88 protein-coding genes, 1 tRNA gene and 1 pseudogene are annotated in these 94,094 nt (G+C 72.6%); 38 read left to right on the plus strand and 52 right to left on the minus strand.

Going from position 1 to position 94,094, the window contains the following annotated elements; genetic code table 11:
• From IH61_RS49545 to IH61_RS0112665, 4 genes are all read right to left on the minus strand, one after another.
• On the minus strand, positions 1-1,912 hold a 1,912-nt coding region (locus tag IH61_RS49545; RefSeq protein ID WP_031068890.1), incomplete at its 3' end, for an ABC transporter permease.
• A complete protein-coding gene (locus IH61_RS0112655; RefSeq protein WP_031068892.1) occupies positions 1,909-2,694 on the minus strand; it encodes an ABC transporter ATP-binding protein in 786 nt (261 codons plus the stop codon). The genes IH61_RS0112655 and IH61_RS49545, both read right to left, overlap by 4 nt.
• Before the next feature lie 47 nt (positions 2,695-2,741).
• Positions 2,742-3,218, minus strand: coding sequence for a GNAT family N-acetyltransferase (locus tag IH61_RS0112660; protein ID WP_031068893.1), 477 nt, complete (start codon positions 3,216-3,218; stop codon positions 2,742-2,744).
• A 44-nt stretch (positions 3,219-3,262) separates the two neighbouring features.
• Positions 3,263-4,537, minus strand: a complete 1,275-nt coding sequence (locus IH61_RS0112665) for an SAV2148 family HEPN domain-containing protein (RefSeq protein ID WP_031068894.1) — start codon at positions 4,535-4,537, stop codon at positions 3,263-3,265.
• A gap of 388 nt (positions 4,538-4,925) precedes the next feature.
• Between IH61_RS0112665 and glgX the strand changes: the two genes are divergently transcribed.
• From glgX to treZ, 3 genes are all read left to right on the plus strand, one after another.
• Positions 4,926-7,136: a glycogen debranching protein GlgX gene (gene glgX, locus IH61_RS0112675; protein WP_031068896.1), complete on the plus strand. Its 2,211-nt coding sequence runs from the start codon at positions 4,926-4,928 to the stop codon at positions 7,134-7,136.
• Positions 7,137-7,239: 103 nt separating this feature from the next.
• The gene (gene treY, locus IH61_RS0112680) at positions 7,240-9,783 is read left to right on the plus strand and encodes a malto-oligosyltrehalose synthase (RefSeq protein ID WP_107057121.1); all 2,544 of its coding nucleotides are present in this window, start codon (positions 7,240-7,242) and stop codon (positions 9,781-9,783) included.
• Positions 9,784-9,785: 2 nt separating this feature from the next.
• Positions 9,786-11,540, plus strand: coding sequence for a malto-oligosyltrehalose trehalohydrolase (treZ, locus tag IH61_RS0112685; protein ID WP_037972506.1), 1,755 nt, complete (start codon positions 9,786-9,788; stop codon positions 11,538-11,540).
• Here the strand turns inward: treZ and IH61_RS0112690 are convergent.
• Both IH61_RS0112690 and IH61_RS0112695 read right to left on the minus strand, forming a co-directional pair.
• The gene (locus IH61_RS0112690) at positions 11,528-12,424 is read right to left on the minus strand and encodes a transketolase family protein (protein ID WP_031068906.1); all 897 of its coding nucleotides are present in this window, start codon (positions 12,422-12,424) and stop codon (positions 11,528-11,530) included. The genes treZ and IH61_RS0112690 overlap by 13 nt on opposite strands.
• Positions 12,425-12,552: 128 nt before the next feature.
• Positions 12,553-13,266 (minus strand): transketolase, encoded by a 714-nt coding sequence (locus IH61_RS0112695; protein WP_031068908.1) that lies wholly within the window; start codon positions 13,264-13,266, stop codon positions 12,553-12,555.
• A gap of 57 nt (positions 13,267-13,323) precedes the next feature.
• On the opposite strand from IH61_RS0112695, the gene soxR reads away from it, so the two are divergent.
• Positions 13,324-13,842, plus strand: coding sequence for a redox-sensitive transcriptional activator SoxR (soxR, locus tag IH61_RS0112700; protein WP_037972508.1), 519 nt, complete (start codon positions 13,324-13,326; stop codon positions 13,840-13,842).
• Here the strand turns inward: soxR and IH61_RS0112705 are convergent.
• Positions 13,820-15,628, minus strand: coding sequence for a DUF885 domain-containing protein (locus IH61_RS0112705; RefSeq protein ID WP_078911056.1), 1,809 nt, complete (start codon positions 15,626-15,628; stop codon positions 13,820-13,822). The two genes, soxR and IH61_RS0112705, sit on opposite strands and share 23 nt — an antisense overlap.
• Positions 15,629-15,710: 82 nt before the next feature.
• On the opposite strand from IH61_RS0112705, the gene IH61_RS0112710 reads away from it, so the two are divergent.
• Positions 15,711-16,634 (plus strand): phosphotransferase family protein, encoded by a 924-nt coding sequence (locus tag IH61_RS0112710; protein WP_031068914.1) that lies wholly within the window; start codon positions 15,711-15,713, stop codon positions 16,632-16,634.
• A gap of 266 nt (positions 16,635-16,900) precedes the next feature.
• Here the strand turns inward: IH61_RS0112710 and IH61_RS0112715 are convergent, their stop codons facing one another.
• The 3 genes from IH61_RS0112715 to IH61_RS0112725 form a co-directional block, all read right to left on the minus strand.
• A complete protein-coding gene (locus IH61_RS0112715; RefSeq protein WP_031068917.1) occupies positions 16,901-17,458 on the minus strand; it encodes a GNAT family N-acetyltransferase in 558 nt (185 codons plus the stop codon).
• A 65-nt stretch (positions 17,459-17,523) separates the two neighbouring features.
• Positions 17,524-18,342, minus strand: coding sequence for a hypothetical protein (locus tag IH61_RS44440; protein WP_158844938.1), 819 nt, complete (start codon positions 18,340-18,342; stop codon positions 17,524-17,526).
• 84 nt (positions 18,343-18,426) lie between these two features.
• Positions 18,427-19,062, minus strand: a complete 636-nt coding sequence (locus tag IH61_RS0112725) for a formylglycine-generating enzyme family protein (protein ID WP_031068921.1) — start codon at positions 19,060-19,062, stop codon at positions 18,427-18,429.
• A gap of 203 nt (positions 19,063-19,265) precedes the next feature.
• On the opposite strand from IH61_RS0112725, the gene IH61_RS0112730 reads away from it, so the two are divergent.
• Both IH61_RS0112730 and IH61_RS0112735 read left to right on the plus strand, forming a co-directional pair.
• A complete protein-coding gene (locus tag IH61_RS0112730; protein ID WP_031068923.1) occupies positions 19,266-20,495 on the plus strand; it encodes a glycosyltransferase in 1,230 nt (409 codons plus the stop codon).
• 73 nt (positions 20,496-20,568) lie between these two features.
• A complete protein-coding gene (locus tag IH61_RS0112735) occupies positions 20,569-20,886 on the plus strand; it encodes a DUF6191 domain-containing protein (protein WP_031068924.1) in 318 nt (105 codons plus the stop codon).
• A 45-nt stretch (positions 20,887-20,931) separates the two neighbouring features.
• Here IH61_RS0112735 and IH61_RS0112740 read toward each other — a convergent pair whose 3' ends face one another.
• Genes IH61_RS0112740 through IH61_RS0112750 form a run of 3 tightly spaced genes read right to left on the minus strand, consistent with a single transcriptional unit; the run spans position 20,932 to position 22,750 of the window.
• Positions 20,932-21,369: a VOC family protein gene (locus tag IH61_RS0112740; protein ID WP_031068926.1), complete on the minus strand. Its 438-nt coding sequence runs from the start codon at positions 21,367-21,369 to the stop codon at positions 20,932-20,934.
• Positions 21,370-21,429: 60 nt separating this feature from the next.
• Entirely contained in the window at positions 21,430-22,002 is a 573-nt protein-coding gene (locus tag IH61_RS0112745) for an SMI1/KNR4 family protein (RefSeq protein WP_031068928.1), read from the minus strand.
• Positions 22,003-22,048: 46 nt separating this feature from the next.
• The gene (locus IH61_RS0112750) at positions 22,049-22,750 is read right to left on the minus strand and encodes a flavin reductase family protein (RefSeq protein WP_078911058.1); all 702 of its coding nucleotides are present in this window, start codon (positions 22,748-22,750) and stop codon (positions 22,049-22,051) included.
• 68 nt (positions 22,751-22,818) lie between these two features.
• Between IH61_RS0112750 and IH61_RS0112755 the strand changes: the two genes are divergently transcribed.
• On the plus strand, positions 22,819-23,535 hold the full coding sequence (locus tag IH61_RS0112755) for an ArsR/SmtB family transcription factor (protein ID WP_031068932.1): 717 nt from the start codon (positions 22,819-22,821) through the stop codon (positions 23,533-23,535).
• A 28-nt stretch (positions 23,536-23,563) separates the two neighbouring features.
• A complete protein-coding gene (locus tag IH61_RS0112760; RefSeq protein WP_031068935.1) occupies positions 23,564-23,749 on the plus strand; it encodes a hypothetical protein in 186 nt (61 codons plus the stop codon).
• Here IH61_RS0112760 and IH61_RS50260 read toward each other — a convergent pair.
• Positions 23,701-23,814: a hypothetical protein gene (locus IH61_RS50260; RefSeq protein ID WP_420713910.1), complete on the minus strand. Its 114-nt coding sequence runs from the start codon at positions 23,812-23,814 to the stop codon at positions 23,701-23,703. The two genes, IH61_RS0112760 and IH61_RS50260, sit on opposite strands and share 49 nt — an antisense overlap.
• Here IH61_RS50260 and IH61_RS0112765 point away from each other — a divergent pair.
• On the plus strand, positions 23,770-24,333 hold the full coding sequence (locus IH61_RS0112765) for a DUF6000 family protein (RefSeq protein ID WP_051836940.1): 564 nt from the start codon (positions 23,770-23,772) through the stop codon (positions 24,331-24,333). The genes IH61_RS50260 and IH61_RS0112765 overlap by 45 nt on opposite strands.
• A 151-nt stretch (positions 24,334-24,484) precedes the next feature.
• Here IH61_RS0112765 and IH61_RS0112770 read toward each other — a convergent pair whose 3' ends face one another.
• Complete coding sequence (locus IH61_RS0112770; protein ID WP_158844941.1) at positions 24,485-24,985, minus strand: hypothetical protein; 501 nt, start codon at positions 24,983-24,985, stop codon at positions 24,485-24,487.
• A 167-nt stretch (positions 24,986-25,152) separates the two neighbouring features.
• Positions 25,153-25,602, minus strand: a complete 450-nt coding sequence (locus tag IH61_RS0112775) for a hypothetical protein (RefSeq protein ID WP_031068942.1) — start codon at positions 25,600-25,602, stop codon at positions 25,153-25,155.
• A 192-nt stretch (positions 25,603-25,794) separates the two neighbouring features.
• Between IH61_RS0112775 and IH61_RS0112780 the strand changes: the two genes are divergently transcribed.
• The gene (locus IH61_RS0112780; RefSeq protein WP_031068944.1) at positions 25,795-25,998 is read left to right on the plus strand and encodes a DUF397 domain-containing protein; all 204 of its coding nucleotides are present in this window, start codon (positions 25,795-25,797) and stop codon (positions 25,996-25,998) included.
• Between the two features lie 177 nt (positions 25,999-26,175).
• Positions 26,176-27,438 (plus strand): alpha/beta hydrolase, encoded by a 1,263-nt coding sequence (locus IH61_RS0112785; RefSeq protein ID WP_037972510.1) that lies wholly within the window; start codon positions 26,176-26,178, stop codon positions 27,436-27,438.
• Between the two features lie 514 nt (positions 27,439-27,952).
• On the opposite strand, the gene IH61_RS0112790 is transcribed toward IH61_RS0112785, so the two are convergent.
• A complete protein-coding gene (locus IH61_RS0112790; protein ID WP_063763190.1) occupies positions 27,953-28,513 on the minus strand; it encodes a hypothetical protein in 561 nt (186 codons plus the stop codon).
• Between the two features lie 176 nt (positions 28,514-28,689).
• On the minus strand, positions 28,690-29,586 hold the full coding sequence (locus IH61_RS0112795) for a LysR family transcriptional regulator (protein ID WP_037972528.1): 897 nt from the start codon (positions 29,584-29,586) through the stop codon (positions 28,690-28,692).
• Between the two features lie 79 nt (positions 29,587-29,665).
• Between IH61_RS0112795 and IH61_RS0112800 the strand changes: the two genes are divergently transcribed.
• Entirely contained in the window at positions 29,666-30,391 is a 726-nt protein-coding gene (locus tag IH61_RS0112800) for a glutamine amidotransferase-related protein (protein WP_031068958.1), read from the plus strand.
• A 52-nt stretch (positions 30,392-30,443) separates the two neighbouring features.
• On the opposite strand, the gene IH61_RS0112805 is transcribed toward IH61_RS0112800, so the two are convergent.
• Positions 30,444-31,022 carry a GNAT family N-acetyltransferase gene (locus tag IH61_RS0112805; RefSeq protein ID WP_051836942.1) on the minus strand — a complete coding sequence of 193 codons (579 nt, stop codon included), beginning with the start codon at positions 31,020-31,022 and terminating at the stop codon, positions 30,444-30,446.
• Between the two features lie 89 nt (positions 31,023-31,111).
• On the opposite strand from IH61_RS0112805, the gene IH61_RS42845 reads away from it, so the two are divergent.
• Complete coding sequence (locus tag IH61_RS42845; RefSeq protein ID WP_158844944.1) at positions 31,112-32,314, plus strand: sensor histidine kinase; 1,203 nt, start codon at positions 31,112-31,114, stop codon at positions 32,312-32,314.
• 44 nt (positions 32,315-32,358) lie between these two features.
• Here IH61_RS42845 and coaE read toward each other — a convergent pair whose 3' ends face one another.
• Positions 32,359-32,967 carry a dephospho-CoA kinase gene (coaE, locus tag IH61_RS0112815; protein WP_031068963.1) on the minus strand — a complete coding sequence of 203 codons (609 nt, stop codon included), beginning with the start codon at positions 32,965-32,967 and terminating at the stop codon, positions 32,359-32,361.
• A 76-nt stretch (positions 32,968-33,043) separates the two neighbouring features.
• On the minus strand, positions 33,044-33,685 hold the full coding sequence (locus IH61_RS0112820; protein ID WP_037972513.1) for an MBL fold metallo-hydrolase: 642 nt from the start codon (positions 33,683-33,685) through the stop codon (positions 33,044-33,046).
• A 62-nt stretch (positions 33,686-33,747) separates the two neighbouring features.
• On the opposite strand from IH61_RS0112820, the gene IH61_RS0112825 reads away from it, so the two are divergent.
• Both IH61_RS0112825 and zapE read left to right on the plus strand, forming a co-directional pair.
• Positions 33,748-34,182 carry a MarR family winged helix-turn-helix transcriptional regulator gene (locus tag IH61_RS0112825; protein WP_031068970.1) on the plus strand — a complete coding sequence of 145 codons (435 nt, stop codon included), beginning with the start codon at positions 33,748-33,750 and terminating at the stop codon, positions 34,180-34,182.
• A gap of 86 nt (positions 34,183-34,268) precedes the next feature.
• Positions 34,269-35,360 (plus strand): cell division protein ZapE, encoded by a 1,092-nt coding sequence (zapE, locus tag IH61_RS0112830; protein ID WP_234327158.1) that lies wholly within the window; start codon positions 34,269-34,271, stop codon positions 35,358-35,360.
• A 274-nt stretch (positions 35,361-35,634) separates the two neighbouring features.
• On the opposite strand, the gene IH61_RS0112835 is transcribed toward zapE, so the two are convergent.
• Positions 35,635-37,857: an MMPL family transporter gene (locus IH61_RS0112835; protein WP_051836945.1), complete on the minus strand. Its 2,223-nt coding sequence runs from the start codon at positions 37,855-37,857 to the stop codon at positions 35,635-35,637.
• Between the two features lie 263 nt (positions 37,858-38,120).
• On the minus strand, positions 38,121-39,611 hold the full coding sequence (gene rpsA / locus IH61_RS0112840) for a 30S ribosomal protein S1 (RefSeq protein WP_031068978.1): 1,491 nt from the start codon (positions 39,609-39,611) through the stop codon (positions 38,121-38,123).
• 414 nt (positions 39,612-40,025) lie between these two features.
• On the opposite strand from rpsA, the gene IH61_RS0112845 reads away from it, so the two are divergent.
• Both IH61_RS0112845 and hrpB read left to right on the plus strand, forming a co-directional pair.
• Entirely contained in the window at positions 40,026-40,904 is an 879-nt protein-coding gene (locus IH61_RS0112845) for a class I SAM-dependent methyltransferase (protein ID WP_031068980.1), read from the plus strand.
• Positions 40,901-43,408 carry an ATP-dependent helicase HrpB gene (hrpB, locus tag IH61_RS0112850; protein WP_031068982.1) on the plus strand — a complete coding sequence of 836 codons (2,508 nt, stop codon included), beginning with the start codon at positions 40,901-40,903 and terminating at the stop codon, positions 43,406-43,408. The genes IH61_RS0112845 and hrpB overlap by 4 nt, the downstream gene beginning before the upstream one ends.
• Before the next feature lie 19 nt (positions 43,409-43,427).
• Here the strand turns inward: hrpB and IH61_RS0112855 are convergent, their stop codons facing one another.
• The gene (locus IH61_RS0112855; protein ID WP_031068983.1) at positions 43,428-43,889 is read right to left on the minus strand and encodes an NUDIX domain-containing protein; all 462 of its coding nucleotides are present in this window, start codon (positions 43,887-43,889) and stop codon (positions 43,428-43,430) included.
• A 549-nt stretch (positions 43,890-44,438) separates the two neighbouring features.
• On the opposite strand from IH61_RS0112855, the pseudogene IH61_RS49935 reads away from it, so the two are divergent.
• Both IH61_RS49935 and IH61_RS49940 read left to right on the plus strand, forming a co-directional pair.
• Positions 44,439-44,639: pseudogene (locus IH61_RS49935) on the plus strand (methyltransferase domain-containing protein); the annotation flags it as partial.
• Between the two features lie 326 nt (positions 44,640-44,965).
• Complete coding sequence (locus IH61_RS49940) at positions 44,966-45,124, plus strand: hypothetical protein (protein WP_324607598.1); 159 nt, start codon at positions 44,966-44,968, stop codon at positions 45,122-45,124.
• A 47-nt stretch (positions 45,125-45,171) separates the two neighbouring features.
• On the opposite strand, the gene IH61_RS0112865 is transcribed toward IH61_RS49940, so the two are convergent.
• The 3 genes from IH61_RS0112865 to IH61_RS0112875 form a co-directional block, all read right to left on the minus strand.
• The gene (locus tag IH61_RS0112865; RefSeq protein ID WP_037972516.1) at positions 45,172-45,942 is read right to left on the minus strand and encodes a GNAT family N-acetyltransferase; all 771 of its coding nucleotides are present in this window, start codon (positions 45,940-45,942) and stop codon (positions 45,172-45,174) included.
• 76 nt (positions 45,943-46,018) lie between these two features.
• Positions 46,019-46,177 carry a hypothetical protein gene (locus IH61_RS46930; RefSeq protein WP_158844947.1) on the minus strand — a complete coding sequence of 53 codons (159 nt, stop codon included), beginning with the start codon at positions 46,175-46,177 and terminating at the stop codon, positions 46,019-46,021.
• 32 nt (positions 46,178-46,209) lie between these two features.
• A complete protein-coding gene (locus IH61_RS0112875) occupies positions 46,210-46,455 on the minus strand; it encodes a hypothetical protein (RefSeq protein WP_031068987.1) in 246 nt (81 codons plus the stop codon).
• 41 nt (positions 46,456-46,496) lie between these two features.
• Here IH61_RS0112875 and IH61_RS0112880 point away from each other — a divergent pair, with 41 nt between their 5' ends.
• Positions 46,497-47,441: a GNAT family N-acetyltransferase gene (locus IH61_RS0112880; RefSeq protein ID WP_031068989.1), complete on the plus strand. Its 945-nt coding sequence runs from the start codon at positions 46,497-46,499 to the stop codon at positions 47,439-47,441.
• A gap of 69 nt (positions 47,442-47,510) precedes the next feature.
• Here the strand turns inward: IH61_RS0112880 and cutA are convergent, their stop codons facing one another.
• Positions 47,511-47,834, minus strand: a complete 324-nt coding sequence (cutA, locus tag IH61_RS0112885; protein WP_031068990.1) for a divalent-cation tolerance protein CutA — start codon at positions 47,832-47,834, stop codon at positions 47,511-47,513.
• A 92-nt stretch (positions 47,835-47,926) separates the two neighbouring features.
• Here cutA and IH61_RS0112890 point away from each other — a divergent pair, with 92 nt between their 5' ends.
• Positions 47,927-49,159: a hypothetical protein gene (locus IH61_RS0112890; protein WP_158844950.1), complete on the plus strand. Its 1,233-nt coding sequence runs from the start codon at positions 47,927-47,929 to the stop codon at positions 49,157-49,159.
• 30 nt (positions 49,160-49,189) lie between these two features.
• On the opposite strand, the gene IH61_RS0112895 is transcribed toward IH61_RS0112890, so the two are convergent.
• The gene (locus IH61_RS0112895) at positions 49,190-50,041 is read right to left on the minus strand and encodes an alpha/beta fold hydrolase (RefSeq protein ID WP_031068995.1); all 852 of its coding nucleotides are present in this window, start codon (positions 50,039-50,041) and stop codon (positions 49,190-49,192) included.
• Between the two features lie 126 nt (positions 50,042-50,167).
• Between IH61_RS0112895 and IH61_RS0112900 the strand changes: the two genes are divergently transcribed.
• The gene (locus IH61_RS0112900; RefSeq protein ID WP_234327159.1) at positions 50,168-50,653 is read left to right on the plus strand and encodes a MarR family transcriptional regulator; all 486 of its coding nucleotides are present in this window, start codon (positions 50,168-50,170) and stop codon (positions 50,651-50,653) included.
• On the opposite strand, the gene IH61_RS0112905 is transcribed toward IH61_RS0112900, so the two are convergent.
• Together IH61_RS0112905 and IH61_RS0112910 are read right to left on the minus strand one after the other, a co-directional pair.
• Positions 50,643-51,167, minus strand: a complete 525-nt coding sequence (locus IH61_RS0112905) for an AAA family ATPase (RefSeq protein ID WP_031068998.1) — start codon at positions 51,165-51,167, stop codon at positions 50,643-50,645. The two genes, IH61_RS0112900 and IH61_RS0112905, sit on opposite strands and share 11 nt — an antisense overlap.
• A 62-nt stretch (positions 51,168-51,229) precedes the next feature.
• Positions 51,230-51,790 (minus strand): CGNR zinc finger domain-containing protein, encoded by a 561-nt coding sequence (locus tag IH61_RS0112910; RefSeq protein WP_031069001.1) that lies wholly within the window; start codon positions 51,788-51,790, stop codon positions 51,230-51,232.
• A gap of 95 nt (positions 51,791-51,885) precedes the next feature.
• On the opposite strand from IH61_RS0112910, the gene IH61_RS0112915 reads away from it, so the two are divergent.
• On the plus strand, positions 51,886-53,103 hold the full coding sequence (locus IH61_RS0112915) for an MFS transporter (RefSeq protein WP_234327160.1): 1,218 nt from the start codon (positions 51,886-51,888) through the stop codon (positions 53,101-53,103).
• Positions 53,104-53,229: 126 nt separating this feature from the next.
• On the opposite strand, the gene polA is transcribed toward IH61_RS0112915, so the two are convergent.
• The gene (gene polA, locus IH61_RS0112920) at positions 53,230-55,914 is read right to left on the minus strand and encodes a DNA polymerase I (protein WP_078911062.1); all 2,685 of its coding nucleotides are present in this window, start codon (positions 55,912-55,914) and stop codon (positions 53,230-53,232) included.
• Between the two features lie 277 nt (positions 55,915-56,191).
• Between polA and IH61_RS0112925 the strand changes: the two genes are divergently transcribed.
• The 6 genes from IH61_RS0112925 (at position 56,192) to IH61_RS0112950 (ending at position 63,186) form a co-directional block, all read left to right on the plus strand.
• Positions 56,192-56,668 carry a PaaI family thioesterase gene (locus tag IH61_RS0112925; RefSeq protein WP_051836950.1) on the plus strand — a complete coding sequence of 159 codons (477 nt, stop codon included), beginning with the start codon at positions 56,192-56,194 and terminating at the stop codon, positions 56,666-56,668.
• Positions 56,669-57,351: 683 nt separating this feature from the next.
• The gene (locus IH61_RS0112930) at positions 57,352-58,587 is read left to right on the plus strand and encodes a branched-chain amino acid ABC transporter substrate-binding protein (protein WP_031069010.1); all 1,236 of its coding nucleotides are present in this window, start codon (positions 57,352-57,354) and stop codon (positions 58,585-58,587) included.
• 189 nt (positions 58,588-58,776) lie between these two features.
• Positions 58,777-59,706 carry a branched-chain amino acid ABC transporter permease gene (locus IH61_RS0112935; RefSeq protein WP_031069012.1) on the plus strand — a complete coding sequence of 310 codons (930 nt, stop codon included), beginning with the start codon at positions 58,777-58,779 and terminating at the stop codon, positions 59,704-59,706.
• Positions 59,703-61,640 carry a branched-chain amino acid ABC transporter permease gene (locus IH61_RS0112940; RefSeq protein ID WP_031069014.1) on the plus strand — a complete coding sequence of 646 codons (1,938 nt, stop codon included), beginning with the start codon at positions 59,703-59,705 and terminating at the stop codon, positions 61,638-61,640. The genes IH61_RS0112935 and IH61_RS0112940 overlap by 4 nt, the downstream gene beginning before the upstream one ends.
• 8 nt (positions 61,641-61,648) lie before the next feature.
• The gene (locus IH61_RS0112945) at positions 61,649-62,473 is read left to right on the plus strand and encodes an ABC transporter ATP-binding protein (protein WP_051836951.1); all 825 of its coding nucleotides are present in this window, start codon (positions 61,649-61,651) and stop codon (positions 62,471-62,473) included.
• The gene (locus tag IH61_RS0112950; protein ID WP_031069018.1) at positions 62,470-63,186 is read left to right on the plus strand and encodes an ABC transporter ATP-binding protein; all 717 of its coding nucleotides are present in this window, start codon (positions 62,470-62,472) and stop codon (positions 63,184-63,186) included. Before IH61_RS0112945 ends, IH61_RS0112950 begins: the two co-directional genes overlap by 4 nt.
• A 65-nt stretch (positions 63,187-63,251) precedes the next feature.
• Here IH61_RS0112950 and IH61_RS0112955 read toward each other — a convergent pair whose 3' ends face one another.
• Positions 63,252-63,941, minus strand: a complete 690-nt coding sequence (locus IH61_RS0112955) for an ANTAR domain-containing response regulator (protein WP_234327161.1) — start codon at positions 63,939-63,941, stop codon at positions 63,252-63,254.
• Between the two features lie 70 nt (positions 63,942-64,011).
• Between IH61_RS0112955 and IH61_RS0112960 the strand changes: the two genes are divergently transcribed.
• Together IH61_RS0112960 and IH61_RS0112965 are read left to right on the plus strand one after the other, a co-directional pair.
• Positions 64,012-64,085: transfer RNA gene (locus IH61_RS0112960), tRNA-Leu, on the plus strand.
• A 118-nt stretch (positions 64,086-64,203) separates the two neighbouring features.
• Positions 64,204-64,977, plus strand: a complete 774-nt coding sequence (locus IH61_RS0112965) for a hypothetical protein (RefSeq protein ID WP_031069021.1) — start codon at positions 64,204-64,206, stop codon at positions 64,975-64,977.
• Positions 64,978-65,024: 47 nt separating this feature from the next.
• Here IH61_RS0112965 and pyk read toward each other — a convergent pair whose 3' ends face one another.
• Positions 65,025-66,455, minus strand: a complete 1,431-nt coding sequence (gene pyk, locus IH61_RS0112970; RefSeq protein ID WP_031069023.1) for a pyruvate kinase — start codon at positions 66,453-66,455, stop codon at positions 65,025-65,027.
• Between the two features lie 316 nt (positions 66,456-66,771).
• Between pyk and IH61_RS0112975 the strand changes: the two genes are divergently transcribed.
• From IH61_RS0112975 to IH61_RS0113005, 6 genes are all read left to right on the plus strand, one after another.
• Complete coding sequence (locus IH61_RS0112975; protein ID WP_031069025.1) at positions 66,772-67,890, plus strand: substrate-binding domain-containing protein; 1,119 nt, start codon at positions 66,772-66,774, stop codon at positions 67,888-67,890.
• 2 nt (positions 67,891-67,892) lie between these two features.
• Positions 67,893-69,557, plus strand: coding sequence for a VWA domain-containing protein (locus IH61_RS0112980; RefSeq protein ID WP_031069026.1), 1,665 nt, complete (start codon positions 67,893-67,895; stop codon positions 69,555-69,557).
• The gene (locus tag IH61_RS0112985) at positions 69,544-70,107 is read left to right on the plus strand and encodes a hypothetical protein (protein ID WP_051836953.1); all 564 of its coding nucleotides are present in this window, start codon (positions 69,544-69,546) and stop codon (positions 70,105-70,107) included. The genes IH61_RS0112980 and IH61_RS0112985 overlap by 14 nt, the downstream gene beginning before the upstream one ends.
• Positions 70,108-70,392: 285 nt before the next feature.
• Complete coding sequence (locus tag IH61_RS0112990; RefSeq protein WP_031069031.1) at positions 70,393-72,237, plus strand: bifunctional metallophosphatase/5'-nucleotidase; 1,845 nt, start codon at positions 70,393-70,395, stop codon at positions 72,235-72,237.
• Positions 72,238-72,558: 321 nt separating this feature from the next.
• Complete coding sequence (locus tag IH61_RS0113000) at positions 72,559-73,485, plus strand: NADP-dependent oxidoreductase (protein WP_031069033.1); 927 nt, start codon at positions 72,559-72,561, stop codon at positions 73,483-73,485.
• Between the two features lie 42 nt (positions 73,486-73,527).
• Entirely contained in the window at positions 73,528-74,463 is a 936-nt protein-coding gene (locus IH61_RS0113005; protein ID WP_031069042.1) for an AraC family transcriptional regulator, read from the plus strand.
• Positions 74,464-74,507: 44 nt separating this feature from the next.
• Here the strand turns inward: IH61_RS0113005 and IH61_RS0113010 are convergent, their stop codons facing one another.
• From IH61_RS0113010 to hisI, 18 genes are all read right to left on the minus strand, one after another.
• Positions 74,508-75,374, minus strand: a complete 867-nt coding sequence (locus IH61_RS0113010) for a helix-turn-helix domain-containing protein (protein ID WP_031069043.1) — start codon at positions 75,372-75,374, stop codon at positions 74,508-74,510.
• Between the two features lie 353 nt (positions 75,375-75,727).
• The gene (locus IH61_RS0113015) at positions 75,728-77,188 is read right to left on the minus strand and encodes a glutamate synthase subunit beta (protein ID WP_031069046.1); all 1,461 of its coding nucleotides are present in this window, start codon (positions 77,186-77,188) and stop codon (positions 75,728-75,730) included.
• Positions 77,181-81,782: a glutamate synthase large subunit gene (gltB, locus tag IH61_RS0113020; protein WP_031069048.1), complete on the minus strand. Its 4,602-nt coding sequence runs from the start codon at positions 81,780-81,782 to the stop codon at positions 77,181-77,183. The genes IH61_RS0113015 and gltB overlap by 8 nt, the downstream gene beginning before the upstream one ends.
• Positions 81,783-82,201: 419 nt before the next feature.
• On the minus strand, positions 82,202-82,939 hold the full coding sequence (locus IH61_RS0113025; RefSeq protein WP_031069050.1) for a VIT1/CCC1 transporter family protein: 738 nt from the start codon (positions 82,937-82,939) through the stop codon (positions 82,202-82,204).
• Positions 82,940-83,087: 148 nt separating this feature from the next.
• Positions 83,088-84,125, minus strand: a complete 1,038-nt coding sequence (gene lgt / locus IH61_RS0113030; RefSeq protein WP_037972518.1) for a prolipoprotein diacylglyceryl transferase — start codon at positions 84,123-84,125, stop codon at positions 83,088-83,090.
• A 155-nt stretch (positions 84,126-84,280) separates the two neighbouring features.
• Positions 84,281-85,144 (minus strand): DsbA family protein, encoded by an 864-nt coding sequence (locus IH61_RS0113035; protein ID WP_031069053.1) that lies wholly within the window; start codon positions 85,142-85,144, stop codon positions 84,281-84,283.
• Between the two features lie 71 nt (positions 85,145-85,215).
• On the minus strand, positions 85,216-85,767 hold the full coding sequence (locus IH61_RS0113040; protein WP_234327162.1) for a MauE/DoxX family redox-associated membrane protein: 552 nt from the start codon (positions 85,765-85,767) through the stop codon (positions 85,216-85,218).
• Positions 85,768-85,887: 120 nt separating this feature from the next.
• Positions 85,888-86,133: a hypothetical protein gene (locus IH61_RS0113045; protein WP_158844954.1), complete on the minus strand. Its 246-nt coding sequence runs from the start codon at positions 86,131-86,133 to the stop codon at positions 85,888-85,890.
• A gap of 212 nt (positions 86,134-86,345) precedes the next feature.
• Positions 86,346-87,155 (minus strand): tryptophan synthase subunit alpha, encoded by an 810-nt coding sequence (trpA, locus tag IH61_RS0113050; RefSeq protein ID WP_031069060.1) that lies wholly within the window; start codon positions 87,153-87,155, stop codon positions 86,346-86,348.
• A gap of 2 nt (positions 87,156-87,157) precedes the next feature.
• The gene (gene trpB / locus IH61_RS0113055; protein ID WP_031069061.1) at positions 87,158-88,420 is read right to left on the minus strand and encodes a tryptophan synthase subunit beta; all 1,263 of its coding nucleotides are present in this window, start codon (positions 88,418-88,420) and stop codon (positions 87,158-87,160) included.
• A 49-nt stretch (positions 88,421-88,469) separates the two neighbouring features.
• Positions 88,470-88,619 carry a tryptophan biosynthesis modulator TrpM gene (gene trpM, locus IH61_RS47730; protein ID WP_199823309.1) on the minus strand — a complete coding sequence of 50 codons (150 nt, stop codon included), beginning with the start codon at positions 88,617-88,619 and terminating at the stop codon, positions 88,470-88,472.
• A gap of 10 nt (positions 88,620-88,629) precedes the next feature.
• Positions 88,630-89,436: an indole-3-glycerol phosphate synthase TrpC gene (gene trpC / locus IH61_RS0113060; RefSeq protein ID WP_031069063.1), complete on the minus strand. Its 807-nt coding sequence runs from the start codon at positions 89,434-89,436 to the stop codon at positions 88,630-88,632.
• Between the two features lie 262 nt (positions 89,437-89,698).
• The gene (locus tag IH61_RS0113065) at positions 89,699-90,139 is read right to left on the minus strand and encodes a DUF2752 domain-containing protein (protein WP_031069065.1); all 441 of its coding nucleotides are present in this window, start codon (positions 90,137-90,139) and stop codon (positions 89,699-89,701) included.
• A gap of 87 nt (positions 90,140-90,226) precedes the next feature.
• Positions 90,227-90,496 (minus strand): HGxxPAAW family protein, encoded by a 270-nt coding sequence (locus IH61_RS0113070; RefSeq protein WP_031069068.1) that lies wholly within the window; start codon positions 90,494-90,496, stop codon positions 90,227-90,229.
• 217 nt (positions 90,497-90,713) lie between these two features.
• The gene (locus tag IH61_RS0113075; protein WP_031069070.1) at positions 90,714-91,304 is read right to left on the minus strand and encodes a TIGR02234 family membrane protein; all 591 of its coding nucleotides are present in this window, start codon (positions 91,302-91,304) and stop codon (positions 90,714-90,716) included.
• Between the two features lie 26 nt (positions 91,305-91,330).
• Positions 91,331-91,801, minus strand: a complete 471-nt coding sequence (locus tag IH61_RS42850; protein ID WP_031069072.1) for a Uma2 family endonuclease — start codon at positions 91,799-91,801, stop codon at positions 91,331-91,333.
• 56 nt (positions 91,802-91,857) lie between these two features.
• Complete coding sequence (locus IH61_RS0113085; RefSeq protein WP_031069074.1) at positions 91,858-93,378, minus strand: anthranilate synthase component I; 1,521 nt, start codon at positions 93,376-93,378, stop codon at positions 91,858-91,860.
• A gap of 29 nt (positions 93,379-93,407) precedes the next feature.
• On the minus strand, positions 93,408-93,782 hold the full coding sequence (gene hisI / locus IH61_RS0113090) for a phosphoribosyl-AMP cyclohydrolase (protein WP_031069077.1): 375 nt from the start codon (positions 93,780-93,782) through the stop codon (positions 93,408-93,410).
• Between the last annotated feature and the right edge of the window lie 312 nt (positions 93,783-94,094).

Raw genomic sequence — 94,094 nt, forward strand, 5'->3', positions numbered from 1 at the left:
GGGTGGGGAGGAGGGCGGCGAGGAGGGCGAGGGTGAGGCAGGTGGCGGCGGTGAGGGTGAGGGCGGGCCAGGGGAGGTGGAGGGGGATGGCGGCCTGGCCGGTGAGGATGCGGTGGTTGAGGAGGGCGGTGGTGGCCCACTGGGTGAGGGTGGTGACGGCGAGGGCGAGCACGGCGGCGGTGGCGACGACGAGCGCGGACTCCAGGGCGACGGTGCCGAGCACCTGGCGGCGGACCGTCCCGGCGAGGCGCAGGACGTCGAAGTCGCGGCGGCGGTCGGCGACGCTCATGACCATGGTGTTGACGATGGCGATGAGCGCGTACAGCAGCGCCGGGCCGAGGATGGTGCTGGTGGCGATCCAGGCGTAGTGGGCGCCGGGGTCGGGGCCGGGGGCGCGGGAGTCGGTGAGGGTGCCGCCGAGGAGGTCGGCGGGCCGGTCGCCGAGGTGGACGGCGGTGGGGCGGGCGCCGGCGAGGTGGGGGGTGAGGGTGTCGCCGCCGAGGAGGATCTCGTCGAGGCCGAGCTGGGTGCGGTAGACGAGGGCGAGGCGCAGGTGGGTGACGGTGCCGTCCGGGAGGCGGAGGTTGACCTGGTCGCCGAGGTGCCAGTCGTGGCCGCGGACCTGGTCGGTGGAGGCGGCGAAGGCGGCGCCGTGCAGTTCGGCGGACGAGCCCTGGTCGGCGGGCAGGTGCCAGGCGCCGGCGAGGTCGCCGTCGACGACGGTGGCGGCGGTGGGGACGGTGGCGGGCGAGTCCTCGCCGTGGTCGGCGAAGGCGGCGGTTTCGGCGCCGAGGCCCGTGACGACGGTGGGGGTGGTGGCGGTGGCGGCGAGGCCGGGCCGGGCGGCGGTGAGCCGGTGGAGGGCGTCGGCGGGCAGCGGCTGGTCCCCGGGGCGCAGCACGTACCGGGCGGCGGTGGTGGCGCGGTTCTGGGCGGTCATGGCGTCGGCGAAGGCGGCGGTGGAGCCGACGGCGGTGCCGGTGAGCGCGATGGCGAGGAAGGCGGGGGTGGCGGTGGAGACGGTGCGGCGTACGGCGGTGAGCGCGTTCTGCCGGGCGAGCAGGGGGGCGGCCGAGACGGCGCGGGTGAGCGGCGCGGTGAGCAGCCGGACGAGCGGGGGGACGAGGACGGGGGCGAGGAGGGCGAGGGCGGTGATGGTGAGCAGGTCGGCGCCCATGACCCACTGGGAGGCGAGTTGGGGGTCGCCGGCCTGGTCGCCGGGGGTGGCCGGCATGGTGGGCGCGGCGAGGTAGTAGCCGACGGCGCCGGCGAGGGCGATCAGGTGGCCGATGGCGGCGGCCCAGCGCAGCGGGGTCATGACGGTGCGGTCGGCGGCCGCGTCGGCGAGGGCTTCGGCGGCGCGCACGCGCCCGGCCCGTACGGCGGCGGTGACGGCGCCGAGGAGGGCGACGGCGAGTCCGGTGGCGGCGGCGAGCAGCATCGGGCCTGCGGCCGGGTGGGCGGTGAAGCCCGCGGGGGCGGCGCTGCGGTCGACGAGCCAGGCGGCGAGGGCGGGCGCTCCGGGCAGGGAGAGCAGGCAGCCGGTGAGGGCGGCGGCGAGGGCGACGACGGACGCCTCGCCGGTGATCAGCCAGACGATCTGGCGCGGGGTGGCGCCGACGGCGCGCAGCATCGCGATCTCCTGGCGGCGCTGGGCGACGGCGAAGGCGAAGGTCCCGGCGACGACGAAGACGGCGACGAAGGCGGCCATCGCGGAGGTGAAGAGCAGCACCTTGTGCAGGGAGGGCGCGCCGAGCGGGGAGTCGTCGCCGGCGGTGTCGGCGAGGAGGCTGCCGGTGGTGGCGACGAGGGTGACGCCGAAGGTCAGGGCGACGTAGGAGCCGGCGAAGGCGGTCTTGCGGCGGCGCAGCCCGGCGGCGGCGACGGGCAGCAGGGTGGTGAAGGAGCTCATGCCGCGCTCTCCGCCGTCGCCGCGGTCCCGGAGGTCTCCAGGGCGGTCATCCGCTCGGCGATCTGCTGGGCGCTGGGGCGTGCCAGGTCGCCGACGACGGTGCCGTCGGCGAGGAAGAGGACGCGGTCGGCGTAGGAGGCGGCGACGGGGTCGTGGGTGACCATGACGGTGCTCTGGCCGTCCCGGTCGACGAGGTCGCGCAGCAGGGTGAGCACCTCGCGGCTGCTGGTGCTGTCGAGGGCGCCGGTGGGTTCGTCGGCGAAGAGCATCTTCGGCCGGGTGATGAGGGCGCGGGCGATGGCGACGCGCTGCTGCTGGCCGCCGGAGAGCTGGGAGGGCAGGTGGGCGGCGCGGGCCTCGAGGCCGACGGCGGCGAGGGCGCGGCGGACGTCGTCGCGGTCGGGTCTGCGTCCGGCCAGGCGCAGCGGCAGGCCGACGTTCTGTTCGGCGGTGAGCGAGCCGACGAGGTTGAACGCCTGGAAGACGAAGCCGAGTTTCTGCCGTCGCAGGACGGTCAGCGCGCTCTCGCCGAGCCCGGAGAGGTCGGTGCCGTCGAGGAGGACGCGCCCCCGGTCGGGCCGGTCGAGGCCGGCGGCGCACTGGAGCAGCGTGCTCTTCCCGGAGCCGGAGGGTCCCATCACGGCGGTGAAGCTCCCCCGGTCGAAGGTGACGTCCACCCCCCTGAGCGCCCGGACGGCCTCCGGGCCGGAGCCGTAGGTACGGTGCACGTCTTCGAGGCGCAGTGCGGCGCCGTCATCCCCCATGATCGTCACGGTGGGCATGTCTACCATCCGGGCGTCACTGCTGGCCAGTTTCCTTGGGGGAATCGTTACCGCAGGTCAGCCGGGGTGGCGGCGGGTACGGGGCGCAGGAGGTGGGCGTCGACGGCGTCCTCGTCGTCGAGGGCGAAGCCGTGGCGCTCGTAGAGGCGGCGGGCGGGGCTGCCCTGGAGGACGGTGAGGCGTACGGGTTCGCGGGCGGCGTCGGCCTCGGCGAGGACGTGGCGCAGGACGGCGGTGCCGACGCCCCGGCCGTGGTGGGCGGGGTCGAGGTAGAAGTGTTCGAGGAGCCGCCCGCCGGCCGCCGCGGGGCGGACGGTGACGGAGCCGGCGAAGGCCCCGTCGACGAGCAGGATCGAGGTGTGGCGCGTCGAGAAGCCCTCGCGCAGGCGGGTGCGGACGCGGTCCTCGTCGTAGCGGCCGAGCCGTTCCAGGTCGGGGCGCATGACGACGGCCCGCAGTTCGGCGACGGGCTCGATGTCGGCGGGGGTCGCGGGGCGCAGGCTCCAGGCGGGGTGGCTGTTCACGGCCCGCAGTGTGCCAGGGGCGGGCCCGTGCCTGTCGGTGTGTTTCAGGAGACGGGACGGGAGTCGTCCCAGGCGCCCTCGAACTCCTCGCGGTAGACCTCCAGCAGGCCCGGTTCGGTGCCGCCTGGCTGTTGGCCGGCGCCGCCGCGCAGGACGAGGGCGGGGGACTCCATGCCCCGGGCGCGGCGCAGGTAGGGCTGGATGACGCCGAGGTCGCGGCTCTGGCGGCGGCCGGCGACGGGGCCGGTGGGGCGGGGGCCCTCGACGAGGTAGGCGGTGAAGCGCGGGGTCTCGTCGAAGACGCGGATCTCGAAGCCGCCCTGGTCGCGCAGCCGGGCCCGTACGCGGCGCACGTGCATGATGTTCATCTCGATGGAGCGCGACAACTCGCCGCGCCCGAGGCCGAGTTCGCGTTCGCGGCGGCGTACGGCGCTGCTGGCGGGGTTGAGGAAGAGCAGCCGGACGCGGCAGCCGTCGCCCGCGAGGCGGACGAGGCGCTTGCCGGTGTAGTTCTGGCAGAGCATGCCGAGGCCGATGCCGAGCGCGTCCAGGCGGCGGGCGCCGTCGAGGAGGTCCTCGACGGGCAGGTCGCGCTGGAGCCGTACGCGGTCGGCGTGGACGGCGACGACGTCGGCGTAGCGCCCGGCGACGAGGGACTCGACGACGTCGGCGGGCACTCCCCCGGCGCCGCCGTCGAGGACGGCGAGCAGGCGGGCGGCGGCGCGTTCGGTCTGGGCGAGGACGGTGCCGGTCAGGACGCGGTTGCGGGAGACGACGTGGCGGGCCACCTCCAGTTCGTCCAGGGCGAGTTCGATCTCGCGCCGGTCGGCGAGGAAGGGCTCGAAGCAGGGCCAGTGCTGGACCATCAGTTCGCGCAGCTGCGGCAGGGTGAGGAAGACCAGCGGGTCGTCGTCGGCCGGGTCGAGCAGGTAGCCCTTGCGGCGGCTGACCTCGCGGACGGCGCCGGCGCGGTGGGCCCACTCCTCGCCGGCGGGGCCGGCGGCGGCGGTGACCCAGTCCTCGCCGTGGGCGGGGGCGTAGATGGGGTGCAGCACCTCGTCGACGAGGGAGCGCAGCCGCTGTTCGACGAGGTTGAGCCAGACGTAGGCGCGGCCGGACAGGCGCACGCGCTGGTAGGCGTCCTCCCATTCGGCGGCGGACCAGGCGAGGGCGGGTATCTCGACGGGGCCGCTCTGGGCGGGCACCAGTGGGCGGCCGGTCAGGGTGGGGCGCATGACCACCGTCGGGGCCTCGCTGCGGGCGCCGCCCCGGTCGGGGCCGCCCGGCCCGGAGCCACGGCCGCCGGCGGGGAACACCATGCGCCACCTCACTGGTTTGCTGCTTCGTCGCTGGACCCGGCGGCGGGGAGGGGCCGTTGACGGATCGCTGACGGATCGCCACCAGCCGGCACGGCCGGACGATCAAGGGTACTGCCCGGCGCGAGCGGCCCGCAGCCGGATGGGCGAGGGGGCTCGCGCGCATCACCTGGGCTTCTCTTCGGAGGAATACCGGCCGGACACCCGTTCGGGCGAACCGGGGCCGTGTGTCCCGGCCGCCGGGGGAAGGCTCGGGGAGTATGCCGTCTGGTTCGTCTCCGCGTTCGCCTCCGCGTTCGTCCGCGTGTTCGTCCACGCGTTCGTCCGCGCGCGTTCGTCCGCGGAGGTCACCGGGAAGTCTCTGGGAAGTATCTGAGGAAGTCGAGGACTCATGCAGGTCTGGCCGGGCAAGCCCTACCCCCTCGGCGCCACCTACGACGGGGCCGGCACCAACTTCGCGGTGTTCTCCGAGAGCGCCGACCGGATCGAGCTGTGCCTGCTCGAGGAGGACGGCTCCGAGACCGCCGTCGAACTGCGCGAGACGGACGCCTTCGTCCGCCACGCCTACCTGCCGGGCATCCAGCCCGGCCGGCGCTACGGCTTCCGCGTGCACGGCCCGTACAACCCGGGCCTGGGCCAGCGGCACAACGCCTCCAAGCTGCTGCTGGACCCGTACGCCAAGGCGATGAGCGGCACCGTCGACTGGGACGAGTCCGTCTACGGCTACCACTTCGGCGCGCCCGAGCGCCGCAACGACCTCGACTCGGCCCCGCACACCATGCACTCGGTGGTGATCAACCCGTACTTCGACTGGGGCACCGACCGGCCGCCGCGCACCGACTACCACCGCACCGTCATCTACGAGGCCCACGTGAAGGGCCTGACCCGGCTGCACCCGGGCATCCCCGAGGAGATCCGGGGCACCTACGCGGGCCTGGCGCACCCGGCGGTGATCGAGCACCTGGCGAAGCTGGGCGTCACCGCGATCGAGCTGATGCCGGTGCACCAGTTCGTCCGGGACCACCGGCTGCGGGACCTGGGCCTGGCCAACTACTGGGGCTACAACACGATCGGCTTCTTCGCCCCGCACTCCTCGTACTCCTCCACCGGCGACCGGGGCCAGCAGGTGCAGGAGTTCAAGTCGATGGTGAAGGCGCTGCACGCGGCCGGGATCGAGGTGATCCTCGACGTGGTCTACAACCACACCGCCGAGGGCAACCACCTGGGCCCGACGCTGTCGCTGCGCGGCCTGGACAACGTGTCCTACTACCGCCTCGCCCGCGACCAGCGCTTCTACGAGGACACCACCGGCACCGGCAACAGCCTGCTGATGCGCAGCCCCCACGTGCTCCAGCTGATCATGGACTCGCTGCGCTACTGGGTCACCGAGATGCACGTGGACGGCTTCCGCTTCGACCTCGCCGCCACCCTGGCCCGGCAGTTCCACGAGGTGGACCGGCTGTCCTCCTTCTTCGACCTCGTCCAGCAGGACCCGGTGGTCTCCCAGGCCAAGCTGATCGCCGAGCCCTGGGACCTCGGCGAGGGCGGCTACCAGGTCGGCAACTTTCCTCCGCTGTGGACGGAGTGGAACGGCATGTACCGGGACACCGTGCGCGACCTGTGGCGCGGCGAGAACGCGACGCTCGCCGAGTTCGGCTCCCGGCTCACCGGCTCCTCCGACCTCTACCAGGACGACGGCCGCCGCCCCATCGCCTCCATCAACTTCGTGACCTGCCACGACGGTTTCACCCTGCGCGACCTGGTCTCGTACAACGAGAAGCACAACGAGGCCAACGGCGAGGACAACCGGGACGGCGAGTCCTTCAACCGCTCCTGGAACTGCGGCGTCGAGGGCCCGAGCGAGGACCCGGCCGTGGAGGAGCTGCGGGCGCGCCAGCAGCGCAACTTCATCGCCACCCTGATGCTCTCCCAGGGCGTGCCGATGCTCTCCCACGGGGACGAGCTGGGCCGCACCCAGTTGGGCAACAACAACACCTACTGCCAGGACGGCGAGCTGAGTTGGGTGCACTGGCCGGAGGGCGACGGGCCCGCGGCGCGGCTGCTGGAGTTCACCCAGGGGATGATCTGGCTGCGCCGCGACCACCCGGTGTTCCGGCGGCGGCGCTTCTTCCACGGGCGGCCGGTGTCGGGCCGGCCGGTCTCCGGCCAGCCGGTCTCTGGCCAGTCGGCGTCGGGTCAGCCGGCGTCGGGTCAGGTCTCCGGCCAGCCGGTGCCGGCCTCGGGCGGGTACGACGATCTGACCGACATCGCCTGGTTCACCCCGGCCGGGGAGGAGATGACCAAGCGCAACTGGGGCGTCGGCTACGCCAAGTCGCTGACGGTCTTCCTCAACGGGTACGCCATCTCGGAGCCGGACCGGCGCGGCGGGCGGATCGTCGACGACTCGTTCCTGCTGATGTTCAACGCGCACTTCGAGCCGCTGGAGTTCACCGTGCCGGCCGACCACGGGCAGGAGTGGCAGGTGGTGGTCGACACCGCGAAGCCGTCGCTGCCGGCCCCGGGCACGGGGGCGACGGTCAAGGCCGGGGACACCCTGTGGCTGACCGACCGGTCGCTGATGGTGCTGCAGCGGCCGGCGTAGGGCTCCCGCGGTCACCTGTTCCCACGGTCAGCTGCTCCCGCGGTCACCTGTTCGGGTCATCAGCGGGTCTTGGCCGCGGGCCCGGACGGGTACCTATGGAGGCATGACCTCCGACGCCGAGCCCGCCCAGGCCCGCCCGGACGATGTCCCCGCCGCCGCCACCGCACCCGCCGCCCCCGCCGTCCCCACCGCCAGCTACCGGCTCCAGCTCCAGCCCGGCTTCACCCTGCGCGACGCCACCGCCGCCGTGCCCTACCTGGCCGCCCTCGGCGTCTCCCACCTGCACCTGTCCCCGCTGCTGGAGGCTTCCCCCGGCTCCACCCACGGCTACGACACCGTCGACCACACCCGGATCAGCGGGCAGCTCGGCGGCGAGGCGGCCCTGCGCGCCCTGGCCGCCGAGGCGCACCGGCACGGCCTGCGGCTGATCGCCGACGTGGTGCCCAACCACATGGCCGTGCCCGTGCCCGAGCGGCTCAACCGGCCGCTGTGGGAGGTGCTGCGCGAGGGGCCCGACTCGCCGTACGCGCGCTGGTTCGACATCGACTGGACGGCGCAGAGCGGGCCCGCCGACGCCCCCGGGCGCGGGCGGGTGCTGCTGCCCGTGCTCGGCGACCGGCTCGGCGCGGTGCTCGACCAGCTGGTGGTCGACGGCGAGGTGCTGCGCTACCACGGGCACGAGCTGCCGCTGCGGCCCGGGACGGCGCATCTGCCGCTCGCGGAGCTGCTCGCCCGGCAGTGGTACCGGCTCGCCCACTGGCGCCTGGCCCGCACCGAGCTCAACTACCGGCGGTTCTTCACCGTCAACGAGCTGATCGCGGTGCGCGTCGAGGACCCGGAGGTGTTCGCCGCCACCCACGCCGTGCTGCTGCGGCTGCACCGCGAGGGCGTCCTGGACGGCTTCCGGATCGACCACCCGGACGGCCTCGCCGACCCGCGCGGGTACCTGCGGCAGCTCGCGGAGGCCACCGGCGGGGCGTACGTGGTGGTCGAGAAGATCCTCACCGGCGAGGAGCACCTGCCCGCCGACTGGCCGGTGGCCGGCACCACCGGGTACGACGCGCTGCGACGCATCGACGGGGTGCTGCTGGACGGGGAGGGCGCGCGGAGCCTGGCGGCCGCGTACCGGGAGTTCACGGGGCTGCCCCCGTCGGAGGGGGTGGGCGGCGACGCGGCAGCGGCCGCGCGGCTCGGGCGGGCGGAGATGACCGCGCCGCAGGGCGAGCTGGCCGCCGAGGTCGACCGGCTGGTGCGGATCGCCCTGCGGATCGGCGCCGCCGACCCCGCGTACGCCGACCACGCGCCCTGGCAGCTGCACGCGGCGCTGCGGGCGCTGCTCACCGCGTACCCGGTGTACCGGCCGTACGTGCGGCCCGGGGAGGAGGGCCGGGACCGGTACCTGCAGTCCTGGCTGGACGCGGCCGAGGACCCGACCGAGCGGCTGGTGGCGGCCCTGGCGCTCGGGCTGCTGGGGCGCGGCCCCGACGAGGACGAGTTCTGCGTGCGCTTCGCGCAGACGGCGGCCGCCGTGGCCGCCAAGGGCGTGGAGGACACGGCCTTCTACCGCTGGAACGCGCTGCCGGGCCTGAACGAGGTCGGCGGCGAGCCCGGGCGGCCCGGGGTCGCGCCGGAGGCGTTCCACGCGTGGTGCCGGTACCTGGAGGGGGCCTGGCCGGGCAGCATGACCGTGCTGTCCACGCACGACACCAAGCGCAGCGCCGACGCCCGGGCCCGGCTGGCGGTGCTGGCGGAGCAGCCGCGGGAGTGGGCCGCGGAGGTCGCCGGGTGGTCCGGTGCCGACGGGTGGTCCGGTGCCGACAGGTGGTCCGGTGCCGACCCCTGGGACCGGGAGGCGGACTGGATGCTCTGGCACACCCTCGTCGCTGCCTGGCCGATCGGGCCGGACCGGCTGGTCGCCGCGCTGCTCAAGGCGGCGCGCGAGGCCAAGGTGCACACCTCCTGGACCTCGCCCCACGAGCCGTACGAGCGGGCGCTGGAGGAGCGGGCCCGCGCGGTGTACGACTCCCCCGCGCTGCTGGGCCGGATCGAGGAGCGGGTGCGCGCCCTCGCCCCGTACGCCCGGGCCAACACCCTGGGCGCCGCGCTGCTGCACCTGACCGTCCCGGGCGTGCCGGACCTCTACCAGGGCGGCGAGGAGCCGCTGTACACCCTCGTCGACCCCGACAACCGGGGCGTCGTGGACCTCGGCGCGCTCGCCGTGCGGCTCACCGACTCCGCCGCCGCGCGGCCCGGCGACCTCGCCCGGGAGAAGCTGCACCTGACCACCACGGCCCTGCACCTGCGCCGGTCCCGGGCGCTCGGGCCGTACCGGGCGCTGGCCGCGCGCGCTGCCCCTGCCGGCGCCGGTGCCGCGCCCGCGCCCGCTGCCGCTGCCGCTGCCGCTGCCGCTGAGCACCTTCTGGCGTTCGCCCGGGGCGAGGACGTGGTCGCCGCCGTCACCCGGCTCCCGTACGGGCTGGAGCGCTCCGGCGGCTGGGGCGACGCCGTACTCGACCTGCCCGGCGGTGGCGGGCCCTGGACGGAGGAGCTGACCCAGCGCGCCTTCCCGCCCGGGCCGGTACCGGTGGCGGACCTGCTGGCGGCGTACCCGGTGGCACTGCTGACCCGCGAGGGACGAAGGGGCTGAGCATGGCGGTCTACGAGGTGTGGGCGCCCGCGGCGGCCGACCGTGTGACGGTCGAAGTCGACGGCTTCGAGCACGAGTTGGCCCGCTGCCCGGACCGGGAGGGGTGGTGGTCCGGCGAGGCGCCCGAGGGCGACTACGCCTTCCGGCTCGACGGCGGCCCGCCCCTGCCCGACCCCCGCTCGCCCCGGCAGCCGCACGGGCCGGACGGGCCCAGCCGGGCCGTCGACCACGCCGCGCACCGCTGGACCGCCACCGGCCGGCACGGGCGGACACTGCCCGGCGCGGTGGTGTACGAGCTGCACGTCGGCACCTTCACCGCGCGCGGCACCTTCGACGCCGCCGCCGAACACCTGGACCACCTGGTCGAGTTGGGCGTCGACTTCGTCGAGCTGATGCCCGTCTGCCCCTTCCCCGGCAAGCACGGCTGGGGCTACGACGGGGTGTCGCTGTGGGCCGTGCACGAGCCCTACGGCGGGCCCGCCGGACTCAAGCGCTTCGTCGACGCGGCGCACGGGCGGGGGCTCGGCGTGATCCTCGACGTGGTACACAACCACCTCGGCCCGTCCGGGAACTACCTCCCCGCCTTCGGGCCGTACTTCACCGACCGGCACCACACCCCCTGGGGCGCGGCCGTCAACCTCGACGCCCCCGGCTCCGACGAGGTCCGCGCCTACCTGATCGGCAGCGCGCTGGCCTGGCTGCGCGACTACCGCCTCGACGGGCTGCGCCTGGACGCCGTGCACGCCCTCGCCGACGACCGGGCCGTCCACTTCCTGGAGGAACTGTCCGGCGAGGTCGAGAAGTTGGCGGTGACGACCAACCGGCCGCTGTTCCTGATCGCCGAATCCGACCTCAACACCCCGCGCACCACCGCCCCGCGCGAAGCCGGCGGCCAGGGCCTCACCGCCCAGTGGAGCGACGACTTCCACCACGCCCTGCACTGCGCGCTCACCGGCGAATCCCAGGGCTACTACGGCGACTTCGCGCGCGCCCCGCTCGCCGCCCTCGCCAAGACCCTGCGGCACGGGTACTTCCACGACGGCACCTGGTCCGGCTTCCGGGGCCGCAGCCACGGACGGCCCTTCACGCCGCTCGGCGAAGGACACCGGCTGCTCGGCTACCTCCAGACCCACGACCAGATCGGCAACCGGGCCCTCGGCGACCGCGTCTCCACCACCCTCGGCACCGGCCGACTCGCCTGCGGCGCCGCCCTGGTGCTCACCTCGCCGTTCACCCCGATGCTGTTCATGGGCGAGGAGTGGGGCGCGGCCACCCCCTGGCAGTACTTCACCGACCACACCGACCCCGGCCTGGCCGAAGCCGTCCGGCAGGGACGGCGGCGGGAGTTCGCCGAGCACGGGTGGACCGCCGAGGCCGTCCCCGACCCGCAGGAGCCCGCCACCCTGCTGCGCTCCGTCCTCGACTGGACCGAGCCGCACCGCGCCCCGCACACCGAACTGCTGGACTGGTACCGGACGTTGATCCGGCTGCGGCGGGAGCGTCCGGAGCTGGCCGACCCGGACCTGGGGGCGGTGCGGGTCTCGTTCTCGGAGATCGGCCCGGGAGTGGGGTGGGTGGTGGTGCACCGGGGGCCCTACCGGGTGGCGGTCAACCTCGGGGCGGGCAAGGCGGCGCTGCCGCTGGGGGGCGCGGGACGGGAGGTGGTGGCGGCCTTCGGGACCTGTGAACTGGCGGGCTCCGCCGTGCGGTTGGGGGCGGACGCGGTGGCGATCGTCCTGGCCGACTACCAGAGGTAGGTGCCGATCCGCTCGCGCAGGGACGGCGCGTCCAGGCCGTACGCGGCCAGGTGCTCCGCCATCGAGCCGTAGTGGCGGTGCTCGGCGCGCGGCACGCCCAGCGCCAGCACCCGGTGCGCCCGGTCGGCCAGCGCCTCGTGCACGGCGTGCGCGGAGGTGCCCTCCAGGTACGGCTCCACCAGCACCACGTCCGTGCGCTCACCGACCGCCGCGCGCAGGGCCGCCGTGTCGAAGGGGCGCACCGTCGCCGCGTACAGCACCGTCACGTCCAGGCCCTCGGTGGCGGCGAGCACCGCGTCCAGCATCGGGCCGACGGCGATCACCACGGCGCCCTTGCGGGAGGTGCGGACGGTGGTGAAGCGGCCGGGCTCGACCGCGAGCGGGGTGGCGTTCTGGTGGTTGGAGAGGCGGACGTAGACGTTGCGCTCGCCGTCCGCGTAGGCGTGGCGCAGCAGGCGCTCGGCCTCGTCCGGGTGGCCGGGGACGTGGACCGTCCAGTCCGGCAGGGTGTCCAACAGCGCCACGTCACCCGGGGACATGTGGGTGCGGCCGGCCGCCGGGTTGTCGTAGGAGCCGCCCGCGCTCACCAGGACGGCGCCGACACCCTGGTGGACCAGGCTCAACTTGACCTGCTCGAAGGGGCGTTCCACCAGGAAGCTGGCGAAGGTGTGGGCGATCGGGCGCATCCCCGCCAGGGCCAGCCCGCCGGCCGCGCCGATCAGCAGTTGCTCGCGGATGCCGACGTTGACCACCCGGTCGGGGTGGCGCTCCCGGGCCGGCTCGAAGGAGGCGGCGGAGATGTCGGCCAGCACGAGGGCCAGGCGGGGGTCCTCGTCGAGCAGATGGGTGGTGACGTCGATGAAGCGTTCGCGCATGGTGTCCACGGGTGGGGCCTTTCGGGGGGGGTGTCTGGTGTGCGGGCTTCTGGGGCTCAGGAGGTTCTTGAGTTCAGGGGTTCTTGAGTTCAGGGGTTCTCGGGCTCAGGAGTTGTCGGGCTCAGGAGTTCTTGGGCTCAGGAGTTCTTGGACTCGACGCGGGCGACCACGACGTGCGGGCGGCCCGGGTGCTCGGCGGTGAAGGCGCGGTACAGGGCCTCGTGGTCGCGGCCGTCCACCGTCTCGGCCGACCAGCCCGCGGCGGCGAAGCGCTGAGCGATGCCGCCCTGCCAGCCGTGCGTGGCCGAGGAGTTGTCGATCACCACCGCGTGCAGCCGCTCCAGGCCGTAGGCGCCCGCGAAGGCGACCGCCTCGTGGTTGGAGCCCTCGTCGAACTCGGCGTCGCCGATCAGCACCCACACCGCCGGGTCCGCCAGCCCCTGCGCCCGCAGGCCCAGCGCCGTGCCGACCGCCAGCGGCAGGCCCTGGCCGAGCGAGCCGGAGGAGATCTCCACCCCGGGGAGCAGCATCCGGTCCGGGTGGTAGCCGAGCGGGGAGTCGTAGCCGCCGAAGCTCGGCAGCACCTCGGGGTCGAGGAAGCCCTTGGCCGTGAGCACGGCGTAGTAGGCCATCGGGCCGTGGCCCTTGGAGAGGAGGAACCGGTCGCGGTCCTGCGCCCCGGCCGTGGCCGGGGAGACCCGGAGCACCCGGTCGTACAGCACCCAGAGCGCGTCCAGGGTGGAGGTGGCGGCGGGGTCGTGCTTCTCGTCGCCGGTCATCAGGGCCATCAGCTTCGGGATGTCCCCGAAACGGGCCTTCGTTGCCGCGTTGGTCGCCGTGTGCGTCGTCATGCCCCTGATCGTGCAACCTCAAGCGAACTTGAGGTCAAGCGGCTACAGTGCGTACCCATGAGCGAGACCCCCGGCCCCCGGCACAGCGACCTGCTCACCATCGGGCAGCTCGGAAAGCGCAGCGGCCTCGCCGCCTCCGCGCTGCGCTACTACGAGAGCCTCGGGCTCATCGAGGCCACCCGCACCACCGGCGGCCAGCGCCGCTACACCCGCGCCACCCTGCGCCGCATCGCCTTCGTCCGCGCCGCCCAGCGCGTCGGCCTCTCCCTCGAGGAGGCCCGCACCGCCCTCGACCGCCTCCCCGAGCGGCCCGCCCCCAGCGGCGCCGAATGGGACGAGGTCGCCGCCTCCTGGCAGAACCGCATCGACGAGCAGATCGCCGAACTCGAACGCCTCAAGACCAAGCTCACCGGCTGCATCGGCTGCGGCTGCCTCTCCCTCACCCGCTGCGCCCTCTACAACCTCGGCGACCGCGCCGCCGAGGCCGGCCCCGGCGCCCGCTACCTCCTCACCCGCGACCCAACCACCGGACCCGAACCGACCAGCGCCGACATCACCCCCTGCGGCGCCCGCTGACCGTGCCGCCTCCGCCCCTCCCGCTATGGGGCGGGAGGGGCGGACCTCGCGGGTGGTTCCTAGAGGCGGCGAGCTGGTCGGCCAGGTCGTCGAGCCCGAGTGAGCCCAGGGCGAGTGCCTTCATGTGCCAGCCCTTGAGGTCGAACGCGGCGCCCTGCCGGCTCCGGGCGGCCTCGCGCCCCTGCAGCCAGGCGCGTTCGCCGAGCTTGTAGCCGATGGCCTGGCCGGGCCAGCCGAGGTAGCGGACGATCTCGCTGTCGCGCAGTGCGGCGGGGCTGCCGTTGTACGCGGCCATGAACTCCGTGGCGAGCCCGGGGGTCCAGCGCTCGCCGGCGTGGCTGCTCCAACCGCTGCCGGCCGCCTCGGCGGGGACGGACAGGCCCAGGTGCATGCCGATGTCGACGATCACCCGGATGGTGCGCAGCATCTGCTGGTCGAGGAAGCCGAGGCGGTGGGCGGGCTCGGTGAGGAAGCCCAGGTCGTCCATGAGGCGCTCGGCGTACAGGGCCCAGCCCTCGATGGTGGCGCTGACCGTGCCGAGCGTGGTCTGGTAGCGGCTGAGCCGGTCGGCGAGGGCCACCCACTGGGCGAGCTGCAGGTGGTGGCCGGGGACTCCCTCGTGGTACCAGGTGGTGACGAGCTGCCAGGTCGGGAAGGTCTCGCGGCCGAGGGCGGGCAGGTAGGTACGGCCCAGCCGGCTGAAGTCCAGGCTGGGGCTGGAGTAGTACGGCGCCCCGGCGCTGCCGGCCGGCGCGATCCTGGACTCCACCCGGCGCAGGGGCCCGGCGATGTCGAAGTGGGTGCCGTCGAGGGCGGTGATCGCCTCCTCCATGAGCTGCTGCAGCCAGTCGCGGACCGCCTCCTCGCCCTGGACGGCGTGGCCGCGCCGCTCCAGGTGGTGCATGGCCTCGCGGACCCCGGCCCCGGGCAGCACGCGTTCGGCCTCGGTGCGCATGTCGGCGGCGAGGCGGTGGAACTCGCTCCAGGCCCAGGCGTACGCCTCCTCGAGGTCGAGGTCCGCGCCGCTGTTGTAGCGCACGGCGAGCCGGTAGCGCTCGCGCCCGACGGCGTCCGGGGTGCCGAGGGTGGCGGGCGCGTACGTGTCGCGCAGCCAGTCGCGGAACCCGGCGACGGCGGCGGTGGCCCGGCGGGCGGCGCCGTCCAGTTCCCCGCGCAGCGGCTCGGGGCCGGGGGCGACGAACTCGGCGAACCAGCCTGCGCCGCCGGTGCCTTGGCCGGTGCCTTCGCCGGTGCTTAGGCCGGCGCCTTCGCCGGTCCAGGCGGTGAGCTGGTCGACGACCGTGGCCGCCTGGCGCGGCGCGGCGAACAGCTGCCGGGACATCCCCTCGGTGAGCGTCGCCCGGTACCCGTCGAGTGCGGCGGGCAGGTTGCGCAGCCGCCCGGCCACCGCCGCCCAGTCGTCGTCGGTGGCGGTCGGCATGTAGGTGAAGATGTCCCGCACGTGGTGGACGTGGGCGCCGATGTTGCGCAGCCGGCGGAAGTTCTCGCCGGAGTCGTGCACGGCCAGTTCGGCGGCGAGGCGCTCGCGGAGCAGCCGCGCGCAGGACCGGTCGGCGGGATCTGCTCCGACGGGGGCGGTGTCCAGTGCGGCCAGGGTGCCTCGGGCGATGTCGGCGAGCGCCTCGAGCCCCTCCGGGGAGAGGTCCGGCTGCCGGTCGTCGCCCGGGTGCAGGCCCAACCGGGCGGCGGCCAGCGGATCGTGCGCGGCCACCTGGTCGAGGTGACGGTCGGCGATGGTGCGTGCAGTGATCGTTTCATCCGTCATACCGCCATCCTGGTGCAGTCGCTGCCCCGGGAGCGGGAAAACCCTTTTGCCGGGCGGGGGTTGCCGTGCTTACGGTGCTGGGATGTTGCCGGTGGTGGAGACGGAAGAGCAGTGGGACGCCCTCGCGGACGACGAGGCGGTGCTGCGGGCCGGGGCCGAGGACCTGTGCGGTCGGCTGGGGCTCGGCGGGGCGCCGTTGGAGCGGTTCGCCGAGGGCTCGGTGCCGGTGTACGCGGTCGGCGGGGCGCAGGTGTTGAAGCTGTTCCCGCCGACGAGCGCGCGGGACGGGGTCGTCGAGGAGCGGGTGCTCGGCCACCTGCGGGGCGCCCTGCCGATCCCGACCCCCGAGGTGCACGCCGCCGGGGAGTACGTGAACGGGTGGCGCTACGTGCTGATGTCCCGCCTGGCCGGCGAGAGCCTGGCCACGGCGTGGCCGCGCGTCCCGGAGGGCGAGCGGGTGCGGATCGCCCGGGAGTGCGGGCAGGCGCTGGCCGTCCTGCACGGGCTCGATCCGCGGCCGCTCGCGGACGTGCTCGGGCCCGGAGACTGGTCCGCGTTCCTGGAGCGGCAGCGCGCCGGTGCGGTGCGGCGGCAGCGCGAGCGCGGGCTGTCGGAGGCGTGGCTGGAGCAGATCCCGGACTTCCTGGCGGCGGCGCCGCTCCCCCGAGCCCCGGGCCTCGCCGTGCTGCACACCGAGTTCATGCGCGAGCACCTGCTGACCGACCCGGCCGACGGCTGGCGCCTGACCGGACTGTTCGACTTCGAGCCCGCCATGATCGGCGACCCGGCGTACGACCTGGTCGCCGTCGGCCTGTTCACCACCCGCGCCGACCCGGCCCTGTTCGGGCAGCTGCTCCACGGCTACGGGCGCGGAGTCGACCCACGGCTGGTGATGGCGTACACCCTGCTCCACGTGTACAGCCACCTGCCCTGGTACCTGCGGGAGTTGAAGCCCTCGGCGACCACGCTGGACGGCCTGGCGCAGGAGTGGTTCGGCACCGCCTGAGCGGCACCGGGCCGGACACGGCACTGCTGCGCACAGCACGACGGACGCGGCCGGGCCCCACCACGCCAGGAACCACTGCCGAAACGACCGAACGAGACGCTGCATGACGGAGACCCCCCTCCCGCGAAGGCCCCGATGGCCTCCGCTCAAGTGCCTCCAAGACTGACGGCTCGAGCCCATCCGCACATGTCCCGATCGGCCCATCCTGAGCTGCGAAAACGCCTCGGCCCCCTGCCGATCGGCAGGGGGCCGAGGCAAGGGCACGCTCAGAGCCCGGGCCGAGGGTCCGTACGCAGCAGCCCGTAGCGGACGACGTCGCGCCACTCGCCCGCCCGGAACACCGCGGCCCGCTGTACGCCCTCCCGGAGGAAGCCGCACTTCTCCAGGGCCCGCTGCTCGGCGAGGTTGCCCGTCTCGGTGTCCGCTTCCAACCGCATCACCGGCGAATGGGCGAACAGGTACTCCACCAGCAGCTGTTGAGCCCGCGTCCCGACCCCCCGCCCGCGCGCCCGGGGCAGCAGTTGCACCCCGATGTTCCAGTGGCGCGAGACCACCCGCGCGCCGGCGCGCCGGGCGGCGACGAACCCGACGAACTCCCCGTCGACACCGGGACCGACACCGGAATCAGCACCGGAACCGGCGCGCACCGCCAGCATGAGCCGTTCCTCGCCGAGCAGCCCGTCCTCCGCCCACTCCCGCCGGAACGGCTCCGCGCTCCTCCAGCCGAACCACTGGAACTCCCCCAGCGCCTCCGGGTCCTCCATCAACCCGGCCAGCTGCGCGAGGTCGTCCTCGGCCATCGGGCTCAACCTGATCTCGTCCATGCACGCGCCAACGTCGACGACGACCCGACGGTTCCACCGCACCGAACCGGCACCGGCACCGGCGTTCAGAACGCGGGCGGAACGTACGGCGCCACGGCCAGGACGGCCGTCGCCCGGACCTGCGCGAAGTAGGCGGCGCAGTTGCCCTCCCCGATCAGCGGCACGACCGTGTCGAGGTCGGCGATGCAGCGCCACAGGTGGGCCACGTGGTCGTCGTCGAGGCCGCCGTTCAGGGCCCGGTGGACCAGCCCGGCGACGTTCAGGTCCAGCATGACCAGATCCACGCCCGCGATCTCCGCCCCGGCGAAGCCCGGGGGGAAGGGCCTGCTGCGCAACTCGTCCCAGCGGTCCTGGAGTTGCTCCACGCGTGTCGGCTTCTTCGCCTCCTCGGGCGGCCCGAGCACCAGTGCGACGGCCTCGAAGACGGAGCGGAGCAGGCCGAGCGCGCCGCCCGCGGGGAGGGTGGCACTCGTCGCCGCGCCGCTCGCGATCTGGTCACGTACCCGTCGGCCGCGGTCGAGTGCACCGGCGAGCTCCGCCGTGACGAGCCCCGCCTCGAGGGCCCGCGCGATGAGGCCCTCCAGCGGCTCCTCTTCGCCCAACTCCTCGACGCCCAGGCCCTCGACACCCAGGCCCTCGACGAGTGCGCGCTCCAGGCCGTACAGGGAGTGCACGACGGCGACGGTGGCGAACTCGTACCGGTAGAAGGAGTGCACCATCAGTTCACGGGCGGTCTCCAGCGCGCTGCGCACGGCCCCGGACACGTCCGGAGGCGGAACCAGGTCGGCGACCAGTGCCCGCATGCCCGAGTAGTCGAACGCGAGGGAGTCGGAGCGCGGGTCCGGCGGCGGCGAGGGCGGGGACGGGGGCGAAACAAGCGTCACCCGTTCAGTCTTCTCGCCCGCGCCCGTCGGCGCCACCGGTTTCTTCGGACCCCAACCAGAGCCGCCCAGCCCGGGCAGAGCCGCCTAGAGCACCGAACGGGCGAGCCGGAACCCCACGTCGTCGATCCGCAGCGTCGGGTGGCTGCGGCGGCGGACGGAGGCTCGGCAGCTCCAGTGCTCGTCGAACCAGCCGCCGCCGCGCAGCACGCGGTAACTGCCGTACACCTCGGCGTCGTAGACGTCCCAGCACCACTCCCACACATTGCCGAGCAGGTCGTGGAAGCCGAACCCGTTGGGCGCCAACTCGCCGACCTCGTGCGGACGTTCGCCCGAGTTGCCCCGGTGCCAGGCGATCTCGTCCAGCGGCCCGTAGCGCGGCCCGTCGGTACCGGCGCGGCAGGCGTGCTCCCATTCGGCCTCGGTGGGCAGCCGGTACCCGTCGGCGGAGCGCTCCCACTCCACGTCCTCGCCGTCCACCCGGTACGCGGGCACGAGGCCCTCCCGGAGGGAGAGTTGGTTGCAGTACCGCACCGCGTCGTGCCAGGAGACGCTGTCGGCGGGCCGCCTGTCGCCCGCGACGCCCTGGTACCGCTCACGGGTGACGGGACAGGACGCCAGCTCGTACGGCGCGACCTCGACGGTCCAACTGCGTTGCGTACGGCGGTCCGACAGCGTCACACGGCCGGACGGCACGGCGATCAGGCGGGTGCTCACGTCCATGACCGACGATCCTAGGCGGCCCCTCCACCCTCAGCCTCACCCCGGTCACCGCGCCCACGCCGGTCGGGAGTGCTTCCGGAACCGAGCGCTTCTCCCTCCATTTCCAAGCTATAGCGCACCCCCGGGCTTGCGGCAAGGCCCCTACCCTGCCGCAAAATGGCCGACCTGAGCCGGAACCTGCTGAGTTGGGGTGATCTGAGAGCATGCGTGTGCTTTTGTCGACCTGGGGGTCGCGCGGGGACGTCGAACCGCTGGCGGGCCTCGCGGTGCGCCTGCGGGAGCTGGGCGCGGAGGCGCTGGTGGCGGCCCCGCCGGACGAGGAGTTCGCGGCGCTGCTGGCGCGCGTCGGCGTGCCGATGGTGCCGTGCGGCCCGTCGGTGCGTTCCGTCGTGACGGGTACGGGGACGCCCGACCCGTTCCGCCTCGCGGCCGAGCTGGTGGCCGCGCGCTTCGGCGTGCTCGCCGAGGCGGCCGAGGGGTGCGACGCCGTCCTGGCGACGGGCCTGATGCCCGCCGGGGTGCGCTCGGTGGCGGAGAAGCGGGGCATTCCGTACGTGTTCGCCTGCTTCCACCCCTTCGGGCTGCCCTCGCCGCGCTTCCTCCCGCAGCGGCGGCCGGGAAAGCCCTCGCCGGCGGACGAGACGGACAACCGGGTGCTGTGGCGCCACGACGCCGAGCGCGTGGACGCCCTGTACGGGGAGGTCCTCAACACCCACCGGGCGGCGATCGGCCTGCCGCCCGTGCCGAGCGTGCGCGACCACGTGTACACCGAGCGGCCGTGGCTGGCCGCCGACCCCGTCCTGGGCCCGTGGCAGGACGCGACGGACTTCGACCTCGTCCAGACGGGCGCCTGGTTCCTGCCCGACGACCGCCCGCTCCCGCCGGAGCTGGAGGCGTTCCTGGCCGCCGGCGAGCCGCCGGTGTACGTGGGCTTCGGCAGCATGGCGATGCGCACCGCGCCCGACCTCGCCCGGACGACCGTCGAGGCCGTACGGGCCCGGGGCCGTCGCGTGCTCCTCGGCAGCGGCTGGGCGGGCCTGGCGGCGGTCGACGAGCAGGACGACTGCTTCGTCGTCGGCGAGGTCAACCACCAGGCCCTGTTCGCCCGCGTGGCCGCCGTCGTGCACCACGGCGGCGCGGGCACCACCGCGAAGGCGGCCCTCGCGGGCGCGCCGCAGGTGATCGTGCCGCAGATCGTCGACCAGCCCCACTGGGCCGCCCGCGTCGCCGAACTCGGCATCGGCGCCGCCCACCAGGGCCCCACCCCCACCACCGCCTCCCTCTCCACCGCCCTCGCCGCCGCCCTCACCCCCGGCACCGCGCAGCGGGCCCACGAGGTGGCGGCCACGATCCGTACGGACGGCACGACGGTGGCGGCGAAGCTGCTGACGAAGCTGCTGACCGAGCTCACCGAAGGGCGCCGGATCGGGTAGGCCCCTGGAGCGGGAGGGCCCAACAATCCACCAACGGTGGCCTGTTGGGGGCGGGGCGGTGATACTGGACCGCATGGGGATGGTCGTCTTCGTCACGCTGCCCGGGCTGGTCCTGCTGCTCACCGCGCTCGCGGTGGTGGACCAGGTGCTGCTGCGCGCCGGACGGGCCGGGCTGCTGCCGTGGCGGACGGGCGCGCGGCAGGGGCAGGTCTCGGCGACGGGCTTCGAGCAGTTGCACGCGAACTTCTCGGCGGGCAAGCAGCACGAGCTCAAGGAGCGGCAGGCGGTGCTGATGCTGCGCGACGAGGAGGGGGACGGCGCCCCGCCGCGTCACTCCGAGGTGGACCTGGCGCGCGGCAGGGCGGTCATCCGGCTGCCGAAGGCGCCCTGAGCGGGCGAGCCCTGCGGCTTCGGTTCCGGCGGGTTCCCGGCCGGATCAGTCGAGGCAGAACTCGTTGCCCTCGATGTCCTGCATGTTCTGGCAGGACTCGTTGACGCCGTCGGCGAGCAGCAGCTGCCCGCGCACCGCGCCCAGGGCGATCAGCCGGGTGGCCTCGGCCTCGAGCACGGCCAGGCGCTCCTCGCCGACCAGCCCGACGCCGACGCGCACGTCCAGGTGCACCCGGTTCTTGACGACCTTGCCCTCGGGAACGCGCTGGAAGTACAGCCGCGGGCCCTCCCCCGTCGGGTCGGCGCACGCGCCCCACGCCGGGCCGCGGAAGTCGGCGGGCCTGGCCCCGTCGAACTCCTCCCAGCTGGCGAACCCCTCCGGCGGCTCCGGGACGACGTAACCCAGCGCCTCGGCCCAGAAACGGGCGACCAGCAGGGGCTCTTCGCAGTCGAAGGTGATCTGGACCTTCTTGATCGAGGACATGCGGGCCACCGTAGCGGGCCCGTTGATCGCCGTCACCCCGATGTGCTCACCGCCATTCACTCACCACCGCGACGCCTCCGGGCGCAGCCTGGGCAGGCCCCAGGGTTCCACCGCGCCCGAGGCCAGGTCGGCGAGGAACTGGACGATCCCGCCGGTGTAGTGCCACCACACGGAGCTGCGCGAGGCGACGGTGACGGTCCACGCCTGCGGCCCGTCCGCACTGGTGGACCAGAGGAACAGGTCCCCCTCATACGTGCCCGCCCACGGCAGGAGCCCGCCGGGGGCCGGGTACGGGCGCAGCGGCACCGCCAGGTTCGCCTCGGCGCACCACTCCTCGACGGTCTCCAGGGTGTCGTCCATCTCGCGCGCCCAGGCGCGCTCGCCGCCGGGGAGCGGGCCCGAGAGGCTGAGGAAGTCGCCGAGGACGACGCGCGGGTAGAGCGCGCACAGCAGCTTGTAGTCCTGCGGGAGGCCGGTGCCCAGCTCGCTCTCGACGGCTTGCCAGTCGATGCGCTCCGGCTCGGGCAGGCGCAGCTCGGCGAGGCTCGGCACGGCGGCCTCCAGCGCGGCGACCGCCTCGGCGGGGTCGGTGAGGCGACGGGCGGGGGCCTGGGTTCCGGCGAGGTCGTCCATGGCGGCATGCTGCCAGACCGCTCTGACGAGCCTGATGGTTCGGGGTTCAGCGGGGTGTACGGGAGCGGAAGCTGTGGCCCAGTTCGGGGCCGAGCCCGTGGTAGTGGCGGAAGTTGTAGATCAGCGGGCTCCACACCCCCGGGTCGACGTGCTGCGTCCCGGGCACGACGATGCGCGGATCGGCGTGGACCCCGAGTACCTGCGCCTCGACGACGAGGAACTCGCCGGTGCTGTCGGGCCGGACCGCCGCCGCACGCGCCTCCAGCTGCAGGGGGCACTCGGCGACCCGGGGCGGCCGTACCAGTTCGGACGCCTCGGGTCGCAGGCCCGCCGCGCCGAACTTGTCCCGCTCGAACCGGAAGCCGTCCTGCTTGGCCGGGGGTACGGGGCTGCGCCCGGTGAGCGGCGCGAGTCGCTCCACGGCCTGCCACTGGCCGGGCCCGGGCAGGTTGATCACGAGCTCGGGCCGGGTGCGGAGGTTGTGCGCGGTCTGCCCGTCGACGCCCAGGCCGAGGACGACCGTGCGGTCCAGCGCCCAGGCGGAGGACATCGGCGCGAGGTTGAAGGAGCCGTCCTCGTTCTCGGTGGAGAGCAGGACGACGGGCGTGCCGAAGTACAGGATGCTCGGCGTGATGGCCACGTGCTCTGCGGTGGTGTCGGCGGTGTCGGCGGTGTCGGCGGTGTCGGTGGTGTCGGCGGTGAAGGTGGTGAAGGTGGTGAAGGTGGTGTCGGGTGTCACGGTGTTCATGGGACGCGACGCTAGGACGGTGAGGCTTCGGTGGGCACCGAAGGGTCGTCGGGGGAGGATGGGCGGCGATGAACAGCCGTGACGCACACACCGAGGGCCCCGACCTGGCCGCCCTCGCCGCACTCCTGGCCGACAGCACCCGGGCGGGCTTCTGTCTCGCGCTGCTGGACGGCCGGGCGTGGACGGCGAGCGAACTGGCCCGCCATGTCGGGGTGGCCCCCTCCACCGCGACGGAGCACCTGAACCTGCTCGTCGCCGGCGGGCTGCTCGCGGACGAACGCCAGGGCCGCCACCGCTACGTCCGCCTCGCCGGACCGGCGGCGGCGGAACTGATCGAGAACCTCGCCGCCATGGCCCCCCGCCGCGCCACGCCACCCCGCTCCCTGTCCTCCGCCACCCGCAACCGTGCCCTGGCCCGCGCCCGCACCTGCTACGACCACCTCGCGGGCACGCTCGGCGTCGCGATCACCACGGCCATGACCGACCGGGGGCTGCTCGACTGGGAACACGGCCTGACGCTCACCGGCGCCGGGGCCGCCTGGCTGAGCGGGCTCGGCATCCCGGCGGTGGGCGGTGGGACGCGGCGCCCGCCGGTCCGCTCCTGCCTGGACTGGACGGAACGCCGTCCGCATCTGGCGGGGTCGGTGGGAGCGGCGCTGTGCCGCCACGCGTTCGAGGCCGAGTGGATCACCCGGATCGGCACCGACCGGGCCGTCGCGATCACGGAGACCGGCCGACGGGCGTTCCGGCAGCACCTCGGGCTGCCGGACGAGGTGCTCGCCTGAGAGCGCGAGTATCCGTCGGACCTGACGGATGAGCAGTGGGCCTTGGTGGAGCCGCCTCGACCACCCCGGCGTCAAGAACATCTGGGCCGACCAGGGCTCTGCCGGACAGCCCCTGGTCGACTGGACCGCCCAGATCCTCGCCCGGAACTACGAGACCTTCTCCGCTCACCTCATGAACGCAATCACCAGCGGGTCCGACTCTGACGCGATGTAGTCGTATGTCGAGGACTCGATGTGGCGGTGATCGCTTGCGTCCGCCTCGGACGCGAAGTCCTCGATGTTGTCGGCAAGGAGGTCACGCGGGCGCTCGGCGAGGCCGCCGCCGACATCACCCCACGTGAGCTGACCATCCTGCTCGAGGGCGGGTGGCGCGAGCGCAAGACTGCGGCCTGGCTCATCGCCGTCGGCCGCAGAACCGAGTTCCGCGACCGCCTCGGCGAACTGCTGCTCGCCAGCGAGGTCTGCTTCGCAGGCTCGGCCTACTGCGTCGCCCTCGCCACCTTCGGCACCCCTGCCGACGCAGACCTGTTGGCCGCCTACCTCGATCGCTGCCTGCGACGCCCCGACCTCTACTACGACCAGACAGCCGCCATCGGCGCACTCCTGCACCTCGACACCAAGCTCGGTGCCAATCGAGCAGACCGGTTCCTGGCCCCAGGCAGCCTCTGGCACCAGTGGATTGACGGACCACCCCACAAGCAGCACCACCACACGCCGGACAGCTACCGGGAGAGCATCAGCCAGTTCTGCGTCGTCGTCGATGAGAGCACCGAACACTGCACGGCAAGGCACCGATGAGGCCGTCCTCGAAGGCTCGGGAGTGAGAGTCCGCTCCGCCGAGCACCTCCGGGAGACACCGAACGAAGCTCGGCCGACCCTCCGTCACATCACAAGGCGGTCGGGTTTCTCCCCGTTTGCGTTGTCGAACGGCGAAAGTGTCGGAACGGCCTCACGCCATCGGGAAGGCGCCGACCTCAACCGGCTCGGGTGGCGTGGTCGGGCGGTTGCGCGAAGAGCGCCAAGTGCGCCAGGTGCGCCAGAGGAACACCGGCCAGGCGATCGCCGCCGCCACACCGCCGATGGCGAAGGCCGTCACGAGCAGGTAGGACGAGCCGCCCTTCGTGGAGTAGACCCCGCCGCCGGCACCGGCGTCCCGTGCCTCGGCGGTCGCGCCGATACGCATGGGGTCCGGACCGTCGTAGAGGAGGACGTCCGTGCGCGTGGACGTGCCGTCCGCCGACTTCCAGTTGCCGTAGTAGTCGCAGGAGCCGTGACTGCAGGATTCCTGGAGCGCGGTGAACGTCCCGACCACTCCGCTGCCGCTCTGCGCCTGCCAGGCCGGCACGAGATCAGGCGCGGCCTTGACGAGGCCGACGACGGCGAAGAAGGGCAGGCCGACCCAGAGGAACAGCGACACGCGCCAGTGACGCTTTGCGGGGGAATCGCTCATGATCGCGGAGCGTAGGGCTTGAGCTGGCTTTTCGTAAAATCATTTCAGCGGTTCAAATCCCCCTGAAATCGGATATTGCCCTGCATATTTCATGGCGATAGAGCCGGCCCCGCTCGACCGCGCCTCGCCGGCACTACTTGCGTAGTGGCACTACGGCAGTAGTGCCACTACGCAAGTAGTGCCGGTCCGGCGACGTACAGCCAGTCGGCGACGGCGAGCGCGGCGGCGGTCCAGCCGACGACGACGGCCGGGCGGCCGACTCCGGGGCCCTTGGCGCGCTGGAAGGCGCCGATGAGCGCGGCGACGGCGGCGAGGACGATGGCGAGGTAGGCGCCCACCCACGGCAGGACGCCGGAGATCGCGGTGGCCGCAAATCCGATGATCAGCAGGGGCGTCCACAGGCACGCGATGATCGCACCTGCGGCGGCGCAGGCGACGCGGAAGCGGTCGTGACTCGGGAAGAAGAGCGGGGCCGCACAGGCGGCGGCGCTGAGGAACTGGACCGCCAGGATGACGTCCCACAGGACGGCGCCGCCGAACCCGGCGAGGAGGACGAGCGACGGCAGCACGAAGAGCGCGGCGGCGGCCGCGGCAAGCCGGCGGGCGCTTGGCGGCACGACTGGCACGATTCCCCCTGCGGACGCAATTCTGAACACGTTCAAGCTAGCACGCGGGGAGGGTGACCAATCTCCCGGGTCGATCATGCCCAATGCCCTTCCGGGCCGGCCTCCGACGCACGACGATGGTTCGGCGGCCCACGCACCGCATGGGCCGCCGAACCACAGCGGCAGCCGAAGGAGGCCACGAACGTGTCGGTCGATCTGCAATGGCGAAAGAGCAGCTACAGCAATGCCGCCGGCGAGGAATGTGTCGAGGTCTCGACAAGCATCCCAAACGATCTCCTCGTCAGGGACAGCAAGGACCCCGACGGGCCCGTCCTCACCTACACCACTGACGCCTGGCGATCCTTCGTCTCCGCCCTCCAGGGCGGCGACTTCCCGGCCAGCTTCTGAACCAGCTCTCCCGGGCGTCCCCGTGTGCCGCACGGGGACGCATCGCGGAGGCCGGGGACCTCGTCGATGCCGCCAACGACAAGGGAGTGGACGCCTGTCAGCGTCCTCCCAGGAACTCATCAGCTTCCGCTCAGCCCTTCACCGCCCTCTCATCTCCCGCCCCTACCGTCCCACCGCATGAACGTCTCCCTGCTCGACGGCTGGTTCCCCTGGACCGTCCAGGCCGCCGCCCTGGCCCTGCTCCTGGCCACCGTCGCGCGCCGGGACCGCGCCTGGCGCCTCAGGTGGGGACCGATCGCCCTGGGTGCGGCCGTGGTGCTGACCGCCGCGCTGGCCCTCGGTGTGCTCGCCTTCGCCGGGATCACCGACCCGATCCCGTTCGGCGTCTGGCTCTGGACGGGCGCGGCGATCGCCGCCTTCACCGTGCTCGGTTTCGGCTGGCGCGGCGCCCGCTGGTGGCGCCGCGCGCTGGCGCCGCCGGCCGCGCTGCTGGCGCTCTTCTGCGCGGCGAACAGTGTGAACCTGGCCACCGGCTACTACCCGACCCTGGACGACGCGGTCGGCGAGCTGACCGGCCAGCCGCTGCCGGACCAGGTCACCGTGGCGCAGGTCGCCTCCATCCACGGCCGGACGAAGACGGGCCGCATCGTCCAGGTCGACATCCCCGACACGGCCAGCGGCTTCGCCCACCGCCAGGAGCTGGTCTACCTGCCCCCGGCCTGGTTCCGCAGTCTGAACAGGCCCAAGCTGCCCGTCCTGGAGATGATCGGCGGCGAGTTCGCGGCGCCCGACAACTGGGTCCGCTCCGGCGACGCCGTCCGGACGGCCGACGCGTACGCCGCCGCGCACAACGGGTTCGCCCCGATCCTGGTGTTCGTGGACGCGACGGGCGGGTTCAAGGTGGACACCGAGTGCGTGGACGGCCCGCACGGAAACTCCGAGAGCCACCTCGTCAAGGACGTGCCGCCGTACATCGAGAAGACCTTCAACGCCGCCACCGACCCGCACAAGTGGGGCGTGGCCGGCTGGTCCATGGGCGGCACCTGCGCCTTCGACCTCGCCGTCGAACACCCCGCCGTCTTCGCGCACTTCGGCGACTTCTCCGGTGACAAGGGCCCGTACATCGGCGACAGGGAGCGCACGGTCCAGGAGCTGTACGGGGGCGACGCGAACGCCTGGGCGGCGCACGACCCGCTCACCGTCCTGGCCCACCACCCCAAGTACCAGGGCGTGTCCGGCTACTTCGGGCAGGGCGACGAGGAGCACGGCCAGATCGATGCCGCGAAGGCGCTGGACGCGGCAGCACGCAGGGACGGCATCCGCACCACCACCGGCAGCGTCGCGGGCGGCAGGCACACCTGGCAAACGGGCTCGGCGCTGTTCGCCCAGGCCCTTCCCTGGCTCGCGCAGCAGCTCGCGGTGCCGGGCGCCCGTACGTAACGGCTCGGGCCTGGCGAATCCTTGGCGTCGGGGACGGTCCGTACCCGACCGGTGACCGCACCCGCCCGACCGCACCGGGCACGAACGGCCGCCAGCCTCCGCGTCCTTGCCTGCGGTGCGCCGTCACCGCCGGCACCACCGGTCACTCCCGCCCCTGACGTCTCGCACACACCTTCGACACCAAGCCCCTGCAACTGCATATGCCGATCCGCCGACCAGCGGAAATCCCGCTTTGCTCCCAGCCGCCGGGTGACATAGGTTTTCGACCGCCGTCGAACAGGACGTCCCCGGCCGGCCCGCACCGCAGGCCCCGGACGCCCCGCCGACGCGCACACCCGGGGGAAGGAACAGCCATGCCCAGCTTGAGGCGCCGTCAACCGACGGCCCGCCTCGCCGAGGCCACGGCCCAGGGCTCCCCCGCACAGACGGCCGGTCGGCCCGTCCGGCACAGGGGACCGGACGGACCGACCGGCTCAGCACGCGGAGGTGCTCACAGCGGTGCCCGGAAGGTCGCTCACAGCCCCAGGCGGCTGAGCGCCGTGGTCCAGTCGCTCGCGATGGCATTGCGCGCGGAGTTCAGGCTGACCTTGCCGCTGCACACGGCCTTCTTGAGCTTGTTCTCGACGGAGTCCTTGCTCTGCGCCGGCTCGTTGCCGTAGCGCGGCTCGGGCCACAGGTTGCGCGGGTCGCGCGGGTCGCCGCCGAGCTCCAGCGGGACGAGGTGGTCCTCCTCGTAGTCCGAGGGGTTGGTGTCGGAGTAGCCGTACTCCGCGATCTGCTGCGCCTTCAGCTTGTTGGTGTAGCTCACCGGCGGGCGCACGGTGGCCGTCCAGCCCGAGACGCAGATGGTCCTGCCGATGGTCGCCTGGGTGACGTCCGGGTTGTACGCACCGGGCGTGCAGCGCGAGTCGGGCAGCGGGAGGCGCGCACGCGAACAACTCGCCGCGACCGTCGAGCCCTTGGCGGGCTTGCTCTTGGCGGGGGCGGCCTGCGCGGTGCCTCCGGCGAGCCCGGCGAGGGCCAGGCCGAGGACGGTCGCCGAGGCGACGACGGTGAAGCGCTGACGGTTCATCATGGTGGCGGCTCTCCCGGACCGGCCCGGCCGGGGTGCCGGGCGACTGCGCTCCATCACAGCACCGACGGGGCGGCGTCCGTCAGGCTCGGGACGTGAACGCCTCATGTCCACGTGTACACAACAGCAGGCTTCGCCCGCCCGCCAGTTGGGTCCGCCGGTCGGCCGTCAGCTGCCCGTCAGCTGCCCGTCAGCTGAGCGGCCAGGTGGACCGCCAGCACCGCCGCCGGGCCCTCCGGGAGGCTGCCGTGCACGAGTTCCGTGCGGTGCACCAGGCGCGGCGCCGTCACCGGCACGCCGACCACGCCGGACGCCTCCTCCAGGACGGGCCGCGGCAGCAGCGCCAGCCCGTGCCCGGCGGCGACGAGTGCGAGCAGCCCGCGCACGTCGGTGCCCCGGTAGCGGGTGGCGGCCCGGAAGCCGTCCACGCCGGTGACGGCCCTCAGCCGGGCGCCCGTGGGGGCCAGTTCGGGGGCGTCCAGCCAGCGGGCGGTGGACAGGTCGGCGAGGGCGAGGCCCGGCCGCCCGGCCAGCGGGTGCCCGGCGGGCAGGGCGACGGCCACCGGCTGCTCCTCGACGGCGACGGTGGTGAGCGGGCCGACCTCGGGCAGCGGCAGCGGGTCGCTGGGCGCGGCGAGGCCGTCGATCAGCGCGAGGTCGACCTCCCCGGTGGCGACCTGGGCGGGCAGCACGTCCTGGCCGAGCACCCGTACGTCCGGTTCCGTCCTCGGGTACGCACGGCGCACTTCGCCGAGCGCGCGCCCCAGGGACGCCCCGACCGCCAGCGGGGTCGCGCCGACCACCAGGCGGGCGCCCGAGGCGCCGGCCAGGCGTGCGATGTCGGCGCGCGCCGCCGCCAGCCGGACGAGCAGCGGCGCGGCGTGCTCCAGCAGCCGCTGCCCGGCCGGGGTCGGGCCGACGGGGCGACGCACCAGCAGGGGCGCGCCGAGGTCCGCCTCCAGGGAGGCGATCTGCTGGGAGACGGCGGACTGGGTGTAGCCGAGCTCCCGGGCGGCCTCGGAGAAGGAGGCGAGGCGGGCGACGGTGACGAAGGTGCGCAGCTGCTGCGGGTCCACGGCGGTCATCAACCGATCTGATCGAAGCGTAAGAAATCATCGTTGGCGCTGATCCCTGGTGCGGGGTCAGGATAGCCGCATGACCTACACCACCCCTCGCCTCGCCCTGGTCGGCGACCGCTCCCCGGCCGTCCGCTCCCACGCCCGCATCCCCGGACTGCTCGGCGCCCTCGCCGAGCAGGAGCAGCTCGTCCTGGACGCCTACTGGATCCCCACCCCGGACGCCGAGGCACCCGGCGCGCTCGACGGCTTCGACGCCATCTGGCTGCTGCCCGGCAGCCCGTACGCCAGCGAGGCCGGCGCCCTGGCCGCCATCCGCACGGCCCGCGAGCGCGGCATCCCCTTCCTCGGCACCTGCGCCGGGTTCCAGCACGCGCTGCTGGAGTACGCCCGCAACGTGTGCGGCTTGACCGGGGCCGTCCACGCCGAGCAGGAGCCCGACCGCGAGGAGCGGCTGATCGCCCCGCTGGCCTGCTCCCTGGTCGGCCACGAGGGCGCCGTCGAGATCGCCCCCGACAGCCTCGCCTCGCGGGCCTTCGGCGCCACCCGCTCCCAGGAGCGCTACCACTGCGCGTACGGGCTGAACGCCGAGTACCTGGACGTGCTGCGCGCGGGCGGGCTGCGGATCACCGGCACCGACGAGGCGGGCGAGGTCCGCATCGTGGAGCTGCCGGAGCACCCGTTCTTCCTCGCGACGCTGTTCCAGCCGGAACTGGCGGGCGACGGAACGAGGGCGCACGCGGCGATCCGCGCGCTGGCGGGTGCCGCGGTGGCCCAGGCGGCGGCGAAGGCCGCCGCCGCCTGAAGCCCCTTGGCACATCAGCCGATCAGGTCGGCTCAGAACGGCTCAGAACGGCTCAGAACGGCAGCGACCGCAGCCGCACCGGCCCCTCCGGCCAGACGGCCCCCTGTGCCAGCGGCGCCCACATGGTGCGCAGCGGCATCTCCACCAGCCGCCCCTCGGGCTGCTCCACGGTGACGGCCTCCGCCACCTCGCGGAAGCCCAGGCCCCGGTAGAGGGCGGCCTTCTGCGGGCGGCAGAACAGCAGCGCGTAGCGGACGCCGAGCCCGCGCGCGTGGTCGAGCGCGGCGGTGACGACCGTTCCGGCGAGGCCCTGGCCACGCCTCGCCGGGGCGACGCACACCCCGCCGACGCCCATCGCCTCCAGGTCGGCGCCGCCCACGGTGAGCGTCACCGGCCGCAGCCCGGTGTGGGCGACGAGCCGGCCGTCCTCGGCCCGGATGCCGAAGTGGATCTCCTTGGGCAGGAAGGACATCCCGAGGTGGGCGACGCCGTACGCGTCCGAGTCCTGGCCGAGGATCTCCTCCTGCTCGGGGTTGCCGTAGTGCGCCAGCCGCTCGACCTCGGCTGCGGGAGCGGAACCTGCGCCGGCCCCGGCTCCCGTTCCGGCGATGGCAGAGTCATGATCGTTCATGGAGCCATGTTCTCCTCTCCCCCGGCCCGGTGACCACCCCTTTCCCGGCCACCGGCGCCCCCGTCGGGGGCCTGTGCAACCATGCCCCCATGCGCCGGCCCTTCGCTCCGTCCACCGACGATCCCGCCCTCCCTACACCGCCCGCGCTGCCGCGCCAACTGCCGCGCCCGGTCACCGTTCTGGCGCCCACCGTGATGGTGCTGCTGATGCTGGTCCCGCTCGCCACGCACGATCCGGAGGTCGGGCCGACCACCTCGCGGCCGCTCAACGCCGCCCTGATGGCGGCCGGCGCGCTGGTGCTCGTCCTGCGGCGGCGGTGGCCGGAGGCCGTCGCGCTGTTCACCCTGGTCGGCGGCCAACTCCCGCTCGCCTTCGCGCTCTACGCCCTCACCGCCCTGCGCGGCCGCAGCCCGGTGGCGTCCGGCCTGGCGGCCCTCGCCGTGGCGCGGCTGCTCGGGCCCTTCGACCTCGACGACCTGGCCGGAATCTCCCAGCTCGCCAACCTGATCGAGGACCCGCTGGTCTTCGGCGTCGTCCCGATCGCCCTGGGCCTCACCGCGCACCAGCGGGCCCGCACCGTCTCCGTGCTCGCCGAGCACAACCGGCTGCTGGCCGAACGCAACCGGCTCCTGGAGGAGCGCAACCAGCTGCTGGAGGAGGCCCGGCTGCACGCCGAGGAGCGGGCGGCGGCGGCCGAACGGGCCAGGCTCGCCCGGGAGATGCACGATGTGGTGTCCAACCGGGTGTCACTGATCACCCTGCACGCGGGCGGCGCCCGGCTCGCGCAGACGGGGGACCCGGAGGCCGTCGGGGAGACCCTCGGGCTGATCCGTACCCTCGGGCTGCAGGCGCTCACCGAACTGCGGGGCCTGCTCGGCGTGTTGACCCCGTCCTCGGACGACGGACCCTCGCTGCGCGGGCTGCCCGCCCTGGTGCAGGAGTCCCGACAGGCGGGCCTGGCCGTCGAGTTGAGCATCACCGGCACGGCCGAGGCCGGGCCGGCCGCGCAGTACGCGGCGTACCGGATCGTCCAGGAGGCGCTGACCAACGCCCACAAGCACGCGTCGACCGCCGAGGTCGCCGTCACCCTGGCGGCCACGGCGGACGGGCTGCGCCTGGCGGTGGTCAACTCGCCTGCCTCCGAAGGCACTTCGGACGCCGCCGCGCTGCCCTCGGGCGGGCACGGACTGGACGGCATGCGCACCCGCGCCACCGACCTCGGCGGCACCCTGGAGGCCGGGCCGACCCCGGACGGCGGGTTCGCCGTCCGGGCCCGGCTGCCGCTCTCCTGACCGGCCGCTCTCCCAACCGGCCGCTCTGCCAACCAGCTAACCGGCTAGCCGGCCGCGCGCTGCGCCCGCTGCGCCAGTTGCGCCCACACCTCGTCGACCCGGGCCGGGAGCCCCTCCAGCGGGCCGCTGTTGTCGATCACCAGGTCCGCGATGGCCAGCCGGTCGGCCCGGGTGGCCTGCGCGGCCATCCGGGCCCGGGCCTCCTCCTCGGTCATGCCGCGCAGCCGCACCAGCCGGTCGATCCGCACCTCGTCCTCGGCGTCGACCACCACGACCAGGTCGTACAGCGGCGCGAGCCCGTTCTCCGCGAGCAACGGCACGTCGTGCACGACGACGGCGTCCGGCGCGGCGGAAGCCTCCAACTCGGCAGAGCGGGCCCGTACCAGCGGGTGGACGATCGCGTTGAGCGCCTTGAGCCGCTCGGAGTCGGCGAAGACGATCGCCCCGAGCGCCGGGCGGTCGAGGGCGCCGTCCTCCCGCAGCACCTGCGGGCCGAACTCGGCGACCACGGCCGCCAGGCCGTCCGTCCCCGGCTCGACCACCTCGCGGGCGATGACGTCGGAGTCGACGATCACGGCGCCCCGGGCGGCGAACAGCCGGGACACCTCACTCTTGCCCGCGCCGATGCCACCCGTCAGTCCGATCTTCAGCATGGCGCCAGGCTACCGGCGGCCCGGGGCGGCGGTGCGGCGGTCCCTCCCGGACCGGGTCCAGGCCGAAAGGCACGGCCTAACCCAGCTCCAGGCTCTCCCCCTCCCCCAGCACCGTCAGCTCCGCCCCCGTCCCCGGGCCCTCCGGCCCGACCAGCCGGGTCTGCACCGCGAAGCCCAGCGGGCTGAGCACCGCCTCGTGCACCGGCACCGCCCGGCGGGGGCCAGCCTCCCGGACGTAGTCGACGACCTCGGCCGCCTTGCTCCACGGCGCCGCGATCGGCAGCAGCAGGGTGTCGACGGCGTGCGGCGGCAGAGTGAAGGAGTCGCCGGGGTGGAAGAGCCGGCCGTCGAAGAGGAAGCCGGTGTTGCGCACCCGGGGGATGTCGGGGTGGATCTCGGCGTGCCACTCGCCGTGCACGGAGACGCCGAGGGCCCCGAGCTCGAAGGCGTCGCCCTCGCCGACGACGGTGACGCGCTGCGCCACGCCGTCCAGCTGCGCGGCGACGGCGGTGTTGGTCCACACCCGCAGCTCCGGGTCAGCCTCCAGGGCGGCGCGCAGCCGGGACTCCTCGAAGTGGTCGAAGTGCTCGTGGGTGATGAGGACGGCGTCGGCGCCCGCGAATGCGGACGAGTCGCTGAACGCGCCGGGGTCGACGACGACGGTGGTGCCGGCGTGCTCGATGCGGACGCACGCGTGTCCGAACTTGGTGATTCGCATGCTCCAAACCATACAGCAATGCTGTACAGCTTCGCTGCATATCTATTGGCTAGACTGGGGCCATGCCCGACGACGCGACCCCCCACCCGGACACCCTGGACCTCGCCGCCGACCTCCGCGCCTGCCTCGGCACCCTGGTCCGCTCCCTGCGCGACAGCGACGAGCTGCCGCAGAACCAGGCCGCCGTCCTCGGCCGGCTGGTCCGCGACGAGCGCCCGTACACCGTCGCCGAACTCGCCGACCGCCAGCGGGTGCGCCACCAGTCGATGGCCCGCACCGTCGCCCTGATGACCGAGGCCGGACTCGTCGTCCAGCAGCCCCACCCCACCGACGGCCGCAAGCAGCTGATCGCCGCCACCGAGGCCGGGCACACCGCCCTCCTCGACCAGCGCTCCCGCCGCGAGCACCAGCTCGCCACCGCCATCGAGGCCCGCCTCAGCCCCGCCGACCAGGAGCGCCTGCGCGAGATGATCACCCTCCTCGGCCGCCTGTCCTGAGCCGCCCGTCCGAGCCGCCTGCCCCCTCACTCAAGATCAACACCCGGCGGAACCGGCGCTTCCACCCCCTGCTAAGGTCCAGCGACGTGACGGACCGGGCAGAACAGCAGCACCAGGCCATGCGCGAGCACTTCCGCCGCGCCGCCGAGCGGCGCGGGTTCACCCTCGCCCCGGCCCAGCAGGCCGCCGCCGAGCGGCTCGCCCGCCTCGCCGGTGAACTGGCCCGCCCCGCCTGGCGCCCGCGCCGCCCGCCGCGCCACCTCTACCTGTGGGGGCCGGTCGGCCGCGGCAAGAGCTGGCTCGTCGACACCTTCCTCGAGGGCCTGCCCACCCCGCGCAAGCGCCGGCTGCACTTCCACGACTTCTTCCGCCGCCTGCACGAAGGCGTCGCCCACCACGGCTCCCCCGCCCCGGACGTCGCCGCCGTCGACCGCGCCGCCGTCGACCGCGCCGTGGACGACCTGCTCGGCGACTGCCGGCTCCTGGTCTTCGACGAGTTCCACGCCCACGACGCCGGCGACGCGATGCTCATGGCCCGCCTGCTGCGCACCCTGCTGGAACGCCGGATCACCCTGATCACCACGTCCAACTACCCGCCCGCCGGGCTGCTGCCCGACCCGATCCACCACCACCTCTTCGAGCCGACCATCAAGCTCATCGAGGAGCGGATGGACGTCCTCGACGTCGCCGGCCCCGTCGACTTCCGCCGCCTCGCCCCGGCCGGGCCCCGCTCCGAGGCGCCCGCCCCGCGCTTCACCACGGGCGCCGTCCTGCGCCCCGGCCAGGAACCGGCCGCCGGGCTGACCCCGCCCGCCCCCGAGGAGGCCGCCCCCGTACGGGCCCACCTGCGCGAGCTGCCCGCGCGGGCCGTACGCGAGGGCCTGGTCTGGTTCTCCTTCGAGGCGCTGTGCGAGGGCCGCACCTCCGTCCCCGACTACCTGGCGCTCGCTGACCGCTTCCCCACCCTCGTCCTGGACGGTGTCCCGCCGCTCGCCGAGGCCGGTCCGGACGGCCGCCAGCGCTTCGCCAACCTGGTGGACGTCTGCTGCGACCGCCACCTCCGACTCGTCCTGATCGGCGCCGACCCGATGACGGGCCTGGACCCCGACTCCCCGCTCCAGCGCGACCTGGACCGCACCGCCAGCCGCCTCGCCCTGCTCCGGGCGCCCCGCCCCTAACCACCCGCCCGCAACCGCCCGTCCGTACGAGCCCTGGGACCGCGACCACCTCGTCCTCGACACCGCCCACCGCTCGATCGAGGACCGCGCGGCCGACCTGCTCGCCGCCGCGCCGACGCCGGAACTACCGCAGTAGTGCCACTACTCGCGTAGTGGCACTACGCACGTAGTGCACCCGCACGGGTGACGGCGGCACCTCGCGAGCAGTGGAACTACTCCAGTAGTGGCACTACGTGCGTAGTGCCCGCCGCCTCCTCGACCCCCTCAGACCCCCTCAGACCTCCACCAGGTCCTTCGCCGGACGCTGCGCCGGAATCGCCGCCGCCCCGCCCTCGCCCCCCAGCTCCGGCAGTTCCACGTGCTCGCTCAGGCCGAAGCGCCGGTGCAGCCGCCGCAGCGGGGCCGGGGCCCACCAGTTGAACTCGCCGAAGAACGTCATCGCCGCCGGGACCAGCAGGGAGCGCACCAGTGTGGCGTCCACCGCCACGGCGACGGCCAGGGCGATGCCCATCTGTTTGACCATCAGCATGTCCCCGGCCGCGAAGCCCGCGAAGACGATCACCATCAGCAGGGCCGCCGAGGTGATGATCCGACCGCTGCGCTGCAGCCCCAGCTCCACCGCGCGCCGGCAGCCGTAGCCGCGCGCGTGCAGTTCCTTGATCCGGGCGAGCAGGAACACCTCGTAGTCCATCGAAAGCCCGAACGCGAAGGCGAACACCAGCACCGGGATGAACGTCTCCAGCCCGCCCGTCGGGCTGAACCCGAGCAGCCCGCTGAACCAGCCGTCCTGGAACACCAGTGTCAGCGCGCCGAGCGAGGCCCCCAGCGAGAGCAGGTTCATCAGCAGCGCCTTGACGGGCATCACCACCGAGCCCGTCATCAGGAAGAGCAACACCAGGGTCCCGGCCGCGACCAGCCCCAGCGCCCAGGGGCCGCGCGAGGACAGCTCGTCCTGGAAGTCCACCACCGAGGCCGCGCCGCCGGTGACGTACGTGGTCAGCCCGCCCCGGTGTTCCCGCAGCTCGTCCACCACCTGCTTGGCGCCGCCGCCCTGCGGGTCCCCGGGCACCAGCACGTCCACGGTCGACACCGAGTCGCTCACGGGCGTCACCGCCCGTACCCCGCTGACCCCGGGCAGCTTGGCGACCACGTCGTCCGCGTACGCCTGGGCCGCCTGGGCCCCGCCCTCGACGACCACGGTGATCGGCGCGGCGGCCACCTGCGGGAAGCGCTGGTCGATGGTCTCGGCGACCTGCCGCCCCGCCGAGGAGGCGGGCAGCACCGCGGCGCCGGAGCTGCGCATCTGCGCGTGGAAGAACGGCGCCCCGGCCGCCATCAGCAGCGCGACGCAGGCCAGCGAGACGGGCACGGCCCGTTTGCTCACCCGCCGCACCGTTCGGCTGAAGAAGCCCTCGTCCGAGACCGGCTTGGTCGGGGCCTTGATCCTGGAGCCGGCGAAGCCGAGCAGCGCGGGGATGAGGGTCAGCGCGGCGGCCACGGCGATCACGACGACGCTGACGCCCGCCGCGGCGACGGCGCCGAGCACCGGGCTGGTGAAGACGAACAGGCCGGAGAGCGCCACGGCCACGGTCAGTCCGGAGAAGGCGACGGTCCGTCCGGCGGTCGCGGCGGTCCGCTCGACGGCGGCGGCGATGCCCGCGCCGTGGCCTCGTTCCTCGCGGAAACGATTCACCATGAGAAGCGCGTAGTCGATGGAGAGCCCGAGCCCGAGCACGGTGGCGATCGGCAGCACGCTGGTGTCGATGTCCATGATCCGGCTGAACCCGAACATCGCCAGCAGGGCCCCGCCCACCGAGGCGACCGCCCCGATCACCGGCAGCGAGGCCGCCGCCAGCCCGCCGAAGACCAGCACCATCACGACCAGGGTGAGCGGCAGGGTCACCATCTCGCCGAAGCGGGTGTCCCGCTCGGTCTGCTTCTTGACCTCCTGCTGGAGCACCAGGTCCCCGCCGACGGTCACGTGCGCCCCGCCAGCGCCGTCCAGCGCCGCCAGCCGCGAGGCGACCGCGTCGGTCTGCGCGGTGGTCGCGCCGTCCGCCATCCGTACGGTCAGCAGGCTGGCCGTGCCGTCCGCGGCGCGCAGGGCGGCGGGGGCCGGCCCGTGCCCGTACGCGTCCAGCGCGGAGGAGACCCCGGGCAGGCCCGTGATCTCGGCGGTCGCCTTCTCCACGGCCGCCCGTACGACGGGGTCGGTCACGGGCTTGCCGTCCACGACCGCGGTGACGGTGCCCTCGGACGGGTCGACCGCGGCGGTGACGGCGGCGCCCCGGTCGGCCTCGGCACTGGCGGAGGAGGCTCCGGCCACCGACCCCTCGAACACCCGGCCGCCGATCAGCACGCCGACGACCAGGACGACGGCCCAGAAGCCGAGCACCCAGCGGCGGTGGCGGAAGCAGAACCGGCCGATCGCCGCGAGGCGGCCGCCGACCACGGCGCCGACCACAGCGGCGGGGGCGGCGGAGGAGGGGTTGCGCATGAGGAGCCTTTCGGGCAGTTCACCTCAATGTAGGTGGAACCCGAACTCCGGCCTATAGCAGGCGGATGAGCCTCATCTCACACTTCCCTTCACATAAACGACACATCAGTACGCGGCGCATAAATGAAGGCGGACAACGAAAAACGAAAAGGGGCCCCACCCGGACCGAAGTCCGAATGGGGCCCCTCCCCTAGCTATCAGCACACCGGCTGTCAGCGCACCGGCTGTCAGCAGACGCTGTCAGCGGGCGGGAAGCGAGAGCCTCAGCTCTGGCCGCCGGCCAGCTTCTCGCGCAGGGCGGCCAGGGCCTCGTCGGAGGCCAGGGCGCCGGCACCCTCGTCGCTGGAGGACGAGTACGAGCCACCCGCGGCGGCGGCGACGGCGTCGCCACCCTCCTCGGCGGCCTGGGCGTCGGCCTCGCGGCTCTTGATGACCTGGGCCTGGTGCTGCTCGAAGCGGGTCTGCGCCTCGGCGTACTGGCGCTCCCACTCCTCACGCTGCTTCTCGAAGCCGGGCAGCCAGTCGTTCGCCTCGGGGTCGAAGCCCTCCGGGTAGATGTAGTTGCCCTGGTCGTCGTACGAGGCGGCCATGCCGTACAGGGTCGGGTCGAACTCGACCTCGGCCGGGTTGGCACCCAGGGCCTCGTTGGCCTGCTTGAGCGACAGGCTGATGCGACGACGCTCGAGGTCGATGTCGATGACCTTGACGAAGATCTCGTCGCCGACCTGGACGACCTGCTCCGGGATCTCGACGTGGCGCTCGGCCAGCTCGGAGATGTGGACCAGACCCTCGATGCCCTCGTCCACGCGGACGAACGCACCGAACGGAACCAGCTTGGTGACCTTACCCGGAACGACCTGGCCGATCTGGTGGGTACGGGCGAACTGCTGCCACGGGTCCTCCTGGGTCGCCTTCAGCGACAGGGAGACGCGCTCGCGGTCCATGTCAACGTCGAGAACCTCGACGGTGACCTCCTGGCCGACCTCGACAACCTCGGACGGGTGGTCGATGTGCTTCCAGGACAGCTCGGAGACGTGCACGAGGCCGTCGACGCCACCCAGGTCCACGAAGGCACCGAAGTTGACGATCGAGGAGACGACGCCGGAGCGCACCTGGCCCTTCTGCAGGGTGGTGAGGAAGGTCTGGCGGACCTCGCTCTGGGTCTGCTCCAGCCAGGCACGGCGGGACAGGACCACGTTGTTGCGGTTCTTGTCCAGCTCGATGATCTTGGCCTCGAGCTCCTTGCCCACGTAGGGCTGGAGGTCGCGGACGCGGCGCATCTCGACGAGCGAGGCCGGCAGGAAGCCACGGAGGCCGATGTCGAGGATGAGACCACCCTTGACGACCTCGATGACGGTACCGGTGACGATGCCGTCCTCTTCCTTGATCTTCTCGATCGTGCCCCAGGCACGCTCGTACTGAGCGCGCTTCTTGGACAGGATGAGACGACCCTCCTTGTCCTCCTTCTGGAGAACCAGGGCCTCGATGTTGTCACCGACGGCGACGACCTCGTGCGGGTCAACGTCGTGCTTGATCGAGAGCTCGCGGGACGGGATGACGCCCTCGGTCTTGTAACCGATGTCGAGGAGGACCTCGTCACGGTCGACCTTCACGATGACGCCCTCGACGATGTCGCCATCGTTGAAGTACTTGATGGTCTCGTCGATGGCGGCGAGGAACGCCTCCGCGTCGCCGATGTCGTTGACCGCGACCTGCGGGGTGGTGCTGAGGGAGGAGTCGGTGGGGCTCGTCATTAGGAAAAGGGCTCCGGTACGGACATGAAGTCGTAGGTAATGCCACGCGGAGGGCCCGTATCGCTCCCACCGAAAGCCGGACAGCCAAGAAAACGGCGCACCGGGGTCTTCGCCATAGCGATAACCGGCGTCCGTCTTGCGACCGTGGGGTCTTCGACAGAATGCGAGCGCGACCTGCTCCGTCCGAGGCGCGCAGGCCCGCAGCGCAACTTGTAGCATACGGGGACGGCCGGGCACGGTCAATGCCGAAGGTCGGCAAGACGGTGGAGCCCGGTACGGATCAGGTCTTATCCTCCGATGGCGCACCTCGCGGCGACGCCCTGGAGGGACCCTTCCCCGGATGCCACCACCAGGACTCCGGCCCTCACGGGCCGGGTCGCGGCAGCGGCGCTTCCGCAGACCACACCCTACGCGATGGGCATTATCACCGTGGCCACCACCCCCCAGTCCGAACTCCCGTCCGAACTCCCGTCCGAGCTCCGCGATCTTGACGACGACGGCGACGACGCGGTAAGGCGGCAGGCCGGAACCGGTGAGAGCAGCCGCGCGAGCCGGCACTGGTGGGACCGCAACGCCGACGAATACCAGGACGAGCACGGGGAGTTCCTCGGCGACGACCGCTTCACCTGGTGCCCCGAGGGCCTCGACGAATCCTCCGTGCACCTGCTGGGTCCCGTCGAGGGCAGGGACGTCCTGGAGATCGGCGCCGGCGCCGCCCAGTGCTCGCGGTGGCTGCGCGCCCAGGGAGCGCGGCCCGTCGCCCTCGACATCTCCCACCGGCAGCTCCAGCACTCCCTGCGCATCGACCTCGCGCGGGGCGCCACGCCCGTCGCGGTCGTCCAGGCCGACGCGGCGGTGCTGCCCTTCGCCGCCTCCTCGTTCGACATCGCCTGCTCCGCGTACGGGGCCGTGCCGTTCAGCGCCGACACCGCCGCCCTGATGCGCGAGGTGCACCGGGTGCTGCGGCCCGGCGGGCGGTGGGTGTTCTCCGTGACCCACCCGATCCGGTGGGCGTTCCCCGACGAGCCGGGGGTCGAGGGGCTCACGGCGCTCTCCTCCTACTTCGACCGCACCCCGTACGTGGAGGAGGACGAGCAGGGGCGCGCCAGCTACGTCGAGCACCACCGCACCGTCGGGGACCGGGTACGGGAGCTGGTCGGCGCCGGGTTCCGGCTGGTCGACCTGGTCGAGCCGGAGTGGCCGGAGGGGCTGGAGCAGGAGTGGGGCGGCTGGTCGCCGCTGCGCGGGCGGCTGATCCCGGGGACGGCGATCTTCGTGGCGGAGCGTCCGTGAACCCTGCGTGGCGCTCACTGCCCGTCCGCGACGCCCTGCCCGCGCTGCACGAGGCGCTGGACTCGCGCGGCGTCGCCGTACTCGCGGCGCCGCCGGGGACGGGGAAGACCACGCTGGTGCCGCTGGCCCTGGCGGGGCTGCTCCCGTCCGGGGTCGTACGGCGCGTGCTCGTCGCCGAACCGCGCCGCCTCGCCGTCCGGGCCGCCGCCCGGCGGATGGCCTGGCTGCTCGGCTCCTCCGTCGGGCGCGAGGTCGGGTACACCGTGCGCGGGGACCGTAAGGTCGGACCCTCGACCGTCATCGAGGTGGTCACGACGGGCGTCCTGCTGCAACGGCTGCAGCGGGACCAGGAGTTGCCGGGCGTCGACGTCGTCGTCCTCGACGAGTGCCACGAACGCCACCTCGACGCCGACACCGCGCTCGCCTTCCTCCTCGACGTACGGGCGGCGCTGCGGCCCGAACTGCGGCTGGTCTGCGCCTCGGCGACCTCCGACACCGCCGCCTGGGCCGAACTGCTCGGCGGGGCACCGGTGGTGGAGGCGCACGGGGTGTCCCACCCGGTGGACGTGGTGTGGGCACCGCCGCCGCGTGCGGTGCGGCCCGCGCACGGGACGCGGGTGGACTTCGCGCTGCTCGACCACGTCGCCTCGGTGGTGCGGCGGGCGCTGGGCGAACGCGACGGCGACGTCCTCTGCTTCCTCCCCGGCGTCGGCGAGATCGCCCGCGTCGCCGGGCAGCTGTCCGACCTGCCCGTCGACGTCCTCCAACTCCACGGCCGAGCACCCCAGTCCGTCCAGGACGCCGCCCTCGCCCCCTCGCCCTCCCGACGGGTCGTCCTGTCCACCGCCGTTGCCGAGTCCTCCCTCACCGTCCCGGGCGTGAGGGTCGTCGTCGACGCCGGACTCGCCCGCGAGCCGCGCACCGACCACGCGCGCGGCCTCTCCGCCCTCGTCACCGTCCGCGCCTCCCTCGCCGCCGCCCGCCAACGCGCGGGCCGCGCCGGACGCGAGGCCCCCGGCACGGTCTACCGCTGCTGGCACGAGGCCGAGGACGCCCGCGCCGCCCGCTTCCCCACACCCGAGATCGCCCTCGCCGACCTCACCTCCTTCGCCCTCCAGGCCGCCTGCTGGGGCGACCCCGACGCCACGGGCCTCGCCCTGCCCGACGCCCCGCCCGCCGGAGCCATGGCCGCCGCCCGGCAAACCCTCATCGCCCTCGGCGCCGTCTCCCCCGACGGGCGGGCCACCGCACGCGGCACCCGCCTCGCCCGTACGGGGCTGCACCCCCGCCTCGCCCGTGCCCTGCTCGACGGAGCCCCCGCCGTCGGTTCCCGCCGCGCCGCCGAAGTCGTCGCGCTCCTCTCCGAGGAACCCCCGCGCGCCCTCGGCGACGACCTCGGGGCGGTCTGGCGTACGGTCCGCTCCTCCAACGACCCCTATGCGGGCCGCTGGCGCGACGAAGTCCGCCGCCTCGAGCGCGCCACCGACTCCTCGCCTGCCACTTCTCTCCCCGACCCCACCGCCGCCGGCCTGGTCGTAGCCCTCGCCTTCCCCGAACGCATCGCCCGCGCCCGCGTCGACAAGCCCGCCCCCGGCGAGCGCAGCCCGTACCTCATGGCCTCCGGCACCGCCGCCGAACTCCCCCCGGACACCCGCCTCGGCGCCCTCCCCTGGCTCGCCGTAGCCGTCGCCGACCGCCCGGCAGGATCCCCGTCCGCCCGCATCCGCCACGCGGCAGCCCTCGACGAGGACACCGCCCGCCTCGCGGGGGCGCCGCTGCTCACCACCCGCGAGGAAGTCCACTGGGACACCCGGCGCGGGGACGTCGTCTCACGGCAGGTCGACTCCCTGGGCGCCGTCGAACTCTCCGCGTCCCCGCTGGGCCGCCCCGCCCCCACCCTCATCCGCGCCGCGTTGCTCGACGGCCTCACCCGCGAAGGCGTCAGCACCCTCCTCACCTTCCCCACCAACCTCCGCGAGCGCCTGGCGTTCCTCCACACCGCCCTCGGCGACCCGTGGCCCGACGTCTCCGACGCTTCGCTGCTGGCCCGCGCCGACGAGTGGCTCGAACCCGAGCTATCGCGCGCCCGCCGCCGCTCCGACCTCACCCGCATAGACACCACGTCCGCCCTCCAACGCCTCCTCCCCTGGGCCACCGGAGAAGCAGGCCGCCTGGACGAGTTGGCCCCGGAACGCATCACCGTCCCCACCGGCTCCAAGATCCGCATCGACTACACCACCAACCCCCCGGTCCTGGCAGTGAAGCTGCAAGAACTCTTCGGCTGGACCACCACCCCGGCCTTGGCAGGCGGACGAGTCCCCCTCACCATCCACCTCCTCTCCCCCGCCGGCCGCCCCACAGCCGTGACCAGCGACCTCGCCTCCTTCTGGCACACCGGCTACAAAGCCGTCCGCGCAGACCTGCGAGGCCGCTACCCCCGCCACCCCTGGCCCGAAGACCCCACCACGGCAGAACCCACCCGCCGCACCAACGCGAGGAAGTAGCAACGAAGAGGCCCCGCCGTTACAGCAGGTGCCGGCCGTCATGCGTCCGCACACTCGGTGCGGCGTCATCCCGCAGCCCGTCCAGGACACGTACCGCATAGACCTCGGCCATGCGATCGGAGACCTCCTCCGGCGTGAGCCAGGCGACCTCGACCGACTCCGTCGAGAGGCGCATCGCCTCGTTCTCCGGTCGGCAACGAAAGACGAGGGCGACGATCCCCCGACTCACGTTCTTGTAGACGCCGGTCAGCCGCTCGACGCCGACCTTGATCCCGGTCTCCTCGTAGACCTCGCGGCACACCCCGTCCTCGACGGACTCATCCAGCTCCAGGACGCCACCCGGCGGCTCCCAAGTCCCGTTGTCAGCCCGCCGAATCGCCAACACACGGCCGTCCTCCCGCACCACCACCCCGGCGACGGACACCGAGTGGAGCGGCGTTGACCGGGAGTTCTCCGCGCTGTTACTCATGCGCAGGAGGATAGGAGCTCGAAGTTGGACGACGAGCTCGGCGACGTTCGTCTGAGGATGTAGCAGCGCAGAAGGCCCGTTGCGTGGGAAGTCGGCCACACCGACTTCCCACGCAACGGCCCTGCCCTGCACGGGCCGACCGTGATACCAACGCCAGGAGGTAAGGGAAGCCCAACGGGTACGGTCACAGGCAGGCCACTCCACCGCAGGCTCGGGTGACGACGGAGGACACCGCAAGTGACGCTCGCGCCGCCCGAGCAGCCGGGGCGGCCCTTCCCCGTCGCCGACGCATGGGCCCCGGCCTTCGATGCCGTTCCACGCGCCCTCTTCCTTCCGGACCTGGTCTGGGCGCACGACATGACCACCGGGACCAGCCGGGCCGTCGACCGGACCGAGGACGAGCGGGGCTGGCTCACTGCGGCCGCTGCGGACATTCCGATCGTCACCCAATGGGACGACGGCGAGCGCCAGGGCACCGAGCCCGGCTCGGTACCGACCAGTTCGGCCTCGATGCCCTCGCTGGTCGCCTCGATGCTGGACGACCTGCGGGCCGAGCCGGGAATGCGGGTACTGGAGCTGGGCACCGGCACCGGCACCGGGTGGAACGCCGCGCTACTCGGCCACCGGCTCGGCGACGCGAACGTGACCACGGTCGAGATCGACCCGCGGATCTCCGCCCGGGCCCGGGCCGCCCTGCACGCGGCCGGTCACCGGCCGACCGTCGTGTGCGCGGACGGCGCGCTCGGCTGGAAGGCCGGCGCGCCGTACGACCGGATCACCGCCACCTTCGGGCTGCGCGCCGTTCGGCACCCACTACTCCAACGCCGACGCCGTGGTCCGCCTCACCGTCCGCGGCGACGGCACCGCCACCGGCCCGTTCCTCCAGCCGGTGGAGTTCATGAAGATGCGCGCCCAACGCCTGCGGTGGCCGCAGAACCCCGCCGCCGGCGGCACCGTCGCCGGGCACACCACCACCGCCGTCCTGCCGCCCCATGGCAGGTTCGACCCGTTCCCGTTCCCGTTCGCGGCCGGCCTGCGCCTGCGCGACGTCACCCACGCCGTCCAGCCGCGGACGGCGCCCGCACCCTGTGGCTCTACTCCCTCACCACCCCCGCCTGTGGGACGACTTCGAGCGGACCCTCACCTGGTGGCACGGGACGGGCGAACCCGGGATCGAGCGCCTCGGGCTGACCGTCACGCCGGACGGCTGGCACGCCTGGCTCGACGACCCGGCCCGGGCGATCTGATGGCCTCGGCGCGGGAAGTCGGCCGGGCCGACTTCCCGCGCACACGGTCACGCATCGCGCAGGGAGGCCCACCAGGTGGAGGGGGAGGCGAGTTCGTAGCCCAGGGACTCGTAGAGGGGGCGGCCCAGCTTGGAGGCGGTGAGGGTGGCGGGGTGGTCCGCCATGTGGGCGAGGGCGCCGAGCATGACGGCGCGGCCCGCGCCGCGGGAGCGGAAGGCGGAGGAGGTGCCGACCCAGTAGTGGCTGCCGATGCCGTCGGCGACGACGCTGATGCAGGCGCCTGCCGGGGCGCCGTCGATCGAGGCGAGGAAGACGTCGACGCCGGGCTGTTCGACGAGCGCCCGCGGGAAGAGCTCGCCGCCGCGGTGGGGCTGGAAGCCGTCCAGGTCGAAGCTGTCGATCACGACCCGTTCGGCGGCCTCGAGGTCCTCGGGCTTCCGGGCGCGGACGACGTCCAGGGCGGGGGCGGCGACGGGCGCGGGGAGGCGCAGCATGATCGGCATCTGCCAGTTGCGCATCGGCAGGTGGTTGAGGTCGGTGGAGCTGTACGGGTCCTCGGCGGTGACCGGGCCGGCCGCGCGGCGGACCAGGTCGGTCAGCTCGGCGAGTTCGTCGGGGGTCAGGTCGGGTTCCTGGACGAGGATGCGGGTGCCGGCGCGCTCATCGCCCTCGACCGCGAGGAATCCTCGGCGCCGGATGACCTGGTGTCCCCGGCTGAGGCCCGTGGCGGCCCAGAAGGCGGCGGAGTTGCGGGCCTGGCGCGTGGGGGCGTCGGCGAGGGTCACGGCCTGGTCGGGGGCGGTGGATCTTGTTGTCATTGTGCCTACGGTAGTGGGAGATTGGCCCGGTTTCACGGGCCAATTTCCCATGAGGTGACTGGGCCACCGCCCGGCTTCAGCCGTAGTAGTCGGTGATGTAGTAGATGATGTCGTTCCGGTAGTGGTTGCCCTGGATGTCGTAGAAGTTGCCGCCTCGGATGGTGAGGCCGACGCCGTCGGGATCGGAGTCGACGCGCGGGGCGGACGGGCTGATGACGTTGTTGCCGCGGGGCACGCCCTGGGGGGCGGTGGACTCGGCGGCGTAGGTCAGGCGGTTGTCGGGCGGACGGCCGAGCCGGAGCCGCCGATGTTCTGCGTGCGGAACGGGATGGCCGAACTCCAGCGCCAGCGATGGTGGTTGGGCTCGCCGGGGTCGGCGAGGGTCTGGCCCCGGATGTCGCCGTTCTGTCCGGTGTGCCAGGTCCAGAGCCGGCCGCGGAACGAGGTGAACGTGGGTGCGGCGTAGGTGACGCCGCCGATGCGGTGGAACGGGCGACCGTTCCGATCACGCATTCCGGTCGACAGGGCGTGGCCGGGTGGCGGAGAGTCGGATCATGGCTGATCCGTCCTCCCCGTCGTCCCCGGCCGCCCCGTCGTTCCCGGCCTCCTACCGCTCGCGGGCGGCGACCGTCGCCGACGCCCGCGCGATCCACGACCTGGTGGCCGCCTGCGAGCGTGCGGCCCTGGGGCGTCCCGAGACCGAGCCCGACCGCATCGCCGCCGACCTCGCCCTACCCGGGCTGGACCCGGCCGTCGACACGCTGCTGGTGTACGACGCGGCCGAGCGCCTCGCGGGGCGGGCCTGGGTGCACGGCGGGCGGCGCAGCGAGGTGGACGTGCACCCGGGCCACCGGGGGAAGGGGCTGGGCGCTGCCCTCCTCGACTGGGCGGAGGCGCGGGCGCGCCGGGCGGGCGGCGAGCGGCTCAGCCAGACGGTGTCGGACGGCGACCGGGCGGCGGTGGAACTGCTGCGCTCGCGCGGGTACGAGCCGTTCGTCGCCCAGTGGCTGCTGGAGATCGCGATGCCCGAGGAGCCGGTGGTGCCGGGCCCGCCGCCCGGGATCACCCTGCGCAGCTTCCGGCCCGGCGACGAGCGGGCCGCGTACCGGCTCACCGAGGACGCGTTCGGCGAGTGGCAGAAGCGGCGCAAGCCGTACGAGGAGTGGGCCCGGCACACGGTCGAACTCGACACGTTCGCCCCGGAGTTCTCCCCGGTGGCGTTCGCCGGGGACGAGATGGTCGGCGCGGTGCTGTCCCTGGACGTTCCGGGCACCGACGAGGGCTACGTCGAGCGGGTCGCGGTCCGCAGGGACCACCGCAACCGCGGCATCGCCCGCATGCTCCTCCAGGAGTCCTTCCGCGCCTTCTACCGCCGGGGCCACCGCACCTGCACCCTGTGGACGCACTCGGAGACCGGCGCGCTCTCCCTCTACCAGCGGGTGGGCATGACGGTCCGCCGCACCTCGGCGGTCTACGGCAAGGCGCTGGGCGCCGGGTGAGCACCGGCCGCCGTCCCGTCGTCGGAGCCCCGCGCCGAACGTCACACCTCACGCCTCACATCTCACGCCTCACGCCTCACGCGTCTCGGCGGCGATCCAGGCCAGGTAGGCGGCGGAGCCGGTGGTGACCGGGAGGGCGAGGACCTCGGGGGTGTCGTAGGTGTGCAACTCGGCGATGCGGGCGGTGAGTCGGTCGGCGAGGTCGGCGCGGGTCTTGAGGTCCAGGCGCCATTCGGCGGTGTCCTGGACCTCGCCGTCCCACCAGTAGACGGAGCGGACGGGGTACACCTGCGCGCAGGCCGCGAGGCGCTCGCGCACGAGCGCGGCGGCGAGGTCGCGGGCCTTGGCCTCGTCGTCGTGGGTGGTGGTCACCACGAGGAAGTCACCGGTCATGTACGAACGGTACCGGCCCTGCGGGCCCGGGGAGGTGATCCGGAGTCTGGTACCGTGCCCAGCCGTTGATCATTCACAGGGGTGGGGGACCCATGCGCAGGCATGCTCGAAACTTCGGCGGGGCCGCGGTCGCGGCCGTGCTCGCACTGACGGTCGCCGGTTGCGGCGGCGGTGACACCAAGGGGTCGCAGGACGCCGGCGCGTCCTCGACGGGTGCCCCGGCGGGGACGGCGCCCGCCGCGGCGAAGGCCCTCGGCTCGCCGGGCACGGTCACCGTGTCCTGGTGCGACCTGCAGCCCGGCAGGAGCGGTGCGCCCAACTCCCAGCAGCTGACGCTCGCCTCGTACTCCGTGACGGACGGCCAGGAGGTGGCGCGCACGGTGTCGGTGCTGCCGCCGGGGGCGGACGCCCGCGTCCTGTGCGACTCCACGCCGTCCGGCCGCACCACCGTCCCGGGCGCGGTGCGGCAGGCGTTCGACAAGGACTTCACGCTGGTGGCCGGCACGCTGCCGCCGGCGCAGCAGTCGGCGCAGCAGTCCGCGGGGAGCCTGGACGGTTCGGCGGTCGCGTTCTCGCTCAAGCCGCCGGCCCTGCCGGTCGGCGCCCCGTCGGCCGACGCGTTCACGACCGCGCCCAAGGACCGTGCGCCCGCCTTCCGGAGCGGCACGTCGACGCTCTGGTACGAGACCCGCGACCGGCACATGATGAGCCGCGACCTCGGGCAGCCGGGTGCCGCCGCCACCGACCGTGGGGCCTCGCACAGTTGGGGGTTCGTGCTCGCCGGGGAGCAGCCGTGGTCGCGGCTGCCGCTGGGGGCCGACTTCAAGGACGTGACGATCAACCCGTCCGGCACGGCCGCGGCCGTCGGGGGCAGTTCCGTCACCGGGATCTGGCTCAAGGACGCCGGCCCGTACGACGGCAACGACGAGTACGTCGAGCCCTCGCTCTTCGGCCCGCACGGCTCCGGCATCGGCAAGAAGTCACTGGCCGGGGGTGACAAGGTGCCCGAGTGCGTCCCGAAGTTCTGGATCGACGACCACAGCCTCCTCTGCGTCGGCAGGGGCATCTCGCGGGTGGTGCTCTCGGACTCGTTCGACGCCGTGCAGCAGGTCGAGCCGCTGGTGCCCGAGAGCGACCGCGACAACACCGCGGTCGTTCCCTCCCCGGACCGGAAGTCGCTGGCCTTCGTGTCCCTCCAGGGCCGGGACGTCGCCGAGCTCTACCGCCTGGACCTCACCCCCGGCGCCACGCCCAGGAAGATCGCCGCCGTCCCGGCGCACAGCCCCAAGGTGATGAGTGAACTGCGGCTGGTCGCCTGGCAGTAGGTCAGCCGTGCGGGACGACAGGCCCAGGGCCTAACGGCCGACCGCCAGGAAGGCGGCCACCCGCTCGTTGACCTCCGCCGCCGCGGCCATCGGCAGGTTGTGGTGCGCCGCACCGGGGACGACGGCGACGGTGGCCTCCGGCAGGGCGGTGCGGGCCGCGGCGGCGACGCGGTGGGAGTCGTGGGTGCGGCTGTGTTCGGCGAACAGGGCGAGCGCGGGGGCGCCGAGGCGGGCCGCGGCCGGTCGGGGGCCGGTGACGACGCGGGAGGCGGGGAAGTCGGCGTACCCGAGGGCGTACAGCTCGCGCCAGTCGGGGTCGAGGCGGTCGCCGCCGCCGGACTCCCAGTCCAGGTAGGTGCGGGCCCGGGCGGGGGTGCGGCCGGGGAGGAAGAGCGGCAGGGCGTGCAGCAGGTAGCCGGGGCGGAAGCCGGCGAAGCACTGGGTGGGGTCGAGCAGGGCGAGCCGCCGGACGCGGGCGGGCGCGTGCAGGGCGTAGGTGAGGGCGATCCAGGCGCCGTAGGAGTGGGCGCAGAAGTCGGCTTCGGGGACGCCGAGTTGATCGAGGACGGCGTCGAGCCAGCCGAGCAGCCCGGGGACGCCGGCGAGCCGGTCGCCGTCGTGGAGGCTGCGCCCGGGGTCGCCGATGAGGTCGACGGCGAGGACGCGGTGGCCGGCCCGGGCCCAGGCGCCGGCGTTGGCGAACCACATCGCGGAGGTGGCGCCGCCGCCGTGGAGGAGCACGAGCGGGCGGCCGTCGCCGGGGCCGCAGGCGTTGATCCGGGTGGTGCCGTGGGCGGTGCGGACGTCGATCGCCTCGACCGGGAGGGGCCAGCGGGCGAGCAGGGCGTCGTAGGCGGCGAGGAAGGAGGATGGGGCCGGCATGGGTGGACCTCCACAGCGAAGCATCAGGGCATGATGGGATCACTCGCGGAACAAGTATCTCGTGAAACACGTATCTCGCTCAGCGAGAGAATAGTGGCACACGCATGCCCGGAGACGGAGTAGAGGATGCCCGAAGCCCCACCACGGCCCGAGCCGACGGACCCGATGCGGCTGGTCCACCTGATGCGCGCACTCACCGTCGAACTCGACCTGTTCGGCGCCGAGTTCGCCTCCCGCAACGCCCTCCACCCCACCGACCTGCGCGCCCTGATCCACCTCCTGGACGCCGCCCGCGCGGGCCGGGTCGTCACCCCCGGGCGCCTCGGCGAAGCCCTGCACCTCAACTCCGCCGGCACCACGGCCCTGGTCGACCGCCTGGAACGCCTCGCCCTCGTCCGCCGCGACCGCGACCCCGAGGACCGCCGCCGCGTACGCCTCACCGTCGAACAGCGGGCGATGGACCTCGGCCAGGGCTTCTTCGGTGGACTGATCGCCGAACTGGTCGCCGCCATGGGCGAGTTCGACGCGTCCGAGCTGGAGACGGTCCGCCGCTTCCTGGAGACGATGACCGCCGTCGTCGCCAACGCCGAGCGGGAGGCCCTCAGCCCCTGAGGGCCTGCGCGATCCGCTGCGCCACCTCGGCGGGCGCCAGGTGCGTGGTGTCCACGACCTCGGCCTCGGCGTGCAGCCAGGTGCGCGCCGCCTCCGCGTACGGCTCCAGGTGGCGGAGCCTGAACGGGGAGTCGGGGCCGACCACGACGTCCCCCGCGATGCGCCCGCGCAAGGTCGCCCGGTCCGCGTGGAGGACGAAGTGCCGTACGGGGATGGCGTGTTGCGCCAGGCCGTCGCTGATCTCGCGCCAGTACTCCTCGACCAGGACGGTCATGGGGACGACCAGCGTGCCGCCGGTGTAGTCCAGCACCCGGCGCGCGGTCTCGACCACGAGCGGGCGCCACGGCGGCCAGTGCTGGAAGTTGTCCGTCTCGGGCAGGCCCGGCGTGATGTCCATGAGCGTCTCGCCGACCTTCTCGGCGTCGAACACCCGTGAGTCCGGGATCAGTTGCTGCACGAGTGCGCTGGTCGTCGTCTTGCCCGCGCCATGGGTACCGTTGAGCCAGATGATCACCCGCCGATGCTAAGCCCTGCGTTTCGGACCGCGCCCCTGTCCCGCCCATCGGAACGCGCCCCCTATCCCGCCCGGCGGGCGCGGAAGGCGGCGGCCTTGACGCGGTTCTGGCAGGCCGTGGAGCAGAACTGGCGGCCGGCGTTGCGGGAGGTGTCCACGTAGACGCGGTCGCAGCGCGGGGCCGCGCAGACGCCGAGGCGGCCGGCGTAGTCGCCGCCGATGGCCATGGCCAGGCCCGTGGCGCAGCCGGCGCGCCACCCGACGGCGTACGAGTCGTCGGCGCCGTGGAAGTGGACCTGCCAGGGTTCGCCCGGCGCCCGGTCCAACTGGGGGCGGGCGCCGCTGTCCTGGAGGATCGCATTGAGGGCGTGGACGGCCTCGTCGAGGCGGTCCTCGGCGACGGCTTCGAAGATGGTGCGCAGGGCGCGGGCGGTCGCGGCCAGGTGGTCGGCGGCGTCGGCGTCGAGGTCGGCTCCGGCGTTGAGGACGGCCCGGACGGCGCCCACGCGTTCGGCGCCCTCGGGCGCGACGTAGGCGCGGCCGCGCGCCTCGCCGTCGGTGAGTCCGTTGACGAGGGCGATGGAGGCGTCGAGAAGCGCCCGCATGTGACTGTCGAACAACACTTGACCAGTTACCCCTCACTCGCCTACGGTGCTCATCACCGCAGTCCATCACTGACATTATCCGATTCACCAGTGACGCGAGAGAGTGGCCGCCCGTGCCCCGCCCCGAGGCATTGCCCCGCACCGTCCGCCTGCTCCTCCTCGCCCGGGTCGTGAACCGGCTCGGAGCCTTCTCCCTGCCCTTCCTCACCGCGCTGATCCGCACCGACCACGGCGCGAGCCTCACCACCGCCGGACTGGTCACGGCCGCCTTCGGCCTGGCCACCATCCCCTCCCGGCTGGCCGGCGGACGCCTCGCCGACCGGATCGGCCGCCGCTCCACGATCGTGCTCGGCCTCTGCGGCTGCGCCCTCGCCCAGACGGCGATCGCCGCCTCCCGCTCACTCCCCTCGGCGGTCGCGGGCGCGGTGCTGCTCGGGCTCGCCTTCGAGCTGTACGAGCCGCCGAGCCAGGCCCTCGTCAGCGAAGCCGTACCGCCGCAGCACCGCGTGCGCGCGTTCAGCCTGTTCAGCGCGGCCATCGCCGCCGGGGCCATGGGCGCCGGACTGCTCGCCGCGCTGCTCGGCCGCTGGGACCTGCGGCTGCTCTTCCTCGCCGACGCCGCCACCTGCCTGGCCTGCGCCCTGCTGATCCGGCTCGCCCTCCCCCGGGACCGCCCCGCCTCCCGGCCCGCCGAAACGGCGCCGCCCATCCGGCCGCTGCGCGACCCGCGGTTGGTCAGCGTCCTGGCCACCGGCACCGCCTACGCCCTGATCAACCAGCAGACGGTGATGTCCCTGCCCCTGGCGCTCGCCCGCGAGGGGCGCCCCGCCGCCGACGCCGGGCTCCTGTTCACCGCCGCCGCGGCCACCACCGTCCTCGCCCAGCCCCTGACCCGGCTGCCCGCGATCGAGAGGCTGTCGACGCCCGCCGCCCTCGCCCTGGCCCACCTGCTCCTCGCGGCCGGGCTCACCGGCTACGCGCTCGCGCACTCCCTGCCCGCGCTGATCGCCGCCACCGCCGTGATGAGCCTCGGCGACCTGCTGGTCATCGGCCGCGCCTATGCCCTGGTCGCCGACCTCGCCCCCCCCGGCGCCGCCGGCCGCTACCTGGCCGTCTTCGGCACCAGCTGGGGCATCGCCGCCACCCTCGCCCCCGTCCTCGGCACCCAACTCCTCGCCCACGCCGGCACGACGGCGCTCTGGTCGACGTCGGCCGCGCTGTGCCTGCTGCTCGCCGCCGCCCACCTGAGAGTGACGCCCCGATCCCCCAACGAGCTTCCGGCACCGGGCCGTCGCCTTCCTTCCCCCCGGCCCACCGCGCACGACGGCTGAGCACGACGGCTGAGCACGACGGCTGAGCACGACGGCTGAGCACGACGGCTGAGCACGACGGCTGAGCACGACGGCGGCGGGCCCGGGCACCGAAGCGCCCGGGCCCGCCGCCGTCACACGGGCACGTCAGTGCGCGGCGACCTCCCAGTTCGCCCCCACGCCCACCGACACGTCCAGCGGCGCCCGCAGCGGGTACGCCCCCGCCATCTGCGCGCGCACGATCGCCTCGACGCCCTCGCGCTCGCCCGGGGCCAGTTCCAGCACGATTTCGTCGTGCACCTGCAGCAGCATCCGCGACCTGAGCCCGGCGGCCCGCAGCGCCTCGTCCACCCGCAGCATCGCGATCTTGACGATGTCGGCGGCCGAGCCCTGGATGGGCGCGTTGAGCGCCATCCGCTCGGCCATCTCGCGGCGCTGGCGGTTGTCGCTGTTGAGGTCCGGCAGGTAGCGGCGGCGCCCGAGCAGGGTCTCGGTGTAGCCCGTCGCCCGGGCCTCCTCGACCACCCGGTGCAGGTACTCGCGCACGCCGCCGAAGCGCTCGAAGTAGGTGTCCATCAGGCCCTGCGCCTCGGCCGGCTTGATGCCGAGCTGCTGCGAGAGCCCGTACGCGGAGAGCCCGTACGCGAGGCCGTACGACATGGCCTTGATCTTGCGGCGCATCTCGGCGTCCACGGCCGCCCCGGGCACCTCGAAGACCTGGGAGGCGACGGTGGTGTGCAGGTCCTCGCCGGAGGCGAAGGCTTCGATGAGCGCCTCGTCCTCGGACAGGTGCGCCATGATGCGCAGTTCGATCTGCGAGTAGTCGGCGGTGAGCAGCGACTCGTAGCCCTCGCCGACGATGAAGGCGCGCCGGATGGCGCGGCCCTCCTCGGTGCGCACCGGGATGTTCTGCAGGTTCGGGTCCTGCGAGGAGAGGCGGCCGGTGGCGGCGACCATCTGGTTGAAGGTGGTGTGGATGCGCCCCTGCGGCGAGACGGTCTTGAGCAGGCCCTCGACGGTGGTGCGCAGCTTGGCCTGGTCGCGGTGGCGCAGCAGGATGACCGGCAGTTCGTTGTCGGTCTGGGTGGCGAGCCAGGTCAGGGCGTCGGCGTCGGTGGTGTAGCCGGTCTTGATCTTCTTGGTCTTGGGGAGGGCGAGTTCGCCGAAGAGGATCTCCTGGAGCTGCTTGGGCGAGCCGAGGTTGAACTCGTGGCCGGCGGCGGCGTGGGCCTCCTCGACGCAGCGCTGGATCTCGGCGGCGAACTGCGCCTCGATCGTGGTGAGCCAGTCGCGGTCGGCGGCGATGCCGTAGCGCTCCATGCGGGCGAGCAGGGCGGCGATGGGCAGTTCCATGTCGCGCAGCAGCTCGGTGGCGCCGACCTCGGCGAGGCGGGTGTCGAACATCGCGGCGAGGTCGAGGACGGCGCGGGCCTGGAGCATGAGGGCCTGGGCGGCGGCCGTCCCGTCCTCCTCGGGGGCGTCGAAGGTGAGCTGGCCGCTCTCGGCGGCGGGGGCCGGGGCGAGGGAGCGGGCGAGGTACTCCTCGGCGAGCGCCTCCAGGGTGAAGGTGCGCCGGCCGGGCTTCTCCAGGTACGCGGCCAGCGCCGTGTCGGCGACGACGCCCTCGATCGTCCAGCCGCGCTCGGCGAAGGCGCGCATGACCTGCTTGGCGATGTGCAGGGCCTTGGGGGCGGCCGGGTCGGCGAGCCAGGCGGCGAAGGCCCGCTCGTCCTCCTCGGCGAGCTGCGCCGGGTCGAACCAGGCGGCGGACTCCCCTGCGGCGAGGGCGACTTCGGTGACCTCGCCGCTGCCGAGGGCCCACGCGTAGACGGCGGCGAGGGCGACGGTGGTCTTGCCGTCGGTGCCGTGCTCGCGCAGCCAGGAGGCCAGGGTGCCGGGGTCGGTGAGGAGTTCGCCGTCGACCTCGACACCGGGGGCGAGCTCGACCTCCTCCTCGGCCGCGCCGGTCGGGTCGACGCCGAAGACGCGGTCGCGGAAGTTGGCGTTGCGGAACTCCAGGGACTCCATCAGCGTGCCGACGGCGCCCTTGTCGAACGCCTTGCGCTCCAGGTCGTCGACGCCGAGGGGGAGTTCGACGTCGCGGACGAGCTCGGTGAGCATCCGGTTGCGCTTGACGGAGTCGAGGTTGTCGCGCAGCTTCTCGCCGATCTTGCCCTTCACCTCGTCGGCGCGGGCGACGAGTTCCTCGAAGGAGCCGAACTGGTTGACCCACTTGGCGGCGGTCTTCTCGCCGACGCCGGGGATGCCGGGCAGGTTGTCGGACGGGTCGCCGCGCAGGGCGGCGAGGTCCGGGTACTGGTTCGGGGTGACGCCGTACTTCTCGGCGACCTTCTCCGGGGTGTAGCGGGTGAGCTCGGAGACGCCCTTGGTCGGATAGAGGACGGTGACGTGGTCGGTGACCAGCTGGAGCGAGTCCCGGTCGCCGGTGACGATCTGGACCTCGAAGCCGGACGCCTCGGCGGCGGTGGCGAGGGTGGCGATGATGTCGTCGGCCTCGAAGCCCTCGACGGTGAGCCGGGGGATGTGCATGGCGTCGAGCAGTTCGCCGATCAGGCCGATCTGGCTGCGGAACTCGTCCGGCGTCTTGGCGCGGTTGGCCTTGTAGTCGGGGAACTCGGCGGAGCGGAACGTCTGCCGGGAGAGGTCGAAGGCGACCGCGAGGTGGGTGGGCTGCTCGTCGCGGACGGTGTTGGCGAGCATCGAGGCGAAGCCGTAGACCGCGTTGGTCGGCTGGCCGGTGGAGGTGTTGAAGTTCTCCACGGGCAGTGCGTAGAAGGCCCGGTAGGCCATCGAGTGCCCGTCGAGCAGCATCAGCCGGGGCCGCCGGCCGGCCTCGCCGCCACCCGCCGCGCCCTTGTCCGTACTCTGCGTAGCCACGTCAACGTCCGTTCCTGCCGATTCCACTACCGGCCACCGATCCTATGGCCCGGCACCGACAAAAGGGGCGCCGCGTCAACGGCCCGCGCCGCCGCCCCAGCAGGGCGCGAGCGGCACGCCAGCCGCGCGGGACGGCCGCTACCGCCCAGTAGGCCGGTCGTACGATCACAGGCAGCACGATGATGTGACCCCCCAGCGGCAGGAGTTCCCCATGACCGACGCGACCCGCGACACCGCACCCGACACCGCGCCCGTCCTGAACGTCCCGCAGGACGTCCTCGACCACTTCGCCAAGCTCGGCGTGAGCCCGGAGACGTTCTCCGGCGGCCACCTCGGCGAGAAGCTCGGCATCCGGATCGTCGAGGCGTCCGGCGACCGCGTGGTCGGCACCATGCCGGTGGAGGGCAACCAGCAGCCGTACGGGCTGCTGCACGGCGGCGCCTCGGCCGCGCTGGCCGAGACGCTGGGCTCGATCGGCGCGATGCTGCACGCCGGGCCGGGCCGGTACGCGGTGGGCGTGGACCTCAACGCCACCCACCACCGCTCGGCCACCTCCGGGCTGGTCACCGGCGTCGCCACGGCGGTGTTCAAGGGCCGCACGGCGGCGACGTACGAGATCGCGATCACGGACGACACCGGCAAGCGGATCACCAGCTGCCGGCTGACCTGCATGCTGCGCGACCTGTAGGACCGGCCGGGTCAACGCGACCCGCCGGATCAACGCGACCGGCCGGATCAACGCGACCGGCCGAACCGACGAGACCGACGGGACCCCGTAGGACGCACCCCTTCCGCACACAACGTCCCCACGGCTGACGCGAGTTCAGCCAAGACGAAGTCAAATCCCTTGACCGCCCCCTTGTTTGACCACACCCACCCCTGGGCAGGCGTTGGTCTGGACGAGGGGGCGCTGTCGCGTCCGGGCCGATTCACGCGACCGTAACGCTATGTAACAAGTAGGACGTCCACGTAACCCGCAGTTCCGAGGCCGGAAAGCGACCCGGAACTCCCCGTCCGCACTCCCACCGTCCGGAATACGGATGTGCACGGTCGAAACCAGCACACCGGACACCGGCGTCCGATTATCGGCGCTGCCAGCTGCACCCCATGTTTACGGGCCTTACATCGCTTTACCAGCGCGGAAACACCCGGCTGTTCCGGATCGATCAAGCCGCATTGTCCACATGCTGAGAAAAATGCTCCGTGTGCTCATAACAAGAGAATCACAGCATTCCCGCAGCACTGCCCGAGTCGCCTGACGCCATCTAGAGTCACGGCCAGTCACCGCGCCAATCGATCTGGGCTCTGCCCTCCGCGCATCCCGGCACCCGCCAGTCAGGCGCGGCGCCTCCCGAACCGAAGGGGACCCTCGTGCGTCATCGTGCAGCAGTTGTCGTGAGCATTGCCGTCATCGGCGCCCTCAGCCTCAGCGCGTGCGGCTCCCGTGGCGAGAAGAAGGACAGCGCCGGCGGCAAGGACAACAACGCCGCCACCACCACCGTCGTCATCGGCGTCGACGCCCCCCTCAGCGGTGACCTCTCCGCCCTCGGCCTCGGCATCAGGAACTCCGTCGAGCTCGCCGTCAAGAAGGCCAACTCCACCAACGAGGTCCCCGGCGTCAAGTTCGAGATCAAGGCCCTCGACGACACGGGCAAGCCCGCCCCCGGCCAGCAGAACGCCACCCAGCTCACCGCCGACGACAAGGTCCTCGGCGTCGTCGGCCCCCTCAACTCCAGCGTCGCCCAGTCGATGCAGCAGATCTTCGACGACAAGAACCTCGTCGAGATCTCCCCCGCCAACACCGGCGTCGCCCTCAGCCAGGGCGAGAAGTGGGCCAGCGGCGACAAGAAGCGCCCCTTCAAGTCCTACTTCCGCACCGCCACCACCGACGCCGTCCAGGGCCCCTTCGCCGCCCAGTACCTCTACACCGACGCCAAGAAGACCAAGGTCTTCCTCATCGACGACCAGAAGACCTACGGCGCCGGCCTCGCCGCCACCTTCAAGAGCGAGTTCACCAAGCTCGGCGGCACCATCGTCGGCGCGCAGCACGTCAACCCCGACGACCGCGACTTCGCCGCCATCGTCACCCAGGTCAAGAGCTCCGGCGCCGACGCCGTCTACTACGGCGGCGAGTACCCCGCCGCCGGCCCGCTCTCCCTCCAGCTCAAGGACGCCGGCGTCGCCATCCCCGTCATGGGCGGCGACGGCATGCAGAGCGGCGACTACATCAAGCTCAACCCCAAGTCCCAGGGCGACCTCGCCACCGCCGTCGGCCTGCCCGTCGAATCCCTGCCCACCGCCAAGCAGTTCATCGACGACTACAAGGCGGCCGGCTACAAGGACGCCTACGAGACCTACGGCGGCTACTCCTACGACAGCGCCTGGGCCATCATCCAGGGCGTCAAGAAGGTCAAGGCCGACGGCAAGCTCGGCGACAGCAAGGCCCGCGAGCTCGTCCGCGACGCCGTCCAGGGCGTCTCCTTCGACGGCGTCACCGGCAAGGTCTCCTTCGACGAGTTCGGCGACACCACCAACAAGCAGCTGACCGTCTACACGGTCAAGGACAGCAAGTGGGCCGTCGAGAAGTCCGGCACCTTCAAGGGCTGACCCACCGCCCCGGGCCGAACGCCCGCCGGAACCCGGAACGGAACACCCGGCACCCGGCACCCGAACCAGCCGGCCCGAACCACCCAGCACCTGAAGCACCGAGCGCGCGGGGGCCCCACGAGTGCCCCCGCGCGCCCCCACATCCACCACCCACGCGGACACCCCCGAACGCACTACGGAGGCCCAGCGGTGCACGACCTACCGCAGCAGCTGGCCAACGGCCTGATCCTCGGCGCCCTCTACGGACTCGTCGCGATCGGCTACACGATGGTCTACGGCATCGTCCAGCTCATCAACTTCGCCCACGGCGAGATCGTCATGGTCGGCGGCTTCGGCGCCCTGACCGCCTACCTCTCCCTCCCCGGCGGCACCACCCTCTGGCTGGCCATCCCGCTGATGCTCATCGCCGGCATCCTGGTCTCCACCCTCACCGCCGTCGCCGCCGAGCGCTTCGCCTACCGGCCCCTGCGCAGCGCCCCCCGGCTGGCCCCCCTCATCACCGCCATCGGGCTGTCCATCTTCCTGCAGCAACTCGTCTTCTCCTTCTACCCGGACGCCAAGAAGGCCCGCGTCTTCCCCAAGATCCCCGGCGACCCCTTCACCCTCGGCTCCGTCACCATCCAGCGCAGCGACCTCTTCCTCATCATCGCCGCGCCCCTGTGCATGCTCGCCCTCGGCTGGTTCGTCAACCGCACCCGCTCCGGCCGCGCCATGCAGGCCACCAGCCAGGACCCCGACACCGCCAAGCTCATGGGCATCGACACCGACCGCATCATCGTCATGGCCTTCGCCATCGGCGCCGCGTTCGCCGCCGTCGCCGCCGTCGCCTACGGCCTGCGCACCGGCCAGGTCGACTTCCGCATGGGCTTCATCCTCGGACTCAAAGCCTTCACCGCCGCCGTCCTCGGCGGCATCGGCAACATCTACGGAGCCATGCTCGGCGGCCTCACCCTCGGCGTCGCCGAAGCCCTCGCCTCCGGCTACGTCCAGGACATCCCCGGCATGCACCTCTTCGGCGGCGGCGTCTGGAAGGACGTGTGGGCCTTCGTACTCCTCATCGTCGTCCTCCTCGTCCGGCCCCAGGGCCTGCTCGGCGAGCGCGTCGCGGACAGGGCGTGATCAACGTGACCACCACCGAGACCAGCCGGATCATCCCCCTGCCGGCCAACGCCGCCACCGCCCTCACGGGCCTCGGCGCCCTCCTCACCGCCGCGTCCGCCGCCCTCTCCTGGACCTGGACCAGCGAATACCCCGGCGACCTCACCTACACCGGCTCCCCCGCCGGCCTCCAGTGGCTCGCCCTCGCCGCCGGCCTCCTCACCCTCGTCCTCCTCCTCGGCACCCGGGGCCTGCCCGGACTGCGCTGGGCCGCACCCATCCGCAGCCACAACGCCGTCCTCCTCGCCGCCGCCGGCGCCCTCGCCGTCAGCGTCTACTCCGTCGCCTCCATCTCCGCCGAACTCGGGGGCCTCGCCAACCTCGAACCCGGCGGCTGGGTCCTCGCCGCCGGCGGCCTCACCACCATCGTCGGCGCCCTCGGCCTCCCCCTCGACCGGCGCACCCACGTCCCACTGCGCATCATCGACAAGCGGCTCTTCCTGCTCGTCCCCGCAGCCCCCCTCGTCTGGGTCGCCACCCACGCCATCCCCGAGGACAAGCCCGTCGCGCCCGTCATGACCGCCCTCGCCGGCGGCATCGCCATCGCCACCGGCGCCGTCCTCCTCCTCCAACTCGGCCACCTCGCCAACTCCTGGCTGCGCCTGGGCACCGTCGAACGGCCCCTGCCCACCGCCAGGGAACTGCCCTCCTGGGCCGAGATCCTGCTCATCGTCGTCGCCTTCGGCCTGGGCCTGTTCGCCATCACCTTCGGCATCGACACCGAGTACGGCGAACTCTTCATCGGCTACCTGCTGCTCGCCCCGGCCTTCGTCGCCGCGCTCGGCAAGTCCGGCCTCCTCGCCCGGCTGCGCGCCCTGACGGTCAAGCACCGCCCCGTCACCACCGGCGCCGCCTTCGCCGCCGCCGCGAGCTTCCCGTTCACCCAGAGCAGCGACCAGTACACCTCCGTCGCCACCAACATCCTGATCTTCGCCACCGTCGCCCTCGGCCTCAACATCGTCGTCGGCCTCGCGGGCCTGCTCGACCTCGGCTACGTCGCCTTCCTCGGCGTCGGCGCCTACGCGGCCGCCCTGGTCTCCGGCTCCCCCGCCTCGCCGATCCACGTCCAGTTCCCCTTCTGGGGAGCGATGCTCACCGGCGCCGCCGCGTCCATGGTCTTCGGCGTCCTCATCGGCGCCCCCACCCTGCGACTGCGCGGCGACTACCTCGCCATCGTCACCCTCGGCTTCGGCGAGATCTTCCGCATCACCATGCAGAGCCTCAACGGGACCACCGGCCCCAACGTCACCAACGGCTCCAACGGCATCCCGCGCATCCCCGACCTGGAGATCTTCGGGTTCAACCTCGGCAAGACCCACGAGGTCGCCGGAATCGAACTCGGCCGCTTCTCCAACTACTACCTGCTGATGCTCCTCGTCACCGCCCTCGTCGTGCTCGTCTTCGCCCGGGTCGGCGACTCCCGCATCGGCCGCGCCTGGGTCGCCATCCGCGAGGACGAGACCGCCGCCGAGGCCATGGGCATCAACGGCTTCCGCCTCAAGCTCCTCGCCTTCGCCCTCGGCGCCTGCCTCGCCGGCGTCGCCGGCACCGTCCAGGCCCACGTCAGCTACACCGTCACCCCCGACCAGTACACCTTCGCCGAGGCCCTCCCGCCCAACTCCGCCTTCCTCCTCGCCGCCGTCATCCTCGGCGGCATGGGCACCATCAGCGGACCCCTCGTCGGCGCCACCCTCCTCTTCCTCATCCCCAAGAAGCTGGAATTCCTCTCCGACTACCAGCTCCTCGCCTTCGGCGCCGCCCTCATCGTCCTCATGCGCGTCCGCCCCGAAGGACTCATCCCCAACCGGCGACGGCAGCTCGAGTTCCACGAAGCCGCCGCCATCCCCGCCCAACCCACCGGCGACGACACCGCACTCACCAAGGCAGGGGCGTGACCCACCCCATGACCACCACCGCCACCCCCCTGCTCGACGTCACCGGCGTCACCATGCGCTTCGGCGGCCTCACCGCCGTCAACGACGTCTCCCTCACCGTCGGCCAGGGCGAGATCATCGGCCTCATCGGCCCCAACGGCGCCGGCAAGACCACCTTCTTCAACTGCCTCACGGGCCTCTACGTCCCCACCGAAGGCGCCGTCCGCTACCGCGGCACCCTCCTGCCGCCCAAACCCCACCTCGTCACCCAGGCCGGCATCGCCCGCACCTTCCAGAACATCCGGCTCTTCGCCAACATGACCGTCCTCGAGAACGTCCTCGTCGGCCGCCACAGCCGCACCAAGGAAGGCATCTTCTCCGCCATCCTCCGCGGCCCCCGCTACCACCGCGCCGAAGCCGAGAGCCGCGAGAAGGCCATGGAACTCCTCGCCTTCACCGGCCTCGCCGACAAGGCCGACCACCTCGCCCGCAACCTCCCCTACGGCGAACAGCGCAAGCTCGAGATCGCCCGCGCCCTCGCCTCCGACCCCGGCCTGCTGCTCCTCGACGAGCCCACCGCCGGCATGAACCCCCAGGAGACCAGGGCCGCCGAGGAACTCGTCTTCGCCATCCGCGACCGCGGCATCTCGATCCTCGTCATCGAGCACGACATGCGCTTCATCTTCAACCTGTGCGACCGCACCGCCGTCCTCGTCCAGGGCCAGAAGATCGTCGAAGGCGACCGCGACACCGTCCAGAACGACGAACGCGTCATCACCGCCTACCTCGGCGCCCCGATCGACGAGGCAGTTACGGACACTGTCACGGACACCGCTACGGAGACCGACAAGTGAGCACACTCCTCGAAGTCCAGGACCTCCGCGTCTCCTACGGCAAGATCGAGGCCGTCAAGGGCATCAGCTTCACCGTCGAACAGGGCGAGGTCACCACCCTCATCGGCACCAACGGCGCCGGCAAGACCACCACCCTGCGCACCCTCTCCGGCCTCCTCAAGCCCACCGCCGGACACATCACCTTCGAGGGCCAGGACCTCTCCACCGTCCCCGCCCACAAGATCGTCTCCCTCGGCCTCGCCCACTCCCCCGAAGGCCGGCACATCTTCCCCCGCATGACCATCGAGGAGAACCTCCTCCTCGGCGCCTTCCTGCGCACCGACACCCCCGGCATCACCGCCGACGTCGAGCGCGCCTACACCCTCTTCCCCATCCTCGGCGAACGCCGCAAGCAGGCCGCCGGCACCCTCTCCGGCGGCGAACAGCAGATGCTCGCCATGGGCCGGGCCCTGATGAGCCGCCCCAAGCTGCTCATGCTCGACGAGCCGTCCATGGGGCTCTCCCCGCTCATGATGCAGAAGATCATGGCCACCATCGTCGAACTCAAGGCGAGCGGAACCACCATCCTCCTCGTCGAACAGAACGCCCAGGCCGCCCTGTCCCTGTCCGACCGCGGCTACGTCATGGAAACCGGCCGCATCGTCCTCTCCGGCACGGGCGCCGACCTCCTCCACGACGAGTCCGTCCGCAAGGCGTACCTCGGCGAGGACTGACCCCTTCCGCACGCATGACGAAGGGCCCGGCGGATTCGAATCTGCCGGGCCCTTCGTCATGGCGACTACTCGCCCTTCTCAGCCTCTTCGACCTTCTTACGGTCCTGGGCCTCGCCCTCCTCGATGACCGCCTCGGCCACCGCCGCCATCGTCATCCGCCGGTCCATCGAGGTCTTCTGGATCCACCGGAACGCGGCGGGCTCGTTCAGCCCGAACTTCGTCTGCAGCACACCCTTCGCCCGGTCCACCAGCTTCCGGGTCTCCAGCCGCTGGGTGAGATCCCCGATCTCCTTCTCCAGCGCCCGCATCTCGGTGTACCGCGACACCGCCATCTCGATCGCCGGCACCAGGTCCGACTTGGAGAACGGCTTCACGATGTACGCCATCGCCCCGGCGTCCCGCGCCCGGTCCACCAGCTCCCGCTGCGAGAACGCCGTCAGCATCAGCACCGGCGCCAGGTGCTTGTCGTGGATCTGCTCGGCCGCCGACAACCCGTCCAGCACCGGCATCTTCACATCGAAGATCGCCAGATCCGGCCGCAACTCCTCGACCAGCTTCACCGCCGTCTCCCCGTCGCCCGCTTCCCCGACGACCGTGTACCCCTCCTCCTCGAGCATCTCCTTGAGGTCGAGACGGATCAACGCCTCATCCTCGGCGATCACGATCCGGGTGATCTGGGGCGATTCGGTCTCAAGCGGCTGTGCCTGCTCGTCGGCGGTGCTCACGGGGCTCCTAGTTCCGGCGGGGTACTGCATGCACGAGGGTACCTAGACACGGTATGTTTGAGACCAGCGGGTCCGAAGTTCAACCTTCGAATCCATGGGCGCCCCGGTAGCCCAGCGGCGAGAGGCGATGGTCTCAAACACCATACAGCGTGGGTTCGAATCCCACCCGGGGCACTTTCCTTCATTTCTTAATCCACTTAGGGCAGCCTAATGGTTGGCGATCTTCATCACTTCGATTGAAGATCGCGGCATTTGCTGTGCCTGCTCACGCAATTCGCACACGCTCGATTGCATGTACGACATGGCCGCGCGTCAGCGAGCACTCGACCTGCACTTCTCCGGGCTGACCTTCAGCCAGGTCAGCCGAGCAACAGGAATCTCCCGCTTCTCGATTCGCGAGTGGGCTTCCGGTGCCGTGCCCAGCCCACGCATGACCGCCGAATGCCCGGTCCGTAATGGACAGCTGGATTCCTCACGACCTCGCGCCGACTATGCCTATCTACTCGGCCTCTACCTCGGTGACGGCTGCATCAGCGAGGGCCGGCGCAAGGTCCATGCGCTCCGCATCGCCTGCTGCGACACCTGGCCGGGTCTCATCCGCGAGTGCGAGCGTGCCGTCTCAGCCGTCATGCCGCACAACAAGGTCAACCGTGTCCACGCGCCCGGCTGCACGAGCGTCGTCAGCACCAGCAAGCACTGGCCCTGTCTCTTCCCGCAGCACGGCTCCGGCAAGAAGCATCTGCGCGCCATAACCCTGGAGCCCTGGCAGCAGGAAATCGTCGATTCGTGCCCGTGGGAGTTCCTGCGCGGCCTCATCCACTCCGACGGCTGCCGCATCACCAACTGGACGACCCGCACGGTCGGTGGCGTCAAGAAGCGCTACGAGTACCCGCGTTACTTCTTCACCAACACCTCGGCCGACATCATCGGCCTCTTCACGGCCACGCTCGACGCCGTCGGCGTCCAGTGGAAGACCGCCTCCCGATCCAACGGCGGCTTCAACATCTCCATCGCCCGGAAGGACTCCGTTGCCCTCATGGACGCCCACATCGGCCCCAAGTACTGACGATCGCGGCGCGGCCCTCGCCCGAGGGCCGCGCCGCGATGTGCCCGTCAGGCGTCCAGCGTGCCCACGTGGTGGACGCGGACGAGGTTGGTGGAGCCGGCGAGGCCGGGTGGGGAGCCGGCGGTGATGACGACGATGTCGCCCTTCTGGCAGCGGCCGAGGGACAACAACGCCGCGTCGACCTGTTCGACCATCTGGTCGGTGGTGGGGGCGAAGGGGCCGAGGAAGGTCTCCACGCCCCAGGTGAGGGCGAGTTGGCTGCGGACGGCCGGTTCGTAGGTGAAGGCGAGGACGGGGATGGGTGAGCGGTAGCGGGTGAGGCGGCGGGCGGTGTCGCCGGACTGGGTGAAGGCGATGAGGTACTTGGCGTGCAGGAAGTCGCCGATCTCGGCCGCCGCGCGGGCGACGGCGCCGCCCTGGGTGCGGGGCTTGGTGCCGGCGGTGAGCGGGGGCAGGCCCGCGGCGAGGATGTCGTTCTCCGCGGCCTCGATGATGCGGGCCATGGTCTTGACGGTCTCGACGGGGTACTTGCCCACCGAGGTCTCCCCGGAGAGCATCACCGCGTCGGTACCGTCGAGCACCGCGTTGGCGACGTCCGAGGTCTCGGCGCGGGTGGGCCGGGAGGCGTTGATCATCGAGTCGAGCATCTGGGTGGCGACGATGACCGGCTTGGCGTTGCGCTTGGCGAGCTTGACGGCGCGCTTCTGGACGAGCGGGATCTGTTCGAGGGGCATCTCCACGCCCAGATCCCCGCGCGCCACCATGATGCCGTCGAAGGCGGCGACGACGGATTCGATGTTCTCCACGGCCTGCGGCTTCTCGATCTTGGCGATGACGGGCACGAAGCGCCCCTCCTCGGCCATGATCCGGTGGACGTCCTCGATGTCGCGTCCGCTGCGGACGAAGGAGAGCGCGACGATGTCGGCCCCGGTGCGCAGCGCCCATCGCAGGTCGGCGACGTCCTTGTCGCTGAGCGCGGGGACGGAGACGTCGACGCCGGGGAGGTTGAGGCCCTTGTGGTCGGAGACGAGGCCGCCTTCGATGACGAGGCATCGCACGTGCGGTCCGTCGACCTCGACGACCTCGAGGGTGACGCGTCCGTCGTCGACGAGGATGCGTTCGCCGCGGGTGACGTCGCCCGCGAGGCCGGGGTAGGTGGTGCCGCAGATGTCCTTGTCCCCCACGACGCCGTTGTCGGTGGAGATGGTGAACTCGTCGCCGCGTTCGAGGAGTACGGGGCCGTGGGCGAAGGTGTCGAGGCGGATCTTGGGGCCTTGGAGGTCGGCGAGGACGCCGATGCTCCGGCCGGTCTCGTCGGCGGCCTTGCGGACCCGACGGTAGCGTTCCTCGTGTTCGGCGTGGGTGCCGTGGCTGAGGTTGAATCGGGCGATGTCCATCCCGGCGTCGACCAGGGCCTTGATCTGGTCGTACGAGTCGGTGGCGGGCCCGAGGGTACAGACGATTTTTGCTCGGCGCATAGTGCTGAGACTAGGCATTACCGGCGCGTAACCTCGACGCGGGTCCGGGCCTCGGGATGACCGTTTCCAGAAGGCGAGTTGAACAATCTGACACATCCTCGGACCGGTGTGCGAAGCCGGTTCGAGGGGCAGGTCGAAGGGCGGTTCGGCAGAAGGTTCGAGGGCCGTTCGACCCTCCGCGGCCGATGCGATTCCGTGAAGGGGTGTTCACCCCCGGTTCACCGCAGCTTCGGCTGCCGCTCGGTGCCCGGCGAGACGCTCGTCACCCTTGGGTGACGACCCGACATGGCAGGGGGACGAGGGGGATGCGGCACAGATGGTGAAACGAGTGCTCGGGATCGCGACGGCCGTGGCCCTGCTGGGCATAGTGGCCTACGCGTTGATCCCGGACGACCCGAACCCGAACCCGACGACGAACACGACGGCGAACAAGGTGACGATCACCGGGCTGATCGGTTCGGAGAAGCGGGCGTTCTTCGAAGACCAGTCGGTGAAGGACGAGTTGGCGAAGCAGGGCCTCGTCGTGAACGCCGACTCGACGGGCTCCTGGACGATGGCCGACCAGGCGTCGGCCTCCCCGGAGAAGCTGGACTTCGCCTTCCCGGCGAGCGGCGAGCCGGCGGACGCCGTCAAGCGCGCCTGGAAGCTCCAGGATTCGCCGGTGGTGCCGTTCTACTCGCCGGTGGTCATCCTGACGCACCAGGCGGCGGCGGACGTGCTGAAGAACGGCGGCCTGGCCGAGAAGGACGATGCCACCCAGGTGTGGAAGTTCAAGATGGACGAGTACGTGAAGGCCCTCGACCAGGGCAAGCGCTGGGAGTCCATGAAGGGTGCGGAGAACAATCCGGATCTGAGGGGCCAGGTGCTGGTCACGACCACCGACCCGGAGACCTCGTCCTCGGGCGCGATGTTCCTGGCCCTGCTGTCCTGGGCGGCGAACGACCACCAGGTGGTGTCGGACGACGCCGCGGTGACGAAGGTGGCGAAGGTGATGAACGCGGCGGTGGGCCCCCAGGGCTCCCTGAAGAGCAGCACCGACGAGGTGTTCCGCAACTTCACCGCGAACGTGGGCAGGCCGCTCGTCTTCGGCTACGAGTCGCAGGTGGCCCAGTTGCAGCTCCAGGGCGCGCCGTTGAACGACACCGTCGTGCTGTACCCGGACACCACGGTGCACTCGGACCACACGCTGGTGGGCAGGACCGAGGCCGGCCGCAAGCTCGCGTCCCTGCTGCGGGACGACGACGTCCTGGTCAGCCTGGAGGCGAGGTACGGCTTCCGCCCGCAGAAGCGCCCGGAGGTGTTCGGCCAGGAGACGAAGGGCCGGCAGCCGCAACTCGCGCCGGACCTCAAGTCGGCGAACGTCGGGCAGGCGCCGGTGCCTTCGCTGGAGTTCCTGAGGAAGTTGACGAACGTGGCCAAGGGGGGTCCCAAGTGAGGATGCGCACCACCCGGGGCGGCCGACTCGCCGTCCTGCTCACGTCGCTGGTGACGGCGGCGGTGACGGTGACGTCCTGCACGTCCTCGCCGAAGCCGACGCCGAACCCGAACCCGTCGTCCGCGGCGCCCTTCCCGTCCTCCGCCGCCCCGGGGACGCTGCGGGTGCTGGCGGGCAGCGAGCTGCAGGACCTGCAGCCGGTGCTGGACGAGGCGCAGAAGGCGACCGGCGTCTCCGTGAAGTTCGAGTGGACGGGCACGCTGGACGGCGCGGACGCGGTGTCCTCGGGCCGGGCGGACGGCAAGTACGACGCGGTGTGGTTCCCGTCGAACCAGTACCTGCGCCTGGACCAGGCGGGCAAGTCGAAGGTGCTCACCGAGACCCCGGTGATGGTCTCGCCGGTGGCGATCGGGGTGCGCTCCTCGGTGCTGGCCGACCTCGGCTGGGGGGACGGCTCGAAGGTCACCTGGGCGCAGATCGGCGACGCGGCGGCGGGCGGCAAGCTGGCGTACGGCATGTCGGACCCGTCGCGTTCCAACTCGGGCTTCTCGACGCTGGTGGCGGTGGCCTCGGCGTTCTCGGGCGCGGGGGCGGCGTTGACGGAGGCGGACGTGCAGAAGGCGACGCCGCAGCTGAAGCAGTTCTTCACCGGCCAGAAGATGACCTCCGGTTCCTCGGGCTGGCTGGCGCAGGCGTACGCGAAGGCGGAGCCGGGCCGGATCGGCGCGCTGGTGAACTACGAGTCCGTCCTGCTGTCGATGAACAAGACCCTTCCCGCGGACCGGCAGTTGACGGTGGTGCGGCCGGTGGACGGCGTGGTGTCGGCGGACTATCCGCTGTCGCTGCTGTCCTCCTCGGGCGAGGCGCAGCACGACGCGTTCAAGCGGCTGACGGCCTACCTGCTCAAGGACGACGTACAGAAGAGGATCTCCGAGACGACGCTGCGCCGCCCGGTGTCGGCGGGAGCGGCGCCGGCGGCGGGCCTGCCGACGGACCGTCGCAAGGAGCTGCCGTTCCCGGGCACCCGGGCGGTGGCGGACGGCCTGCTGGCCTCGTACCAGAACGACCTGCGCCGCCCGTCCCGGACGGTGTACGTGCTGGACACCTCGGGTTCGATGATGGGGCAGCGCCTGGACTCGCTGAAGACGGCGCTGGGCAGGCTGACGGGCGCGGACGACACCCGGGGGCTGCGGCGCTTCCGCAACCGTGAGCAGGTGTCGCTGCTCTCCTTCGCGTCGAAGGTGAAGTGGACGAAGTCGCACGTGGTGCCGCCCTCGGGGAGCAGTCCCGGCCCGGAGACGGAGCTGGCCGCGATCAACGCGGACGTGCAGTCGCTGCAGGCCGAGGGCGGGACGGCGCTGTACGACTCGCTGGAGCAGGCGTACAAGGTGATCGAGCAGCAGCAGGCGGAGGCGCACGACGACCGGTTCACCTCGATCGTGCTGATGACGGACGGGGAGAGCAACGAGGGCGCCACGGACGGGGACTTCCGCAAGTTCCACGACGCGCTGCCGGCGGCGGAGAAGTCGATCCCGATCTTCCCGATCAAGTTCGGCGAGGCGGCGGTGGGCCAGCTGCAGGGGATCGCGGACGTGAGCGGCGGCAAGCTGTTCGACGGCGGGGGTTCGCTGGACGGCGTGTTCGAGGAGATCCGTGGCTATCAGTAACCCGCTGCTCCGGCGGGTCGTCGCGTACGCCGAGTCGATGCGGAACCTGGTCGGCTGCGGGTGCGGGGTGGTCGGCGTGGGGCTGCACGCCGTGGGGCTGGGCGGCTCGTGGTGGCCGGGGGTGGTGGTGGGCCTGTACGGGGCGGGCGCGCTGCTGACCCCGGGGCCCAAGGAGCGGCCCGGCCCGGGTCCGGGTCCTCAGCCCGGTCCCCAGCCGGGCCCGGCGAAGGCCGCGACCCCGGCGAAGGCTCCGGCGAAGGCCGCCGCGCAGCCCCGCAGGCCCGCCGCCGACCCCGAACTGGACGCCCTGGCCGCGCACCTGGCCGGCGTCCCCCTGCCCGACTCGGCGGGGGTGCCCGAGCTGCTGGCCTCCCTGCGGGCGGCGCGGCCGGGCCCGCAGGTGCGGCGGATCGTGCGCCACCGCCTGCCGGTGGCGGTGGACGGCTACCTGCGGGCGCGCACCTGGCACCCGTGGGCGGGCCCGGGCGCGCCGGACCCGGCGGTCGAGCTGGGACGGGCGGTGGCGGAGCTCTCGGCCGAGCTCCGCTGAGCCCTGCCGACGCCCCGCCGACGCCCGGCCGCGCCGTGACGGGGCTGGGCTGGGCGGGCTGGGCGGGAACACCGCCACCCCCGCCCAGCTCCGTCACGAACGAGTCGCCAAGATCTCACCTGCTGGAAACGTCCGGGGGCTATCCCTCGGCCCGGCCCACACGGCAGACTTCCACCCGCGCCCCTTTTCTACGCGCGTCAACGCGCGTGGGCGCACCACGATCACTTTCATCGGCACATCAGTTGACGGTTCGTTCACCGTCGGTCCCACCCGGGAGATTCATCCATGTCCCTCAACCGCCGTGACTTCGTCACCCGGTCCGCCGCCACCGCCGCCGGCGCCGCCCTGGCCGGCGGGGCCGTCGTCGCCGCCGCCGCTCCCGCCGTGGCCGCCGAGCCGAGCACGGCGGCCAAGGGCGCCAAGGACGACAAGAAGCAGCAGGGCCGCAAGCAGTCCTTCACCGTCATGGGCACCACCGACCTCCACGGCCGGGTGCTCAACTGGGACTACTTCACCGACGCCGAGTACGTCGACAAGGCCCACAACGCGGTCGGCCTCGCCAAGATCTCGACCCTGGCCAACCAGGTCCGCGAGGACAAGGGCTGGGACCGCTGCCTGCTGATCGACTCCGGCGACATCATCCAGGGCACCCAGCTGACGTACTACTACGCCCGGGTCGAGCCGATCGCCACCGACGCGGACACCGTGCCTGACCACCCGATGGCCGTCGCCATGAACCTCATGGGCTACGACGCCGCCGCGCTCGGCAACCACGAGTTCAACTACGGCATCCCGACCGTGAAGGCGTTCGAGGACCAGTGCGAGTTCCCGCTGCTGGGCGCCAACGCCCTGCACGCGAAGAACGAGAAGCCGGCCTTCAAGCCGTACGTGATCAAGGAGATCTGGCTGGACGAGGACAAGCCGCTCAGGGTCGGCATCCTCGGCCTCACCAACCCGGGCATCGCGATCTGGGACAAGGCCAACGTCAGCGGCAAGATGGTCTTCCCCGGCATCGTCGAGACCGCCGCGAAGTACGTGCCCCGGATGAAGGCCGCCGGCGCGGACGTCATCGTCGTCTCCGCCCACTCGGGCATCGACGAGCCCACCACCTACGGCGACCAGCTGCCCTGGCCCGAGGACGCCTCCGGTGAGATGGCCGAGACCGTCGCGGACATCGACGCGGTGCTCGTCGGCCACACCCACAAGGAGGTGGCGCAGCGCCTGATCGTCAACAAGAAGACCGGCAGGACGGTCGTCCTGTCCGAGCCGCTGTGCTGGGGCCAGCGCCTGAGCTGCTTCGACTTCGAGGTGGAGTTCGTCGGCGGCCACTGGAAGGTCTCCTCGGTCTCCTCCCGGGTGCTGAACTCCAACACGGTGCCGGAGAACCCGGAGATCACCAACGCGCTGATCGGCCAGCACAAGAAGGTCGTGGCGTACGTCAACCAGAACATCGGCACCAGCAAGATCGAGCTGTCGATCGCGGAGTCCCGCTTCAAGGCGACCCCGATCATCGACCTCATCGGCAAGGTCCAGGCCGACGCGGTGAAGGCGGCCCTGGCGGGCGGGCAGTACGCCAACCTGCCGGTGCTGGCCCAGGCCGCGCCGTTCAACCGCACCGCGGTGATCCCCTCGGGCCAGGTCAAGCTGCGTGACGCGGCGGGTCTGTACATCTACGAGAACACCCTGGAGGCCCGCGTCCTGACGGGCGCCCAGCTCAAGGACTACCTGGAGTTCTCGGCGAAGTACTACAACCAGCTCGCCCCGGGCGCCCCGGTCGACAAGGACGCCCTGACCGGCGCCGAGACCACCCCGGACTACAACTACGACTCGCTCTACGGCCTGAGCTACGACATCGACATCTCCCAGCCCAAGGGCCAGCGGATCGTCAACCTGTCGTTCCAGGGCAAGCCGATCGACCCGGCCGCCGAGTTCGTCCTCGCGGTCAACAACTACCGCGCCAACGGCGGCGGCAACTTCCCCCACGTGGCGAAGGCCAAGCTGGTCTGGTCGAACTCCGACGAGATCCGCAACACCATGATCGCCTGGGTGAAGGCCAAGGGCGTCATCGACCCCGCCGACTTCTTCACCAACTCCTGGCGCCTCGTCCGCGCCGGCCAGCCGGTGTTCTAGTCACCCCCGAACACCCCTGAGGCGCCGCCGGGACCCGACCCGGCGGCGCCTCGTCGCGTCCGGGCCGCGTGAAACGATGACACCGTGACCGATCAGGCCCACCGGCAGTGGGAGGGCAGGTTCGGCGAGCGCGTGCCGACCCCGCCCCCTTCGACTTCGAGCTCGCCACCGACGCCCTCGTCCGCTACTCCGCCTGAGACGCTCGCCGGGCGAGACGATGGGACATCTTCCGGAGACTGGAGGATATTCATCCGCTCGTCCTTCCTCCCTAACGTTGGATCCATCGCAAACGACGAAGCGACGAGACGAGGGAGGGACGCGATGCGTGCCATCGTGCAGAAGGAGTTCGGCGGACCCGAGGTGCTGGAGGTCGCCGAGGTGGAGCGGCCGAAGCCGCTGAGCGGTGAGGTACTGGTGCGGGTGAGGGCGGCCGGGGTGAATCCGGTGGACGTGGCGGTGCGGTCGGGGGCGTTTCCGCTGCTGGGGGAGCCGGAGTTCACGGTGGGGTGGGACGTGTCGGGCGTGGTCGAGGAGGCCGGGCCGGGGGCGCGGTACCGGGTGGGCGAGGAGGTGTACGGGATGCCGTTCTTCCCGCGGGCGGCCGGTGGGTACGCCGAGTACGTGGCCGCGCCCTCGCGCCAACTGGCCCGCAAGCCCGCCTCGTTGGACCATGTGCAGGCCGCCGCGCTGCCGCTCGCCGCGCTGACCGCCTGGCAGGGCCTGGTGGACCTGGCGAACATCGGCGAGGGTGACCGGGTACTGGTCCACCGCGCGGCGGGCGGCGTCGGCCACCTCGCCGTGCAGATCGCCAAGTCCCGTGGCGCGTACGTGATCGCGCTGGCGAGCGAGCCCAAGCACGCCTTCCTGCGGGAGCTGGGCGCCGACGAGGTGATCGACTACCGCACCACGGACTACACCGAGGCGGTCAAGGACGTCGACGTCGTCTTCGACTCCTCCTCCTCGGGCACCCGCTCACTCGAGGTCCTCAAGCCGGGCGGCGTGCTGGTGAGCATCATGGAGCACTGGAACCAGGAGCTCGCCGCCGCGGTCGAGGCCGCCGGCCGGCGCTTCGCGGGCGTCTCCGTCGAGCCGGACTACGCCTCCCTGGAGGCCGTCGCCGCGCTCGTCGACAGCGGCGCGATCCGCCCGCACGTGTCCGCGACCTTCCCCCTGGCCGAGGCCGGGCGGGCCCACGAGCTGGTCGGCTCGGGTACCGTCCAGGGCAAGGTCGTCCTGACCATCGACTGATCGACTGACCGGCTGATCGACTAGCGGCGGAAGGCGCGGGAGTTGGACATCCTGAGCGAGGCGCTCGCCTCGATGCGCACGGCGCACCCGTCCTCCGTCCGCACGGAGGGCAGCGCGCCGTGGTCCCTGCGCCTGCCCCCGGTGCTGGGGGCCGGGTTCCACGTGGTGCTGTACGGCACCTGCTGGCTGCTCCCGGCCCCCGGGGCCACCTGGCAGCCGGTGGCACTCAGCCAGGGCGACGTGGTGTTCCTGCGCGACGGCGGCGGCCACGTCCTGGCGGACCACCCGGACACCCCGCCGGTGGACGCCCTGGCCTGCCGGGTGGACGCGGGCCTGCCGATCGGCACACTCGGCCTCGGTGGCGGCGGCGCCCGCGCCAGCCTGCTGTGCGGCAACTACCACCTGGACCAGGGCCGCCCGCACCCGATGGTCGGCCAGCTCCCGGCACTGATCCACCTGGAGACCCGGCACGGCCGCCACCCCGAACTGGCCTCCGCCGTCCAGCTGTTGGGCGCGGAGCTGGAGAACCCGAGGATCGGTTCGGCGGGCATCGTCCCGGCCCTGATCGACGCGCTGCTGCTGTACATCCTGCGCGCCTGGGTCGAGGACCGGCCCGCCGCGACGGCCGTCGGCTGGGCGGCCGCGCTGCGGGACTCGGCGGTGGCCCCGGCGCTGTCGGCGATCCACGAGTCCCCGGCCGTGCCGTGGACGGTGGAGTCGCTGGCGGGCCGGGCGGGCCTGTCCCGGGCGGCCTTCGCCCGCCGCTTCACCTCGATGGTGGGCGAGCCGCCGATGGCGTACCTGACCCGCTGGCGGATGACCACCGCCGCCCGGCTGCTGCGCGAGTCGGAGGCGCCGCTGACGGCGGTGGCGGCGAGGACGGGGTACGGATCGGAGTACGCCTTCGCGAAGGCGTTCAAGCGGGAGTTCGGCCAGGCCCCGGGCGGCTACCGCCGCGAGGCCCGCACCGCCGCCTGAGCACCGCGGCCTGAGCACCGTCGCCTGAGCCCTGCGGAAACCCGTCACAGCTCCTTGCGCACCGTGTGCAGCAGGTCCCGGCTCATCTCGGGGCTGAGGCTGTCGGCGAGCAGGTTGTCCATGGCGTGCCGGTACTCGGTGACCTCGGCGGGCTTGTCGAGGTAGAGCGCGGTGGTGAACTGCTCCAGGTAGACGACGTCGGCGAGGTCGGGTTCGGCGAAGCCGAGGAGGGTGAACGCGCCGACCTCGGCGCTGAGCCCGGCGGAGCCGAAGGGCATCACCTGGAGCCGGACGTTGGGCAGCTCGGCGATGTCGAGGAGGCGCTCGATCTGGGCGCTCATCAGCTCGGGCCCGCCCCAGGGGCGGCGCAGCGCGGCCTCGTCGAGGACGGCGACGAGCCGGGGCGCGTGGTCGCAGGTGAGCAGGGCCTGGCGCTTGAGCCGCAGTTCGACGCGGCGCTCGATCTCCTCGGGTTCGGTGACGTGGCCGCCGGCGGTGATGACGGCGCGGGCGTACTCGGCGGTCTGGAGGAGGCCGTGGACGAACTGGACCTCGTAGCTCTGGATCTCGGAGACGGCCTCTTCCAGCCCGACGTAGTTCTGGAACCAGGCGGGCAGCACGTCGCCGTACTCGTGCCACCAGGAGGTGGCGTTGGCGTCGCGCACGAGTCCGAGGACGGTGGCGCGCTCGTGCTCGGTCTCGACGCCGTAGAGGGTGAGCAGGTCGGCGACGTCGCGCTCCTTGAAGCCGACGCGGCCCAGTTCCATCCTGCTGATCTTGGATTCGGAGGCCCGGATCGAGTATCCGGCCTCCTCGCGACTGACTCCTCTGGCCTCGCGGAGCTTGCGCAGCTGGGTGCCGAGCAACAGGCGCCGTACGGTCGCGCCTGCGCCTGCCTGAGTGGTGCCCATCGAACTCAACCTCCGCACTCGCGCAGCCCCCCGGCCGTCGGCGGCAGTCTGCCACCTGGCACCGACGAACGACAGCCCGTTCGGCGCCGACTGGCCGAGTCACGTAGGAAAGGTGTCCACGGTAGCGCCAACCCCTGAAAGTTCCCTGAGAGTTGGGGCACATTCGGGTACGGCGAACACCACGGGAACACCAAGGGAACGCGTCGGCGCCCGCCCTCCAACTGGTCGGGGAAGAGGGCAGGCGCCAGGAGACCGCGTTGGCCCGGCGACTCTGACGGGGGCAGCGGGTTGAGCTCCCGGCGATGCGGCGCCGGGGGTTCGGGGTGTGGGCCGGTCGGAGCGTCCGGGGCCCGTCAGACCACCAGGGGGCGGTCGGTGGGCCGGATCGGCGCGGGAAGCGGGGTCTTGCCGCCGAGGTACTTGTCCACCGCCGCGGCGGCCGAACGGCCCTCCGCGATGGCCCAGACGATCAGCGACTGGCCACGGCCGGCGTCTCCGCAGACGTACACGCCATCGACATTGGTGGCGAACCGGCCGTCGCGGCCAATGTTACCGCGCGCGTCGAGGTCCACTCCCAGCTGCTCCACCAGGCCGTTCCTCACGTCCGTGCCGGTGAAGCCCATGGCCAGGGTGACGAGCTGCGCGGGGATGGCCCGCTCGGTGCCGGGCACCTGCTCGAAGCGGCCGTCCTTGAACTCGACCTCGACGAGGTGCAGCTCCTGGACGTTGCCGTCCTCGTCGCCGGAGAAGTGGGTGGTGGAGACGGAGTAGATCCGCTCGCCGCCCTCCTCGTGCGCGGAGGTGACCTTGTACGTCATCGGCATGGTGGGCCAGGGCTGGTTGCCGGGGCGCTCCTCGCCGGGCCGGGGCATGATCTCCAGCTGGGTGACGGAGGCGGCGCCCTGGCGGTGGGCGGTGCCGACGCAGTCCGCGCCGGTGTCGCCGCCGCCGATGACCACGACGTGCTTGCCCTTGGCGCTGATCGGGGACTCGACGAAGTCGCCCTCCTGCACCTTGTTGGCCAGCGGCAGGTACTCCATGGCCTGGTGGACGCCCTTGAGCTCGCGTCCGGGCACCGGCAGGTCGCGGGCGGTGGTGGCGCCGGCGGCGACGACGACGGCGTCGAAGCGCTCGCGCAGCTGCTGGCCGGTGATGTCCTCGCCGACGTGCACGCCGGTGCGGAAGCGGGTGCCCTCGGCGCGCATCTGCTCGACGCGGCGGTTGATGTGCCGCTTCTCCATCTTGAACTCGGGGATGCCGTAGCGCAGCAGCCCGCCGATGCGGTCGGCGCGCTCGTACACCACCACGGTGTGCCCGGCCCGGGTGAGCTGCTGGGCGGCGGCGAGGCCGGCGGGGCCGGAGCCGACGACGGCGACGGTCTTGCCGGAGAGGCGCTCGGGCACCTGCGCGGTGACCCCGCCGCGGTCCCACGCCTTGTCGATGATGGTGACCTCGACGTTCTTGATGGTCACCGCGTCCTGGTTGATGCCGAGGACGCACGCGGACTCGCAGGGCGCCGGGCACAGCCGCCCGGTGAACTCCGGGAAGTTGTTGGTGGCGTGGAGGCGCTCGATGGCCCCGGTGAAGTCCTCGCGGTAGGCGAGGTCGTTCCACTCGGGGATGAGGTTCCCCAGCGGGCAGCCGTTGTGGCAGAACGGGATGCCGCAGTCCATGCAGCGGCCGGCCTGCTCGGTGATGATCGGCAGGAGGCTGCGCTCGACGTAGACCTCGTTCCAGTCCTTGAGCCGGACGTCGACCGGGCGGCGCTGGGCCAGCTGCTTGGGCGTGGTCAGGAAGCCCTTGGGGTCAGCCATTTGCCGCCTCCATCATCTTCGCGGTGGTCTCGGCCTCGGAGAGGCCGTCGCGCTCGGCGGCCTCCTTGGCGGCGAGCACGGCCTTGTAGTCGGTCGGCATGATCTTGGAGAAGCGGGAGACCCCGCTGCCCCAGTCGGCCAGGAGTTCGGCGGCGACGGTGGAGCCGGTCTCCTCGTAGTGCTGCTGCACGGTCTCGCGCAGCCAGTCACGGTCGGCGGCGGTGGGGGCCTCGATGCCCACCTGGCCCTCGTTGACGTTGGCGGGGCGCAGGTCGAGGACGTACGCGACGCCGCCGGACATGCCGGCCGCGAGGTTGCGTCCGGTCTCGCCGAGGATGACGACCCGGCCGCCGGTCATGTACTCCAGGCCGTGGTCGCCGACGCCCTCGACGACGAGGGTGGCGCCGGAGTTGCGGACGGCGAAGCGCTCACCGGCCTTGCCGCGCAGGTGGATCCGGCCCGAGGTGGCGCCGTAGCCGATGGTGTTGCCGGCGATGACGTGGTTCTGGGCGTCGTTGCCGATGGCCGCGGCCTCGCGGGCCGGGCGCACGATCACCACGCCGCCGGAGAGGCCCTTGCCGACGTAGTCGTTGGCGTCGCCCTCCAGGCGCAGGGTGATGCCGCGCGGCACGAAGGCGCCGAAGGACTGCCCGGCGGAGCCGGTGAAGGTGACGTCGATGGTCCCCTCCGGCAGGCCCTCGCCCCGGTACCGCTTGGTGACCTGGTGGCCGAGCATGGTGCCGACGGTGCGGTTGACGTTGCGGATCGGCAGCTGGATGCGCACGGCCTCGCCGCGCTCCAGGGCGTCCTCGGCGAGCTCGATGAGCTGGTTGTCCAGGGCCTTGTCGAGCGAGTGGTCCTGGCTGGTGGTGCGGTGGCGGGCGGCGCCCTCGGGCAGGGCCGGCACGTGGAAGAGCGGGGCCAGGTCGAGGCCGGCGGCCTTCCAGTGGTCGATCGCGGCGCGGGCGTCGATGTGCTCGGCGTGGCCGACGGCCTCCTCGATCGAGCGGAAGCCCAGGGAGGCCAGGATCTCCCGGACCTCCTCGGCGATGAACTCGAAGAAGTTGACGACGAACTCGGGCTTGCCGGAGAAGCGCTCGCGCAGCACCGGGTTCTGGGTGGCGACGCCGACGGGGCAGGTGTCCAGGTGGCAGACGCGCATCATGATGCAGCCGGAGACGACGAGCGGCGCGGTGGCGAAGCCGAACTCCTCGGCGCCGAGCAGCGCGGCGATGACCACGTCGCGGCCGGTCTTGAGCTGGCCGTCGGTCTGGACGACGATGCGGTCGCGCAGCCCGTTGAGCAGCAGGGTCTGCTGGGTCTCGGCGAGGCCGAGCTCCCAGGGGCCGCCCGCGTGCTTGAGCGAGGTGAGCGGGGAGGCGCCGGTGCCGCCGTCGTGTCCGGAGACGAGGACGACGTCGGCGTGGGCCTTGGAGACGCCCGCCGCGACCGTGCCGACGCCGACCTCGGAGACCAGCTTCACGTGGATGCGGGCCGCCGGGTTGGCGTTCTTGAGGTCGTGGATGAGCTGGGCGAGGTCCTCGATGGAGTAGATGTCGTGGTGCGGCGGCGGGGAGATCAGGCCGACGCCCGGGGTGGAGTGCCGGGTCCGGGCGACCCACGGGTAGACCTTGTGGCCGGGCAGCTGGCCGCCCTCGCCGGGCTTGGCGCCCTGGGCCATCTTGATCTGGATGTCGTCGGCGTTGACGAGGTACTCGGAGGTGACGCCGAAGCGGCCGGAGGCGACCTGCTTGATCGCCGAGCGGCGCTCGGGGTCGTACAGGCGGTCCGGGTCCTCGCCGCCCTCGCCGGTGTTGGACTTGCCGCCGAGGCGGTTCATCGCGATGGCGAGGGTCTCGTGGGCCTCGCGGGAGATGGAGCCGTAGGACATGGCGCCGGTGGAGAAGCGCTTGACGATCTCGGAGACCGGCTCGACCTCCTCGACGGGGATCGGCTCGCGGCTGAGGCCGTCCAGCTGGAACAGGCCGCGCAGCGTCATCAGGCGCTCGGACTGCTCGTTCACCCGGTCGGTGTACTGCTTGAAGATGTCGTACCGGCGGTTGCGGGTGGAGTGCTGGAGCCGGAAGACGGTGTCCGGGTCGAACAGGTGCGGCTCGCCCTCGCGGCGCCACTGGTACTCGCCGCCGATCTCCAGGGCGCGGTGCGCGGCGGGGATGCCGGAGGCCGGGTACGCCTTGGCGTGGCGGGCGGCGGTCTCGCGGGCGATCTCCTCCAGGCCGATGCCGCCGAGCTTGGTGGTGGTGCCGGCGAAGTAGCCGTCGACCAGGTCCTGGGAGAGGCCGATGGCCTCGAAGACCTGGGCGCCGCGGTAGGAGGCGACGGTGGAGATGCCCATCTTGGACATGACCTTGAGCACGCCCTTGCCGAGCGCCTTGATCAGGTTCTTGATGGCCTTCTCGGGCTCGACGCCCTCGATGAACACCCCCTGGGCGACGAGGTCCTCGACGGACTCCATCGCCAGGTACGGGTTGACGGCGCCTGCGCCGTAGCCGATCAGCAGCGCGACGTGGTGCACCTCGCGGACGTCGCCGGCCTCGACCAGCAGCGACACCTGGGTGCGCTGCTTGGTGCGGATGAGGTGGTGGTGGACGGCGGAGGTGAGCAGCAGCGAGGGGATCGGGGCGTGCTCGGCGTCGGAGTGCCGGTCGGAGAGCACGATGATCCGGGTGCCGTCGGCGATGGCGGCGTCGGCCTCGGCGGCGATCTCGGCCAGGCGGGAGGCCAGGCCCTCGCCGCCGGAGGCGACCCGGTACAGGCCGGAGAGGGTGACGGCCTTGAGGCCGGGCTGGTCGCCGTCGTGGTTGATGTGGACGAGCTTGGCCAGCTCGTCGTTGTCGATCACCGGGAAGGTGATGCCGACGGAGCGGCAGGCGGCGGACTCGGCGGCCAGCAGGTTGCCCTCGGGGCCGAGGTTGGACAGCAGCGAGGTGACGAGCTCCTCGCGGATGGCGTCCAGCGGCGGGTTGGTGACCTGCGCGAAGAGCTGCACGAAGTAGTCGAACAGCAGGCGCGGCTTCTCGCTGAGCGCGGCGATCGGCGAGTCGGTGCCCATCGAGCCGAGGGCCTCGCCGCCGGTGCGGGCCATCGGCGCGAGGATGACGCGCAGCTCCTCCTCGGTGTAGCCGAAGGTCTGCTGGCGGCGGGTGACGGAGGCGTGGGTGTGGGCGATGTGCTCGCGCTCGGGCAGCTTGGCGAGCTGGATCTGCCCGGCGGCGACCCACTCCGCGTACGGGTGCTCGGCGGCGAGGGCGGACTTGATCTCCTCGTCCTCGACGATGCGGCCCTCGGCGGTGTCGACGAGGAACATCCGGCCGGGCTGGAGGCGGCCCTTCTTGGTGATCTTCTCCTGGTCGAGGTCGAGCACGCCGACCTCGGAGGAGAGGACGACGAGGCCGTCCTCGGTGATCCAGTAGCGGGCGGGGCGCAGGCCGTTGCGGTCGAGGACGGCGCCGACCTGGGTGCCGTCGGTGAAGGTGACGCAGGCCGGGCCGTCCCAGGGCTCCATCAGGTTGGAGTGGTACTGGTAGAAGGCGCGGCGGGCCGGGTCCATGGTGGCGTGGTTCTCCCACGCCTCCGGGATCATCATCAGCACCGAGTGCGGCAGCGAGCGGCCGCCGAGGTGGAGCAGCTCCAGGACCTCGTCGAAGGAGGCGGAGTCGGAGTGGTCCGGGGTGCAGATCGGGAAGATCCGGGACAGGCCCTGCCCGTTCTTGTTGGCCGGGATGAGGTCGGTGGCGAGCTGGGACTCGCGGGCGCGCATCCAGTTGCGGTTGCCCTTGACCGTGTTGATCTCGCCGTTGTGGGCGACGAAGCGGTACGGGTGGGCGAGCGGCCAGCTCGGGAAGGTGTTGGTGGAGAAGCGCGAGTGCACCAGGCCGATGGCGGAGGCGTAGGTGCGGTCCGACAGGTCGGGGAAGAAGGGCTCCAGCTGGCCGGTGGTCAGCATGCCCTTGTAGACGATGGTGCGCGCGGACAGCGAGGGGAAGTACACCCCGGCCTCGCGCTCGGCCCGCTTGCGGACGACGAAGGCGACGCGGTCCAGCTCGATGCCGGCCAGGCCGTCCCGGCTGACGAAGACCTGCCGGAAGCGGGGCATCACGCTTCGGGCGGTGGCGCCGAGCAGGTCCGGGGTGACCGGGACGTCGCGCCAGCCGAGGACGGTGAGGTCCTCCTCGGCCGCGATGGCCTCGATCTTCGCGACGGCGGCGGCGTCGGCCGCGTCCTCGTCGGGCAGGAAGGCGATGCCGACGGCGTAGGAGCCGGCCGCCGGGAGCTCGAAGGCGGCCTTCCCGCGCAGGAAGGCGTCCGGGATCTGGGTGAGGATGCCCGCGCCGTCGCCGGAGTCGGGCTCGGCGCCGGTGGCGCCGCGGTGCTCCAGGTTGCGCAGGACGGTCAGCGCCTGCTCGACGACGGTGTGGTCGGCGGTGCCGGTCAGCGTGGCGACGAAACCGACGCCACAGGCGTCGTGCTCGTTTCGCGGGTCGTACAGGCCCTGAGCAGCAGGTCGCGCATCCGGCACGAGCGCGTAGGGCCGGCGCGCGGCGCCGTCCCGGTGCTCGTTGGCGGAGTGCATGGATGCAGACAGCATCGGCTCTCCCGTCGTCGTCTTTCGGCAAGTTGGTGCAAGTAGGGACGACGTTGGCCCTGATGCGATGGTGCGGTGTCGTGCGAGTTACATGATGCCCACGATCCCGAGAAGCGGAATATCCCGTCCACATGGCGGACGGACGCGCAGGTCAGGGAGGGTGCGAAGAGGACGTGCCACAGTGCACGCCTCGACGATTGTGCCCAACCGCCCACCGCCTGAAACAGGGGTGAAACCGGAACGCAACCGGAGTGGATCAACGGCGCCTGCGAATCCATCCCCGGGGCCTCGCGACGGTTGCGAATCACCGGCCCGGCGGCCCGGATGATGAGACAATGCCGGGCACTCCGCGGCGCCCGTGTGTGGAACGTCACGCATTGCCCGGCATAGTCATGCAGAGGTCCGGATCATCCCACGTGCCCGCCGATGAGCCATCCCAGCAGGTACGTGACCCCGGCGGCGGCCGCGCCCAGCACCAGCTGCCGCGTCCCGCTGAACCACCAGCTGCGGGCCGTCACCCGGGCCACCACCGCGCCGCAGGCGAACAGGCCGAGCGCGGCCAGGACCAGGGCGGGCAGCAGGGTGGTCGCGCCGAGCAGGTACGGCAGCAGCGGCAGCAGCGCGCCGAGCGCGAAGCACAGGAAGGAGGAGGAGGCGGCGACCAGCGGCGAGGGCAGGTCGTTGGGGTCGATGCCCAGCTCCTCGCGGGCGTGCACCTCCAGCGCCGACTCCGGGTCGGCGGACAGCTGCCGCGCCACCTCGTGGGCCAGCTCCGGCTCCACCCCGCGCGCGATGTACACCTGCGCCAGCTCGGCCAGCTCCCCCTGCGGGTTGCGGCTCAGCTCCAGCCGTTCGGCCTCGATCTCGGCCTGCACCAGCTCGCTCTGGGAGGCCACCGAGGTGTACTCCCCCGCCGCCATCGAGCAGGCGCCCGCCACCAGGCCCGCCAGGCCCGTCAGGATCACCGTGCCGTTGGAGGCCGCGCCGCCGACCACACCGGTCATCAGCGCGAAGTTCGACACCAGCCCGTCCACGGCGCCGAACACCGCCGGCCGCAGCCAGCCTCCGTTGACGTCCCGGTGGTGGTCGGCCGCGGGTATCCGGGGGTGCTGTTCGGCCTCGTGTTCCAGGGTGGTCGCGCTCACGGTGTTTCCCCTCCGTCTTCGATTCGTCCGGACCGACCGTAGCCCCTCTGACCTGGGCACTTCCAGCAAAGTAAGGCTGTCCGAACAGCAGTGAGGCCACCCTTCGCACTCCTTGCGAAGGGTGGCCTCGATTGCGGGGATTCCCAGGTCAGATCGGGTTCTCGACGGCCTTGCCGGTCTTCTCGGCCTTCTCGACGGGCTTGTCCTCGGCCTTGTCCTCGCCCTTTTCCGCGGCCTTTTCCTCGGCCTTGCCCTTGACGGGCTTGTCCTCGGGGGCCTTCGCGGGGGCCTTCGCGGCGGTCTTCTCCGCGCTCTCGGCCTTCGCCGCCTCCGCGTGCGCCGCCGCCTCCGCGTTCGCCGCCGGGTCGATGCTCGCCGGGTCCTCCCGGCCGGGGCGCTTCTTCCCCACGATCACCAGGTACGCCACCGCGCCCAGGAACACGGCGATCGAGACCCAGTCGTTGAGCCGCAGCCCGAAGTAGACGTGCGCCTCGTCGATCCGCAGCCACTCCGTCCAGAAGCGGCCCACCGTGTACGCGGCCACGTACAGCGCGAACGCCCGCCCGTGGCCGAGCTTCCAGCGCCGGTCCGCCCAGATCACCAGCAGCGCGACGCCGACGCACCAGAGCGACTCGTACAGGAAGGTCGGGTGGAAGACGCCCTTGACGACCTCGCCGCTGGGGAGGGTCTTGTCGATCTCCAGGCCCCAGGGCAGGGTGGTCGACTTCCCGTACAGCTCCTGGTTGAAGTAGTTGCCCCAGCGGCCGAGCGCCTGCGCGAGCGCGATGCCCGGCGCGATGGCGTCGGCGTACGCGGGCAGCGGGACTCCCCGGCGGCGGGCGCCGATCCAGGCGCCGACCGCGCCCAGCGCGATCGCGCCCCAGATGCCGAGGCCGCCCTCCCAGATCTTGAGGGCGTCCCAGGGGTTCTTCCCCTCGGCGAAGTACAGCCGGCCGCCGTCGGTGATCACGTGGTAGAGCCGGCCGCCGACCAGGCCGAACGGCACGGCCCAGACGGCGATGTCACCGACGGTGTGCTTGCCACCGCCCCGGGCGACCCAGCGCTTGCTGCCGAGCCAGACGGCCGCGACGACACCGAGGATGATGCAGAAGGCGTAGGCGCGCAGCGGGATCGGTCCGAGGTAGAGGACGCCCCGCGACGGGCTGGGAATGTAGGCGATATCCATGGCGGTTCCGACGCTACAGGGTCCCCGGGCCGTGCCGGACACCCCAGGGGTCACAGAACTCGAACAACCGGCGCCGCCGCCCCCTCCGGACGGGGAGGGGACGGCGGCGCGGTCCGGTCGGCGCCCGGCAGGATCCGAGAGGGAGGGCCTTGTGGTCAGCCGGCGGTCGGGGAGGGGTTGTTGGCCTCGGAGGCGGCGCTGGTGGGCGCCGGGGTCTGGCCGTGCGAGCCGGGCGTGCCGAGCTGCTTGCCCTGGTTGGCGGCGTCCACCCACTTCGCCAGGTTCGCCGGGGTGATCTCGTCGTTGCCGTTCTTGGGGTAGATCGGCTGGCCGTTGAGCAGCACGGTCGGGGTCGACTTGTAGCTGGACTTGTCGAAGTCCTGCTGCACGGCGGACACCCATCCGCCGTACTTCCTGTCGTTGACGCACGCCTGGAACTCCGGGGTGTCCAGCCCGTTGACCTGCTTGGCCAGGCCGAGGAGGACGGCCTTGTCGCCGAAGGCGTCGTTGGTCTCCTCCGGCTGGTTGCGGTAGATCACGTCGTGGAAGTCCCGGAAGTGCCCGGCGTCCTGGGCGCAGGCGAGCGCGTTGGCGCCGATCTTGGAGCCCTTGCCGGGGACGGCCCGGTCGATGAACGAGACCAGGTGGTAGTTGGTGTAGATCTTCCCGGCGTCCTCCAACTGGTCGATGGTGGAGGAGAATTCGCGCTCGAAGATGCCGCAGGCGGGGCAGCGCGGGTCCTCGTAGACGGTGAGGACGGCGGGCGCGTTGCTCGCCCCGACGGGGATGACGAGGTTCTTGTCGCCGATCGTGCCGGCCGGGGCGGCGGTCGGGGTCTCGGGCTTGGAGCGCTGGTTCTGCACCACCACGCCGGTGACCACGGCGGCGGCGATGACGGCGAGGACGGCGCCGCCGACGATCAGCTTCTTCTTTCGCCTGGACGCGGCCTCCTCGGCCGCCCGCTGCTCCTGCATCCGCTCGCGGGCGGTGCGCTTGCCTTCTTGGTTCTTGTCACTCATTGCCTTGACATCCACGGTCGGGAGGGCCTTCGTCGGGTGGGGCGGGGAAGGTGGGGTCGTGCGGGCGCGGGTCAGCTCGCCAGCCAGCCGTCCGCGGAGAGGCGGGTGCGGGGCCGCCACAGCAGCCATCCGGCGAGGAGCAGGAAGCCGGTGTCGCGCAGGATCTCCTGGAGGTACTTCGTCTGGGACTCGTCGACGTGTCCGCCGCCGCCGAAGCAGCCGCAGTCGATGGAGATGCCGCGGGCCCAGGCGGAGGCGATCCCGGCGATGAAGGCGAGCAGCAGCACCGCGGAGACGGCTGCGACGATCCGCACGCCCAGGCCGATCACCAGCAGCAGGGCGAGGGCCAGCTCCAGGAAGGGCAGGCCGTAGCCGACCGGCTTGACCAGGCCCTCGGGCAGGATCTCGAAGGCCCGTACGGCCTGGGCGGCCTCGGCCGGGTCGGCGATCTTGGCCAGTCCGGCCCAGCCCCAGACGACGGCGAGGCCCAGCCGGACGGCGAGGCCGAGCCAGCGGCTCCACTCCTGGTCCGCCCGCCACCGCGCGGCCGGCGGGGGTGCCGCGTCGTCGCGCTCTGCTGCCGGGCCGGCCATCAGGGAACCCCCCTCGGGATACTCGTTCACGTGCTGGTGAACCGTAGGGGATGAAGGGCGGTTCCTCCGTTTTCGGGAATTCCGCCGTACGGGTGACGGTTCATGACGATGCGTCCGAATCCTGCGAACGCCCGTTCCCCCGGGCCTGTGCTACCGGCAGGAGGGGGGCCGCGCGGTGTCCAGCAGGTCGGCGCGGCTCTCGTGGTGCGGGTGCGCGGCCCGGTCGGCGGCGTCCCAGCGGGCCGCCTCGGCGCAGGCCACCGCGTCCCGCTCGGCCCGTTCGGCGGCCCGCTTGGCCAGTGCGTTCCCCACCTCGGTGTGCGCCCCGACCGCCGCCCCGAGGGCCAGCGCGGCGGCGGCCGCCCGCAGCATCACGGCCCGATGCCAACCCGCCACCGGCTCGCCCCTTCCGCTCGCCCACCGGGCCTCACGCCCGTCGTTCGTGCACTCGTCCCTCCACTCAACGCCGGTCAACCCCGGCTGATGCGTGTCCCCGCCGCTCTTCACCCGTTCGGGGCCCCCGCCCGCCTTGACGACGGCGTGTCACAACGCCGACGGCCCGCCGCTTCGCGGGGAAGCGGCGGGCCGTACGGAACGGGAACGGGGGGTCAGCTCCGGCGCACCCCGGCGGCCAGCTCGCCGGCCAGGGCCCGGACGGAGTCGAGCGCCGCGGCCTCGTCCCCGTCCGCCGCGAGGATCCGCTTCACGAAGGCCGAGCCGACGATCACGCCGTCCGCGAACCGGGCGACCTCGGCGGCCTGCACGGCGTCGGAGACGCCCAGGCCCACGCAGACCGGCAGGTCGGTGACGGCCCGGGTCCGGGCGACGAGGTCCTCGGCCAGCGAGCCGACCGCGCTGCGGGTGCCGGTGACGCCCATGACCGCGGCCGCGTACACGAAGCCGCTGCCCGCCGCCGTGACCTCCGCCAGGCGCGCGTCCCTGCTGCTGGGGGCGACCACGAACACGGTGTCCAGCCCGTGCTCGCCCGCCGCCTTGCGCCACTCCTCGGACTCCTCCACCGGGAGGTCCGGCAGGATGCAACCCGCGCCGCCCGCGGCGGCCAGGTCGGCGGCGAAGCGCGCCACGCCGTAGCGGTCGACCGGGTTCCAGTACGTCATGACCAGCACCGCCGCCTCGGGGTGCGCCTCGGCGACCTCCTGGACGGTGCGCAGCACGTCCTTGATCCTCACGCCGCCGCGCAGGGCGATGTCGTCGGCGGTCTGGATGACGGCGCCGTCCAAGACAGGGTCGGAGTGCGGCAGGCCGACCTCGACGATGTCGCAGCCGCCCTCGAGCAGCGCCTTGACCGCCCGGATGCCGCCGTCCACGGTCGGGAAGCCGGCCGGCAGGTAGCCGATCATGGCGGCGCGGTTGTCGGCCTTGGCGGCGGCCAGCGCCGCGCTGAGCTTGGAAGCCATGGTCACTTACCCCCGTCGGCCGCGTCGCCGGCCTGCTCGTCGTACAGGCCGAAGTACTCGGCCGCGGTGTGCATGTCCTTGTCGCCGCGTCCGGAGAGGGAGACCAGGATGGTGGCCTCCGGTCCGAGTTCGCGGCCGAGCTCCAGGGCGCCGGCCAGCGCGTGGGCGCTCTCGATGGCCGGGATGATGCCCTCGGTGCGGGAGAGCAGCCGCAGGGCCTGCATGGCGGCGTCGTCGGTCACCGGGCGGTACTCGGCCCGGCCGGTGTCCTTGAGCCAGGCGTGCTCGGGGCCGACGCCGGGGTAGTCCAGGCCCGCCGAGATGGAGTGCGACTCGATGGTCTGCCCGTCCTCGTCCTGGAGGACGTAGGTGCGGGAGCCGTGCAGCACGCCCGGGTCGCCCTTGGTGAGGGTGGCGGCGTGCTTGGGCGTGTCGGCGCCCTCGCCGGCGGCCTCGCAGCCGATCAGCCGCACCCCGGCGTCGGGGATGAACTCGTGGAAGATGCCCATCGCGTTGGAACCGCCGCCGACGCAGGCGACGACGGCATCGGGCAGCCGCCCGGTGCGGTCGAGGACCTGCTGGCGTGCCTCGACGCCGATGACGCGGTGGAAGTCGCGGACCATCATCGGGAAGGGGTGCGGCCCGGCGACGGTGCCGAAGAGGTAGTGGGTGGAGTCGACGTTGGCGACCCAGTCGCGGAACGCCTCGTTGATGGCGTCCTTGAGGGTGCGGCTGCCGGACTTGACGGCCACGACCTCGGCGCCGAGCATCCGCATCCGGGCGACGTTGAGCGCCTGGCGCTCGGTGTCGACCTCGCCCATGTAGATGGTGCAGTCGAAGCCGAACAGGGCGCAGGCGGTGGCGGTGGCCACGCCGTGCTGGCCGGCGCCGGTCTCGGCGATGATGCGGGTCTTGCCCATGCGCCTGGTGAGCAGCGCCTGGCCCAGCACGTTGTTGATCTTGTGCGAGCCGGTGTGGTTGAGGTCCTCGCGCTTGAGCAGGACGCGCGCGCCGCCCGCCTCGGCGGAGAAGCGGTGCACGTCGGTCAGCGGGCTCGGGCGGCCGGTGTAGTCCTTCAGCAGGCCGTCGAGCTCGGCGGCGAAGGCCGGGTCGTTCTTGGCCTTCTCGTACTCCTCGGCGACCTGTTCCACGGCGGCGACCAGCGCCTCGGGGATGAAGCGCCCGCCGTACGCGCCGAAGTAGCCGCGGGCGTCCGGCACCTGGGCGCCGGGCAGGTAGTCCTTCTCGTGGTCCTTCTCGGACATGGTGGAGTTCCCTAGGGGTCGGATGACGGTGACGTCGTCTCGGCTGTGCTCAGCCGTGCGTCACACGCCATCGCCCTCCCGGTACCTGTCCGGGTTCGCAGCCGATGACGTAGCGCACCCGCCGCCCCAGCACCCGGCGCGCGGGCGCGCGGCAGCCGCGCGGGCGGCAGCCGGGGGCGAGGCGGGTGGCGATCTTCATCGGGGCGGCTTCAGTCCTTGTGCCGGATGGCCGGGTGGGCGCCCGCGGCGACCAGGTCGGCGACGGCGGCGCGCGGGTCCTTGCCCGTCACCAGGGACTCGCCGACCAGCACCGCGTCGGCGCCCAGGTTGGCGTAGGAGATGACGTCCAGGGGGCCGCGCACGCCGGACTCGGCGATCTTGACGATGCCGTCCGGGATGGCGTGGACGACGTTGCCGAAGGTGTTGCGGTCGACCTCCAGCGTCCTGAGGTTGCGCGCGTTGACGCCGATGATCCGGGCGCCGGCGTCCACCGCGCGCGCGATCTCCTCCTCGTCGTGCACCTCGACCAGCGGGGTGAGGCCGATCGACTCGGCGCGCTCGATCAGCGACACCAGGGCCGGCTGCTCGAGGGCGGCGACGATCAGCAGCGCGAGGTCGGCGCCGTGGGCGCGGGCCTCCCACAGCTGGTACGCGGTGACGATGAAGTCCTTGCGCAGCAGCGGGGTGTCCACCGCGGCGCGGACGGCGTCCAGGTCGGCGAGCGAGCCGCCGAAGCGGCGCTGCTCGGTCAGGACGCTGATCGCGGCGGCGCCGCCGGCCGCGTAGTCGCTCGCCAGGGCGGCCGGGTCGGCGATCGAGGCGAGGGCGCCCTTGGACGGGCTGGAGCGCTTCACCTCGCAGATCACCCGGACCCCGTCGCCCTTGAGCGCGGCGACGCCGTCCTTGGCGTCCGGGGCCTTGGCGGCCCGTTCCTTGAGCTCGTCCAGGGAGACCCGGGCCTGTCGCTCGGCGAGGTCCTCACGGACCCCTTCGATGATCGTGTCGAGCACACTCACTCGGGAGCCCCCATCGTTTCTGTCGGTTCGCCAGCGGGAGCCGGTACGGGCAGGGCCCACCGGCACATTCGATGGTATCGGCCCGAGGGGGCGCGGGGAGCATCCGCCCGGCGCGCGTCTCGCGGAGCGGACGCCCGGCACGGGGGCTCCCATCTGCGCGTTCACCGGATTCGCGGCGCTGCGCGGGCCCCTCTGGCAACAAGTGGACTGGCAGCAAGCGGACGGCTCGGACCAGGCTCGGACCAATGATTGGGGCCAGGGCTCAGATCAGGGGCGGGGCCAGTCCGGCGCCGACCGGCAGGTTGCGAACCGCCGTGAACACCAGCACCAGCAGGGCGATCAGCACCCATCGGCGGGCCCCCACGGCGACCCTCGGCGGCGGCCCGCCGGTCAGCGCCGCCCAGGCCCAGCGCAGCCACAGCACGGCCAGCACGGCGAGCAGCAGGACGGCGACGGCGTTGTCGTGGAGCGCGGTGGTGAGGTCCCCGTGGGTCAGCGCGTGGACGCAGCGCAGGCCCCCGCAGCCGGGGCACCACCAGCCGGTGGCCGCGAGGAAGGGGCAGTCCGGGTAGTGCCCGGGGCTGTTGGGGTCCACCGACGCGATGTACGCGCTCGGGGCGGCCACCGCCGCCAGCGCGGCCAGCGGCGGGCCCAGCCGGCGCAGCACGGGCGGCGGGGCGGAGGCGGTGGGGGCGGCGTTCACGCCCCGATTCTGCCCGCGCCGGGCCCGGACACGACGAAACGGCGGGCGCGCCGCGCCCGCCGTTCAGTCGTGCGAAAAGTCCGTGCGTCAGGCGGTGACGGCGGCGGCGGTGCGAGAAGCCTGGGCCGCGGTCTGCTCGTCGGTCGACTTGTAGACGTTGGTGCTGGGCTGCTTGCCCATGCCGGCCATCGACATGGCCTTGCCGACGATCCCGCCGAGCAGGACGACCGCCAGGCCGGCCCAGACCAGCAGCACGGACGGCAGGATCATGGCGACACCCGCGACGCCGAAGCCGATGAAGGTGATGACCACGCCGGTCCAGGCGGCGGGGTTGTGGCCGTGTGCAGCTGCTGCCATCGGTGATGCTCCTTGGCTCTCGGGGCCCGGCCGGGCCTGCGGGGCCGCCGGCGGGTTGACGGGTTCCATTGTGCCGGTCCACACAGCGGGGCCCCAAAGCGGGTGGCGGGTCTATCGCGTCACACGTGGCCTGCTCAGCCGGTGGCCGGTGCCGCTCAGCCGGTGACCGGGTCCGCCCGGACGGCCGTCGGGCCGCTCGGACGGTGGCCGGATCCGCTCAGACGGTGGTCGGGTCCTCGCCCCGGTCCAGGGCCTTCCACAGGTCGGCGGGCGTGTCCGCCTTCGCCGGGCCCTTGCGGGTGGGCGCCTCGTAGCGGCTGCCCATCGCGGGCCAGCCCCGGCCGTACCGGAGGGTGAGCAGCCCGGCCACGGCCAGCAGCAGGCCCCCGACGACGGCGAGCCAGGGCCAGGCGCCGTGGGTGACCTCGGTGGCGGTGGAGCCGGCCAGGGCGAGCTTGCGGGCGGCCTCGGTGTCCAGCGCGTCGGTGTCCCCGGCCCCGGCGACGGCCGCGGCGGCGGCGCCGAGCCCGGCCAGCAGGGTGAGCGCGCCGACCGCCAGCCGTCCGGCGCCGCGCACCGCGAAGACGGCGACGGCCGCGGCCAGGCCCACCAGGGCCAGGCCGCCGGGCAGTTCGGAGATCGTGGAGCCGGTGACGGAGACGTCCAGGCTGCCGGCCCTGCCCTCGGCCCAGACCTTGCCGGCCGCGGTCAGCACCAGGACGGCGGCCAGGACGGTCAGCAGCAGCATCACGGCGAGCGTGCGGCGGCTGGGGGCTGCGGAGGCGGGGGTGGGGCTCTGGTCGGTCACCCGTCCACTATCCCCCGGGTTACGCCTCAGACCGTACCCGGGGTGGGCTTCTCCCTCGGGAACCCGTCGGTCTCCAGCACGAGCGTCCGTTCGCCGAGCGGCAGGAACAGGTCGTTGCCGTACGGCACCCGTTCGGCCTCGCGGTACACCCCTTCGGGCGAGGGCGCGGTGTGCACGGTGCACGCCGCCGCCACCGGGTCGACCACCACGTACAGCGGCACGCCGCTGTACGCGTACGCCCGTCCGGCCTCCGCCTGGCCCGGGCGGGCCAGCTCCAGGACGGCCTGCACGTCGGCGGCCGTGTACCGGCCGCGGGCGTTGTGGGCGGCGCCCGGCGCGATCACCACCAGATCGGGGGCGATCGGGCCGGGCACGGCCGGGAGGTCGATCAGGACCTGGGAGAGCACCCGCCCGTGCCCGCCCAGTTCGTCCCTGATCCGGACGGCGGCGGCGAGCACGAACTCCCACCGCCGTTCGTCGTGCGGCACCTCGCTCATCCCGGCCGCCTTCCTGGGGTTCCTCGGGTGGCGCGGCGTGTCTCGCGGATCACGCCCTAGAGTTCCGGCGTCCGCAGCGTATTGGCGGTGGCGACGGCGCGCAGCACGGCGGCGGCCTTGTTGCGGCACTCGGTGTCCTCGCCGTGCGGGTCCGAGTCGGCGACGACCCCGGCGCCGGCCTGCACGTAGGCGGTGCCGTCGCGCAGCACGGCGGTGCGGATGGCGATCGCGGTGTCGGAGTCCCCGGCGAAGTCGAGGTAGCCGACGCAGCCGCCGTACAGGCCCCGCCTGGTCGGCTCCAGCTCCTCGATGATGCGCATCGCCCGGGGCTTGGGCGCGCCGGAGAGGGTGCCGGCGGGGAAGCAGGCGGTCAGCACGTCGAAGGCCGTACGGCCCGGGGCGACCTTGCCGGTGACCGTCGAGACGATGTGCATCACGTGGCTGTAGCGCTCGATCTGCATGAAGTCGACGACCTCGACGCTGCCCGGCTCGCAGACCCGGCCGAGGTCGTTGCGGCCCAGGTCGACGAGCATCAGGTGCTCGGCGCGCTCCTTGGGGTCGGCGAGCAGCTCGGCGGCGAGGGCCGCGTCCTCGTGCGGGGTGGCGCCGCGGTGGCGGGTGCCGGCGATCGGGTGCACCATCGCCTCGCCCTCGGTGACCTTGACCAGCGCCTCCGGGCTGGAGCCGACCACGTCGAAGCCGCCCTCGGCCGTGCCGTCCGGGCCGGGGAAGCGGAACAGGTACATGTACGGGCTGGGGTTGGTGGTGCGCAGCACCCGGTAGACGTCCAGCGCGGAGGCCGGGCAGGGGGCCTCGAAGCGCTGCGAGGGCACGACCTGGAAGGCTTCGCCGGCGCGGATGCGCTCCTTGATCTCCTCCACGGCCGCCCGGTACGGCTCGCCGCCGAAGGGCGAGCGCACCTCGCCGGGGCCGGCCGGGGTGAAGGTGGCCAGGCCCGGGTCGACGGGCTTGAAGAGGTCGGCCTCCATCGCGTCGAGCCGGGCGACGGCGTCGGCGTGGGCCTCCTCGGCGCCGCTGGCCAGGTCGTTGTGGTTGACGGCGTTGGCGATCAGCAGGACGGTGCCGTCGGCGTGGTCGAGGACGGCGAGGTCGGTGGCGAGCAGCAGGGTCAGCTCGGGCAGGCCCAGGTCGTCCGGGTTGAGGTCGGGCAGCTTCTCCAGGCGGCGGACGATGTCGTAGCCGAGGTAGCCGACCAGGCCGCCGGTCAGCGGGGGCAGGCCGTCGTCGGTGTGCCGCGGGGTGTGCAGGGCCGTGAGGGCGGCGCGCAGCACCTCCAGCGGGTCGCCGGTGGTGGGGATGCCGACCGGCGGGGTGCCGAGCCAGCGGGCGTCGCCGTCCGGGCCGACGGTGAGGGTGGCGGCGCTGCGCACGCCGACGAAGGAGTAGCGCGACCAGCTGCGGCCCTGCTCGGCGGACTCCAGCAGGAAGGTGCCCGGGCGCTCGGCGGCGAGGCTGCGGTAGAGGCCGATCGGGGTGAGGCCGTCCGCGAGGAGCCTGCGGGTGACCGGGATGACCCGGGTGTCGACGGCGAGTTTGCGGAAGGCTTCGAGATCCATGCTGGGCGGCACCTTTTGGAGTTGCGGGTTCAGGACAGTGGAAGCAGAACGTCGGCGTCGAAGCAGGTGCGCTCGCCGGTGTGGCAGGCCGCGCCGGACTGGTCGACCTTGACGAGGAGGGTGTCGCCGTCGCAGTCCAGGGCCACGGACTTGACCGCCTGGACGTGGCCGGAGGTGTCGCCCTTGACCCAGTACTCGCTGCGGCTGCGGCTCCAGTAGGTGCAGCGGCCGGTGGTCAGGGTGCGGTGCAGGGCCTCGTCGTCCATCCAGCCGAGCATCAGCACCTCGCCGGTGTCGAACTGCTGGGCGACGGCGGGCAGCAGACCGTCCTCGGTGCGCTTGAGGCGCGCGGCGATCTCGGGGTCCAGGGCGGTGCTGCCCGGGGCGGCTGGTGTGGTGCGCATGATGCCATTGTGTCAGTCCGGCTGCGGGGGCCGTCCTGCCTCCCCGTCACTCCCGCATCGCTCTCCCGTCGCTCGCCCGCCGACGAGTTCGCCCAACCGCCTGCCGGGGGGCTCCGGTTTGGGCCATCCTCATGGCCATGACCTCCGAGCAGCAGCCCTCGTCCCCCGATTCCCGGCCGGGCCGGGGCCTGGTCCTCACCGTCTCGGCCGTCCTCGTCCTGCTGCTCGCGGTGGTCGGCACCGTGCTGCTGTGGCCCGAGGACGGGAAGAAGCCGGCGGCCGCCCCTCCCCCACCTCCCCCTCCAACCGGCT

It is taken from the genome of Streptomyces sp. NRRL WC-3742 (genome assembly GCF_000720635.1).
Classification (GTDB): Bacteria; Actinomycetota; Actinomycetes; order Streptomycetales; family Streptomycetaceae; genus Kitasatospora.

Bases quoted from the DNA above. Each gene is read 5' to 3' on its own strand.
- IH61_RS0112655 (WP_031068892.1), bottom strand. From the start codon at position 2,694: ATGCCCACCGTGACGATCATGGGGGATGACGGCGCCGCACTGCGCCTC.
- IH61_RS0112665 (WP_031068894.1), bottom strand. From the start codon at position 4,537: ATGGTGTTCCCCGCCGGCGGCCGTGGCTCCGGGCCGGGCGGCCCCGAC.
- glgX (WP_031068896.1), top strand. From the start codon at position 4,926: ATGCAGGTCTGGCCGGGCAAGCCCTACCCCCTCGGCGCCACCTACGAC.
- treY (WP_107057121.1), top strand. From the start codon at position 7,240: ATGACCTCCGACGCCGAGCCCGCCCAGGCCCGCCCGGACGATGTCCCC.
- treZ (WP_037972506.1), top strand. From the start codon at position 9,786: ATGGCGGTCTACGAGGTGTGGGCGCCCGCGGCGGCCGACCGTGTGACG.
- IH61_RS0112695 (WP_031068908.1), bottom strand. From the start codon at position 13,266: ATGACGACGCACACGGCGACCAACGCGGCAACGAAGGCCCGTTTCGGG.
- soxR (WP_037972508.1), top strand. From the start codon at position 13,324: ATGAGCGAGACCCCCGGCCCCCGGCACAGCGACCTGCTCACCATCGGG.
- IH61_RS0112705 (WP_078911056.1), bottom strand. From the start codon at position 15,628: ATGACGGATGAAACGATCACTGCACGCACCATCGCCGACCGTCACCTC.
- IH61_RS0112710 (WP_031068914.1), top strand. From the start codon at position 15,711: ATGTTGCCGGTGGTGGAGACGGAAGAGCAGTGGGACGCCCTCGCGGAC.
- IH61_RS0112715 (WP_031068917.1), bottom strand. From the start codon at position 17,458: ATGGACGAGATCAGGTTGAGCCCGATGGCCGAGGACGACCTCGCGCAG.
- IH61_RS0112725 (WP_031068921.1), bottom strand. From the start codon at position 19,062: ATGGACGTGAGCACCCGCCTGATCGCCGTGCCGTCCGGCCGTGTGACG.
- IH61_RS0112730 (WP_031068923.1), top strand. From the start codon at position 19,266: ATGCGTGTGCTTTTGTCGACCTGGGGGTCGCGCGGGGACGTCGAACCG.
- IH61_RS0112735 (WP_031068924.1), top strand. From the start codon at position 20,569: ATGGGGATGGTCGTCTTCGTCACGCTGCCCGGGCTGGTCCTGCTGCTC.
- IH61_RS0112740 (WP_031068926.1), bottom strand. From the start codon at position 21,369: ATGTCCTCGATCAAGAAGGTCCAGATCACCTTCGACTGCGAAGAGCCC.
- IH61_RS0112745 (WP_031068928.1), bottom strand. From the start codon at position 22,002: ATGGACGACCTCGCCGGAACCCAGGCCCCCGCCCGTCGCCTCACCGAC.
- IH61_RS0112750 (WP_078911058.1), bottom strand. From the start codon at position 22,750: ATGAACACCGTGACACCCGACACCACCTTCACCACCTTCACCACCTTC.
- IH61_RS0112755 (WP_031068932.1), top strand. From the start codon at position 22,819: ATGAACAGCCGTGACGCACACACCGAGGGCCCCGACCTGGCCGCCCTC.
- IH61_RS0112760 (WP_031068935.1), top strand. From the start codon at position 23,564: ATGAGCAGTGGGCCTTGGTGGAGCCGCCTCGACCACCCCGGCGTCAAG.
- IH61_RS0112770 (WP_158844941.1), bottom strand. From the start codon at position 24,985: ATGAGCGATTCCCCCGCAAAGCGTCACTGGCGCGTGTCGCTGTTCCTC.
- IH61_RS0112785 (WP_037972510.1), top strand. From the start codon at position 26,176: ATGAACGTCTCCCTGCTCGACGGCTGGTTCCCCTGGACCGTCCAGGCC.
- IH61_RS0112790 (WP_063763190.1), bottom strand. From the start codon at position 28,513: ATGATGAACCGTCAGCGCTTCACCGTCGTCGCCTCGGCGACCGTCCTC.
- IH61_RS0112800 (WP_031068958.1), top strand. From the start codon at position 29,666: ATGACCTACACCACCCCTCGCCTCGCCCTGGTCGGCGACCGCTCCCCG.
- IH61_RS0112805 (WP_051836942.1), bottom strand. From the start codon at position 31,022: ATGAACGATCATGACTCTGCCATCGCCGGAACGGGAGCCGGGGCCGGC.
- IH61_RS42845 (WP_158844944.1), top strand. From the start codon at position 31,112: ATGCGCCGGCCCTTCGCTCCGTCCACCGACGATCCCGCCCTCCCTACA.
- coaE (WP_031068963.1), bottom strand. From the start codon at position 32,967: ATGCTGAAGATCGGACTGACGGGTGGCATCGGCGCGGGCAAGAGTGAG.
- IH61_RS0112820 (WP_037972513.1), bottom strand. From the start codon at position 33,685: ATGCGAATCACCAAGTTCGGACACGCGTGCGTCCGCATCGAGCACGCC.
- IH61_RS0112825 (WP_031068970.1), top strand. From the start codon at position 33,748: ATGCCCGACGACGCGACCCCCCACCCGGACACCCTGGACCTCGCCGCC.
- IH61_RS0112835 (WP_051836945.1), bottom strand. From the start codon at position 37,857: ATGCGCAACCCCTCCTCCGCCGCCCCCGCCGCTGTGGTCGGCGCCGTG.
- rpsA (WP_031068978.1), bottom strand. From the start codon at position 39,611: ATGACGAGCCCCACCGACTCCTCCCTCAGCACCACCCCGCAGGTCGCG.
- IH61_RS0112845 (WP_031068980.1), top strand. From the start codon at position 40,026: ATGGGCATTATCACCGTGGCCACCACCCCCCAGTCCGAACTCCCGTCC.
- IH61_RS0112865 (WP_037972516.1), bottom strand. From the start codon at position 45,942: ATGACAACAAGATCCACCGCCCCCGACCAGGCCGTGACCCTCGCCGAC.
- IH61_RS0112875 (WP_031068987.1), bottom strand. From the start codon at position 46,455: ATGCGTGATCGGAACGGTCGCCCGTTCCACCGCATCGGCGGCGTCACC.
- IH61_RS0112880 (WP_031068989.1), top strand. From the start codon at position 46,497: ATGGCTGATCCGTCCTCCCCGTCGTCCCCGGCCGCCCCGTCGTTCCCG.
- cutA (WP_031068990.1), bottom strand. From the start codon at position 47,834: ATGACCGGTGACTTCCTCGTGGTGACCACCACCCACGACGACGAGGCC.
- IH61_RS0112890 (WP_158844950.1), top strand. From the start codon at position 47,927: ATGCGCAGGCATGCTCGAAACTTCGGCGGGGCCGCGGTCGCGGCCGTG.
- IH61_RS0112895 (WP_031068995.1), bottom strand. From the start codon at position 50,041: ATGCCGGCCCCATCCTCCTTCCTCGCCGCCTACGACGCCCTGCTCGCC.
- IH61_RS0112900 (WP_234327159.1), top strand. From the start codon at position 50,168: ATGCCCGAAGCCCCACCACGGCCCGAGCCGACGGACCCGATGCGGCTG.
- polA (WP_078911062.1), bottom strand. From the start codon at position 55,914: ATGCTGCTCGACGGGCACTCGATGGCCTACCGGGCCTTCTACGCACTG.
- IH61_RS0112925 (WP_051836950.1), top strand. From the start codon at position 56,192: ATGACCGACGCGACCCGCGACACCGCACCCGACACCGCGCCCGTCCTG.
- IH61_RS0112945 (WP_051836951.1), top strand. From the start codon at position 61,649: ATGACCACCACCGCCACCCCCCTGCTCGACGTCACCGGCGTCACCATG.
- IH61_RS0112955 (WP_234327161.1), bottom strand. From the start codon at position 63,941: ATGCAGTACCCCGCCGGAACTAGGAGCCCCGTGAGCACCGCCGACGAG.
- IH61_RS0112965 (WP_031069021.1), top strand. From the start codon at position 64,204: ATGTACGACATGGCCGCGCGTCAGCGAGCACTCGACCTGCACTTCTCC.
- pyk (WP_031069023.1), bottom strand. From the start codon at position 66,455: ATGCGCCGAGCAAAAATCGTCTGTACCCTCGGGCCCGCCACCGACTCG.
- IH61_RS0112975 (WP_031069025.1), top strand. From the start codon at position 66,772: ATGGTGAAACGAGTGCTCGGGATCGCGACGGCCGTGGCCCTGCTGGGC.
- IH61_RS0112980 (WP_031069026.1), top strand. From the start codon at position 67,893: ATGCGCACCACCCGGGGCGGCCGACTCGCCGTCCTGCTCACGTCGCTG.
- IH61_RS0112990 (WP_031069031.1), top strand. From the start codon at position 70,393: ATGTCCCTCAACCGCCGTGACTTCGTCACCCGGTCCGCCGCCACCGCC.
- IH61_RS0113000 (WP_031069033.1), top strand. From the start codon at position 72,559: ATGCGTGCCATCGTGCAGAAGGAGTTCGGCGGACCCGAGGTGCTGGAG.
- IH61_RS0113010 (WP_031069043.1), bottom strand. From the start codon at position 75,374: ATGGGCACCACTCAGGCAGGCGCAGGCGCGACCGTACGGCGCCTGTTG.
- IH61_RS0113015 (WP_031069046.1), bottom strand. From the start codon at position 77,188: ATGGCTGACCCCAAGGGCTTCCTGACCACGCCCAAGCAGCTGGCCCAG.
- gltB (WP_031069048.1), bottom strand. From the start codon at position 81,782: ATGCACTCCGCCAACGAGCACCGGGACGGCGCCGCGCGCCGGCCCTAC.
- lgt (WP_037972518.1), bottom strand. From the start codon at position 84,125: ATGGATATCGCCTACATTCCCAGCCCGTCGCGGGGCGTCCTCTACCTC.
- IH61_RS0113035 (WP_031069053.1), bottom strand. From the start codon at position 85,144: ATGAGTGACAAGAACCAAGAAGGCAAGCGCACCGCCCGCGAGCGGATG.
- trpA (WP_031069060.1), bottom strand. From the start codon at position 87,155: ATGGCTTCCAAGCTCAGCGCGGCGCTGGCCGCCGCCAAGGCCGACAAC.
- trpB (WP_031069061.1), bottom strand. From the start codon at position 88,420: ATGTCCGAGAAGGACCACGAGAAGGACTACCTGCCCGGCGCCCAGGTG.
- trpM (WP_199823309.1), bottom strand. From the start codon at position 88,619: ATGAAGATCGCCACCCGCCTCGCCCCCGGCTGCCGCCCGCGCGGCTGC.
- IH61_RS0113070 (WP_031069068.1), bottom strand. From the start codon at position 90,496: ATGGCAGCAGCTGCACACGGCCACAACCCCGCCGCCTGGACCGGCGTG.
- IH61_RS42850 (WP_031069072.1), bottom strand. From the start codon at position 91,801: ATGAGCGAGGTGCCGCACGACGAACGGCGGTGGGAGTTCGTGCTCGCC.
- IH61_RS0113085 (WP_031069074.1), bottom strand. From the start codon at position 93,378: ATGGATCTCGAAGCCTTCCGCAAACTCGCCGTCGACACCCGGGTCATC.
- hisI (WP_031069077.1), bottom strand. From the start codon at position 93,782: ATGCGCACCACACCAGCCGCCCCGGGCAGCACCGCCCTGGACCCCGAG.